Genomic DNA, 81,942 nt, shown 5'->3' on the forward strand with positions numbered 1-81,942 from the left:
TCCACCTTGCGTTACTGACGCTGGCTTGCGCCGTGATCTGCTCGCGCTTCGCTGAGAGGTTTTGTTAGCGGCTCTTAATGCTGATCATGGACATACAGCACCACTTGCCTGGCTATGGGCACGTCCAGCAGGCATAACTTCAATCTGAACGCCCTTTTCGCCGCTGACACAGAGTGAAAAGATGACCTCGCTATCAGACGTAATGGTGCCATCAGGGGTGAAGCGAAGCGCCTGTGCATCTGCAGAAATGGCCAGTTCTGCAGGAAACTCGGGACTTGCCGTCAGAGTTGTTTCGCTGCCATTGAGCTTCTGATCGCTATTAGTATCGATAAAAGCGATCTGCCGGGTCGCTCCATTTTGATTGGCAGTAACGCACTCTTCTACAGAATTATTGATAGTGGTCAGGCAGAGAGTAACCGTTTGCTGGTTAGAGATAGCCTGTTGTCTGGCATAGTTTAAGTGGTTGAGAAGGCTTTTTTCCTGGGTCGCCAAATTATTGCTGCCAAGCAGGTTAGAGAGGGAAGGAATACCAATCCCCAACAGAATGACGCCCAGCGCAATGGCTATCATCAACTCCATCAGGGTAAATCCGGCGTTTTTCATATCTGCGAAGGCCTGTCGTTCCGTGACTATCTACAGCTTATCCTTCCCGCTGGTTGCTGTCACACGGTTACGCCTGTCTTGAACTGGCAGATTGCCCCCCTTTTCTTTATCATTCCCCATCATTTTCGAATACAAGATGCATCGCCATGGCAAAAGCCCTCTCTCTGATGCTTGCCCAGTTGAATCTGACGGTAGGCGCCATCGAAGATAACACTGACAAAGTGCTCGCTGCGGCAGCTCAGGCCGAGCAGCAAGGTGCCGATCTGCTGGTCTGCTCCGAGCTGGCCCTGACCGGCTATCCACCGGAAGATCTGCTGCTGCGCGCCGATCTGATGATCCGGGTCGAAGCCGCGTTGGCTCGTGTTGCCGAATGGCAGGGCAACTGTGCCATTTTGGTGGGGCACCCTTGGCGTGAAGGAGAGGCGCTCTACAACGCAGCCTCCCTCTATGAGCACGGCAAGCTGATTGCCCGTTACTTCAAGCAGGACTTGCCCAACTACGGGGTATTCGACGAGAAGCGCTACTTCACCGCCGCGACCGAAACTTGTGTGGTGCCGTTCCGTGGTCACAATCTGGGGCTGCTCATCTGTGAAGATCTGTGGCAGCCGGGCCCGGCGCTGGCCGCCAAGGCGGCGGGTGCCGAGCTGCTGCTCACCATCAATGCGTCGCCCTACGATCAGGAGAAACCCTGGATCCGCCGCGAGCTGATGGCCGAGCGCTGCGATCAGACCGGTCTGCCGCTGGTTTACCTCAATCAGGTATGCGGTCAGGATGAGCTGATTTTCGACGGCTGCTCCAAGGTGTTCAACAGCCAGGGCAAGTTGACCCACAAACTGGCCCCGTTTGCCGAAGAGCTGGCGCTGGTACGTTTTGCCGATGGCCAGCCGGTGAAAGAACGGGAGCCCGCTGCGCCGCTGGAACCCTTGGCCGAGACCTATCAGGCGCTGGTGTTGGCAGTGCGCGACTACGTTACCAAGAACGGCTTCCACGGTGCTGTGCTGGGTCTATCCGGTGGTATCGACTCTGCGCTGACGCTGGCCATTGCGGCCGATGCCATCGGTGCCGACAAGGTGCAGGCGGTGATGATGCCGTTTCGTTACACAGCACAGATGAGTGTGGAAGATGCCAAGGAGCAGGCCGAGCGGATGGGGGTTGAGTTCAACATCATCTCCATCGAGCCGATGTTCGAAGGCTTTATGGCCCAGCTGGCGCCCTTGTTTGAAGGAACCGCCCGCGATACTACCGAAGAGAACCTGCAGGCTCGCTGCCGTGGTGTGCTGCTGATGGCGCTCTCCAACAAGCGTCGTCGCATCGTGCTGACCACCGGCAACAAGAGTGAGATGGCGGTGGGTTATGCCACCCTGTACGGTGACATGGCGGGCGGTTTCGACGTGCTGAAAGATGTGCCCAAGACGCTGGTCTTCAAGCTGTGCGAATATCGCAACTCGGTTGACTATGTGATCCCGCAGCGGGTTATCGACCGTCCTCCTTCAGCGGAACTGGCGCCGGATCAGGTGGATCAGGACAGCCTGCCCCCGTATGACATCCTTGATGCCATCCTCAAGCGTTACGTGGAAGAGGATGCCTCGGTCGCCGACATGGTGGCAGAAGGGTTCGAGGAAGCGGTGGTGCGCAAGGTGATCCGCTTGGTGGATCTCAACGAATACAAGCGCCGTCAGGCGGCGGTCGGGCCCCGCATTACGGCTCGCAACTTTGGTAAGGATCGCCGTTACCCCATTACATCCGGGTTCGGCAAACAGAACTGGTAAGGAGTCACCATGAAGAAGATTGAAGCCATCATCAAACCGTTCAAGCTGGACGATGTGCGCGAGGCCCTGGCCGAGATCGGCATCAACGGCATGACCGTATCCGAAGTCAAAGGCTTCGGCCGCCAGAAGGGCCATACCGAGCTCTATCGCGGCGCCGAATATATGGTCGACTTCCTGCCGAAAGTGAAGGTGGAGCTGGTGGTGCAGGACGAGGATCTCGATGCCTGCCTGGAAGCGATCCAGAACACCGCCCGTACCGGCAAGATTGGTGATGGCAAGATCTTCGTCTGCGAGGTGGAGCGTGTCATTCGTATCCGTACCGGCGAAGAGAACGAAGACGCGATCTGACCTTGGCTATCTTTTTACCTGACCAGAGGCGTGAAGTGTGGCCTCATTTGATGGGGTGGTTGCGCTTCGTGGTGGTCGCCAGCCTGTTGGCGGGCCTTACTGCTTGCAGTACCCGTCCACCGGCCCAGCCGGAGAATCTGTGCCAGATCTTTCGCGAGAAGCCTGACTGGCACAAGGCCGCGCTCAAGATGAACGAGAAGTGGGGGACGCCGATCCATGTGGTGATGGCCATGATGTATCAGGAGTCCTCGTACGTACATGATGCTCAGCCACCGATGCAGTATTTCCTCTTCATCCCGACCGGGCGGGCCAGTTCGGCTTATGGTTATGCTCAGGTCAAAGATGAAACCTGGGCGGATTACCAGCGGGAAACCGGCAACAGCTGGAGTGACCGCGATGATTTTGCCGACGCCATCGATTTTATGGGTTGGTACACTAACAAAGCCCAGCGGCTCAATGGCACCTCCAAGTGGGATGCCTATGGCCAGTACCTCAACTATCACGAAGGGTGGGGTGGCTACCGGCGTGGCAGCTATCGCAGCAAGGGGTGGTTGATGAAGACCTCTCGCAAAGTGGAAGCTCGCGCCCAGCGCTACGGCGCCCAGTACCGTCAATGCAAGGATCAGCTCTCCCGTGGGGGCTGGTTCTGGTAACCAAATCAGGAGTCAGAAATGCCGTTATTGGACAGTTTTACCGTTGACCACACCCGTATGGAAGCGCCTGCGGTGCGTGTGGCCAAGACCATGCAGACCCCGAACAAGGACACTATTACCGTGTTCGACCTGCGTTTCTGTGTGCCTAACCAGGAGATCCTCTCCGAGCGCGGTATCCATACGCTGGAGCACCTGTTCGCCGGTTTTATGCGTGACCACCTGAACGGCAACGGCGTGGAGATCATCGACATCTCCCCCATGGGTTGCCGTACCGGCTTCTACATGAGCCTGATCGGCGCGCCGGACGAAGCCCGTGTTGGTGCAGCCTGGCAGGCGGCCATGAGCGACGTGCTCACCGTGCAGGATCAGGCCAAGATCCCCGAGCTGAACGAGTATCAGTGCGGCACCTACAGCATGCACTCGCTGGAAGAGGCGCATGCCATCGCCCGTCATGTGCTGGAGCGCGGTATCGGTGTTAACCACAACGACGAGCTGGCACTGCCGGAAGAAAAACTGAAGAGCCTGTGAGGCGGATGATCTGTTGCTCATCGGATAACCTCTTCAGGGAATGTTAAAAGAGCCGGTCAGCCATGCTGACCGGCTCTTTTTTATTCCGCCCGATCGCGGTTATGGGGATGACTTGCTCCCCTTGCCGACTCTGATTAGGATGGTTTTTGACCTGAACCTGATGGAGGCGGTGTGACGATGAAGGGGATATTGCTGCGTTGGCTGGCCCGTTATGACGCGTGGTGCGAGGAGTGGGGGCTCACTCAGGAGAACCGGCGCTGCTGCACGCCGGTTCGTTATGATGATGATTCAAGCAAAGAGCGAGCTTGCGCAGAAGAGGCTGAGCTCAATCAAAATTGCGGGTCACGGCACCGGTAACGCTGTTGTACTCGAAGCCGAGGCCATTTCGATAATCCGAGCTGGTCTGGAAGCGACCAATTGAGTCGCGCAGGATATAGCGGCAGTTGTTGTGATTTATATTGGGCTCATCTTCGTCTGCATAGCCTGTCGTAATTATGGTGGATAGGTAATCAACACCGTCTGGAATAACAACGTCAGTAGGGTCTATGCGGGCAGCGGTTTGGCCGCCATCAAGCAGATCGGTCAAGAGCAGTTTACAGTCTGACGGGTTGCTAACCGATATATGGTTACCAGAGCCAGGCTGATAAGGGGTGTCTACCGGTTTGTTGTAATCTTCTTCGGAACCCACCGGCCAACCATAGCGATTGATATCCAATTTGCCTTTACCAAAGCTGCTCAGATTGTAGAGCGCGATTGCTTGTCCCTGCATTTTCACCGCCCACCCAGCATGAGCCAGCTGAACTGCGCTGGCAAAGCTGCCTGCGGTCGCCGAGACCGTGCTTTTCAGGGCATCATCCTTGATATTGATAAAGCGGGGCAGGGCGGTGACGGCCAGGATCCCCAGCACTATGATCACCAACACCAGTTCAATCAGGGTAAAGCCGTTGTTTTTGTTGTTCATCATGTTCAATGACCCATTAAATACCGCAAACAGGTGTGAGTGATATGCAGCTGATAGATACCCATTGCCATCTCGACTTTCCGGTGTTTGACCAGGACAGGGAGGCACTGCTGGCCCGTTGTCGGGCATTGGGGGTGACGGAGTATATCATTCCTGCCATCGCAGAAGATAACTGGACTCGTGCGATGGCACTGGCAGATCAGCATGACGGCCTCTTTTATGGTCTGGGCGTTCATCCCTGGTATGCCGGTGAACAGCATGAGGGGGTGATGGAACGGTTGCGAGCGTTGGTGATGAGCCAACCTGCCGGGCTGGTGGCCATAGGCGAGTGTGGGCTGGACCTGCGCTCTCACGTGCCGCAGGAGGGGCAGCTTGCGCTGTTTGAGGCTCAGATCCGGCTGGCTGCCGATGTCGGGCTTCCCATGATGATCCACTCGGTGCGTGCCAATGACACTGTGGCCAAGCTGTTGCGCCGCTTCAAGCCGCCTCGTGGCGGGGTGATCCATGCTTTCAGCGGTTCGTTGCAGCAGGCGGAGGCCTTCTGGCAACTGGGCTTTCGACTCGGGGTGGGCGGGGTGATCAGTTTTGAACGGGCGAACAAGACGCGAGAGGTATTTCGGGCTATGCCGCTCGAGGCTCTGGTGCTGGAAACCGATTCGCCCGATATGCCCTTACAAGGTGAGCAAGGCACCCGGAATACCCCGGAAGCGCTGCCGAAAATAGCGGAAATATTGATGACATTGCGGGATGAACCATCGGCAGATGTTGCCAAGGTGTTATTTGAAACTGCCCGGCATATTTTCCATCACGACCAATGGCTGTGAAACAATTTCGCAACACCTGATTTAGTTGTCAGGAAAAAAAATGAGCGTAAAAATCGTTTGCTGTCTAATTTTGTGACACTTGGACATTTTGATAACGATAAAATGTGACCAACATTCTATTTTATCGGACTTTAATTAGTATAATGCGCTCCCCTTGATTAGTTGGGTTTAATAACAACTCACTAACAAGCCAGGTGCTACTAGAGGAAGATAATAATGAATTTGTTCATGGGTCTGGTAGGGATGGCGACGCTCGTCCTTATCGCGGTGCTGTTCTCCAGCAATCGCAAGGCAATCAACGTCCGTACCGTTGTCGGTGCGTTCGCAATTCAAGCCGGTCTGGGGGCGTTTGTTCTCTATGTTCCGGTTGGTCGCGATATCCTGGTCGGCGTGTCCGACGCGGTATCCAGCGTGATCAGCTACGGCCAGAACGGGATCGACTTCCTGTTTGGCGGTCTGGTCAGCAACAAGATGTTTGAAGTGTTCGGTGGCGGCGGCTTTGTCTTTGCCTTCCGTGTTCTGCCGGTCATCATCTTCTTCTCTTCCCTGATTGCAGTGCTCTATTACCTGGGCATCATGCAGATGGTCATCAAGTTGCTGGGCGGCGGTCTGCAGAAAGTACTGGGTACTTCCCGCACCGAATCCCTGTCTGCAACTGCCAACATCTTCGTCGGTCAGACCGAAGCGCCGCTGGTGGTTCGTCCCTACATCGCCAAGATGACTGACTCCGAGCTGTTCGCCGTCATGTGTGGTGGTCTGGCTTCCGTTGCCGGTTCCGTACTGGCCGGTTACGCCTCCATGGGCGTGAAGATGGAGTACCTGATTGCTGCCTCCTTCATGGCTGCACCGGGTGGTCTGCTGTTCGCCAAGCTGCTGGTTCCCGAGACCGAGACCCCGAACTACGACGAAAGCTCTGCCGATGCCGAGCTGGATGACAAGCCTGCCAACGTCATTGACGCTGCTGCTGCTGGCGCCTCTGCCGGTATGCAACTGGCCCTGAACGTCGGCGCCATGCTGCTGGCCTTCATCGGTCTGATTGCCATGATCAACGGCATCTTCTCCGGTGTGGGTGGCTGGTTCGGTTATCCGCAACTCTCTCTGGAACTGCTGCTGGGCTGGATCTTCTCCCCGCTGGCCTTCCTGATCGGTGTGCCTTGGAATGAAGCAGTGGTTGCTGGTTCCTTCATCGGTCAGAAGCTGGTAGTGAACGAGTTCGTGGCTTACCTGAACTTCGCTCCGTACCTGAAAGACGAAGTGCTGATCAACGGTGTGGCCATGTCCGATCACACCAAGGCTATCATCTCCTTCGCGCTGTGTGGTTTTGCCAACCTCTCCTCTGTTGCCATCCTGCTGGGTGGTCTGGGGTCCATGGCGCCGAACCGCCGCGGCACCATTGCACGCTTTGGTCTGAAAGCCGTACTGGCTGGCTCTCTGTCCAACCTGATGTCTGCCACTATCGCAGGCTTCTTCCTGGCACTGTCCGGCATGTAATCGCCGCCTGACTGACAGGGTATAAACACGAACGCCACGGCATCTGCCGTGGCGTTCGCGTATGGAGCGGTGACAACCGTTTTCCTATCTAAACTAATAATAAAATGAGTCAAATCGGAGGTTATATGAATGAAGTGCTACTGGCGATGGTGGCCGGCTTTATAGTTGGTTTGTTGTTTTCTTTCCTCAAATTGCCGATCCCTGCGCCTCCCGTTTTGTCCGGGGTAATGGGGATCGTCGGGGTCTATCTGGGGGGATTGGCCTACTCCTGGATCCTGACTCGTTTCTTTTCGTAAGGCTTTTTTAGACCTGGATTTGCCAGATGTGAGGTACCTCTGAAATTGGCAAATCCGGCTTGCAAACAGGGGGTATCTCGGCTGAAATAGGCGTTGCCAGCAGGGTGCTGGCAATGACTAATACTCGATGAAATCGGGTGTTGGCGGTCAAATGGAATTGATTGGGAAGTCGGGTCAGATGTTGTCGGCCTTTCTCAAGTCTTCATGGAACCAAGTCCGCACTTTTGTAAGAAAGTGACAGGGCTCTTGCCTTATTTACAGTCGCAGTGCCTGCAGGGTGTTTTGAATAGCATCCCGATAGTGCCGGTGCCTTCGCACTGTAATTCCATTCCCGTATAGCTGGGGATTACTGCCTGTGCATCCATCGCTGGATGCTATGGTGGTGCCCGGTTATCTGGATTAAATCGAGACTTTGGAGAACAGAATGACTGATCTGAAAGTGGCCGCTCAGCGCGCCCTGAACCTGATGGACCTGACCACCCTGAACGATGACGACACCGATCAGAAGGTGATCGACCTGTGCCATAAGGCCAAGTCACCGGCTGGCCTGACTGCCGCCGTCTGCATCTATCCCCGTTTTATTCCTATCGCTCGCAAGACCCTGCGTGAGATCGGCGCTGCCGACGTACGCATTGCGACCGTGACCAACTTCCCCCACGGCAACGACGACATCGAGATCGCCGTGGCCGAGACCCGTGCCGCTGTCGCCTACGGTGCTGATGAAGTGGACGTGGTGTTCCCGTACCGCGCCTTCATGGCCGGTAATGAACAGATTGGTTTTGATCTGGTCAAAGCCTGTAAAGAGGCCTGCGGTGCCAACGTGCTGCTGAAAGTGATCATCGAAACCGGCGAGCTGAAAGAAGAGGCGCTGATCCGTCGCGCTTCCGAGATCTGTATCGATGCCGGTGCCGACTTCATCAAGACCTCCACCGGCAAGGTGCCGGTCAATGCGACCCTGGAAGCGGCGCGGATCATGATGGAAGTGATCAAGGCCAAGAACCCGAAAGTCGGCTTCAAGCCTGCTGGTGGCGTGAAAGACGCAGCCGTTGCCGGTCAGTATCTGGCCATGGCCGAAGAGATCCTCGGCAACGACTGGGTGTCCGCCCGTACCTTCCGCTTTGGTGCATCCAGCCTGCTGGCCAGCCTGCTGGCCACTCTGGGGCATGGCGACAAGCCAGCCAACACCAGCGGTTACTAATAGGTTGATGAGAGGGCGGACTGCTGTCCGCCCTGTTAGCCCCCATCATGCGGTGTGCGGGCAAGGATTCAGGCTTGTGTAACGCCAGCAATGGCGGAGGGAATGAAAGATGTTTTTGCCTCAAGAAATTATTCGCAAGAAGCGCAACGGTGAAGCGCTCAGTACCCAAGAAATTCAATTCTTCGTTCAGGGCATTACCAACAACACCATCGGCGAGGGGCAGATTGCCGCGCTGGCGATGGCGGTCTACTTCAAAGACATGACCATGGATGAGCGGGTTGCCCTGACCTGCGCCATGCGCGACTCCGGCATGGTGCTGACTTGGGATCACCTCAATCTGGGTGGCCCGATTGTCGACAAACACTCCACCGGCGGGGTGGGTGATGTTGTCTCCCTGATGCTTGGCCCGATGGTCGCTGCCTGCGGCGGTTTCGTGCCGATGATCTCCGGTCGTGGTCTGGGCCACACCGGCGGCACCCTCGACAAGCTGGATGCCATTCCCGGCTACCAGACCTCGGTCGACAACGACCGTTTCCTGAAAGTGGTGAAAGAGGCGGGTGTCGCCATCATCGGCCAGACCGGCGATCTTGCCCCCGCTGACAAGCGTATCTATGCAGTACGTGACATCACCGCCACCGTCGAATCCATCGCCATGATCACCGGCTCCATCCTCTCCAAGAAGCTCGCCTCCGGGCTCGAAGCGCTGGTGATGGATGTGAAAGTGGGCTCCGGCGCCTTTATGCCGACCTTCGAAGCCTCCGAAGAGCTAGCCAAGAGCATTGTGGCCGTGGCCAACGGTGCCGGTTGCCGCACCTCTGCGCTCTTGACCGACATGAACCAGGTGCTGGCCTCCAGCGCCGGTAACGCGGTGGAAGTGCGTGAAGCGGTGCGCTACCTGACCGGTGAATACCGTAACCCGCGCATCCACGAAGTGACCATGGCGCTGTGCGCCGAGATGCTTATCTCTGCAGGCTTGGCCAGCGACGAGCGCGATGCGCGCGGCAAGTTGCAAGCGGTGCTGGATAACGGCAAGGCGGCCGAGATCTTCGGTCGCATGGTGACAGGTCTCGGTGGCCCGGCGGACTTCATGGAGCGTTATGACGCTTACCTGCCCAAGGCAGCCATCGTACGCCCGGTTTTCGCGGCCAACAGCGGTTTCGTGACCGCCATGGATACCCGCGAGCTGGGTCTGGCCGTGGTGGCGATGGGCGGTGGTCGCCGCGCTGCCGGTGACAAACTTGATTATGCGGTCGGTCTGACCGACTTTATCCGCCTGGGTCAAAGTGTTGATGCTGACAAGCCGATCGCGATGATCCACGCTCAGACTGAAGAGCAATATGCTCAGGCTGCCAGCATGGTGCTGGCGGCTGTCCGGATTGGTGGCGAACGGCCGGAGGCACTGCCTGAAGTGTACCGCCGTATCACCCTGGCCGATTTGTAACAAGGGGAAGACCCATGAAACGTACCTTTATTCTGATGATGGACTCTTTCGGTATTGGCGCTGCTGCCGACGCCGACAAGTTCGGAGATGTGGGCGCCAACACCCTTGGCCATATCGCCAAGGCGTGTGCGGCAGGTGAAATTGAAGGCCGTGGCGCCCTCAATCTGCCGAACCTCAACAAGCTGGGTCTGGGCCACGCCTGCGAGCAGGCCTCCGGCTACTTCCCGGAAGGGCTGAAGAAAGATATCGAGGTGGTCGGTGCCTACGGCTTTGCTCAGGAGCTCTCCTCCGGCAAGGATACCCCGTCCGGTCACTGGGAGATCGCCGGTGTGCCCGTACTGTTCGAGTGGGGCTACTTCAAGGATCACCACAACAGCTTCCCTCAGGAGCTGCTGGACGCCATCGTCGAGAAGGCTGGTCTGCCGGGTTATCTCGGCAACTGCCACGCCTCCGGTACCCAGGTGCTGGACGATCTGGGCGAAGAGCACATGAAGACCGGCAAGCCGATCCTCTACACCTCTGCCGACTCCGTGTTCCAGATTGCCTGCCACGAAGAGACCTACGGCCTCGAGAAGCTCTATGAGCTGTGCCACATCGTGCGCGAGTTGCTGGAGCCCTACAACATCGGCCGCGTGATTGCGCGTCCGTTCTTAGGCACTGGCAAGGGTAACTTCAAGCGTACCGGTAACCGTCACGACTACTCAGTGCTGCCGCCGGCGCCGACCGTGCTGGATTATATGAAAGATGCGGGCGGTCAGGTGGTCTCCATCGGTAAGATCGCCGACATCTATGCCCAGCAGGGCATCACCAAGCAGGTGAAAGGGACTGGTCTGACCGAGTTGTGGGATCGCACGCTGGAAGAGGTGAAAGCGGCCGGTGACAACACCATCGTCTTCACCAACTTTGTGGACTTCGACTCCTCCTACGGCCACCGCCGTGATGTTGCCGGTTATGCCGGTGCGCTGGAGTATTTCGATTCCCGCCTGCCGGAGCTGTTTGAGCTGCTGCAAGATGGCGACGTGGTGGTGCTGACTGCCGACCACGGCTGTGACCCGACCTGGGGTGGCACCGACCACACCCGCGAATACATCCCGGTGCTGTTCTTCGGCAAGTCGGTCAAGGCCGGCTCCGTCGGTCGTCGCGAGACCTTTGCCGATATCGGCCAGAGCATCGCGGCGTACCACGGCCTGCCGAAACTGGCATACGGTACCAGCTTCCTGTAATTTACCCGCCCGCCACTTCGGCGGCGGGCAATTTATAAAACAATAAAACTCAACCTAGTGTGAAGGAATCAAGAGAATGGCAACTCCTCATATCAATGCGAAAGATGGCGCCTTTGCTGATACCGTGCTGATGCCGGGCGACCCCCTGCGCGCCAAGTACATCGCTGAAACTTTCCTGGAGAACGTCGAGCAGATCTGCGACGTGCGCAACATGTTCGGTTTCACCGGTACCTACAAGGGCCGTCGTATCTCCGTGATGGGTCACGGCATGGGTATCCCGTCCTGCTCCATCTACGCAAAAGAGCTGATCACCGATTACGGTGTGAAGACCCTGATCCGCGTGGGCTCCTGTGGCGCCGTGCGTGAAGACGTGAAACTGCGTGACGTGGTGATCGGTATGGGTGCCTGCACCGATTCCAAAGTAAACCGTCTGCGCTTCAAGGATCACGACTTCGCTGCCATCGCCGACTTCGACCTGGTTGCCAATGCCGTGCAGGCCGCCAAGAACAAGGGCGTTGCCGTGCGCGTCGGTAACATCTTCTCCGCCGACCTGTTCTACACTCCGGACCCCTCCATGTTCGACGTCATGGAAAAATACGGCATCCTGGGTGTCGAGATGGAAGCCGCCGGTATCTACGGCGTGGCCGCAGAGTACGGTGCCAAGGCACTGACCATCTGCACCGTCTCCGACCATATCCGTACCGGTGAGCAGACCACCTCTGAAGAGCGTCAGCTGACCTTCAACGACATGATCGAGATCGCACTGGATTCCGTCCTGCTGGGCGACAAGTAATTCCCTTGCGAATAAGAAACGGCGGCCTTCTGGCCGCCGTTTTGCATTTCTGAGGCTGGAATCAGAGGTCAAGGGCGAAGCGCCCCTTACCCGCCATTTTGGCCCGATACATAGCGGCATCCGCCCGGTGTAACAGTTCGTCTATGTTGCAGTGTTGACCATGACGACAGATCGCGCCGCCAATGCTGCCAGCAAGCGGCAACTGGTGGCCGGCCACATTCCACGGTTTGGCCATGGCGTCCAGCAGCCGTTGGCAAAGGGCTGGCAGCTCCTGCTCCGGGTAGCGTAAGGCGGGCAATATGATGGTGAACTCGTCGCCTGCGAGACGGGCCACCATGTCGCCGGGACGCACTTCAGCACAGAGCACGCTGGCGAAGCAGTGCAGCAGGGCATCCCCCACATGGTGTCCCAGCTGGTCGTTGATCTCCTTGAAACCATCCAGATCGAGAAACAGCAGGCCGAGCGCCTCCCCGTCATGGTGTACACGCTCCAACTCGCGGGTCAGACGTAGGGTGAACGCTCGTCGGTTGGGCAGGGTGGTGAGCGGGTCGTGGCTGGCGTCATGTTCAAGCTGGCTCTGCAGTGCCTTGAAATGGGTGATATCGGCACCCAAGATATAGACCCCGGGCTCGTCACCGACACTCGGGATCATCGTGATCTTGAGATCGCGTGGGCCGATGGGCAGCTCGAAGCGGTATTCGAAGCTTACCTGCTCCCCCGCCTGTGCCCGGGCCAGATAGGTCATGGCATTGGCGTAGGCGGCTTCACCGATCACATCTCGTGCGCTCATCTCCAGCATGCGTTCTGGATCGAGCCCGAAGTAGCGGCAGTAAGCCTGATTGGCAAACAGGTAGCGCCCCTCTGGCGAGAGCATGCTGATGGTGACCGGCAGGCCATCGGTGATGGCACGTAGCCGGGCTCGGTTTCGCTCGACCTCGGCCATTGCAATGTGCAGTTGCTCGACGGTGGCCGACAGCTCGCGGGTGCGATCCCTCACTTGCATCGCTAGTCCCAACTGCAACTGCATCAACTTATCTTCGGCCACCTTGCGCTCCGTGAGGTCGGCAAACACCGCGATCAGATGTGGTGCAGCAGTGCGGCTTTTACAGAGTGTCACGCTCAGCTGTACCCAGCAGAGGGTACCATCGGCGCGCAACATCCGCTTCTCCAGCAGGTAATGTTGGCGCTGACCATCGAGCAGTTCTTGATACAGCGGCAGTTCCCGTGGCAGATCCTCGGGATGGGTCATGGTCTGCCAAGTGCACCCCAGCATCTCGGGTTCGCGATAACCGAGCAGCTGTTGCAGACCCGTATTGGCTTTAAGCCATACCCCTTCCAGTGAGGAGAGCGCCATGCCCACCGCCGACTGGTTAAAGGTCTGGGTAAAGAGATGCTCCTGATCTTCCAGCACATTGCTGAGGCTGCGCACCTGATGGCGCCGCTCGAGATCGTGCAGGGTGTTCTCCACCAACAGGCCGAAATCATTGAGATCCTGCCATTCTTTCTCGTCAAGCTGACGCGGCTTGTTATCCACCAAGCAGAGGGTGCCGAGCACCACCCCATCCAGTGCCCGTAGGGGGCGCCCTGCATAGAAGACCACGTGGGGTGGTCCGATCACCAGCGGGTTGTCGGCAAAGCGGGGGTCGAGTCGGGCATCGGGCACTTGCATGATGTCGGGCTGCAAAATAGCGTGACCGCAGAAGGAGATATCCCGACCAATCTCGCACAGGGCGATGCCGGTGCGGGCCAGAAACCACTGGCGATCCACATCAGTGAGTGAGACCAGCGTCACGGGCAGATTGAAATGGCGGCTGATGAGGCGGGTCAGGCGATCCAGATGGTCAATGGGGTCGCGATCGAGCAGCCCGAGGACCCGCAGTCGCGCCAATCGACTCTCTTCATCCACGGGCAAAGTGGGGGCAATCATGCAGCTCTCCTACTGGTTATACACTCTCATGAGTATACAAGGTGGCAGGGGGGAGTGGCTCCGGTCTAAGGCTGATCGGCCGGTTTGCTCTTTTTCTTGTGCTTGCGTACCCGCATGTAGTTGCGGCGCACGCCGTAGGAGATGAGCACCCCGGCCAGCAGGGCAACCAGCAGCATCAGGCGCTGTTTCTCCTGCACCACCTTGAGCCGGGTGTCCTTGTCTGCCAGCATCTGCTGCTCTTCCAGGGTGATGCGCAGGAAGCCGATGGTCTGCTCGCCATCCCGGATCTCCTGCACGAACTGGATCCGTCCTTTGCCCTGCTCCGGCAGTGACTTGTTATCGCTGCCTATGGGCAGCAGGCTCTCCAGCGGCACCGCCTGCTCCGATTGGGCGAGGGGAATGCCGCGTCCGTCGTAGAGGGTGGCATCGAGGATCTCCGGCTCGGCTGCCAGATCTCGCGCCAGCCGCTCCAGCTCGCTGCTCTTCTCCTCCTTGATCCAGCGTTTCATGTCTCGGGCGGCATAGGCGACCAGCGCCTGCGCCCGGTTGCGCGCTTCGCTGTGCAGCGAGGCCTGGCTTTCACCCTGCATATGGATAAGCACACCGAGCACCCAGCATCCGAGCAGGATACCGGCACCCAGGCTGAGAACACGTTTGATGGGAAGATGACGCTGCAAGCGCGAGACCTCATGGTAACAAGGAGTGGCGGGATCTTGGCGCTTGCCTGTACAAAAAGCAATACGCTACTCTGGGCCAGCATTGTTAACCCCCTGATCACCAAGGAAGGCGTATCCCTTATGTTGTTGTCCCGGCTCCCCCCTCTGTTATCCGATTGGCCCGCGTTGTTGTCCGGCTCACCCTGTTGGCAGCTCCACGCAGATGCGTTGCAACCGACAGAGACTCCGCTGGCTGGCGGCTGGTTGGTGCTGTTTGGCAAGGGGCTGGGCGCATCCCATCTGGCGTGTCTGTCACCTTTGTTGGCTGCACAGGGGTTGGCGGCCACCCTCTATCCTCCCACCGAGGTGGCGGGCGTGCCATTGTTGCTGCTTGGCTGCGATCGCTTCTCTTCCGAGCTGATGGCCGAGCTCAAGAGCGGTGAGTGGGAAATCGATCTCTGCCATCTGCCCGCCCTGCCGACCCTGAACGAGCCCGGCCTGCTAGTGATGGATATGGATTCCACCGCGATCCGCATTGAGTGTATAGACGAGATTGCCCGACTTGCCGGGGTTGGCGAGCAGGTGGCGGCAGTAACGGCCGCAGCCATGCAGGGCAAGCTGGAGTTTTCCGACAGCCTGCGCAATCGGGTGGCCCTGCTGGCAGGGGCGCCGGTCACCATTCTCGACGAGGTGGCGGCATGGATGCCCTGGATGCCGGGCTTGCAGCTGATGGTCGATATCCTCAAAGGGGCGGGTTGGAAGGTGGCCATCGCCTCCGGCGGTTTTACCCGTTTTGCTGGCCAGTTGCAGCGCGATCTGGGGCTGGATGCCATCTTCGCCAACGAGCTGGCGGTGGAGGGGGGCCAGCTGAGCGGCAAGGTGAGCGGGCGCATCGTTGATGCCAGCGTCAAGGCCGAGGTGTTGCAGCAGCTTGCTCAGGAGTACGGCATTGCTGCCGCCCAGACCGTGGCCATCGGCGATGGTGCCAACGATCTCAAAATGATGGGGGTCGCTGGCCTTGGCATTGCCATTCACGCCAAGCCGCTGGTGCGGGCGCAGGCGGCGGCCACCCTCAATCATCACGATTTGGAGGGGGTGATCTGCCTGCTGGCGGCGCGGGCTTGCAGCGAGCAACGTTGGGACAAGCGCTGACAGTGTTTCAAGGAGGAAACCAATAAAAATGGAATTGTTGCAGCAGTCTCTGTTTATCCCCTGTGGTGGCCATCAATTGCATGTGCGCCACATCAAACCCCGGGTCGCCGTGCATGGAGAGCCGATCCTGATGGTGCATGGCGCCATCGAGAACGGGCGGATCTTCTATACCGAATCTGGCAAGGGGCTGGCCTGCTTTCTGGCCCGTCACGGCTATCAGGTCTATGTGGCTGATTTGCGGGGGCGGGGGCTCAGCACTCCTGCCATCGCCGAGCAGGCAGAGCACGGTCAGCATGAGCTGATCACCGAGGATCTGCCCGCCCTGCAGCGCTGGATTGCAGAGCGCCATCATGGTTTCAAGGTGCACTGGGTAGCCCACTCCTGGGGCGGTGTCATCATGGCCTCGACCCTGGTGCGCTTCCCCGAGCTGGCGGAGCAGGTGGCCAGTCTGCTGTTTTTTGGCACCAAGCGCGGCGTGTCGGTGCACAATCCCGAGCGCTGGCTGAAGGTAGATCTGATCTGGAATCGGCTGGCCCCCTGGCTGGCCCGCCGCCGTGGTTTTCTGGCGGCTCGCACTCTGAAGATCGGTGCTGACGACGAGCCGCTGCGCTATCTGCAGGAGACCATCCCCTGGGTCAAGTGCGGCCCCTGGCAGGATCCCCACGACGGTTTTGCCTATGACGAGGCGGCGGCACGGGTCAACTGGCCACCGCTCTGGATGATTTCGGCCAAAGCGGACAAGGTGCTGGGTCACCCGACCGATGTGCGCCGCTTCAGCGACGAGATGGGGTCGGTCACACGTCACACCCGATTGGGGCGGGACAATGGCAACCGCCTCGATTATGACCACATCAACATGCTGACCGCCCCGCAGGCCCAGGAGGATCACTTTCCCCAGATCCTCGACTGGCTGCTCAACCCGCAGGCGGCATGATAAAAAACAGGGCGCCTCGAGCGCCCTGTTTCATTTCTGTATGTTCCGGGATCGTCAGTTCAGCGGCGGCGTGATGCCAAAGCGGAACAGAGTGGCCTGGGTGGTATCGGTCAGTTCGCCCACCCCCACCACGCTCCATAGCTCCTCTTCCAGCTTGCGCGCCTTGTGGATGGCGAACTTGGCGATGTAGTCCAGCTCGTTGGCGATGAAGTTGGTGTCGGGCCGTCCGGTACGGGAGATGCCGACCAGCACCGAGTAGAACTCCCCCTGTTGCTGCGCCAGCTCGATGAACTGACGCTTCTCTTTGACGTTGGCAAAGCTGCTGGCCAGCCGGCTGCTGAAGATGGGCAGGCCGGCCTTGGTCTGGATGCTGGCGATATAGACCTCGTCCTCTCTCGGTTTGTCCTCCCGCTCGATGGCGCGCAGCGGGTTCATCAGCAGCTCCTTGAGCAGCTCCCCCTGAAACAGCGGGTAGAGGTTCTCCTGCTCCGGCAGCTCGGCACAGGCTTGCAGCAACCGCTGCAGACTGCGCGGTTGCAGGGATTTGCCGATGGAGGCCGGTTTGGGCGCGCCTTTCAGCTTGTTGACATAGACCGGCGAGTTGAACAGGTGGTGGGTATAGATGTTGCGCAGGGCCCGCGCCAGCCCGCGATAGCGGCGCTGCTCCTGCGCCGCCTTGAGCTTGTTCTGGTTGCTCTCGATCAGCAGGCTGAAGAACTGGCGGCCGGTATGGCGATCTGAATCCCCTTCGATGCAGAGGTGCAGCACGGTGCGGGTCATGTTGAGGCTGACCAGCCGGTAGGAGAGGCGCTGCAGATCCATGCTCTTGGATAGCTCCTGCAAGCGGGGCAGGGCGATGGTCACCACATCGTTTTTCTCGCCGATAAAGGCATCTTCCAGCTCGATTTGCAGGCCGTGAGTCGAGATGTCGCGGGTCCAGCCGATCCAGGATTTGCCGTTGTGATGGATGGCGACCGCGGTCTTGTGGATGTAGCGCGACTCCTTGCGTAGCTGAACATAGTGCAGGGTCTCGGTCTCGAACGGGGCAACCCCCTGTGCGTGACCAAAGCGCTGCAACTCGTTGGCGTTGTTGCTGACCCCTTCCTGATGGAACTCTTCCCGCTGTGACTCCAGGCCGATCTCCTGCAGCAGGCCGCAATAGCCGATCTGCTTGAGCCGCTCGAGCAGCAGGATATCTTGCAACTGCGGGTTGTCCTGCCCCTGCAGTTGTCCCACATCCGCCTCGACCAGATCGCATGCCTCCAGCGTGAACTTGTAGACACGCCAGCTGGGGCGGCGTGAGCCCACCTGGAAGAAGAGGGCGGTGAGGCCACTCTGGCGCAGCTCCTCGGTGGTGGCGGAGAAGAAGTAGATGTGGCTGCGCACCGTGTGGGTAAAGCAGTAGATGATGGTCTCGGTGGTGGTGCCGGGGGCCGGGCAGAGCCGTTTCATCCGCTCTGCGCTGAAAAGCCCCGCGAGGGCATCGCGGTTTTTTTCATCGCGCCAATACTCCAGCAGGTGCTGGTTGTTCTCGGTACGCAGGGCAATCTCGAGATTGGGGCTGTCGCCTGTGCCGAAGAAGAGCGGCATGCCGGTCATCCGCGGCAGGTAGAACTGCTCATACCCTTTGATGATGGCGGCGGAGAGCAGATAGTCGACACTGACCCGATAGCGGATCTTGTTGGCGTCGATAAAGTCGCTGAGGAAGGCATCAAAGGCTGGCTGTTCGCCGGAGCGCACCAGTCGCAGCCAGTATTTCCCCTCTTTGCTCTCTTCGCCGAGGATCTGATAGCCGACCGGCTGATGCAGCACCGGATTGGGGGTGTCCCGCTCCAGTCCGGTAAAGAAGACCTCCACCTGGGCGCCGGTGTGATAGTTCGGCAGATAGGGAACCGAGACCCGCATGCCACCCAGCGAGAGATCGGAACTCTTGGCGAACAGCTTCTCCCCGTCCTGAAACTTGATCAGCACCGGCGAGCTGAAGTGCATCCGCTCCTGACGGCGGCCGTAGTAGCTGGCAAAGGCAATGGTGTTGACATCATATTGCCGGAAGGGGCTGGCCGGCGGCGACAGCTGACCATCCACGCGGGCGTTGTGGTGCTGTTTTTGCCACTGTTGCAGCGCCTCGTAGACGCCGAGGGTATAGATATCGCGGTAGAGATAGCACTGGGACTGGAACAGGGCAATCGCATCGGCGGGCATGAAGTGAGTGATGCCGTCGAACTCATGCACCAGGCACTCATCCTCCAGCTCATCGCGCATGTCGATGACCCTGCGGCAGGGGGAGCACTTGCGCTTGAGCTCCATCTTGATCAGAAAACGGCTGTTGCTGTTTTCCTCCTGGGTCATGCGGTTGAAGATCTCCTCGAAATCTTTCTCCCGCAGCAAGGGGACGAGTTGTTCAATCAGATGTTGCTGGTGTTCTGAATCCATTTGTTCCTGCCACGGAAAGTCACTTTTCCGATTCTGGGTTTGATCTGTCGGTCGCAAACAAGTATATCAAGCAGGAATTCATCCTGTCCCCGAGTTATCAATGGCCAAAAATAAAACTGCTTATGTTTGTTCCGAATGTGGTGCCGACTTCACACGCTGGCAAGGTCAATGCAGCGAGTGCAAGGAGTGGAATACCATCACCGAGGTGCGCCTCGGCTCGGTGAGCCCCGCTGGCAAGAGTGCCCGTTACACCGGTTATGCTGGCGCGGTCGGCAGTCAGGTACAGACACTGGCAGAGATCGCCACTACCGAAATTCCCCGTTTTACCTCAGGTTTCAAGGAGCTGGATCGGGTACTTGGTGGCGGTGTGGTGCCCGGTTCGGCCATTTTGATCGGCGGCAACCCGGGGGCAGGCAAGTCGACCTTGCTGCTGCAGACCATGTGTGGTCTCGCTGAACGGATGAAAACCCTCTATGTCACCGGCGAGGAGTCGCTCCAGCAAGTCGCGATGCGGGCCAACCGCCTTGGGCTACCCACCGACAAGCTGCGGATGCTTTCCGAGACCAGCGTCGAGCAGATCTGCCTGATTGCCCAGCAGGAGCAGCCGCAGATCATGGTGATTGACTCCATTCAGGTGATGCATGTGGCGGATGTGCAATCGTCCCCCGGTTCTGTCTCGCAGGTGCGCGAAGCGGCGGCACTGTTGACCCGCTACGCCAAGCAGAATCATGTAGCCATCTTTATGGTGGGCCATGTGACCAAGGATGGCAGTCTTGCGGGCCCCAAGGTGCTGGAACACTGCATCGACTGTTCCGTACTGCTCGATGGTGGTCATGACTCCCGTTTTCGTACCCTGCGCTCTCACAAGAACCGTTTCGGTGCGGTCAACGAGCTGGGGGTCTTTGCCATGACCGAGCAGGGGATGCGCGAGGTGAGCAACCCCTCCGCTATCTTCCTCAGCCGGGGTCAGGAGCAGGCACCCGGATCCATCGTCATGGTGATTTGGGAGGGCACCCGACCGCTGCTGGTGGAGTTGCAGGCGCTGGTGGATTACTCCCAGCTCTCCAACCCGCGCCGGGTGGCGGTGGGGATGGATCACAACAGGCTCGCCATGTTGCTGGCGGTGCTGCACCGTCACGGCGGGTTGCAGATGGCGGATCAGGATGTCTTCATCAACGTGGTTGGCGGGGTCAAGGTCGAGGAGACCAGTGCGGATCTGGCGCTGCTGCTGGCGATGGTCTCCAGCTTCCGGGATCAGGCGCTGCCCAAGGATCTGGTGGTGTTCGGCGAAGTGGGTCTTTCTGGTGAAATTCGCCCGGTGCCGTCCGGCCAGGAGCGGTTGCAGGAGGCGGCCAAGCACGGTTTTCGTCGAGCCATCGTGCCGCACGCCAATGCCCCCAAGCATCCCATCGAAGGGATGGAAGTGGTGCCGGTCAAGAAGCTGTCTGAGGCACTCGAGGCGCTGTAATCCCTCAGCATTGCAATCGATACAACAGCACAACGGAAAAAGAGCGCCTCGGCGCTCTTTTTTATGGGCTGGAACCTGCCATCAGGGCTGGCTGTGTTCCAGATGCTCGCTCAGCAGTTGTTCCAGCTCGCGGTGGAGCAGCTCTTCGTCGCCGACGTTAAGCTCGATCATCCGCTTGAGATGGGTGGCACTGTCGATATCGATGTGGTGGCAGTAGAAACCCAGCTTCTTGCTGGCTTCGTGGGTCAGCTCGACCTGCATTTTGATCTCGATATCGCTACCGCTCAGGATAAAGCTGAGCTGGTACTCCTTGTTGTCACGGCTCTCCCAGTCGTCGGGGCGGATCAGCAGGGCCCCTTGCAAGGAGACATCGACAAGCTGGGTCTGCCACTTCTGTTCCCCCTGGGTGAGTTCTGCCATGGTCAAGTAGAGGATCCGTGCAAAACGGCGGCGCTCAGACATGCTCATCTCCTGTATGCAATAAGTGTGGACGCTAGGGTCATTGCTCTGAGTGTAATCCACCTTGGTTGCCAGTATCTTGAACTTGCTCCGAAAATGGCATTCAGGCTTGCTGGGTACTCAAGGATTCCACCACATGAAGCGCCTTGACCAGGCGGTCCTCCTGTTTGAACCGCTCTTCCAGAACCGGACCCAACTCATTGAGATCATCATCCAGTAGCAGCAATTGGGCCTCGTCGGCATCACTGTATTTGTCGTTGAACTCGAGGGCGAATTCAGTGCTGGTACGAATATGGGGATAGATGCGCTTGGCCAGCTCCAGTGCTTCGCCGCTGGCTTGCTCGAATGCGGTGACGACGTGGTGGTAGATCTCGAAATGGCCCGCGCTGACATAGTCGACCAGCCGGTCGCAAAACTGATGCAGCTCTTCTGTCTTGGGCAGGCTGCGTTGCTTGGTCCGTGCCGGAGTGAGGCCTGCCAGCTGCATGTATCCAACCAGCAACGCTTGCCTTGCATCCAGCCAGTCGTCGATAGCCTTATGCTTGCCTGCCAGCGCCTGCTTGGTCTGTTCCAGTTTCGTCAACATAATCCCTATCCCTCCGTGGGGCAAAGGCTGGCCGATTGTTCGGTATTCCGAGCCGTTTGAGCAGTGACACAACCTATAACTAGGGAAAATCTGGGCAAGCGTCAATAGCCATGGGGGGATAATGTTAAGTGGCGAAGAAATAGTCAGCGGATTGTGTCTGCGTGCTAGCAGGTTTCAGGCCTGCCCACGGTTTCTCGCGTGTGGAATGTGACTATTTCCGCAGATCTTGATGAAAACCCCAGCGTTTGACGCGTTCGGCTCGATAAAGGCTTTGCCTGTGAGTTTTTTTTTGCATAGAGTGACCCAGCGCTAAATGCCCGATCATAAAGGAAATGTTATGAACAAAGCTCAACTTGTCGATGCGATTGCCGCCAAAGCAGATCTGAGCAAAGCTCAGGCCAAAGTGGCTCTGGAAGAGATCATCAATGGTATTACCCAGAGCTTGAAAGAAGGCGATGCTGTGCAACTGGTCGGTTTTGGCACCTTCAAGGTCACCCACCGCGCAGGCCGCACCGGTCGTAACCCGCAAACTGGTAAAGAGATCCAGATTGCTGCTGCCAACGTGCCTTCATTCGTGGCTGGCAAGGCTCTGAAAGACGCCGTCAAGTAAGTCCGAAAGTCTGTTTTGTCCAATGCCAGTCAGCTTGCTGACTGGCATTGTTTTTATGGGATTCTCCCATCCTTCCTATTAGTCCTTCCTGACTTTTCCTTCTGTCAGCCTCGTGGCGGCTGAGGCCTTATGCCGTTTGCGGGTTGGATGGCAGCGGCCAGATCCGCTCATAGGCCCAGGTAAAGACCATGATGTAGACGAGGTAGAAGGCGACGAAGCCGAGATCCAGCATCAGGGCGTCCCACACTCCCAAATCGAGCCAGAGCATGACGCAGGGGAGGGAGAGCATCATAAAGCTCGCCTCATAGCCAAACGCATGCAGGAAGCGGTCCAGTGGTCGCTTGTTGGTGCGCCCGCAAAGTTTGAGTAACCCCTTGTCAAACAACAGGTTCCAGCCATAGGTCCAGGCGGTGGCGACGATGGAGAAGAAGATGGCCAGCGAACCGACCTCGGCGACGCCCTGACCGAACAGCTGGCTGATCAGCGGTGCGACCAGTGCCAGCCCGATGCCTTCGTAGAGAACCAGGTAACGAAGTCGATCCGGGGTGGTGCGTAGTTGGGTACTACTCATGGGTGATGTGCCTCCTGTGGGAGGCGCATTCTAATCAGGGAGTGGTTAAAAGAGAAGCATCGGCCCGTCATGACTGGCGTTGAGGGGCATGATGATGCGCCCTCTTTGCGATACTTCTCTATTGCCAACTTGGGCGTTAGCCCTGAGTGGTCAAGTCTGCGACTCAGGCGTCGGTTGGCGTGACCCGGGTCCGCATGGCAAAGCCCTCTTCCATTTGAGTGAGCTTTACCTTGACCTCTCCCAACTCGGCGAGCGAGGCAACATGGGTGCCACCACAGGGAATGGTCACCTCCTGGCCTTCCAGCATGCAGTGCCAGTAACGGGAATCGATGATCTCCTCGCCAGCGCGGCTGCGGCGGATTTCGCTCCCGGCTGCGATCCAGTCGGCCAGCTGCTGGTTGGCTTTCTCTTCAATCAGCGCCAGATCTGCCAGCAGCTCCTCGCTGTTGACCCCTTTCTTGCGTAGGCTCTTGCCGATTCGGTACTGCTCCCGCGAACCGCAAGGCTCGACCCGAGAGCTTTGAATAGCCAGACGATCGAAGTCGGGCTGGCCCAGTGCATCGCGCTCGCTTACCTCCTTGCGCCAGTAGGGGATGAGTACCCTGTTGAGGGCTAGTGCCGCCAGATGGCAGCCACTATGGCCCTGACTCAACGCGTGACGGGCTGCGCTATCTACTTGTAATTCGACCTGGCTGCCAACGGCCAGCTCATGGTCACCGGTCAGCGGATGGACCACCACGAAACGCCACCCCTCAGCGCCCCGTTTGACCGGAATGGCAGTATCGACGAACAGCTCGCCATCCGGGCTGATGGCCCCCATTCGGCAAGGGCCAATGGTGGCTTCGCCCCCTTCCCAGCGAACATGGCCCACATCCCCCGGCTGATCGGGCCAGAGGTGGCTCTGGGGATGAAAAGGGGTGAGGTCGGTGACCAGCAGTGTGGTGTCAGCGCGCTGGCAGCAGACCACGCTGGCCTGCTCCTGATGATGGCCCAGTACGAAGCTGGCTCGGGTGTGTTCCATAGCAAGGCTCCCGCAACGATAAATGAGAAGAGAAAGCGGCAGCATACGCCAAAGTGCGAAGAGGCTCATTAACCAGAGTTAATGAGCCTCTCTTCTCGGTTTTACGGTTCGCTAGATCATGGCGACCAGCAGATAGGCGTTGAGGCCAATCACCAGCGCAACGATAAGGCGGCCGATGGCTTGTGTGACCGGATGGTTGCGATGTTGCCCCATCAGCGCCCGATCGCCGGTCAGTATCAACAGCGGGATCAGGGCCAGCGCGATGCCAAAACTCAGTATCACCTGACTCAGTACCAGAATTTCGGTGGTGTTGAGCCCCATGGCGATCACCACGAAGGCGGGAGCCATGGTGATGGCGCGACGCAGCCAGAGCGGGATGGTAAAGCGGACAAAGCCCTGCATTACTACTTGCCCGGCCAGGGTGCCCACCACGGTAGAGCTGATGCCGGAGGCGACCAGCGAGAGGCCAAACAGGGTGGCTGCTGCCTGACCCAGCAGCGGAGTGAGGGTCTGATAGGCGGATTCCAGCTCCGCTACCTGCTGGTGGCCCGAGCTGTGGAACGCGGCGGCCGCCATCGCCATCATCGCCAGATTGACGAAGCCGGCGATGGTCATGGCAATCGCCACATCGACCCGGGTGGTGTGCAGCCGCTGGCTGACCGAGCCCTGATCCTGTGTGTGCTGGGTCAGTGCCGAGTGCAGATAGATAACGTGGGGCATCACGGTGGCACCGAGTACACCGGCGGCCAGATAGACGGCATCGCTATTGGGCAGACCAGGGAAGAGGGCGCCCTCCAGCAGGCTGGGCAGATGGGGGCGGGAGAAGATCAGCTCGACGATGTAGGCCGCCGCGACAAACAGCAGCAGGCCACCGACCACGAACTCCAGCGGTTTCTGACCACGAGATTGCAGCATCAGGATCCCCCAGGTCACTACGGCGGTGATACAGGCTCCTTCAAGCAAGGTCACGCCAAGCAGCAGCTTGAAGCCGACTGCGGCGCCGATAAATTCGGCGAGATCGGTGGCCATGGCGATGATCTCTGCCTGCACCCAGTAGGCCCAGACCGCCGGTTTTGGCAGTCGGTCGCGGATGTGCTCCGCCAGATTCTTGCCGGTGACGATGCCAAGTTTGGCCGAGAGGGTCTGCACCACCATGGCCATCAAGTTGGCCCATACCACTACCCAGAGCAGTTGGTAGCCAAAGGTAGAGCCCGCCTGAATATTGGTGGCGAAGTTGCCCGGGTCGATATAGCCGATGGCGGCGATAAAGGCAGGCCCGAGCAGGGTCAGTTTGAATTTGCGGGCTGGAATCGTAGTCGTCAGTGCGGGTTGCATGGCATCACCCTCCATAAGGATATGGAGAGAGAATAGATCTAAGTGATAATCATTATCAATTGTTGTTTCTGATGATTTCCATCGGGAAAAACATTTAAGGCGGTCAGTTGCAGTGAGGGATGTGATTTCGTACAATACGCCGCCCTAGAAAAGCAGCGACTAAACACCTTTATGTTCCTTGCCTCCGAGGTCTGGCTGCACCTGGGCGGAGGCTGAATTAATCCGTAAGGAGCTAAAATGCGTCATTACGAAATCGTCTTCATGGTTCATCCGGACCAGAGCGAGCAAGTTCCCGGCATGATCGAGCGTTATACCGGCGCCATCACCACCTCCGGTGGTACCATTCATCGCCTGGAAGATTGGGGCCGTCGTCAGCTGGCTTACCCGATCGACAAACTGCACAAAGCCCACTACGTTCTGATGAACGTAGAAGCAGAGCAAGCCGTTATCGATGAGCTGGAAACCAACTTCCGCTTCAACGATGCCGTTATCCGCAACATGATCATGCGCACCAAGCACGCCGTGACTGAAGTTTCTCCGATGGCCAAGGCCAAGGAAGAGCGCTTCACCCGTCGTGACGACGAGCGCCGCGAAGAAGCTACTGAAGCTGCTTCCGAAGAGTAATTCTGGATCACTGACTAGAGGATAAAGGCCATGGCACGTTATTTCCGTCGTCGTAAGTTCTGCCGCTTCACCGCCGAGAACGTTACCGAGATCGACTACAAAGATATCGTTACTCTGAAAAACTACATCACTGAATCTGGCAAGATCGTACCGAGCCGTATCACCGGTACCCGCGCCAAGTATCAGCGTCAGCTGGCACGCGCCATCAAGCGTGCTCGTTACCTGGCTCTGCTGCCGTACACCGATCTGCACAACAAGTAAGAATCGGCCCGGCACTTAAGCCTAACTCAACGAAATTTATAGAGGAAAGGTAATGCAAGTTATCCTGCTCGACAAAATCGCCAAACTGGGCGGTCTGGGTGACCAAGTTTCCGTGAAATCTGGTTATGCCCGTAACTACCTGATCCCGCAAGGCAAAGCTGTTATGGCCACCAAGGCCAACATCGAAGCTTTCGGTGCTCGTCGCGCTGAGCTGGAAGCCAAACTGGCTGCCAACAAAGCTGCTGCTGAAGAGCGTGCTGCCAAGCTGGCCGAACTGGCTACCGTGGTTATCGCTTCCAAGTCTGGCGACGAAGGCAAGCTGTTCGGTTCCATCGGTACCCGTGACGTAGCTGAAGCCATCACTGCTGCCGGCGTAGCCGTTGCCAAGAGCGAAGTCCGCATGGGCAACGTTCTGCGTAACACCGGTGACTACGAAGTTGCTGTTCAGCTGCACGCTGACGTTAAAGCAACCGTACAGATCCAGGTTGTTGCCCTGTAATAGCGATTCGCTTTTGCAGAGAAAACCCGCGCTTTTGCGCGGGTTTTTTATTTTCCGGCCCGGGGGTAGAGTGAAGGTCTGTTCCACTGGAGGAGATCCCTATGGCTTGGGTAGAAGGTCGCGTCATCGAACGCATCGAATGGACACCCACCCTGTTCTCCCTGCGGGTGGCGGCCGAGTTGGCCCCCTACAAGGCAGGCCAATTCACCAAGCTGGCCCTCGAGCAGGGCGATCGCCGCATTCAGCGCGCCTACTCCTTCGTCAATCCCCCCTCTGCGCCATACCACGAGTTCTATCTGGTCGAGATCCCGAGCGGTGAGCTGACCCCCTCGCTCGGCTCGCTGCAAGCGGGCGATACCCTGCTGGTACAATCCCAGGCGACCGGCTTTTTGACGCTGGATGAGGTGCCCGCCGGGCGCGATCTCTGGCTGCTCTCGACCGGCACTGCTATCGGCCCGTTTCTCTCCATGCTGGCCGATGGGGAAGCCTTCAACCGTTTCGAGAATCTGGTGCTGGTGCACGGGGTGCGCAAAGGCGAAGAGCTGAGCTATCAGGATTTGATCGCCAGCTTTGTCGAGCAATATGGCGAGCGTTTCCGCTATGTCCCCTTTGTCAGTCGCGAGCCTTGGCCCGATGCAATGGCAGGGCGGATCCCGGCGGCGATTGCCAATGGTCAGCTGCAGGCTCGAGTGGGGTTGGAGTTCTCACCAGAGCTGAGCCAAGTGCTGATCTGCGGCAATCCGGAGATGGTGAAAGAGACCCAGCAGACCTTGCTGACGCTGGGGTTGGCCAAAAATCTGCGGCGGGCGCCGGGCAATATCAGTGCGGAGAATTATTGGTAAAACAATCAGCACAGGGGCGCCAGGCCCCTGCTGCATCAGGAGAGGGAGTTCAGTTCTTCTTGCCGTTACCCTTGTTTTTATCCTTCTGTTTGTCGTGACCTTGCCCGGGATTATTGCCGCTGTGGATGCTGCGGTTGTAGTGATCCCGGTACTTGCCATCCATCTTGTCGCAGTTGAGTTTGATCCGGCTGTCGCCAATGCCAAGATCCAGACAGTTGTCCTGCCACCAGTCGTACTCTTTGTCATCCCAGTCGAGATTGATCTTGATGTCATCACCGGAGATCTTGATGCCATCGCTATTTTTGCTTGGCGGTGCCGCAACCGCGACGCCGTGCGCCATGAGCAGGGAAAGCAGCAGGGCGCCGCGCCGGATAACGGGGTTGTGTTTGGCTTGGGTCATTGCAAGGGTACTCCTGTTGTTACTGGTCGCTCTGGGAGTTGGCAGGGACCTGGTTGGTTTGCGGGGGCTGGTTGCGATTCTCTTCATCTTCCAGATGGAATTTGACCGCCCTGCAGTCGGCCGGGGAGGTTTCGCCGACCCCCAAGTCGAGGCAGTCCTTCTGGGTCCAGCCGAACTGCTTGTCATCCCAGTCCAGATTGAATTTAAGCTCATCGACGGAGAATTCGGAGCCACTGCTCTCTTGATATTGCTGGGTCGCTGCGGCGCTGCCGGTAACCAGAAGAAGGGAGAGTAGCAAAGTGGTCTTACTGTTCATGATGGCCTCGGATAATTGCAACGGTGGATGAGTGTACAGACCGGAGCTGAACCCGGGCGGAACTGTTCCCCATCTCACTACATGATCAAGTCAGGGAGGGATTGTATCGCTTTTCTGCTGCCGATTTGTCCGTTTTGGTCGCACTCTGGGCAGCTGGTTGCCAATCTGAAGGAATTCAGTCATTTGCCCTTCTCTGGGCGAGTCTGGCGACTATAATCGGCAGCCAACTTTTCCTGCACAGCACACCCCTTCATCATGACCACACAGGACTCCTCTACATTGCGCTACCCCAAGGGGTGGTTTGCTCTGACGACGGTATACAGTTTCACCGGGTTGGCCATTCTGGCTTCCATTATCTTCTCCCTGCTGCTGTTCCTCTCCATCGATGACAACCCGCTGATGAAGTGGCTGTTCGGCGGCTTGGCCATCATCTTCGAGCTGGGCAAGTTTTACGTCTGGTACGAGTACGGCGAGCGCAAGGCGCGGCGGGATTTGAGTGGTGCCTTCTGGTCTCTGCTGTTTTACAGCGTGCTGGCGGCCATCTCCATCGGCGGCAGTATTGGTGGCATCAACAGTGCCACCAACACGGTACTGAGCCAGCAGGCTCGCCACGAACGGGAGCTTGCCCGTTTCGACGAGCAGATCGCCAGCATCGAGCGGCAGATCCAGCTCAACGAGGAGGCGGCCCGCAAATACATCGAGCTGGAGCGCATCTCCAGTGGCGTCTCCTCGTTGCAGCACGCCAACACCAAGCTGCGCTTGCAGCAGGATGAGCTGCGCCAGCAGCGCGATGCCAAGCCGGTCAACGAACAATCCTCCATGTTGGGGCTGATGAGCAGTCTGGCGGACGGGGTGGGGATGAGCATCAGTCAGGTGCAGTTCCTGCTGGTCTGCTTCCTCTCGGTGCTGCTCGACGTGTTTGGTGCCTTCTTCGTCAGCCTGATCGGCGAGGAGAACCGCTTTCGCCGGATGTGGCGCTGGCAGCAGGATCAAGCTCGCAGAGAGGCGCAGGAAGCGTTGGCGATGGCGGCCCAGCCCGAGCCCATCATGCCCCCAGAACCGGCCCCCGAAGTGCTGGCGCAGGTGCGCGGTGCGCTGGTGAGCGGTGAGCTCAAGTGCAGCAAGCGCTCGGTGGCACAGGCGCTGTCACTCTCGCTGGAGGAGGTGGACCGGGTGTTCCACCATCTGCTGTCGCAAGGGGTGCTGGGGCAGGGGAGCAATCGCCACTACTACCTCAATCCGGCGCTGGAGCAGCAACCCGGATAGTGAGAAGGCCACCGAAACTCGGTGGCCTTTTTCGTTATCGAGTGGCTGTGGCACTCAGTGAGTCAGCACCATCATCAGGCTGAGGAAGGCGGCCAGTCCGCCACCGATGCCGATGATCCAGTAAAACCCCTTGGCCCCCTGTTTGAGCGGGATGCGGAAGTAGAGCAGAAATGCCCACCACCCCAGTGCCAGCAACAGAGGAATAAGAAACATTCGAGCCATGGTGTCCTCGCTGTTATTCTGTTGACCCTTGATCAATCAACAGGATGGATTGTGCAATGACGCAACTACAGATTACCGCATTCGGTGACCCCTCGGTACTCAAGCTCAACCCTTCCCTCGATAAGGTGCCAGCCGATGGTGAAGTGCGGGTGCGCATCTGTTTTGCGGGGGTGAATCCCATCGATGCCAAGACCCGTGCCGGCCTTGGTTGGGCGGCGGCAGAGAACAAGGACCAACTGCCTTGGACGCCGGGTTATGACGTCTCCGGCGTGGTGGAGAAGGTAGGCCCCGGTGTGACCTCGCTGGTCGAGGGGGATCTGGTATGTGGCATGGTCGGTTTTCCCCTCACCGCCGGTGGCTACGGGGAATCTGTGGTGGCAAGCGAGAGCGAGCTGGTCAAGCTCGACGGGGTGAGCCTTCGACAGGGGGCGGCGCTGCCCCTTACCGGTCTCACCGCTTGGCAGGGGCTGCTTGAGCACGGCGCACTCCAGAGCGGTCAGCGGGTCTTGATCCTCGCTGGCGCCGGAGGTGTCGGCCATCTGGCGGTGCAGCTTGCCAGCGCTTATGGCGCCGAGGTGGTGGCCACCGCCAGCCCTGATAACCATGGCTTCCTGCACGCTCTGGGGGCGCGCTGGATGGTGGATTACCACGAAGCGAACTGGCCAGCACGGGTGGTGGCAGAGGCAGGTCAGGTCGAGCTGGTACTGGATCTGGTGGGCGGCGAAAGCGGCAAGGCGTCGCTCGCCTGCGTCAAGCCGGGTGGCCGTCTGGTGACGGTGCCCACTATTACCGCCCAGCTGATCAAGGATGCGGGTGCGGCGGCGGGTATCGAGGTGGTCGGCATGCTGGTTCACCCTGACCAGAAGCAGCTGGGTCAGATGTTGATGCTGCTGCGTCAGGGAGATGTGCATATCACCATCTTCGGTGAATATGCGTTGGCGGAAGGGGCGCTGGCCCATCAGGCCATCGAAGGGGGCCATGTGCGCGGCAAGCTGCTGCTGCGCATGCCCGCCGCCGACGGCTATCCCGGATGAGCGAGATGATGGAGATGGGGCTGGGGTGGCTCTTTTTAAGCGCATTCACCTCCGCCACCCTGCTGCCCGGCAGCTCGGAAGTGCTGCTGGGGGCCATGGCGGCCAAGGGGGAGTGGAGCATGGCGAGCCTGCTGCTGTGGGCGACGCTAGGCAATACCCTCGGCTCCATGACCACCTGGTGGCTCGGCTGGCTCGCCACCTTCAAGAAAAAACCGGAAGATTTTCAAGGCCGTGGGGAACAAAAAGCCTTAGGCTGGCTCAAACAACATGGTCACTGGTGTCTGCTGCTTGCCTGGATGCCGGTGGTCGGTGATGGTCTCTGTCTGTTGGCCGGTTGGCTGCGCCTCTCCTTCTGGCGCTCTCTCATTTTGATCGGGCTCGGCAAATTGTTCCGTTATGCCCTGGTTTTTCTGCTGGCCAGTCACATTTTCTAGCCTGTTTTTGTCACTCACGAGGTTACCGTGAACAAAGTCATACCTTTAACGATTCTGCTGGGCTTCACCCTGCCGGTGCTGGCGGCACCGACCCTGATCGCCGAACAGGGCAAGGAGGAGGGCAAGCTCGCCATCCCCTACCAGATGTACAAGCTGGACAACGGCCTGATCGTGATCCTGGCCCCCGACCGCTCCGATCCGCTGGTACACCTCGATGTGACCTATCACGTCGGCTCATCCCGCGAGACGGTCGGCAAGTCCGGTTTTGCCCACTTCTTCGAGCACATGATGTTCCAGGGCTCGAAACACGTCGGTGATCAGGAGCATATGCGGATCATCAACGAGGCCGGTGGTGACATGAACGGCACCACCAACAAGGATCGCACCAACTACTACGAGACTGTGCCTGCCAACCAGCTGGAAAAAGTGCTCTGGCTGGAGGCGGATCGGATGGGCTTCCTGCTCGATGCGGTGAGCCAGAAGAAGTTCGAGATCCAGCGCGCCACCGTCAAGAACGAGCGGGCCCAGCGGGTCGATAACCAGCCGTACGGGCTGGTGAGCGAGAAGGTGGGGGAGGCGCTCTATCCGCGTGCACACCCCTACTCCTGGCAGCCTATCGGTTACGTGGAAGATCTCGACCGGGTCGATGTGAACGACCTCAAGCAGTTCTTCCTGCGCTGGTATGGCCCCAACAACGCCACCCTGACGCTGGGCGGCGACTTTGACAGCAAGCAGGCCCTCGAATGGATCGAGAAGTACTTCGGCTCCATCCCGCGCGGCCCGGACGTGGCCGAGCCGGCGCCAAAGCCGGTGACCCTGCCCGAGACCCGCTACGTGACGCTGCAGGACAAGGTACACCTGCCGCTGCTCTATATCAGCTACCCCACTGTCTCCCTTGGCGATCCGCAGGAGCCGGCACTCGACATGTTTGCCGACGTACTCGGCGGTTCCGCCAGCTCCATGCTCTACCAGTCGCTGGTGAAAACCGGCAAGGCGATCGATGTGGGGGCGTCCCACTATTGCGAAGAGCTGGCCTGTACCCTGACCGTCTACGCCTATCCCAATCCGTCGCAGGATGGCAGCCTCAAGACCCTCAAGGGGGAGGTGGACAAGGTGATCGGCGAGTTCGCCCAGCGCGGCCTCAAGCCGGAAGATCTGGAGAAGGCGATCGCCAAGTACCGTGCCTCCGCCATCTGGGGTCTGGACAGCGTCTCCGGCAAGGTGAGCCAGCTCGCTATGGGTCAGGTGTTTGCCCAGGATCCCAACTATGTGTTCAAGACGCTGGATGCCATCGGCAAGGTGACACCGGAGCAGGTGAAGGCCGCCTACGACAAGTTCATCGCCGGCAAGCCTGCGGTGGTGCTGAGCGTGGTGCCCAAGGGCAAGACCGAGTGGCAGGTTGCCACCCCGAACTTTACCCCCGCCAAGCGCGAACTGCCGGATTACAGCAAGCATGACGAAGCGCTGGCCGAACGACCGGTAAAAGACAATTTCGATCGCAGCGTGCAGCCCAAGGCGAGCGAGGCGGTGAGCGTCAAGGTGCCCGCCATCTGGCACGGCAAGCTCGACAAGAACATCGAGATCATCGGCACCAAGAGTGACGAGATCCCGGCCGTCTCCATCATGATCGCCCTGCCGGGTGGCATTCGTGCCGAAGATAAGGGGCAACTGGGGCTGGCCAATCTGACCGCCGCCATGATGGGGCAAGGCACGGTGCGCCTGACCGAGGCTCAGCTGAGCGACGAGCTGCAAAAGCTGGGCTCAAGCATTGATGTCTCCAGCGCCCAGTACAACAACCTGATCACCGTCAGCTCGCTGGCGGACAAGCTGCCCCAGACCCTGGCGCTGGTGCGCGAGGTGCTGGAGCGTCCGGGCATGCGGGAGGCGGACTTCGAACGGGTCAAGGCGCAACTGCTGCAAGGGATGCAACAGGCCCAGCAGCAACCCGAGTGGCTGGCCGGGCAGGCGTTCCGCGAGCTGGTCTACGGCAAGCAGAACCGCCTCGGTCAACCTACCGACGGGGTTGCGGCCGATGTGGCCAAACTGACCTTGGCGGACGTGAAGCACTTCTATCAGGCCTACTACAACCCCACCAACGCCAAAGTGGTGGTGGTCGGTGATGTGGGCCAGAAGCAGATCGAGGAGCAGCTTGGCTTCCTGACCGAGTGGAAGGGGGCCACGCCGACCCTGGGGGATCTCAAGCTCAAGGGTGAGCAGGCCAAGCCGGGCATCTATCTGGTGGACAAGCCGGGGGCGCCCCAGTCGGTGATCCGCATCGGTCGTCGCGCCATGCCGTTCGATACCACGGGGGATTACTTCACCGCCGGGCTGATGAACTTCAACCTGGGTGGCAACTTCAACAGCCGCATCAACCTCAACCTGCGCGAAGACAAGGGCTACACCTACGGCGCCAGCTCGGGTTTCTCCGCCAACCGCGAGGTGGGCACCTTTGCCACCGGCGCCAATGTGCGGGCCGATGCGACCGTGGATGCCATCCGCCAGTTCCTCAAGGAGATGGACAACTACCGTAAGAGCGGCCCGACCCCGGTCGAGCTGGCCTATATGCGCAGCGCGGTCTCCCAGCAGGATGCCCTCTCTTACGAGACCTTGGGCCAGAAGGCGGGCTTCCTGCTGCAGATGGTGATGTATGACCTGAAACCGGACTATGTGCAGGCCCAGAACAACCTGATCAAAACGGTGTCGCCCGAGGCGCTGAAGGCCAGTGCCGCCCGTTGGCTCAATCCGGCCGACATGGTGATCGTGGTGGTGGGAGACAAGCAAAAGCTTGAAAAACCCCTGAAGGAGCTTCATCTTCCCATCTATCCGCTGCAGTTGCCGTAACTGACGCTTTATAAAAATCAAGAGCCGCCCCGGATGGGGCGGCCTCACATGAGCCGTGAATATGACTACAACAAGCTTGTCGCTCACCGAGTTGCTGAATGCGTTGGGATCACCGGAGCGCCTCACCGCGCTCAAGGGGATCCGGCGCGGGATCGAACGTGAATGCCTGCGCATCACGCCGGATGGCCGACTCGCCCAGAGTGACCATCCCCGGGCGCTGGGCTCGGCCCTGACCCATCCCAATATCACCACCGACTACTCGGAGAGCCTGCTGGAGTTCATCACCCCGGCCACCGACTCCATCGACAGCCTGATGGAGCAGCTCGGCGACATCCATCACCATGTGATTCAGCATCTGGGTGACGAGCGGATTTGGCCGCTCTCCATGCCCTGCTTCGTCGGCGGGGAAGAGAGCATCCGGCTGGCCCAGTACGGCAGCTCCAACATCGGCAAGATGAAGACCCTCTACCGTCAGGGTTTGAAGAACCGCTACGGCAGCCTGATGCAGGTGATCGCCGGTGTGCACTTCAACTTCTCCATGCCCGACAGCTTCTGGAGCGAGTGGCAGGATCTGGTGTGCGAAGGGTGCTGCAGCCAGCGCTTTATCTCCGACAAGTACATGGGGCTTATTCGCAACGTCTACCGCTTCGGCTGGCTGGTGCCCTATCTGTTCGGCGCCTCCCCGGCTATCTGCGAATCCTTCCTCAAAGGGCGCAAGAGCAACCTGCCGTTCGAGAAGACCGGCAAGGGCACCCTCTATCTGCCTTACGCCACCGCGCTGCGTCTCTCCGATCTCGGCTATACCAACAGCGCCCAGGCTGGGCTCAAGATCAGCCACGACAATCTGCCGGCCTATGTCAGCAGCCTGCGCCGCGCCATCAACACCCACAATCCCGACTTTGCCAAGATCGGGGTCAAGGTGGATGGGGAGTATCGTCAGCTTAACGACAACGTGTTGCAGCTGGAGAACGAGCTCTACGCCCCGATCCGCCCCAAGCGCACCCCACGCAGCGGCGAGAAGCCCTCGGATGCGCTGGATCAGCGCGGCATCGAATACATCGAGCTGCGCACCGTGGACGTCAATCCCTTCACCCCGCTCGGCATCGACGCAGACCAGATCCGCTTCTTCGATCTGTTCCTGGTCTGGTGCCTGCTGCGCCCCTCTCCGGTGCTGAGTGACGAGGAGATTGCCCGTAACCGCCGCAACCAGAACAAGGTGGTGCTGGAAGGGCGCCGTCCCGGCCTGATGCTTGAAGATGAGCAGGGCAATGCCATTGGCCTCAAAGAGTACGGCCTCAAACTGTTTGACGAGCTGGCTCAGGTTGCCGATCTGCTGGATCGCTGCTGTGGCCGCAACCGCTATCGCGAGACGCTGGCGATGCATCGCGAGAAGCTGCTCAACCCCGAGCTCACCTACTCCGCCCGCATGCTCAAGGAGCTGCTGGAGAGCGGCAAGGACAACGGCTGCTATGGCGACAAGCTGGCGACCCGCTATCGCGAGAAGCTGCTGGCAGGGGAGCTGCAGTACTGGGATGAGGCCTACTTTGCCGGTGAGGCGAAGGATTCGCTGGCCAAGCAGCGTGAACGCGAGCGCAGCGACAGTCTGTCGTTCGATGACTTCCTGGCTGACTACTTCGGAACCAGTACCACTACGGCCTGAAGGCGGCTTCGTACCAACCAAAGTGCCAACAAAAAGCCGCTCGAGTGAGCGGCTTTTTGATTTCTCTGAACCTGAGCGATATCAGACGTGGTTGTACATGGCCTCGATTTCACTCTGGTACTTGGCCTCGATGATCTTGCGGCGCAGCTTCATGGTGGGGGTCAGCTCACCCAGTTCCATGGAGAAGGCGCTCGGCAGCAGGGTGAACTTCTTCACCTGCTCGAACTTGGCCAGCTCTTTTTGCAAGTCGGCGATGCGGGCCTCGAAGAACTCCATTACCCGGGAGTGGCGCAGCAGCTCGGTCTTGCACTGGTACTGCAGGTTGATGGAGCGGGCGTACTCCTCCAGCGACTCGAAGCAGGGCACGATCAGTGCCGAGACGAAGTGGCGAGCATCGGCGACGATGGCGATCTGCTCGATAAAGCGATCCTTGCCGATGGTCCCTTCCACCAGCTGCGGGGCCACGTACTTGCCGTTGGAGGTCTTCATCAGCTCCTTGAGGCGCTCGGTGAAGTAGATATTGCCCTGGCTGTCGAGCTCACCGGCATCGCCGGTACGCAGGAAGCCATCCTCGGTCATCACTTCGGCGGTCGCGTCCGGCTTGTTGTAGTAGCCGCGCATTACGGTGGGGGAGCGCACCAGCAGTTCGTTGTTCTCCCCCAGCTTCACCTCGATGCCGTTCAGCGCCGTGCCGATGGAGCCCAGCTTGAACTGGCTGTCTTCGTAGCAGCAGACGGTGGCGGTGGTCTCGGTCATGCCGTAGCCGTACTTGAGGTTGAGCCCCATCGCCTGGAAGAAGAGGTTCACATCGTCGGCCAGGCGGGCGCCCGCTACCGGCAGGAAGCGGGTACGACCGCCAAAACGGGCGCGCAGCTTGCGAAACACCAGTCGCTCGGCGAGCCAGAGCTGGCCGTAGAGCAGCGGGGAAGCGGACTTGCCCGCCTGACGGGTGGCAACCATCTGTTTTCCGACCTTGGTCGCCCAGCCAAACAGGGCGCGGCGCAGAGCCGGAGCCTGAGCGACTTTGGCCTGGATCATGGCGTAGGCCTTCTCGTAGAGGCGCGGCACGGCGCACATCACGGTCGGCTGCACCTCGCCAATCACATCCATCACCTTCTGCGGATCGCGGATGTAGACGTTCTCGGCGCCGCAGTAGAGCACGTAATAGCTCCATGCCCGCTCGAACACGTGGCTGAGCGGCAGCATGCAGAGCGACACATCCTGCTGATTGAGGTCGAGGCGGCTGTTGTGCATCTCGAAACAGGCGGCGATGTTGCTGAAGTCGAGCATCACCCCCTTGGGCTCGCCTGTGGTGCCGGAGGTGTAGATTAGGGTCAGCAGATCATCCATCCGGTACTGGGTTTCCCGTACTCGCAGTTCCTGCTCACTGGGCTGATGGTTGCCGGAGACCAGAAATGTCTGGAAGTGGCTCGCCTGCTCGCAGCCGCGCAGATTGACGTTGCCATCGAGGGCGATGAGCTGGCGGATCTCGCCGCTTTCAATCAGTTGCAGCGCCTGATCGAACTGGGGTTGTTCGCCAACGAACAGTACCTTGATGCCGGCATCTTTGACGATGTAGCGCAGCTGATCGAGGGTGCTGGTGGGGTAGATAGGGACGCTGACACCGCGGGCGGCAAGGATGCCGAGATCGGCCTGGGTCCACTCCGGCATGTTGCGGGCATAGATGCCGACCATTTCGGTTGGCTGGTGGCCGGCACGGATCAGCGCCTGTGCGCAGTAGTCCATTGCCTGGCCCAGAGTACGCCAGCCGATGGCGCGCCACTGGCCATCTTGCTGAACCCGCAGGGCAGCCTTGTTGCCAAGCTGGGCAATACGTTCACGCATCAGTCGAACCAGATGAAGCTTCGGCATCAGTTAAACATCCTTTAATTACAGTTGTACGCCCGCGAGGGCACTAAAAATCGGGCTAGAGTTTAAACTCCAACATTACGGCTTACAAGTGTTCGCCGTTTGTCTTGGATCACAAAGAGCGCAAATAGCTCTCCCTTTGCGCAGACTGGCCGATACTGCTAGGAGGCAGAGAGAGGGTTAACGATATGAATCTGTGGGTGAAAGGGGCGTTGGCCGCGGTCGGGCTGATGGTGTTGGGGGGCGCTGCGTTTTGGTTCTTTGCCGGAACCTCATCACAGGGGCCCGCCAATCCCTGGTATCAGGGGGCTGAAGGATATCAGCAGGCGCAGCAACAGGCGCTGGCGTTGGGCTATCCGCTGCTCTATGTGCTGGAGACCCCCAAGTGCCGCCGCTGCGGCGATCTGGAGAAGAAATTCTGGCAGAGCAAGGAGATGGCTGGTCCGCTGGCCCGGTTGGTGAAAGTGCGGCTCAACCCGGGCAAGGGGGATGGCAGCGAGCAGATCCTGCGCCGCTTTCCCAAGGTTGCCACGCCGCCCGGCATCTATATCCAGCAGCCGGGCCAGCCCCTCAGGCCCATCAAGATAGTGGTGGATATCGACCAGATCTGGATGCCGGGAAAAACCTGGCAGCGGGGCTTCTATATGCCGCTCTCCGGGGCCGGATTCGAGGCGGTGGTGCATACCACCCTGGCCTTGCAGGATCCCGCACTGGACAATGCCCCCCTCGATTGAGGGGGACAAAAGGCATGGGCGCAACGAACAGGCTGGATCAGCCGAAATCGAACAGTCGCGACATCAGCACCGCATCTTCCCTGTCGTTGCCGGTGCCGTAGTAGTCGGCGCGGCGGCAATACTCGGCAAAACCTGCGCTCTCGTAGAGGTTGATGGCGGTCTGGTTACCGGCCCGCACCTCGAGAAACCAGGCCTCAGCCCCGGCTTGCTTGCTGCGCGCCAGATAGGCCTGCAACAGCGCCCGTCCCAACCCCTTGCCCTGAAACGCCGGATGAACACAGATATTCATCAGCGAGCTGTCACCGGCCACCAGATCCGAGATATAGAAGCCCGCCGGGCGACCATCGACCAGCATCAAGCCGTTGAGATAGCGAGGACCGAAGCAGGAGAGCAGGTTGGCCTCACTCCACGGCTCCTTGTGAGCGGCTTGCTCGATGGGGTAGACAAGGTCGAGATCGCTCTCGAGCAGGGGACGAAACTCAGGCATGGGGGCTCCGGATGGCAAGATGTTGGGCACTGGGGTTGGCAGAGGCGGCATTTGTAAAATCAGGTAAAAAGAGCGGCATCACAGTGGGACTTGGCGGCATGATGCAGGATCACGCCGCGCTGGCCGCAAGGTGCTGGCGCAGCTGTTGCCACAGGGCGCGCTTTTGCGCGGCGCTGGGGGCGAGCGGGCAGATCAGCGCATTTGGCCGCGCGGGGTTGGCCTCCGTCAGCCAGAGCAGGGGGGAGGCGCCCGCCGTTTGCAGATCGGCAGGCGGCAGCTCGCTGAGCAGTGAGACCTCGTCGGGGGTCATGCCGAGCAACTGGCAGATATCCGCCAGCAGCGTGGTGGCAGGCAGCTGAGGCGCCAGCAACCAGAGTTTGCCGCTGGGCAGCGGAGCGCGGGTGGCCAGTGCCGTCTGGCCCGGCTGTGTGGCGTTTTGCTCAAGCTCGGGAGCGGGTGCTGCGCCCAGCAATGCCGGACGACGCAGTTGCCAGCTTTGAATGCCCATGCGGGCCAACATGCTCTGACGAACGGGATCTTGCATTTGAGGCGACTCACTCTTGATCTGCATTGGGGAAAATTGTGTTGCGCAGGGTACACTCGAACCGCTTTTGCTGCACCCTTTGCAACGCATCATCTGGCGCATGCGGGCATGGTGCTCATCACGACACTGGCTATGCATGGGCGCTGCACGTTGCCGATACGGTATCGCACTGCCCTTGCGTTTTTTCCTGCCAGAGGCGGGTATTGTGCGGCAAGAGATACCAGAATAAACATCATAACAAGACAAAACCCAAGGTCGAGCAAATGGATATCGCGCCTTGGGGCTAACATCATCCCAGCTTCGGAACACTCTCTATGTCGTCTTTAGCTCAAGCCCAGAATCCTGCGCGTCTTATTCCCATCCAGGAGCGATTGCCCCGGCTGCTGGCCGCCCTCGGGGAGGGGCTCTACGAACGGCAGGATGCCTTGCGCCTCGGTCTGCTGGCTGCCCTCAGTGGTGAGAGTGTCTTCTTGCTGGGGCCACCCGGTATTGCCAAGAGCCTGATCGCCCGCCGCCTCAAGCTGGCCTTTCACGACGCCCGCCACTTTGAATACCTGATGACCCGTTTCAGTACGCCGGAGGAGGTGTTCGGCCCCCTCTCCATTCAGGCGCTGAAAGAGGATGGCAAATATCTGCGCCTCACCACGGGCTATCTGCCGGAGGCCGAGGTTGTGTTCCTCGACGAGATCTGGAAGGCGGGCCCTGCCATCCTCAATACCCTGCTCACCGCCATCAACGAACGACAGTTTCGCAACGGCGACAGCCAGCACCCCATCCCGATGCGCTTGCTGGTGACTGCCTCCAACGAGCTGCCAGCGCCGGACAGCGGGCTGGAAGCGCTCTACGACCGGATGCTGGTGCGGATCTGGATGGACCGGGTGCAGGAGAAAGCCAACTTTCAATCCATGCTGGCCAGCGATGGCCACGCCCACCAGAACTTGCCGGAATCCCTGCAGATCCGGGGGGATGAGTACGAGCAGTGGCAGAGCCAGATTGAACAGGTGCGCTTGCCGGATGCCTGTTTCGAGCTTATCTATCAGCTGCGCCAGCAGCTCGACAGCCAGCTGGCCCATCGCTGCTATGTGTCGGATCGCCGCTGGAAGAAGGCGGTTCGGCTCATCAAGGCGAGCGCCTTCTTCAATGGCCGCGATGAGGTCGCACCGGTAGATCTGCTGCTGTTCAAGGATTGTCTCTGGCATGACGAGGAGTCCCGCACCGCCCTGCTGGAGATGATGACCGAATTCTCCCGTCTCTACGGCTATCAGCAACTGGCGATGACCCGTCAGCTACTCGCCCTTCGGGATCAGTTCAAACAGCTCAAACAGAGCGTGGCCCAGCGCCTTTGCACAAAGGCCCGCCAACGCAAGCAGTGGTTTGGCCGGCGGGCTCGGGGCATCGAGATCCCGCTTGCCAATGCCAGACCCTTTGGCAAGCAGGTGCACTTCCATCTGCTCACCCCGGCGCCGCTGGATGGCAGCGATCCCGAGCGTCTCACCCGCACCCTGGTGTTCGATCGCACCTTGCTCTCCCATTGGCATCCCACCGGTGAGGCGCTGGTGGGTTATGAGTTCGGCAACCCGAAAGAGGGGCATTACGAGCTGGTGCTGGACGATGAGCTACGGCTGCAGGTGCTCGATATCCAGCGCCAGCAGATCCCGTTGGTGCTAATGGAGCGCAACGCCATCCCCGAGGTGGTGCTGGCGCCCTGGTTGCAGTCGCTCGACGAGCAGCTGGTTCAGGTCGGCAAGGTGATGCAGATGCTCAAGCAGCAGCGCAGCCTGTTCGAGCGTCACCAACAACACCTCTTTATCGACTCACGCTGGTTGCAGCAGGTGGAGGACAGCTTCTTCGTGCTGAACCGGGATCTCGAACTGCTGCGTAGCGAGCTGACCCAGTGGCGCGAGCGGTTGCCAAAGCTGGACGAGTAAGGAGCGCTCATGCTTGAGATCGGCATGCTAGATCTGGGGCTCCTGATTGGCGAAGGGGAGCTTGCGGGTGAGGTGGCGCTCCTGCTGGCGGCCTCGCCCAAGATTTCCGAATTTATTAAACGCTCCCCGCTACAGGGCAAGCTGCTGAAAAAGCGCCTGCATAGCTGGGGTGAGCAGCTTGGCGAGGAGATCCGTCACAAGCCGGTGCCGGTGGCGCTGGAGCAGGAGTACCTGCTCTATCAGGCGCATCGGCAACTGCCGATGACCGAGCTGATTGGTCGCCTGCCCGGCCTGCTGGAGTCGCTGGAGCAGTACAGCCCCTTCGCCGGTGAGGCCAGATCCTTGGTGCGCCAGTTTATGGCTCACCCCACCGAGGGGCTGCGCCAGCTCTTTATCGACAAGTGGCGCGCCAGTCTGGTGGGGAGCCTGTTGCAACTGCAGCAGCAGATCGCCGAGGCGGAGCGGGAGAAGCAGCGTCAGGAGATTGAAGATCAGCTGCTGGCGAGCCGCACCCTGGCCGATGCCCTCGATCCCAACAAAATCTCGGCTGGTGGCCTGTGGGATCTGGCTCAGGGGCACTGGCACAAGCGCAGTCTGGTGCTGGTCAAGCAATACGCCCGCATGTTGCAGCGTGAGCCTTTGCTGGCGGAGATTGCCGGTCTGCTCGGGCGCAGCGAGCGGGATCGCCGGGCGCAGGAGCAACCTGTGCCGCCGGTTCAGGTGCTGGAGCTGGAGCCAGCACCCAGCGACGATGTGCCGGACGATTTGGTGGGCATCCATCAGGCGAGCGATCTGATGCGGCTGCTGCCAAGCGAGGCGGTGATGCTGGGGCTACCGGAGCTGGAGCTGGAGTTCTATCGCCGCTATCTGGAGCGGCGTCTGCTCAGCTACCAGTCGCGAGGCACCTTGCCGCGCCAGCGCATCATGCTGCGCACTCCGGAGCTGGGAGGGCGGCAGTTGCAGCAGCGAGGCCCCTTTATCGTCTGCGTCGATACCTCCGGCTCCATGGGCGGCTATCCCGAGGAGTGTGCCAAGGCACTCTTTCTGGCGCTGCTCAAGGTGGCGATGGATGAGAAGCGCGGCTGCTACCTGATGCTCTTCTCCACCGAGGTGGCGACCCTCGAGATCACCGCAGATACCGGGCTGGACAAGGCGGAGCGCTTCCTCTCCATGAGTTTTCACGGCGGTACCGATCTGGTGCCTTGTCTGGAGAAGGCGCTGGCCAAGCTCGATGATCCTGCCTTTGCCAAGGCGGATGTGCTGGTCATCTCCGACTTTATCGCCCAGAGCCTGCCCCATCCCCTGCTCGATCAGATGAACCGCTATCGCCAGCGTCAGACCCGTTTTCACGCCGTCGCCATGTCCCGCCACGCCAAGCAGGCGCTGTTGCGGGTCTTTGACAACAGCTGGCTGCTCGATTGCGGCCTGCGCGGCCGGCTGCTGCGGCGCTTTCAGCATCACTAGTGACTGGGAGGGGGCAACCCCTCTTGGTTGTTATCCCGCCTCCTCTTTTTCGCTGTGTGTCCCCGCTTTTATTCCAACGCGATGATATCGCAGTAAAATGTGACTAGCCTGCCATTCGGGCCTCTGTCCGGGTGATAGCTTTTACAACCATTGTTACAGGGGAAAGATGGTGATTTTCCGGCATCGGCTTGCCCGATGATCTTTCCCATTGATCCGGAGTGTGTATGAGCCGACTTGCCTTGCTGCTGTTGCTGGCGGTGTTCGGGCTGGCAGCCAAACCCTTGTCCCCCGAGCAGTTGGAAAATGAACTGGGAGGGATGGAGCGGGTCTACCAGCCGATCGAGTTGCTGCGGGAGCGCGTTGCCCGTTTGCAGCGGGACGGCAACGCCTATCCGCCGTCGCAGCAGATGCGTATCAGTCGTCTGGCTTGCTGGGCCCAATCGGCCGATGACATGCAGGAGTCCCGTACCGCCATCGCCAATGCGGAGCGGATGCTGGCCATTGCGCGCGAGCAGGGTGATGACGCCGCCGTGGCGGAGCTGACGATTTGCCGCGGCTGGTTCAATCAGCTGCTCGGCGAGGTAGCGAAGGCTCGTCAAAATTACGATGAGGGGCTGCGGCTGGCAAGAGAGGCCGCCTTGCCGAAGCTGGAGGCGCTGGCGCTGGCCCGCCGGGGGGCCATGCTGTCTTTTCAGGGGGTCTCAGGCCAGGGGCTGATGGATCTCACCAAGGCACACAATATCTACGAACAGTTGGGGTTGCCCACCTGGTATCACCAGGCGCAGCGCGAGATTGCAGCCACATTTCGTCGTATGGGCCTCTATTCCGAAGCGCTCGCACCCTCAACCGGTTGAGCGAGCATTTTGCCAGAAGTCACGACGGGTTTGGTTCAGCAAGGCTAAGTGATCAATTGGCTATGGTCTATCTGCAGACCGGGCGTTATCAGGATGCGCTGGGCGAGCTTGAACGCAGCGCGGCCTTTTATAATCAGCCTCAATATCTGATTGAGCATGCCGAACGCATGGTGATGCAGGCCGAGGCTCTGCTCGGGCTGGATCGCCCCGCTGATGCCGGACGCTTGCTGACACAAGCGGCGGAGGTGCTCTCTCCCGACGTTGACCCCATCCTCCACGCGCATCTCGAGCTGGTGCGGGCGAGGTTGAGAGTCGAACAGCAGGAACCGGCGCCAGCCTTGCGTGCGCTTTTTGCTCGAGCTCTACTGGGTGCGCAGTCGGGCGCTCGAGTTGCAAGGTGACTATCCGGCAGCACTGGCCGCATTGTGGGAGCATCTGGTGCAGGAGCAGCGGCTCGATCAGCTGTTACGGGAACAGAGCACGGCCTGGGTTCGCGGCGAGTTCGAGCTGGCCCGTCAGGAGGGGGAGAACGAGCGACTGCGAGTCGAGCAGCGACTGCAGCAGCAGGAGCTGGAGCAGGTCAAGGAGCGTCGGTTCTGGCTGCTGGTGGTGATGGTGCTCTGCGGGGTACTGGCGCTGCTGACGATGGGGTGGCTGCAGGATCGCAACCGTCGGATGCGTCGTCTGGCCTTTACCGATGAGCTGACCGGCATCAACAACCGCCGTCGGGTGCTGCGGCAGGGCAGTGATATGTTGGCGCAGGCTCGCAGGCAGGGCACGCCATTTTGTCTGCTGGTGTTCGATATCGATCACTTCAAGCGGATCAACGATACCCTGGGACATCATCAAGGAGACAGGGTGCTGCAATGGGTCTCTCGGGCGGCAGATCGTCAGCTGCGGCATCAGGGTCAGTTGGGGCGTACCGGCGGAGAGGAGTTCTTGATCCTGCTGCCGGATACCAGCCTTGAAGAGGCGTGCCGGGTGGCTGAGCGGATCCGTTACACGGTGGCCAACCGGGCGTTGCCCGGTATGTCATACCCGGTAACCATCAGCATCGGATGTGCCTCTTTGCGAGACGATGATCAGGATCTGGCGGCCTTTATCCAGCGTGCCGACAATGCTTTGTATCGTGCGAAAGAGGCGGGGCGCAACCGGGTGGAGACAGACGAGTGACGGGCTGGGTATTGTCACTCACCACGGTGTCATCGCTATTGGGGAGCACGCTGATACGGCGATGATGCTCGTCCCCTGCGCTCGTTCTTGCCTGCGATGACAGATTGGCAAGCGCGAGCGCAGAAGAGCGTCAGAAGGGCGTTATGCCCAGGCGCTGCCGCCATTGAGGTGAAGCACCTCACCATTCATGTTGTTATTGCTCATCAGGAACAGTGCGGCCTGCGCATAATCCTCTCCCTCACCCAAGCGTTTCAACGGCAGGCTTTGCGCCACGGCAGCCACTTTTTGTGGGTCATTGCCCAGCGCTTTAAGCAGCATGGGAGTGCGCATGGGGCCCGGGTTGATGACGTTGATCCGACGGGGGGTCAGCTCGGTAACCAGACTGTGAGCCAGCGTTTCAACCGCGCCAGCTGCAACGGCAGGGAGTGCCTTACCTGGTTGTGGACGGCGCGTCACCATCCCGGAGGTGAGCACGACGGAGCCGCGTTCGGACAGTTTGGGTGCTGCGGCGCGGATCGCATGAACACTTCCCCAGAAGCGGCTGTCCATGTTGATTTTCAAGTCTTCGATGGCAGCGGTGAGAAAGCTGCCTGGTCGCATGACGGCGGCGGTAATGACGAGATGATCCAGCGAATCCAGCTGGCTGAAAAAGTGATTGACGGAGTCGACGTCGAGAATATCCAGTTGATGGCCACTGGCATTTGGGCCCAATTCAGCCAGTGCTGTGGCAAGCTGCTCACGGCTGGAACCGCAGATAATGACCTTGGCGCCTTGCTCGATCGCTTGTTGGGCGGTGGCCAGGCCAAGACCCGAGGTACCACCGATAATGACGATCTGTTGATTGTGCAGGGTGGAATGTTTCATGTAATGACCTCTCCATTATGTAGATACGATTTACATATTTGTAGCTGGATAGGGAAAGTCCAAGTATGAAAATTTATCAAGAGTGGTTGTTGCTGGCATGGGGAGGAGGCCAAGTCCACGTGGTCCGGATGCTGCCATCCGATTCGGAGTGTTTGATTTTCTGTTCAGTTGGAACCTGTGGAACGGCTGAGCGGCCAAATTATCATCTCTTGTCAGGCTGGGTATTTTTCACTCGCGCGGGTATAATGTCGCGCAATTTTGCTTTGACTCAGGCGAGAAGACCCATGTAACGCAACCCTCCTCCCTCTCTCCACCAGGTTGGCAAAACGCCAGCTGGCGTGGCTTTCGTTGCGTATACATGTGCCGTGAGCGGCATTCCGGATTTATTCCCACGGTGGTTGATGCCACCGCTCAATAGAAGAACGTTGAATTATGTCAGCTGAATTTCTGAGTGAAGTCTCCAAGAGACGCACTTTTGCGATCATTTCGCACCCGGATGCGGGTAAAACCACCATCACCGAGAAAGTCCTGCTGTTCGGACAGGCCATTCAGCGCGCCGGTACCGTCAAGGGCCGTGGCTCGGGCCAGCACGCCAAATCCGACTGGATGGAGATGGAGAAGCAGCGTGGTATCTCCATCACCACCTCGGTGATGCAGTTCCCCTATGCCGATTGTCTGGTCAACCTGCTCGACACCCCGGGTCACGAGGACTTCTCTGAAGATACCTACCGTACCCTGACCGCGGTCGACTGCTGCCTGATGGTCATCGACGCCGCCAAGGGTGTTGAAGACCGGACCCGCAAGCTGATGGAAGTGACCCGTCTGCGTGATACCCCCATCCTCACCTTCATGAACAAGCTGGACCGCGAAGTGCGCGATCCGATGGAAGTGATGGACGAGGTGGAGCGCGAGCTGAAGATCATGTGCGCCCCCATCACCTGGCCGATCGGCTGTGGCAAATCCTTCAAGGGTGTCTATCACCTCTACAAGGATGAGACCTATCTCTATCAGAGCGGTCAGGGCCACACCATCCAGGAGAAGCGGGTGGTCAAGGGGCTGAACAACCCGGATCTGGATGCCGCCGTCGGTGAAGATCTGGCCCGGCAACTGCGTGACGAGCTGGAGCTGGTGCAGGGCGCCTCTCCCGAGTTCGATCACGATGCCTTTATCGCTGGCGAGATGACCCCGGTCTTCTTCGGTACCGCGCTCGGTAACTTCGGTGTTGACCACATGCTGGATGGCCTGACTGACTGGGCGCCGTCTCCCATGCCGCGCAAGGCCGAGAGCCGCGAAGTGGTGGCGACCGAGGAGAAGTTCTCCGGCTTCGTGTTCAAGATCCAGGCAAACATGGATCCGAAGCACCGTGACCGTATCGCTTTTATGCGTATCGTGTCAGGCACCTACAGCAAGGGCATGAAGATGCGCCATGTGCGTATCGGCAAGGATGTGAACATCTCCGACGCCGTGACCTTTATGGCCGGTGACCGTGAGCAGGCGGAAGACGCCTTCGCTGGTGACATCATCGGTCTGCACAACCACGGTACCATCCAGATCGGCGACACCTTCACCCAGGGTGAAGATCTCAAGTTCACCGGTATCCCGAACTTTGCGCCGGAACTGTTCCGCCGCATCCGCCTGCGCGACCCGCTCAAGCAGAAGCAGCTGCTCAAGGGACTGGTCCAGCTCTCCGAAGAGGGCGCGGTACAGGTGTTCCGTCCGCTGATCAGCAACGATCTCATCGTCGGCGCGGTCGGTGTGCTGCAGTTTGACGTGGTGGTTTCGCGCCTGAAGAGCGAGTACAACGTCGAGGCCATCTATGAGGCGGTCAACGTTTCCACCGCCCGCTGGGTGGAAGGGACCGACGTCAAGAAGTTCGAAGAGTTCAAGCGCAAGAACGAGGTCAACCTGGCCCTCGATGGCGGTGACAACCTCACCTATATCGCACCGACCATGGTCAACCTGCGCCTGGCACAAGAGCGCCACCCCGACGTGGAGTTCCGTCAGACTCGCGAGCACTGATCACCGCTGGTTTGCTTATTGGCAGATAATCAAAGAGACCCCGCTTCGGCGGGGTCTCTTGTTTTGTGCCGTTTTGTCTGTTTAAGGAGGGATGCAGGGGGAAATGGTTCAGCATATACCAGTCGCAAGCAGCCCTCACCCTAGCCCTCTCCCGGAGGGAGAGGGAACCATCAGAGGTCTGCCTGAAAGATCGCGGAAGTGTTTTTGCCCCCTTATCCCCCTGCGCGAGAAGGGCTGGGGATGAGGGAGTTCTACTCCAGGTCTAACACCATGCAAATCTCGCAATCCCCGTGGCCGGTGCAGCCAAGGGGGGCGGGCAGGTGTTCAAAGCCCAGTGATTCGTACAGGCTGGTAGCCTCGCGCAGTACCTCTGTGGTCTCCAGATAGCAGCGTTGATAGCCCAAACCGCGAGCGGCATCCAGTGCCTGCAATACCAGCCGTTTGCCAAGGCCCAGTCCGCGCAGGGCGGGCATAAAGTACATCTTCTGCAGCTCGCAGACTCCCTCTTCTCCGGCCAATGGCGCGATACCACCACCGCCGAGGATGGAACCGTCCGGCCCTTCGATGACCCAGTAGCGACTCTTCTCCCCCTGATAGCTCTGGGAGAGGGTGTCGAGATTGGGATCGGATACCCCATAGCCCTTGTCTGCGGTGAGGCCATATTCGGCCGAGACGGCGCGGATCACCAAGGCGATCTGGGCATTGTCCGCCGCCGTGATGGGGCGGATCTGGTAACCCCGCTGGCGACGGGCGCGGGAGAGGGCGCTGCGATAGAGCCGCAGCCCTTGCCACAGCTGTTCCCGCTCGGACAGGCTCAACTGCGCCAACATCTCTTCCATCGCCCCGTCCATCTCCCGGTGCAACTCCAGCAGCATCCCCTGACCGTTGACGGTGAGGCGTGCTTCCTTGCTGCGGCCGTCGGAGGGGTGCGGGTGCCAGCTGATAAGCTCCCGCTCGGCGAGGCGGGCCAGCGGACGGCTGGCGTTGGATTTGTCGATGTGCAGCTTTTCTGCCAGCTGCTGATTGGTGGCCGGGGCGTTTTCCAGCTCGATCAGCAGGTGAGCCTCGATGGGGGTGAGGGCCAGATTGCCGCACTGCTGGGAGAGCATGCCGAGTTCGCGAACCAGATCGCGCGACAGGGCGCGCAGGGGACGGGGATCCATGTCGTGGTTTCCTTTTTAGTTGTGCATGACAACTAAAATAGCGTAAAAGTTGTAATTCGCAACCTTTTGGCTGTGATGGCTTGCAGAATTTGGGGTGAGCGGCAGCCCCGTTGATTGGGCAGCCGCAGGTGGGGCGGTCGTCAGGCGGCGGCTCTGATCCCCAGTTCAGGGCGGCGGGAGAAGCAGCGGGCGAGCAGCAACATGGTGGCGACGCCTATGGTGCCCAGCACCAGCCAGGGGAGGGCCGGTTGTCCCTGTTGCAGCGAGAAGTCATAGAGGGAGCCGCCGCCCACATAGCCGGTCATGCCTCCCAGCGCCAGTCCGAGGCGGCTGAAGCCCATGTAGCTGCCGCGGGCTGTGGGGTTGGCCAGCCGGGTCATCAGGGTCTCCCGGGCCGGTTCGCAGATGATAATCCCCAGATAGAAGCAGGCCAGCAGCACGAAGATGCCGGAGAGGGTGCTGACGAAAGCGACCAGCCCGATCCCCACCGTCATCAGCAGGATACCTGCCATCAGGCGGCTCTCCAGCCGATAGCGTCGCTCGCTGAAACGGGCGATAGGGTAGAGCAGCGCCAGTGACAGCGCCGTTTCCAGGCTGTACATCCAGCCCACTGCCGTGGTGGTGCCGGAGAGCTGCTTGACCAGAATGGGGAAAATCAGCATCACCTGTACCCACAGCATGTAGTAGCCGCTCAGGATCAGTACCAGTCGGCAGAAGGCGCGATCCGCCAGCACCTGTCCCAACCCTTCCCGCATCGGAGTCGGTTTGACTGAGAGGCGGTAGGCGGGCAGCAGGGTCCAGTTGCACAGGGCCGCCAGCGTGAAGAGTCCGGCGCCCAGCAGGCAGACGTAGGTGAAGTCAAAACGCAGCAGCCAGCTGCCGAGCAGCGCACCGGTGACGGCTCCCGCGCTCTCCAGCATCATCAGCAGGGAGATAAAGCGGCCCCGCTCATGGGGACGGGTAAATTTGATCACCAGTGCGGCCCGTGGCGGGTCGAACAGGCAACCGCCCAGACCCGAGAGGAAGCAGGAGAAAATCAGCATGGCGCCGCTGTCGGCCCAGGCCAGGGTGGCAAAGCCGACGGCGCGCAGCAACATGCCGGTGACGATGAGCGGGCGGGCGCCGAAGCGGTCGGCCAGCGAGCCGCCGAAGATCCCCAGCCCCTGCTGGGTCAGCTGGCGCAGGCCGAGGGCCAGCCCCACCAGACCGGCCGCCCAGCCGAGTTGATCGACGAAGCGCAGGCTGATCATCGGCATCACCACAAAGAAACCCAGGATCACCAGTGTGGTATCCAGCGCCAGAAACCAGCGCCCCCAAAACCTCGCCCTATCGACCATAACGCCCTCTCATTCACAGATACCTTCATTCTGGAGAGGGTTTAGATATAGTGGTAGACGACAACTACCTATATTTCATATCAGGATTATTTATGTCTATGGATCTGGACGATCTGCAACTGCTGCTGGATGTGGCCGAGCTGGGCAGCTTCAGTCAGGCGGCGGCCATTCGTGGCTGGTCACAGCCGCTGGTGAGCCAGCGGATTGCCCAGTTGGAGGAGAGCCTTGGGGCGCCGCTGTTTCAGCGTCATCGGCGTGGCGTAACGCCGACCCGTGCCTGCGAGGAGTTTCTGCCATCGGCCCGCTCTGCGCTGGCGATCCTGAGCGAAGGGCGGCTGGCACTGCAGGGGGCGCCTGCGCTGCCTTGTATCCGTCTCTCCAGCCTGCCATCCCTCACTTCGGTGGTGTTTGGCTCGCTATTGATGGAACTGGTGGATGAGCCGTTTGAGATCCGCTGCACCACGGATCACTCCGGCGAGATCATGCAGTCGCTGCTGACCGGCGAGGCCGATATCGGCTTTGTGCTCAAGCGTCCGCCGGTTGCGGGCCTGCAGATGGAGCTGCTCTGTTGCTCCCCCATTATCGCTATCGCCTCGCCATTGCATCCGCTGGCCGGTTGTCACGGCCTCACCCTGGAGGATATTGCCGACCAGCGGCTGGCGCCTCAGGTATGGGGGCCGGGGTGTGACGTCTTTATCCAGCAGTTGCGGCGGCTGCGACGGGCCGCCAGCCCCCTGCATGCGGTGCAACCCGCCAGTGCAGCGCGGGATCTGGCGCTGGAACACGGGTTTATCACCCTGATGCCGGAGCTGGCCATCAAGCGGGATCTGGAGGTAGGGCGGCTGGTCAGGCTCGATGTGCGCAATCTGCCGCAGGAACATTGGGACGTGATGATGGCGTGGCGCGGTGGCAAGCGGCCCAACCAGGCCCGGGAGACCGTGTTGGCCACCGCCCGCACGCTGGCGAAACGGTGGCGCAATGAATAGAGCGATGCGGGACAAGGCCCGCATCGGGTGGATCAGTAGCTGGCCTTGAGGGTTACGCCACTGAACGCGGAAAACCCTGACAGCTGCACATGCCAGGTGCCCGCCTTGGGATTGGTGAAGGAGCAGCTTTCGTTATTGCCCCCCTTGTAGGGACGGCAGTCGTAACTGCTGCTGGTGGGGGCGCTGCCAAAGCGGACGTAGAGGTCGGCATCACCGGTGCCGCCGCTGCTGCTGATCTGCAGCGACCTGGTGCCCGCCGGTACGTTCAGGGTGTAGTTGAGCTTGCCACCCTTGCTGGCGGCGAGGTTGCTCACCAGCACGCCGTTTTGCAGTATGTTGTCGCTCGGTGGCGGCGTGGTGCCGCAACTGGCATCGACCCCGACGGTCTGGAAGGCGCGTGCCACATCCGCCTGACTGTAACCCAGATCGGCGGTCGCCCGGCTGACGCCGCAGGCCCCTTGCTGGTAGTTGGTGTTGGCGCCCCAGTAGAGGCGGTTGGCCAGCAAGAACACTTCAAATGCCTTGCGGGTGTTCCAGCCACTGCTGGTGGCGAGCAGGTAGAAGGCGCGGTTATAGACCCCGGAGCTGTGGTGTACATCCATCCCCTCCTGATAATCTGCCGCATGGCCGATGGATCTGCCATCCCGGGTCGGATCCTCGAAGTAGCGCAGGGAGCCGTTGCCCTTGAAGATCTGGGCGCCGACCAGCCAGTCGTTGCTCCCCTTCATGTAGAACTCGGCCGCTTCCCCCGCCATATCGGAGAAGGCCTCGTTGATGCCGCCGGATTGTCCTGAATAGATCAGCCCGGAGTTCTGCTCGGTAAAGCCGTGGCTCACCTCGTGGGCCGCCACATCGAGGCTCACCAGCGGGTGGAAGGTGGTGGCGCCGTCACCGAAGGTCATCTGGCTGCCATCCCAGAAGGCGTTCTCGTAATTCTTGCTGTAGTGAACCCGCATCTTCAGTTTGAAGGTGAGGGGCGCCGTGTTGTACCAGTTGCGGTACATGTCGAACACCACGTTGCCGAAGTAGTGGGCGTCGTTGAGGGGCGAGTAGGCGCCGTTGATCTCCTTGACCCGGTTCTCCGGGCAGGTGAACTGGTGGATGGCGCCGCCAGAAGTGGCGTGGTTGAGGTTGATGGTATCGACGTTGGGGCTGGTCATCTGGCAGTTGTCATCGACTACGAGCGGGCCAAAGTCGGTGCCGTAGACGTATTTGCCGGTCTTGATGTTGCCCCCCGGGCCGGTGGCGTCCTTGTGGTTGATCCCCTCCCAGCGTTTGAGCTCCTCACCGCTCTGGGCATCAAGAATGACGAAGGGGCGGCTTGGCTTGTCACCTTCCGCAACGAAGGAGACCTGATAGACCAGTCGGGCCAGACCGTTCTCGTCCTGCATCACGTAAAGCTTGATCTGCTCGTTGCTCCCCTTGCTGCCCGCCTTGGCCTTGCTGGCGGCATCCTGTGGCGAAAGGGTTGCGACCGGGCTTGCCACATCCTGATCGATCTGGCGCAGCATGCGTCCACTGGCCTGTTGCAGCTGGCCGTTCAGGCTCTTGTCAGCCACCACCACCTGACCCATTACCGGGATGCCGTTCCAGACCTGCTCGTAGCGGATCCGCTGCTGGCCGTTGGGCAGCTTGACCACCCGCACCTGACGAAACTCGCCATCTTCCAGCTGCAAGGTACCACTCGCGGCACTGAGGCCTGTCATGGCCCGGATGCCGTTTGCCGTTACGTTGATCTCTACCTCTTGCGCCGCCAGTGCGGCGCTTCCCCAGCAGGCCAGCGCAACGGCCAGATAAATTTTATTCATCTCTTCTTTCCTTAAATCGATGAGGTTGATAAACCGACCGAAGGTCGGGCGTTTTGAAGCTAGTGCCGGTGGGGGAAAGTGCCCCCTGTCAAAAGTGACAGCGCAGCACAAAGGGGTAGCAGGATCTGCCAAAGTGCCGTTTGGGGGGATTAATCGGCGTCATGTGGAGAGCATTATCCGGTTTCAGACACCCACCCTCCTCTTTTGAGGGAGGAGAGTACGTGCGCTGTCACCTTCTGCGAAGCCTGCCGGAGAGGGGCCGTAAAAGTGGCTGGCGCGGCCAGTGGCGATTGGCTACATTGGGTGCTGATTCGCGATTTGAGCACTGATTTGAAAGGAGAATCCCATGTTTTCATGGCAGTTGGACGACGAGCTTGCGCTGCTCTTCTTGCAGCCCGATATGGCGAGCGAACTGTTTGCCCTCTGCAATGACAACCGGGAGTACCTCTCCCAGTGGCTACCCTGGCCGCCACTGATCCAGCGCCCCGTCGACAGCGCCCTCTTCATTCGCAGTGCTATCGAGAAGTTCGCCCGCGGCGAGGGGCTCACCACCGCCATCGAGTATCAGGGGGAGGTGGTGGGGGTCATAGGTTACAACAGCATCGATCACGACCTTGGCAAGGTGGTCATCGGCTACTGGCTGGCGGAGCGCTGGCAGGGTAACGGCATCATCACCCGGGCCTGTCAGGCCCTGATCCACCACGCTTTTGAGGAGATGGGGGTGGAGAAGGTGGAGATCAGCGCCACCACCGATAACGAGCCCAGCAGAGCCGTCTGTGAGCGGCTCGGGATGCAGTTGGAGGGGGTGACCCGGCGCGCAGAGCGGCTGGGCAACCGGATTGTGGATCACGCCCACTACAGCTTGCTGCGCGATGAGTGGCTAAGACAGCGGGAGTCCTGATGGCGCTGCCACATATCAAGACGGCTCGTACCCACCTGACCATACTGTCGCCGGATCAGGCCCCCATGATGCTCGACTTCTACCGGCGCAACCGCGCACATCTCGCCCCCTGGGAGCCGCTTCGGGACGAGCACTTCTACACCCTCTCTTACTGGCATGCCCGGCTGCAGGACAGCTACAGCCAGTTCTTCAACGGCACCGGCGTCAATCTGGTGGCCCTCGATCCGGCTGGCGAGCGGGTGATCGCCACCTGCAACTTCAGCAATATCCTGATGGGGGTCTTCAAGGCGTGTCATCTGGGCTATGCCATCGACCAGCAGCATCAGGGACAGGGGGTGATGGGAGAGGTGCTGTCAGCCGCCATCGACTACCTGTTTCGGGAGCACGATCTGCATCGCATCATGGCTTGCTATATGCTTGTCAATCAGCGCAGTGGTGCCTTGCTGGAGCGGCTCGGCTTCGAGCGTGAGGGATTCGCGCGGGCGTATCTGATGATCAATGGTCGCTGGGAGGATCACATCCTCACCTCGCTGATTAATCCGGCCCCCTGATTGTCAGATAAAAAAACGGGCCCGAAGTTGCCTTCGGACCCGTCTTCGAATGAGGTGCAGGCTTAGTTGGCCTTGGCATCGCTCACTGCAGCTTCAACCTTGGTAGCGGCTTCGGTAGCAGCTTTTTCTACGGTTGCAGTCGCTTCGGAGGTGGCCTTCTCTACGGTAGAGGTGGCTTCGCTAGCGGCTTTTTCTACAGTGGCAGCAACTTCGGCGGCCGGAGCAGCAGCAGGAGCGGCAGCTTTTTCTTCTTTCTGACCGCAAGCAGTCAACATCAGACCCAGGATACCGGCTACCAGTACTTTGTTCATGTGCATTCCCTCAAATAAATATGGAGAGATGGTCTGTGCAACCATCACAGCGCCCACCGTTGCCCGGTATTGAAACAAGAAGCCGGGAGGCAGCAGGCGGGCGCAATATAGCCCCATTAGTTACCGATGAAAACGGATATCACAATGACATTTTTTCGTGCCGTTGATAAAAAGCTCCACTGCAACGACTGATATCAATACAAGATGCCGTCAAATAGCGCTGATTGCACAATAAAACACCGCTTTGCTGCCATCTTGTGGCGGTTTAACAAGATCAAGGTTGGTCAAGTGCGGCCGATGACCCGCACCTTAGTCAGACAGCTTTTGACAGGGCAGCCGTTTTCCCTCAAGGTGGCTCTGACGGGCCAGATCCAGCAGCGCCATCACCGCCAGCGCTTCACTTGCTGGCACCGGGTTGCTCCCTTCGCCCTTGATGGCGGCGCAGACACCGCGATAGTAGGCGCCATAATCCCCCGCCTCACCCACCACGCTCTGCTGCTGCAACTGACCATCGACAATGCGGCTGAGCTGACCGGGTTCGCTATCCACGCCCCAATCAGCTGCGGGTGGCCGTTTGCCCAGCTTGAGCTGATCTTCCTGCACATCCATACCGAATTTGACGAACGAGCCCTGACTGCCGTGAATGACAAAGCGGGGCATGGTGGCCGATACCAGACAGCTGCCATGCAGGATCACTCGCATCTCGCCAGACCGTTCACCATAGCCCAGCACCACATGGAAGTAGTCATCAGCCAGGGCGCCGGGGCGCTGTCCGGCAAGGTCTGCCTGCAGCCAGTCCGGTTGGCCGAAGAGCTGTAGCGCCTGATCCAGTACGTGGGGGCCGAGATCGAACCAGAGGCCGGAACCCGGGCCACCCGCTTCGCGCCAGCGCTGGCGCACTTCGGGGCGATAGCGATCGAAGTGCGATTCGAACTGGGCTATCTGCCCCAGACTCCCTTCTACCAGCAGACGGCGCACGGTAAGGAAATCCCCGTCCCAACGGCGGTTGTGGAAGATGCTGAGCAGTCGCTGCTGTTTTTCAGCCAGTTCGACCAGCGCTTGCGCCTCGGCCAGATCCAGTGCAAAGGGCTTGTCGATCACCACATGTTTACCTGCCAGCAGCGCCTGGCGGGCGAGGGGGGCATGGGTGTCGTTGGGGGTGGCGATCACCACCAGATCGACGGTCTCATCGCTTAGCACCTCCTCCAGTGAACCGACCCGGCAGCCGGGCAGATCGGCCTGCACCTTGGCAGCATCGCGGCTCACTACCCAACTCAGGGACAAGCCCGGCGTGGTGGAGAGGAAGGGGGCGTGGAAGGTTTTGCCTGCAAAGCCATAGCCCACCAGGGCTGCGTTGAGAGTGTGGCTCATCGGGAGTTCTCCGCTGACATCGAGTGAGTGGGGTTGCCATCGCAGGCAATCTGCCGGATGGCCATACGCTGTAAAGGCGATACAAACGAGAAGGGGGCCGATGGCCCCCTGAGTGTGCCCATCAGAGCACAGGATTTATTGCAAACACAAGCGGCGGCCGCGTCGGGTCATCAGCATCACCAGAGGCGGCAGCAGCAGCCACATATGCAGCGCCAGCTGGCTGAGCGGGTCGTGCATCAGGGCGCAGGTCAAGCCAACCAGGGCGCCGGAGCCGCTCATCTGGAACAGGCCGAGCAGGGCGGCGGCGGTACCGGCGCAGTGGCCGAACGGTGCCAGCGCCATCCCGGCAGCCGAGCCCAGAATCATGGCAAAGCCGATGCTGGAGAGGAATACCGGCCCCATCATCGCCAGCGGATGTTCGATGTGCATGGCCAGAGTCAGGGTGATGGCCGAAAGCATCAACACCAGCAGGCCGATGCGCAGGGTGCGTCTTGGCCCCACCTTGGCGATAAAGCGCGGCGCCATGAAGCAGGCCAGAATGTTGAGCGCGGCGTTGGCGGTAAACCAGTAGCTAAAGCCGCTCATGTCCAGCCCCAGTTTCACCATCAGCTGCACCGGTGCGGCGGTGACATAAGCGAGGATCACCGCCATCGCCAGCATGCACAGCGCCGCATTGAACAGGAAGCTGGGGGAGCGCAGCACCGGGCTGTAGCGGGACCAGCTGATGAGGGCCCCTTCACTGCGGGTCTCCTCCGGGCGGGTCTCCGGCATCCGCCACATCAGCCAGCTGCCGACGATGAGCGCATAACCGGCCATAAACCAGAAGTTGGCAGACCAGCCCGCCTTGGCGGTGAGCCAGCCACCGAGCAGGGGGGCCAGCGCAGGAATAAAGCAGATGGCGCCATTGAGATAGGAGATCATCTGACCGCTCTTTTTCGGGCCATAGCTGTCACGCACCACCGAGAAGGCGGCGACCGAAGTAGCGCAGGCGCCGAAGCCCTGCAGCACCCGGGCCAGCATCAATTCACCGAGGCTGGCGGCAAAACCGGCCCCCAGCGCGCTCAGGCCATAGAGCAGCACGCCGCCCAGCGCGATGGGCTTGCGACCGTAGCGATCGGCCAGCGGGCCAACAAGCAGTTGCCCCAGCCCCATGCTGAACAGGAACCAGGTGATGGTGCCCTGCATCAGCGTCACTTCGGCGCCCAGCTGCTCGGCCATCTGCGGAATGGCGGGCAGGTAGATGTCGATAGCCAGCGGACTGAACAGCACCAGTAGTACGAGTAAAAGTATCAATGGCATCTGTCACCTCTTTAGTCAGCCAGGTTAATGAATTGGGGCGCGAGTCTACTGACTCACAGTAATGAATAGAAATGGTATTTAATCACTTTGGTTATTCCATTATGGAAACATGTATTAAAAAGCTGGTTATTCGATGGCGGCAAATCCCCCGTAACCCCATCACAGCGGGTGTAATTGACGCTTTTACTAAACGCTTGCGCCGCATAGAATGCGCAGATTATTTTTGCGGAGGTGCTCGATGAACAAGCTTGTCCTGGCAACAGGTAACCAGAAAAAGGTGAAGGAATTGGCCGCCATGCTGGCCGATATGAAGATCCAGGTGATCCCACAGAGCGAGTTTGCGGTCTCCGATGCCGATGAGACCGGCACCACCTTCGTCGAGAATGCCATCATCAAGGCCCGCCACGCCGCCCGCATTACCGGTCTGCCCGCCGTGGCCGATGACTCCGGTCTGGAAGTCGATCTGCTGCAAGGGCGCCCCGGCGTCTACTCCGCCCGCTTTGCCGGTGTGGGTGCCGGCGACAAGGCCAACATCGAGAAGCTGCTCGGCGAGCTGCAAGGTGCCCCCGAGTACCTGAAGAGCGCCCGCTTCTGGTGTGTGCTGGTCTATATGCGCCACGCCGACGATCCCACCCCCATCATCTGTCAGGCGAGCTGGGAAGGGATGATCATCGACGAGCCGCGCGGTCAACATGGCTTTGGCTATGACCCGGTATTCTTCGTGCCGCATCACGACTGCACCGCCGCCCAGATGCCCGCCGAGCTGAAAAACCAGCTGAGCCATCGCGGTCAGGCGCTGGCCAAGCTCAAAGCGGCGCTGGCTGCGGCGCACTGAGTCACTTCGCCACCTTGTCGGTTACACACGGTCAATTACACATAGTCATCTACAATGGGGGCCTTGAGCCCCCGTTTTATTGGAAGCCCCATGCTGCAACTGCCGCCGCTCTCTCTCTATATTCATGTGCCCTGGTGCGTCCAGAAGTGCCCTTATTGTGACTTCAACTCCCATGCCCAGAAGGGGGAGTTGCCTCACCTCGAATATGTCGCCGCTCTGCTGGAGGATCTGGATCAGGATCTGAAGTGGGCCCAGGGGCGGCCGCTCTCCTCGATCTTTATCGGCGGCGGCACCCCCAGCCTGTTGACGGTGGAGGCGATGCAAACCTTGCTGGACGGGGTGCGGGCCCGTATTCCGCTCGCCGCAGATTGCGAGATCACCATGGAGGCGAACCCGGGCACGGTGGAGGCGGACAAGTTCGCCGGTTTCCAGCGCGCCGGCATCAACCGTATATCCATCGGGGTGCAGAGCTTCCAGCAGGAGAAGCTGACCCGCCTCGGCCGCATTCACGGCCCGGAAGAGGCGCGCAAGGCCGCCGCACTGGCCCATGCCATCAAGTTGCCTACCTTCAATCTGGATCTGATGCACGGTCTGCCGGATCAGAGTCTGGATGATGCCCTTTATGACCTGCAGCAGGCTATCGACTGTGCCCCACCGCACCTCTCCTGGTATCAGCTCACCATAGAGCCGAACACGGCATTTGCCTCCAAACCGCCCAAACTGCCGGAAGATGACACCCTGTGGGACATCTACGAGCAGGGCCACGCCATGCTCACCGCCAGCGGTTATCGCCAGTACGAGATCTCGGCTTATGCCAAAGAGGGCTACCAGTGCCATCACAACCTCAACTACTGGCGCTTTGGTGACTATCTGGGGATCGGCTGTGGTGCTCACGGCAAGGTGACTGATCTCGCGAACCAACAGATCCTGCGCACTGCCAAGGTGAAGCATCCGAAAGGGTATCTGGATAAGAGTCGCCCCTATCTGGACGAGCAGTGGCAGGTGACGGCAGACGATCTGCCGCTCGAATACTTTATGAACCGCTTCCGCCTGTTTGAACCGGCCCCCAAGGCGGAGTTCGAGGCCTATACCGGCTTGCCGTTGGAGCGGGTCGAGACGGTGCTCGCCATCGCCCAAAGCAAGGAGCTGATCGAGGATCTGGGAGAGAGCTGGCAGCTCACTTCTCTCGGCCACCGTTATCTCAACGTGTTGCTCGAACTGTTTATGGATGAGTGAAAACTGGTTCACGATCTGGCTGCGAAGCCGTGATCAAGGTTCATGCGCTGCTCGGAAGCCTCACGTATATCTATACGCTCCGGTTCCTGCGCTGCTCTTCACCTCGCTGACAGCTTCTCGCAACAGGTCGTGAGGCAGTTTTGGCGAACCGTGTTTCGAGATAACAATCAGGGCGCCAATGGCGCCCTGATTGTTTTGGTCGGTAGAAACCCGCTCAGTAGCAGACGCGGATCATCTGCTGTTGGCCGGGCTCCCACCGCTTGCCGAATTTGGCCTTGCGCTGGTAACTCCCCTTGCCCTTCTTGTTGCGCTCGACCCGGCTGCGAAACAGGGGATCACAGAGCAGGGCATGCAGATGGTTATCCTTTATCTCGCCGCGCTGATGGGCATAGTTGCCCCCTTGCGCATTTTCCTCACGGGGGAGGGCGGGTTGGTCGACCCGAATCTTGGCCATGATGGCTCCTCTTCTTTTCTCTTGGTGTGTTGATTCTTGTGTCTGGATGGCTATTTTCGCTGCGGGCGCCTGTTCAGGCTAGCGCCCGACAACCGGATGCACTGGCACCGGTTAAAAACGCGGCGACTTTGTCACCAAATTGCCGCCGGAGCAATGCGTCGGGCGCGCCGAGTCAGTCACACTGAGCCAGGCACGCTCAGTCAGGCATACCATGTCAGCCATGAACCGGGTCATGCTGGTCGTGGTTGTGATGCTCGTGATGGGCCGGGGCGCCAGATTCCAGCGTCTCGAGGATGGCGCAGTGCTCCGCCGATCGCGGCCCGCCGCAGCAGATATTGGAGAGCTCGCGCAGGTTGTCGCGAAAGCGGGTCAGTTCGATGATCTTCTGCTCCACCTGGGCCAGCTTGGTGTCGGCCACTGCTTTCACCTCCTGACAGGTGACTTTGGCCTTGTTGGTATCGAGGTCGAGCAGCTCGCCGATATCGGCCAGCGAGAATCCCACCGACTTGGCGCGAATGATGAACTCCAACCGCCGCTTGTCCTGTTCACTGTAGAGGCGGTAGCCGGATTCGTTGCGGATCCCCGGTGAGATAAGCCCGTTCTTCTCGTAAAAACGCAGGGTATCTGCCTTGACCCCGCATGCCTTGGCCAGTTCACCGATCCGATACATGCTCTCTCTCCCCTTGAATGTATGCCGCCACAAAAACCGGAATCCACTATCACCCCTTTGCCCATGGATTGCCAGCCAAGGGCATAAAAGGGGCAGATAAACATCTCCTGGCGACCCTTTTTCCCATAAAACACTGAAAGTGAAAACGTTTCGAGAAAATCAAGTGGAAAACGTTTAACGCCGCGCCAAATAAGGCTTTGCTGTTTCAAAAAATCCACCACAGGTCACATTTTTTGTGTAGAATACGCGCCCATAACAGAGCGCCGCACCAAGCGGGCATTTCCTAAAACGCTTTTGCCGGATGTCGGGGCGAGAGTGGTTTGCGAAATCCCCCACTTCCATTTATTTGGGGACTCTCTGTGTTGAGCCTCGCCTCCCATGGAACGGTCCCCGTTATGTTGAGGACGATAGTGTGATGGAACAAGCTCGACCCATTCGCCGTGCACTGCTGAGTGTGTCTGACAAAACTGGCATTCTGGAATTTGCCAAGGCACTCAACGAGCGTGGTGTTGCCCTGCTCTCCACGGGCGGTACCGCCAAGCTGCTTGGCGAGGCGGGTCTGCCGGTGACCGAGGTCTCTGACTACACGGGTTTCCCTGAAATGATGGATGGCCGGGTCAAGACCCTGCATCCCAAGGTTCATGGCGGCATCCTCGGCCGTCGGGATCAGGATGACGCCATCATGGCCCAGCACGCTATCTCCCCCATCGACATGGTTGTCGTCAACCTCTACCCGTTTGCTGCCACCGTGGCCAAAGCGGGCTGCACCCTGGCCGATGCGGTCGAGAACATCGACATCGGCGGCCCGACCATGGTGCGTTCTGCCGCCAAAAACCATAAAGATGTCGCTATCGTCGTCAAAGCTGCCGACTATGATCGGGTTATTCGCGAAATGGATGCCAACGGCAACAGCCTGAAACTGGCGACCCGTTTCGATCTGGCCATCGCCGCCTTCGAGCACACTGCTGCCTACGACGGCATGATCGCCAACTACTTCGGCACCATGGTGCCCTCTTATGGCGACAACAAGGAGGGTGACGAGGAGTCCCGTTTCCCGCGCACCTTCAACAGCCAGTTCATCAAGAAGCAGGACATGCGTTACGGCGAAAACAGCCATCAGGCTGCCGCCTTCTACGCCGAAGAGCATGCTGCTCCGGGTTCCGTCTCCAGCGCTATCCAGCTGCAGGGCAAGGCGCTCTCCTACAACAACATCGCCGATACCGATGCTGCGCTGGAGTGTGTGAAGGAGTTCGACGAGCCGGCCTGCGTCATCGTCAAGCATGCCAACCCCTGCGGCGTGGCCATCGGTAGCGACCTGCTGAGTGCCTACGATCGCGCCTACCAGACCGACCCCACCTCCGCCTTTGGCGGCATCATCGCCTTCAACCGCGAGCTGGATGGCGCCACTGCCGCTGCCATCGTTGCCCGCCAGTTTGTCGAAGTGATTATCGCCCCGACCGTCAGCCAGGAGGCCCGCGATGCGGTCGCCGCCAAGCAGAACGTGCGTCTGCTCGAATGCGGCCAGTGGACGGCTCCGGCGCAAGGGTTTGACCTCAAGCGCGTCAACGGCGGTCTGCTGGTACAGGAGCGGGATCTCGGCATGGTGACGCTGGGTGACCTGACCGTGGTCAGCAAGCGCCAGCCGACCGAGGCCGAGCTGCAGGATCTGCTGTTCTGCTGGAAAGTGGCCAAGTTCGTCAAATCCAATGCCATCGTCTACGCCCAAAATGGCCAGACCATCGGCGTCGGTGCCGGCCAGATGAGCCGCGTCTACTCCGCCAAAATCGCCGGTATCAAGGCGGCGGACGAAGGGCTGACCGTGGCGGGCTCCGTGATGGCCTCCGATGCCTTCTTCCCGTTCCGCGACGGTATCGATGCTGCCGCGCAGGCCGGTATCTCCTGCGTGATCCAGCCGGGTGGCTCGATGCGCGATCAGGAGGTGATCGATGCCGCCGACGAACACGGCATGTGCATGGTGTTCACCAACATGCGCCATTTCCGTCATTGATGGGTCAGGGGCTGCCGATGGCGGCCCTTTTGTTGTCTCTTTTCAACTGACTATTTCCACTGACTGACGGCCCGGGTGGCCGTCCAGTGACCACAAATAGAAGCGAGCGATACGATGAAAGTACTGATCATTGGCAACGGTGGCCGCGAACACGCTCTGGCCTGGAAGGCCAAACACTCCCCACTGGTACGTCACGTTTTTGTGGCGCCGGGCAACGCAGGCACCCAGCTTGAGCCGGGTGTCGAGAACGTCGCCATCGAGGCGACCGATATCGAAGGGTTGCTGGCCTTTGCCAAAGAGAAGCAGGTCGGCCTCACCATCGTCGGGCCGGAAGCACCGCTGGTGAAAGGGGTGGTCGATGCCTTCCGCGCAGCCGGTCAGCCGATCTTCGGCCCAACCGCTGCCGCTGCCCAGCTGGAAGGCTCCAAGGCTTTCACCAAGGATTTCCTGGCCCGTCACGCCATTCCGACCGCCGAGTACCAGAACTTCACCGAAGTGGAGCCTGCGCTCGCTTATCTGCGCGAGAAGGGCGCCCCCATCGTCATCAAGGCTGATGGTCTGGCGGCGGGCAAGGGGGTGATTGTCGCCATGACCTTGCAGGAAGCGGAAGACGCGGTGCGCGACATGCTCTCCGGCAATGCCTTTGGCGAAGCGGGCTCCCGGGTGGTGATTGAGGAGTTTTTGGAGGGGGAAGAGGCGAGCTTCATCGTCATGGTCGATGGCGAGCACGTGCTGCCGATGGCCACCAGTCAGGATCACAAGCGGGTTGGCGACGGTGATACCGGCCTCAACACCGGCGGTATGGGGGCTTACTCCCCGGCACCTGTGGTAACCGCCGAGGTACATCGACGCGTGATGGAGCAGGTGATCATGCCGACCGTGCGCGGCATGGCGGCCGAAGGTAACGTCTATACCGGTTTCCTCTATGCCGGTCTGATGATCGACGGTGCAGGCAATCCCAAGGTGATCGAGTTCAACTGTCGTTTCGGCGATCCCGAGACCCAGCCCATCATGCTGCGGATGCAGTCCGATCTGGTGGAGCTCTGCCTGGCCGCTTGCGCAGGCAAGCTGGATCAGAAAGAGGCCATCTATGATCCCCGCGCCGCTATCGGCGTGGTGTTGGCGGCGGGAGGCTATCCCGGTGATTACAGCACCAATCACCCCATCAGCGGCTTGCCGGTGGATGAAGTGGCGGGCGAGAAGGTGTTTCATGCCGGTACCCGCCTGGAGGGCGATACCAGCCTGACCGCTGGCGGCCGCGTGTTGTGCGCCACCGCCCTCGGCCACACTGTGGCAGAAGCCCAGCAGCGTGCCTATCAGCTCGCTGGCCGCATCAAGTGGGATGGCGTCTTCTACCGCAAGGATATCGGCTGGCGCGCCATTGCTCGCGAACAGGAGTAACTGACGCAAGCCATTGGCCCGCTGATCCAGACCCCGCTACGGCGGGGTTTTTTGTCCCTGTTTACCGCTTTCAACCATCCTCATGGTGCGCGTCACCTGCGTTCAATCAGTTACCAAGCGCAAACAAGCGCGGCATATCTGTCACTATTTGCCACAAAAAACAGCATTTTTCACAAACTTTTCACCCTGAGTCATGGCATCATGCCTTGATGAATTCTTGTTTGGATTCATAAGTACCCCTAACAATTCGAGCATGTCGTTATATAAGGAAATCCCATGTTGAAAACCGTTCGCCCCCTGCTGCTGCCCCTGATGTTTGGCCTGATGACCCTGCCTGCCGTGGCGGGTGATCTGGAACAGCCGATGAAGAAGATTGGCTTCAACTACAAGCAGGCCGTCAAGGCTGATGATGCAGCCACTATGGAGAAGCACATCAACGAGATGAAGGCCCAGCTGGATGTGGCCAAGCAGAAGAACATGCCAGCCGCCAAGAAAGAGAAATTCCTTGAAGGGATGAACGAGGTACAGACCGAGCTGGACGCCAGCCTTGCCGCACTCAAGGCGGGTGATGAGGCCAAGGCACGCGAACATCTGGCCAAGGTCAACGACCTGAAGAAGGAGTACCACAAATATGCCAAGCAAAAAGGGTGAGCCCTTTCGCTGGGATCCGCTGGTTCGCCTGACCCACTGGGGCTTGGCGGCGGTCTGCATCGGCAACCTCTGGGTTAACGAAGCGGGGGAGGAGTGGCACGAGTGGCTGGGTTACGGCGCCATTGGGCTGGTCTCCTTGCGTCTGCTCTGGGGGCTCACTTTTGCACGTGGCTACGCCCGCCTTGGTGCCCTTATCCCCAGTGGTGAGGATTTTCGCCAGCAGGCGCGCGAGATGCGTGAGCGGCAGCCTCCGGCTCCGGGTCATCACGGTAGCGGCAAGCTGGCCGTGTGGGCGCTCTGGCTGGTTGTGCTGGCCACTGCTGGCAGCGGCTGGTTTCAAAATACCGAGACGGGATTTGAACTGGGGGCTGACGAGTGGCATGAGTGGTGCGTGGTGGCGCTGCAGGGACTGATTGGTCTGCATCTGCTGGCCATCGTCTTCACCTCTTGGCGCCAGCGCAGCAATCTGGTTACCCGGATGCTGCCTGCCATCGGGCGTCGCTCATCCATCCAGAGCAGCAGCAACGAGCAAACCTGAGGCTCAGCATTAGGCTCCTTGTCTCTGAGTGAGGCGCCTGATCCGGACCCTGCCCAGACCCGCCCATGGCGGGTCTTTTCTATGACCTCATCCAGCTCATCACAGGGCATTGCCCGATACGTAGATGCAAAAAGGCCGCTCATTATGAGCGGCCTTTTTCAATTTGGTGGCCCCTGGGGGACTTGAACCCACGACCAATCGATTATGAGTCGACTGCTCTGACCAACTGAGCTAAGGGGCCAAATTGTGCGTTTAGCGGCGTGGATTATAGGGGAAGAGGAAAGGGCAGTCTATAGGCATATCAACCACTTGGCGACTAATTGTCCAGGTCGATAGAGGGTGCAAAGCGGGTCGCAAGGGTAAATGTCAGACAAAACAAAGCCCCGCATGGCGGGGCTTTGGCAGAGCAGTTTGACACAGGGTCAGGACTATTCGTCCAGGAAGCTGCGCAGCACTTCCGAGCGGCTCGGGTGGCGCAGTTTGCGCAGTGCCTTGGCTTCGATCTGACGAATACGCTCACGGGTAACGTCGAACTGCTTGCCCACTTCCTCGAGGGTGTGGTCAGTGTTCATGTCGATACCGAAACGCATCCGCAGTACCTTGGCTTCGCGGGCGGTAAGGCCAGCCAGCACTTCGCGGGTGGCGTTGCGCAGGCTTTCGCTGGTCGCCGCATCGGCTGGCAGAGCCAGGGTGGTATCTTCGATAAAGTCGCCCAAGTGGGAATCTTCATCATCACCGATGGGCGTCTCCATTGAGATAGGCTCTTTGGCGATTTTCAGTACCTTGCGGATCTTGTCTTCCGGCATGCCCATGCGCATCGCCAGCTCTTCCGGGTTCGGTTCGCGACCCATCTCCTGCAGCATCTGACGGGAGATACGGTTGAGCTTGTTGATGGTCTCGATCATGTGTACCGGGATACGGATGGTACGTGCCTGATCCGCGATGGAGCGGGTAATGGCCTGACGGATCCACCAGGTAGCATAGGTCGAGAACTTGTAGCCACGACGGTATTCAAACTTGTCTACCGCCTTCATCAGACCGATGTTGCCCTCCTGGATCAGATCCAGGAACTGCAGACCACGGTTGGTGTATTTCTTGGCGATAGAGATAACCAGACGCAAGTTGGCCTCAACCATCTCTTTCTTCGCACGGCGGGCTTTGGCCTCACCGATGCTCATACGACGGTTGATATCCTTGATCTGGGCAATCGACAGACCGGTCTCTTCTTCAATCTGCTGCAGCTTGCCGATGGCGCGCTGAATATCCTCGTCCATTTCAACCAGACGGGGAGACCAGGCTTTGCCAGCCTGCTTCTGGTATTCGAACCAGGCAGTTTCACACTCATTGTTGGTGAAGGCCGCGACGAAGGTTTTCTTCGGCATCTTGGCCTGCTCAACGCAGAGCTTCATGATGATGCGTTCCTGCACGCGGACGCGCTCCATCATTTCACGCATGTTGTTGACCAGGCGATCGAACTGCTTGGGCATTAGGCGGAATTGACGGAATACATCGGCCAGCTGGGCGATGGCGGCCTGGGTATCTTCGTGCGCGCGACCATTCTTCTGAATGGAGAGGCGGGTCACTTCATACTGGGCACGCAGTTCACCAAACTTCTCGCGAGCGACTTCCGGATCCGGACCACCGTCACCGTCGTCGTCAGAGCTGTCGCCATCTTCGTCTTCGTCTTCTTCGTCTTCTTCATCTTCGTCGGCCAGATCGTCTTCGCCGAGCTCGGAACCGATATGCGTGGCGGTAGGTGCCATGTCTTCGGTTTCGTTCGGATCAATAAAGCCAGAGATGATGTCAGAGAGACGCAACTGCTCGGCTTCGTACTTGTCGTACTGTTCGAGCAGGTAAGTAATTGCTTCAGGGTACTCGGCTACGGAGCTTTGTACCTGGTTGATACCGTCTTCGATCCGCTTGGCGATGTCGATTTCGCCTTCACGGGTCAGCAGTTCGACGGTACCCATTTCCCGCATATACATGCGGACGGGATCGGTCGTGCGACCAATCTCAGATTCAACTGATGCCAGAGCCTGGGCCGCTGCTTCGGCAGCGTCCTCATCGGCGGTACCACCTTCAGCCATGATAAGGTCATCGGCATCCGGAGCGTTTTCAACCACTTGAATGCCCATATCGTTGATCATCTGAATGATGTCTTCGATCTGGTCTGAATCGACAATGTCTTGCGGGAGGTGATCGTTCACCTCGGCATAGGTCAGGTAGCCCTGTTCTTTACCTTTGGCAACGAGGAGTTTAAGCTGAGACTGCGGGGTTTGCTCCATAGAACTCATCCGGTTGGTGTTGCTAGGTTGCGCGTACAGTGCGCTGCTGCGCAAATAGCCAATTCTAATAGAAAACCGCCAGACATGCTATGTCTGGTTGCGGCGTCGGTCATGAGAAACCCCTGCCCGCAGTATTGTCGGGGCCAGGTGGTTATAAAATTTTTGCTTTTCATCCCGTCGATTCGGGCAACGCTATCCATATTGAGACTAATCACTCAAATATCAAGCCCCACTCTCATTTCTTTTCTCAATTTGCACCTCTCTTATCAGCATCATCAGCTCTTGGGTTTCTTCGGAGCTTAGTCCTTCCTGAGCCACTTTGGCCTGTAATTCTTCGATCCGCTGTTTCAGAAACTGGTTGATGAAGCCGACAAAGGTGTCCTGCAATTCTCCCAGAATATCCGGCTCTTGATCGAGTTTGATCTCCTCGAACAGGTCGTGCATGGCCAGCTGAGCAAGGATCTCTCCTTCCTTGGTACCACGCCAGTGTTCCAGCAGGATACCGGTTGTGATACCGGGCTGTGCCAAGATTTGCTGATGCAGTTGCAGCAGGAACTTGATGCCCTGTACGCGTAGTCCGGCCAATTCCGGCATGGGGGGAAGCTCAGCCGTTACTGCCGGATATTGCACCATCAGTGCCAGCGCACGCCGCAGTGGCGTCAGCTTGGCTGCCTTGGGTTTGTTGACCTCGGCCTTGGGCTGACTGTTGCGGGCAAAGAGCTCGGCGATGCGCTGCTTGTTCTCACCCCAGCGCATCATGCTGGAGAGGCGGGTGATCAGCCCTTCGCGGGTAAACCCTTCCGGTACGCGACGAATAAGCTCGGCGGCCTTGTTGGCCACTTCGAACTTGCCTGCCTCACCGGAGAGCGCCGCATCGCGACCGAGACGCTCGAACATGAAGTCGGCGAACGGCTGGGCTTCATCGAGCAGGGCTTCAAAACCCTCCTTGCCGATCTGGCGTACCAGCGAGTCGGGATCCTCGCCATCGGGCAGGAACACGAACTTCAGCTCGCGGCCATCCTGCAGATGAGGGAGGGCATTATCCAGCGCGCGCCAGGCGGCTTCACGACCGGCGTTGTCACCGTCGTAGCAGCAGACTACCTCGGCGGTGGTGCGAAACAGGGTGTGGATATGGTCGCTGGTCGTTGCAGTACCCAGCGCCGCCACCGCATAGTCGATGTCGTACTGACCGAGTGCCACCACATCCATGTAGCCTTCCACCACCAGGATCCGGCGTGGATCCTTGTGTGCCTGCTTCACCTCGTAGAGACCGAACAGCTCCCGCCCTTTATGGAAGATGGGGGTTTCCGGCGAGTTCAGGTACTTGGGGGTGCCATCACCCAGCACCCGGCCACCGAAACCGATAACCCGGCCACGCTTGTCGCGGATCGGGAACATGATGCGATCGCGGAAACGGTCATAACTCCCCGGGCCATTGTCACGGGTGATCAGCATGCCGCCCGAGATAAGCAACTGCTCGTGATCCCGGCTGGCGCCAAAGCGACGGCGTACCTGATCCCAATCGCTGGGTGCATAGCCAATGTTGAATCGTTTGACCACTTCGCCAGTCAGACCGCGCCCTTTGAGGTACTCCACCGCATGGGGAGCACTCTTGAGATTGCTCTCGTAGAAGCGGGCGATCTGGTTCATCAGCTCGAACAGATCCTTGCTGACGGCGGGCTGGCTATTGGCCGAGCCGCCGATGCTCTGTTCGCGAGGCACCTGCATGCCTTGCATGCTGGCGAGCTCTTCGATGGCATCGGGAAATTCGAGACCGTCGTACTCCATGACAAAGCCGATGGCGTTGCCGTGGGCGCCACAACCGAAACAGTGGTAGAACTGCTTCTCCTGGCTGACGGTAAAAGAGGGGCTTTTTTCGTTATGAAAAGGGCAGCAAGCCTGGTAGTTCTTACCGGCTTTTTTCAGCCGCACTCGCGAGTCGATCAGCTCGACTATGTCTGTGCGTACGAGCAGATCGTCGATAAAGGATTGGGGGATCCTGCCTGCCATAACCGTCCTGTTTCATTGCGGAGAAAATAAAAAAGCCGCGCATTCCAAGGGAAGCACGGCTTCTTCGACCAAACAAGAGAGTTGCCTGTTACGCCAAGCGGGTTTTCACCTGAGCACTGACGGCGCCGACATCGGCACGCCCCTGAATTTTCGGCTTCAAGACAGCCATGACCTTGCCCATATCAGCCATGACGGCAGCACCACTTTCAGTGATGGCTTGCTCGATCAGGGCAGCAATTTCATCTGCGGTCAGCTGTTGCGGCAGGAATTCCTGCAACACAACGATCTCGGCGGACTCTTTGTCGGCGAGATCCTGGCGACCTGCAGCTTCAAATTGGCTGATGGAATCGCGGCGCTGTTTGACCATTTTGGTCACGACAGCGAGGATATCCTCATCATTCAGCTCGATACGGGTATCGACTTCACGTTGCTTGATTTCTGCCATCAACAAGCGGATCGCTCCCAGACGTGCCTTATCTTTGGCAAGCATGGCGAGCTTTTGCTGATCCTTGAGTTGATCCTTCAGAGACACGGCAATATCTCCCGATTAGTACAGGCGGATACGACGTGCGTTTTCGCGAGACAGCTTCTTGGCGTGACGCTTGACAGCAGACGCTTTGGCGCGCTTACGAATGGTAGTCGGCTTCTCGTAGAACTCACGGCTACGAACTTCGGACAGGATACCGGCTTTTTCGCAAGAACGCTTGAAACGACGCAGAGCAACGTCAAACGGCTCATTTTCACGGACTTTGATTACTGGCATGTGCCTTTCACCTCAGTGATAAATTGTTAGCTGATCTTCAATCGATCAGCATGTCTTAAAATGGTGCGAAATTATACTCTGGACAGGGAATGAAAGTAAACCCGCAGAGATCGCTCTGGTTTAAAAAACCCGCGAAGGTTACCATAGCCGTCTCATTTTAGCAGTGAAATTTTTTAGCAATGCGTGTATTGGGCATAGAGACATCCTGTGACGAAACCGGGATCGCGATCTTCGACGATCAAAAAGGGATCCTTTCCCATCAGTTATACAGCCAGGTCAAGCTGCATGCGGACTACGGTGGCGTTGTCCCCGAGCTCGCCAGCCGGGATCATGTTCGCAAGACGATCCCGTTGATCCAGGCCGCATTGCAAGAGGCGGGACTGGGCAAAGATGACATCGACGGCATCGCGTATACCGCGGGGCCGGGTCTGGTTGGCGCCATTCTGGTGGGGGCGACCATTGGCCGCTCGCTGGCGATGGCTTGGAACAAGCCGGCCATCGCCGTCCACCATATGGAAGGGCACTTGCTGGCCCCCATGCTGGAAGAGAAAGCTCCCGAGTTCCCCTTTGTGGCGCTGCTGGTCTCCGGTGGTCACTCCATGCTGGTGCGGGTTGACGGCATCGGCAGTTATCAGCTGTTGGGCGAATCCATTGATGATGCCGCTGGCGAAGCGTTCGACAAGACCGCCAAGCTGATGGGGCTGGACTATCCGGGTGGTCCGCTGCTCTCCCGTCTGGCCGAGAAGGGCACTAAGGGGCGCTTCCACTTCCCCCGTCCCATGACAGATCGTCCCGGGCTAGACATGAGCTTCTCCGGTCTCAAGACCTTCACCGCCAACACCATCGCCGCCAATGGTGATGATGAGCAGACCCGCGCCGATATCGCTCGGGCGTTTGAAGATGCGGTGGTCGATACCCTGGCCATCAAGTGCCGTCGTGCTTTGAAAGAGACCGGTCTTAAGCGTCTGGTGGTCGCTGGCGGCGTCAGTGCCAACCGTCATCTGCGTGCCCAGCTGGCCGAGCTGATGGAGAGCCTCAAGGGCGAGGTGTTCTATCCGCGCACTGAATATTGCACTGATAACGGCGCCATGATCGCCTACGCCGGTATGCAGCGCCTGAAAGCGGGCGTGTTCGAACCTCTGGTGGTCAAAGCCGTGCCGCGCTGGCCGCTGGATACCCTGGATCCGGTCTGATCCGAAGGATCCCGCCTTCTGGCGTGGTGGTGAGTACCATGGTGGCCTATTACTCCGGCAATCCGGCAGCGGTGGTTATAGCGCCGCTGGCACGCTGTTGTGGTGTCTGCTGTCGCCGTGGTTGAGCCATCCGGATAATACGTCAGGTCTCTCGCTGCTAGACAGCCAAGCCAAGTACAGAGTAAAGAGATAAAAAAATCCCCGCCAACTGGCGGGGATTTTTGTTTGGCTATCGGCAGGCGACAGGATTACAGCAGGATGCCGCCGAAGAAGAAGCCCAGCGCCACGGCGATGGCGATGGTGGCGGTGCCCGGTACGAAGAAGGGGTGGTTGAAGACCGCCTTACCGATACGGGTGGAGCCGGTGTCGTCCATCTCTACCGCGGCCAGCAGAGTCGGGTAGGTCGGCAGTACGAACAGGGCGCTCACAGCTGCGAAAGAGGCAATCGCAGTCAGCGGGCTGACACCCAGTGCCAGTGCGGCAGGCATCAACGCTTTGGTGGTGGCGCCTTGTGAATAGAGCAGCATGGCAGCGAAGAACAGCACCACGGCCAGCAGCCAGGAGTACTGGTTCAGCAGGTCGCCAGCGATCAGCTGGATGGTGTCCATGTTGCCTTTCACGAAGACGTTACCCAACCAGGCGACACCCAGTACGCAGATACAGGCGGACATACCGGACTTGAAGGTCGGCATGTTGGTGACCTGGGTGGCGTCCAGTTTGCACACCAGGGTCATGATGGTGGCCGCGGCCAGCATGATGCCCATGATGGCGCCGTCACGGGGGATCGGCGGGTTGGTGATCAGGCCCACTTTACCGGAGATGGCAGTTGCATAAGCCATGACAGCAACGATGGCGGCGATGAAGATCCAGACAGACAGTTTGGCGTACGGTTTGATCTCGAGCTTGGTGGTACCACGCAGTTTGATCAGACCCTTGGCTTTGCGTTCCAGATAGACTTCGTCCTGCTCCAGCGGCTTACCCATCATGTTGGCGATGAAGGCGCCCAGGATACAGGCCAGGAAGGTAGAGGGGATGCAGATTGCCAGCAGGGTCAGGTAGTCAACACCAAACGGCTCGAGCATACCGGAGAAGGCAACCACAGCGGCAGAGATCGGGGAAGCTGTGATGGCGATCTGAGAGGCGACAACTGCGATGGAGAGCGGACGGGACGGACGGATCCCCTGCTCTTTGGCCACTTCCGCGATCACCGGCAGGGTGGAGAAGGCGGTATGACCGGTACCGGCCAGCATGGTCATCAGGTAGGTGACCACCGGGGCGGCGAAGGTGATGTATTTGGGGTTCTTGCGCAGCGCTTTTTCTGCCAGGAAGACCAGATAGTCCATCCCGCCAGCCAGTTGCATACAGGCGATGGCACAGATGACGGACGCGATGATCATGATCACATCCCAGGGGATGTAGCTGACCAGTTGATCGCTCGGGATGGGCATGCCCAGACCCCACGTCAATACCAGTACCCCCAGACCACCGGCAAAGCCGATGCCGATGCTGCCTATCCGGGCCCCCAGATAGATAGCGGCGAGCACGACAAGTAACTCGATTCCAATCATAGCGATAACTCCATTTTTTAGTTTTTGGTTTTTATTTGGCAAAAAGCCAATTCCCGATCGGGCTGGGGATAAAGACCAATCGGGAACTGACTTTATGGGCCGGGAAGATCCCGGCCCACACTCGCTTATACGGCAGCTTCGCGGGTGAAACGCTTGGCTTTGTATTGCGGGTTCATCAGGTTCTCAATGGAGAGAATTTCGTCCAGCTGCTCGGCGCTCAGCAGGCCGCGCTCAAGAACGACTTCGCGGACGTTCTTGCCGGTCTGGGCACAGATCTTGCCGACGATATCCCCTTCGTGGTGGCCGATGAAGGGGTTCAGGTAGGTCACGATACCGATGGAGTTCAGCACGTGATTCATGCAGATTTCCGGGTTGGCGGTGATACCTTCCACGCACTTCTCGCGCAGGGAAATACAGGCTTTTTCCATCAGGCTCAGGGATTCGAACATCGCCTGGCCAATCACCGGCTCCATGACGTTCAGCTGCAGCTGACCGGCTTCGGCGGCGAAGGTGATGGTGATGTCGTTACCGAATACCTTGAAGCATGATTGGTTGACCACTTCCGGGATAACCGGGTTGACCTTGGCCGGCATGATGGAGGAACCGGCCTGCATTTCCGGCAGGTTGATCTCTTTCAGTGCTGTGCGCGGGCCGGAGGAGAGCAGACGCAGGTCGTTACAGATCTTGGACAGCTTCATGGCCAGACGCTTGATGGCGCCGTGCAGCATGACGTAGGCGCCGCAGTCAGAGGTCGCTTCGATCAGATCTTCTGCAGGCACATAGGCACGGCCGGTGATCTCGGCCAGACGCTTGATGGCCAGTGCAGAGTACTCGGGCGGAGTGTTCAGACCGGTACCGATGGCGGTCGCGCCCAGGTTCACTTCCAGCAGCAGCTCCTGGCAACGCTTGATGGATTTGATCTCTTCGCGCAGGGTCACGGCGAACGCGTGGAACTCCTGACCCAGGGTCATCGGCACGGCGTCCTGCAGCTGGGTGCGGCCCATCTTCAGTACTTTTTTGAACTCTTCAGCCTTGGCATCGAATGCCGCGATCAGGTGCTCCAGCGCATGCAGGGTCACGTCAGTGCTGTTGACCACGGCCACGCGGAAACCGGTGGGGTAAGCATCGTTGGTGGACTGGCACTTGTTGACGTGGTCGTTCGGGTTGATGACGTCGTAACGGCCTTTCTCCAGACCCATGATTTCCAGGGCGATGTTGGCCAGTACTTCGTTGGTGTTCATGTTGACGGAGGTGCCGGCACCACCCTGGTAAACGTCGACCGGGAACTGGTCGAAGCATTTGCCGGTGTTCAGCATCAGGTCGCAGGCTTCTATGATCTTGTCAGCAATTTCAGGACGGATGGTACCGAGCTCGCCGTTTGCCAGTGCAGCAGCTTTCTTGGTCAGCACCATACCGCGGACGAATTCCGGAACGTCAGAAATCTTCTGAGAGCTGATCTTGAAGTTCTCGACAGCGCGCAGGGTGTGCACACCGTAGTAGAGATCATTGGAAACTTCTTTGGTGCCCAGCAGGTCTTCTTCAATGCGGACGTTCTTGATGTCGCTCATTGTAATGCCTCAGAAATCAGATAAATGGAAAAATCCTCACCGAGTGGTCGCGAGTTCCTTGCGCACAGCTCATCCTGAAGCACCACACATCGAGTGGGGCGGTTGGGAGAATGACCTCCCGAAAAACTAATCAATATACTACTCCAATTGAGGTATCGGTTATTAGAGGTGGATCACTAAATTTGCGACATTTTCAAATTACTTTGAGGAAAGTACACATATGTTATGAAGTTTTTATCATGATGATTTTTATAAATTTTTGTGACTTTTTGCTGGTTTTTTAGATTGCTGATGACGTAGGAGTCAGTTGACCAACTTGAAAAGAGGGGGGCTGCCCCCATTTATTCAGGGCAGAAAGTGGTGATGACGGGGCGGCAAAATCGCCTCTGACCATCGTTGGATGGGCGCCACTTTTTCTCAATTTACCGGTGCTGGAGTGGATATGGGCAAGTTGTTTTTGTTGTTGGTGGGTCTGGTTGTACTGGAACTCACCGTGATGATCGAGGTCGGCTCGGTAATCGGGGCGCTGCCGACTGTCGGCTTGCTCATACTGACCGCGGTATTGGGCTCCTCGCTGGTGCGCAGTGAAGGGATCAAGACCCTGTTCAGCGCCCAGCAAAAGATGCAGATGGGCGAGATGCCGGGCCGCGAGGTGATGGGGGGCATGATGTTGGCGTTGGCCGGTCTGCTGCTGATCATTCCGGGTTTTGTCACCGACTTCTTCGGGGTCCTGCTGCTGCAGCCCTGGCTGCGTAACAAACTGGCTGACAAGCTGATCGGCAGCAGCCAGTTCCGGATGCAGATGGGTGGCTTCCAGCGTACTCAATCGCCGTTTGGCAACGCACCGTCCGATGATCATCTGGGGAACGCCAAGCAGGGCGGCACCACTATCGAAGGCGAATTTGAGCGTAAAGAGTAATCGACGAGACGAAGACCCGAGGCGAGTGACTGAATCAGGGTTTGCCCTGATGGCACAAGGCCTCGAAGCGGTGTCGGGCATACCACCATGCGAGGGTGCCCGCCGCCAGATTGGCCAGCAGTATCCCCAGATATATCCCCTGTTCTCCTCCCAGCTTTGCCCCCAGCCAGGCTCCTGGCAACAGAAAACCAAACAGCCGCAATCCGTTGAACAAAAACGAGATACTGGATGCTCGCACGCCATTGAGTGCCGAGGCCAGCAGCATCACCATGCCCTGAAAGCCGTAACCGATCGGCACCAGATGCAGATAGAGAATAATCAGGCAAATGACCTGCGGATGATCGCTGAACAGGTTGGCGATGAGTGGCGCCAGTAGCCAGGTCAGGCCATAGATGGCGAGCTGGAACAGTAGTGCAAAGCGCATGCTGCTCTGAAGTGCGGCTTTGGCCCGGGCCGGATTGCCAGCGCCGCAGTTTTGCGAGATGAAAGGGGCCAGTACGGAGGCGAGGGCCATCATCACAATTAGCAACAGCGCCTCGACCCGCGACGCGGCACCATAAGCGGCCACCACCTCGGTACCCAGTCCTGCAAAGATCGTCATCAGCACCGCATTGGCCAGGGGGTTGAGCATATTGGTAAAAGAGGCGGGGACGGCGACATGGAGCAGCGCCCGCCAGTGGGTCAGCAACCGGGCCCGCGGCGAGAGGCGCCACAGCAGCAAGCCTTCCCGATGACGCAGGATATAGAGGCTGACCAGCATCGCCATCAACCAGGAGATAGAGGTCGCGATGGCGGCCCCGCGGATCCCCCATTCGGGAAAGGGACCGATACCGAAGATCAACAGAGGATCCAGTACCCCGTTGACCAGCCCGGCTACGGCCATCACCAGACTGGGGGTTTTGGTGTCGCCGGTCGCCCGGATGGCGGCATTGCCCACCATGGGCAGCACCAGCATGGGGACGGTGAGATACCAGATCAGCATGTAGTCATGGATGAGAGAGATAAGCTCGGCACTGGCCCCCAGCAGAGTAAACAGAGGCTTGATGGTGAGAGCTCCCCCCGCGGAGAGCAGGGCCACCATGATCACCGCCAGAAACAGGCTGTCGGTGGCGAGATGGGCCGCCTCATCGTGTTTGCCCTGCCCCAGGGTATGACCGATCACCGCTGACAATCCGGCGCCCAATCCCATCGCCAGCGAGGTGACCACAAAGGTGACGGGAAAGGTAAAACTGATGGCAGCCAGAGCTTCGGTTCCCAGCATACCGATAAAAAAGGTATCGACCAGATTGAAGGCCAGAATGGCGATGATGCCGAAGATCATGGGGCCCGTCATCTGGCGCAGTACGACCGGAATAGGGGCTGTCAGCATGGGGTTGGTGCGGGTCAAGGGCTCGTCTCTACAGCTGGCTTTGAAGGTTCTGGCATGGAAACCGGGCGGCTTGAACCGACCTTGCACCAGAGTGCGGACATGGCTGAACCATCGAAGATGTTTATAGTACGTGAAAAAATTTTTTTTGTATTTGCCCTTGAAGGGTTAGCAACTCTGCCCCACATCAGGGACATATCTAATTTGGCCTGGAACGGCCATTCCTCAAAGCAACAATGAGACTCATTTTGGGAGAGTTATCGATGAAAATTCGTCCACTGCACGACCGCGTCATCATCAAGCGCATCGAAGCTGAAGCCAAATCTGCCGGCGGTATCGTCTTGACTGGTACTGCGGCCCAGAAGTCCACCCGTGGTGAAGTGCTTGCCGTGGGGACTGGTCGCATCCTGGATAATGGCGAAGTCAAAGCGCTGGCCGTGAAGGTTGGTGACAAGGTTATCTTCAACGAAGGCTACGGTGTGAAGACCGAGAAGCTGGATGGTCAGGACGTCCTGATCCTCTCCGAAACCGACATCCTGGCGATTGTCGAAGAGTAATCCATCCTCCTTTTCCCCGAATTGATTTAAGGATTGAAGAAAAATGGCAGCTAAAGACGTTAAGTTTGGTAACGAAGCCCGCATCAAGATGCTGGAAGGCGTAAACATCCTGGCTGATGCCGTCAAGGTGACTCTGGGCCCGAAAGGCCGTAACGTGGTGCTGGACAAGTCCTTCGGCGCCCCGACCATCACTAAAGATGGTGTTTCTGTTGCGCGCGAAATCGAGCTGGAAGACAAGTTCCAGAACATGGGCGCCCAGATGGTCAAGGAAGTGGCTTCCAAGGCGAACGATGCCGCCGGTGACGGTACCACTACTGCAACCGTTCTGGCTCAGGCTATCGTCAACGAAGGTCTGAAAGCCGTTGCCGCCGGTATGAACCCGATGGATCTGAAGCGCGGTATCGACAAGGCCGTTGTGGCTGCTGTTGCCGAGCTGCAAGCGCTGTCTCAGCCGTGTGCTGACAGCAATGCCATCGCTCAGGTGGGCACCATCTCCGCCAACTCCGACGAGAAAGTGGGCAAGCTGATTGCCGAAGCCATGGACAAAGTGGGTCGCGATGGCGTCATCACCGTTGAAGATGGTCAGGGTCTGGAAGATGAGCTGGCAGTTGTTGAAGGTATGCAGTTCGACCGCGGCTACCTGTCCCCCTACTTCATCAACAAGCAAGAGACCGGTTCCGTTGAGCTGGACGACCCGTTCATCCTGCTGGTTGACAAGAAAGTCTCCAACATCCGCGAAATGCTGCCGGTGCTGGAAGGCGTTGCCAAAGCGGGTAAACCGCTGCTGATTGTTGCTGAAGACGTAGAAGGCGAAGCCCTGGCGACTCTGGTGGTCAACACCATGCGCGGTATCGTGAAAGTGGCTGCCGTCAAGGCGCCTGGCTTCGGTGACCGTCGCAAGGCCATGCTGCAGGATATCGCCGTACTGACTGGCGGTACCGTCATCTCTGAAGAAGTTGGCATGGAGCTGGAAAAAGCGACTCTGGAAGATCTGGGTCGTGCCAAGCGCATCGTCATCACCAAAGAGAACACCACCATCATCGATGGCGTGGGTGATGCCGGTGTGATCGAAGGTCGTGTTGCCCAGATCCGTCAGCAGATCGAAGAGACCTCTTCCGACTACGATCGTGAGAAGCTGCAAGAGCGCGTAGCCAAGCTGGCTGGCGGTGTTGCCGTGATCAAGGTGGGTGCTGCTACCGAAGTCGAGATGAAAGAGAAGAAAGCTCGCGTAGAAGATGCTCTGCATGCTACCCGTGCTGCCGTTGAAGAAGGCGTGGTTGCCGGTGGTGGTGTTGCGCTGGTTCGCGTTGCTGCCAAACTGGCTGGCCTGCGCGGTGACAACGAAGACCAGAACGTCGGTATCAAGGTTGCCCTGCGCGCCATGGAAGCCCCGCTGCGTCAAATCGTCATCAACGCCGGTGAAGAAGCCTCCGTCATTGCCAACGCAGTGAAGAACGGCGAAGGCAACTTCGGTTACAACGCTTACAGCGAACAGTATGGCGACATGCTGGCCATGGGCATCCTGGATCCGACCAAGGTAACCCGTTCCGCCCTGCAGTTTGCCTCTTCCATCGCCGGTCTGATGATCACCACCGAGTGCATGGTCACCGAACTGCCGAAGAAAGATACCCCTGCTATGCCTGACATGGGCGGCATGGGTGGCATGGGCATGATGTAATCATCCCCCTTGCTATAGTTGACAAACGGCTCGCTCAAGGCGAGCCGTTTTTTTATATCTGGCTAAACTGAGTCTGTTGAGACAGCAAATCTGGGGGCGATATGAAAATGTTTGGTTGGCTGACACTACTGTGTTCATTGGTCATCATGCCGGTGATGGCTGCTGAGGCGCTGACGGGGCCGGTGATCCTGAAAGTCGGTGGCAACATCAGGTCGGCAGACGAAGTTGATGGCAAGGTGTTGTTTGATCTGGCTAAACTGCAGGCTCTGCCGCAACATGAGATAGTGACAGGCAACCCGTGGGTGGATAAGCCGCACACCTACAGAGGCCCAAAACTGGCCGATGTATTGGCTGCAGTCGGTGCGGATGGCAAGACCATTACGTTGACAGCACTGAACAGTTTCCAGATCCGCATTGAATGGGACAAGGTTGCCAAATACGAGCCCATTCTTGCATGGGAAGACAATGGGGCTGTCATGCGGGTGCGTGACAAGGGGCCGGTCTGGTTTATGCTGCCTCTTGATCAATATCCGGAATTGAAGCGATCCGAATATACCGACATGATGATCTGGCAGCTGGATTTGATAGACATTCAGCACTGATAAAAACAGCACGGGAGCATGGGGTGAAAGGAAAGACTAGGGCGTGGCCACTGCTCGTCATTCTGTATGTATCCATCCTGTTGTTTACCGGGAGCACCCTCTATTGCCTGATGCAGATCCAGAATGCGACCAGAGCGATGGAGAAATACACCTATGATGTCTCCTGGGCGCTGATGCAGTTGCAGCTGGAGCTCGGGCGTTTCCTCAATGCGGTAGAGGTCTATCACTATGGCGGGATTGATCATGACACCTTGATGTTGCGTTATGACATTCTCTGGAGCAGAACGCCCATCCTGTTGAGCGGCCAGCTGCGCAAGAGCATGCAGGACAAGCAGAAAACCTTACGTCTGGTGCAGCTGATTGAAACCAATATTCGCCAAATAGAGCCCGACATCACCAAGTTGCAAAGCGGGGCATCTGACTATCAGCAGATCATGATGCGCCTTGCCCCGCTGCAAGAGCCGCTCTCCTACTCCCTCGCTTCTGTGATGCAGAAGAACATCAACGTCTATTCCGAGAACGATCGCCATTTTGGCCAATTGCGTAATGCCTTGTTGCTGATGGTCTCCGGTCTGGTCATGTCAGTGCTGCTGCTCAGCATGCTGCTTATATATGAAGGGCGTCGCCATTTCAGAGCAGCCAGACGGGATCCGCTGACCGGGTTGTCCAATCGGGTTGCTTTGCTGGAGCGGATGGAGCTGTACGCCACACAGGAAGTGCCGTTTGGACTGGTGCTGGTCGATATCAACGACTTCAGGGATATCAACAGCAAGTTTGGCTATGACACAGGTGATTATCTGCTTTGTGAGTTTGCCACCCGGATCAGAGTGCTCTGTGAAGAGGGCGAGTGGAGCGGACGTCTGGGGGGGGATCAATTTGCCATTATTCAGCGTGGCAGCAGCGATCTGCGTCAGGTCAGGGAGTTGGTAGCGCGATTACTGCATGCGCTGAAGCAAGATATCGTCTATGACAACTATCCCTTCCGGCTCGAAGTCGGGATCGGCATTGCCTTCTATCCGATGGACAGCGACAAGACTCAGGAGTTACTGAGTCGTGCGGAGCAGGCCCTGTTCCATAGTCGCAAGACCCATGCCCCCTATGTGATTTACGATAACTCCCTGCTCAACGAGACGGCGCGGCGTAAACATTTGGCGTCGGATATGATCATGGCGCTGGAACACAATGCGTTGGAACTCTATTACCAACCCATCGTCAATCTCGAGAGTGGCCGCTGTGAAGCTGTCGAGGCTCTGCTGCGCTGGCGGCATCCGGAACTCGGCTTCATTCCGCCAAACGAAGTGATCATGGTGGCCGAGGAGTTCCAGCTTGCCGAGCGGGTTGGGAGCTGGGTGCTGAACACGGCTTGCGAGCAGCTCTATCAGTGGCACCAGCTTGGTATGGTTGATCTGCAAATGTGTGTGAATATCTCGCCAGGCATGTACCAGCGTAATTTGCTCAAACTGGTGGCCAAGGCATTGATGGAACACCACCTGCCTGCCCGTAGCCTGGTCTTGGAGGTCACGGAAGATACCACCATGCGCGAAGTGAAGAACTCGCTGCAACTGATGCAGGATCTCAATCAGCTGGGGGTACTGCTGGCATTAGACGATTTTGGGACTGGCTATTCCTCTTTGAGTTATCTGCAAAAGTTACCGGTCAGCAAGGTGAAGATCGACCGCTCATTTATACAGGGAATTGACACTTCACTGGAGGCATCCGAACTGGTCGCAAATATTTGCCGGATGGGGTCGATGCTGGGCAAGAGTCTGGTGTGTGAAGGGATTGAGACACAGGCCCAGTTGGATGTGCTGCGATCCCTGACCGATATCCACTTGTATGGACAGGGCTATCTGTTCAGCCGACCGGAGCAGGCGGAGAAAATCTATCAGACCTTGTTGGAGATGGAGGAGCTTTGGCTGGCGCGTCAACAATCCGAAATAGCTTATATGAGTTGAGAGGGGGCTTACCTGTCATCTGCCTCCAGAATGTGTGATTTAGCTCGAACTTTCTTCTTTTTGTTTGTTGTTTGAACGGTTGTGCAGTTTTATCAAAAGAACATGCAATTTAGCCTTGCCAGAAAGAATTCACTCCCTATAATGCGCCTCCATCGACACGGCAAGCGGCAACGCAAACAACCTGGTCGATAACCTCGAAAAACCTTTGAAAATAAGGCTTGACTCGAGAAGGCGGTTGAGTAGAATTCCACTCCCGCAGCAACACGCTGTTGCGTCGCTCTTTAACAATTTGAATCAAGCAATCTGTGTGGGCACTCACAGCATCGAACATCAAAAACAATTT

General features: G+C 58.9%; 80 protein-coding genes and 1 tRNA gene. 47 read left to right on the plus strand and 34 right to left on the minus strand.

Features of this window, described 5'->3' with window-relative positions; translation table 11 throughout:
• Window positions 1-84 precede the first annotated feature (84 nt).
• Entirely contained in the window at window positions 85-603 is a 519-nt protein-coding gene (locus NOM06_RS13950; protein ID WP_108612714.1) for a GspH/FimT family pseudopilin, read from the minus strand.
• Window positions 604-749: 146 nt separating this feature from the next.
• On the opposite strand from NOM06_RS13950, the gene NOM06_RS13955 reads away from it, so the two are divergent.
• From NOM06_RS13955 to NOM06_RS20935, 5 genes are all read left to right on the plus strand, one after another.
• Window positions 750-2,372, plus strand: a complete 1,623-nt coding sequence (locus tag NOM06_RS13955; RefSeq protein WP_255911986.1) for an NAD+ synthase — start codon at window positions 750-752, stop codon at window positions 2,370-2,372.
• 9 nt (window positions 2,373-2,381) lie between these two features.
• Window positions 2,382-2,720 carry a nitrogen regulatory protein P-II gene (gene glnB, locus NOM06_RS13960; RefSeq protein ID WP_005308848.1) on the plus strand — a complete coding sequence of 113 codons (339 nt, stop codon included), beginning with the start codon at window positions 2,382-2,384 and terminating at the stop codon, window positions 2,718-2,720.
• Window positions 2,721-2,770: 50 nt separating this feature from the next.
• On the plus strand, window positions 2,771-3,373 hold the full coding sequence (locus tag NOM06_RS13965; RefSeq protein ID WP_255912047.1) for a hypothetical protein: 603 nt from the start codon (window positions 2,771-2,773) through the stop codon (window positions 3,371-3,373).
• Between the two features lie 18 nt (window positions 3,374-3,391).
• On the plus strand, window positions 3,392-3,901 hold the full coding sequence (gene luxS / locus NOM06_RS13970) for an S-ribosylhomocysteine lyase (RefSeq protein WP_005340462.1): 510 nt from the start codon (window positions 3,392-3,394) through the stop codon (window positions 3,899-3,901).
• A 177-nt stretch (window positions 3,902-4,078) separates the two neighbouring features.
• Window positions 4,079-4,258: a DUF5363 family protein gene (locus NOM06_RS20935; RefSeq protein ID WP_074042662.1), complete on the plus strand. Its 180-nt coding sequence runs from the start codon at window positions 4,079-4,081 to the stop codon at window positions 4,256-4,258.
• On the opposite strand, the gene NOM06_RS13975 is transcribed toward NOM06_RS20935, so the two are convergent.
• The gene (locus tag NOM06_RS13975) at window positions 4,227-4,865 is read right to left on the minus strand and encodes a type II secretion system protein (RefSeq protein WP_255911988.1); all 639 of its coding nucleotides are present in this window, start codon (window positions 4,863-4,865) and stop codon (window positions 4,227-4,229) included. The two genes, NOM06_RS20935 and NOM06_RS13975, sit on opposite strands and share 32 nt — an antisense overlap.
• 41 nt (window positions 4,866-4,906) lie before the next feature.
• Here NOM06_RS13975 and NOM06_RS13980 point away from each other — a divergent pair, with 41 nt between their 5' ends.
• From NOM06_RS13980 to deoD, 7 genes are all read left to right on the plus strand, one after another.
• Complete coding sequence (locus NOM06_RS13980) at window positions 4,907-5,686, plus strand: TatD family hydrolase (RefSeq protein ID WP_255911990.1); 780 nt, start codon at window positions 4,907-4,909, stop codon at window positions 5,684-5,686.
• Window positions 5,687-5,902: 216 nt separating this feature from the next.
• Window positions 5,903-7,177 (plus strand): NupC/NupG family nucleoside CNT transporter, encoded by a 1,275-nt coding sequence (locus tag NOM06_RS13985; protein WP_005340466.1) that lies wholly within the window; start codon window positions 5,903-5,905, stop codon window positions 7,175-7,177.
• A gap of 125 nt (window positions 7,178-7,302) precedes the next feature.
• Window positions 7,303-7,473, plus strand: coding sequence for a XapX domain-containing protein (locus NOM06_RS13990; RefSeq protein WP_005340467.1), 171 nt, complete (start codon window positions 7,303-7,305; stop codon window positions 7,471-7,473).
• 424 nt (window positions 7,474-7,897) lie between these two features.
• Window positions 7,898-8,671 carry a deoxyribose-phosphate aldolase gene (gene deoC, locus NOM06_RS13995; RefSeq protein WP_108541628.1) on the plus strand — a complete coding sequence of 258 codons (774 nt, stop codon included), beginning with the start codon at window positions 7,898-7,900 and terminating at the stop codon, window positions 8,669-8,671.
• Between the two features lie 109 nt (window positions 8,672-8,780).
• Window positions 8,781-10,112 carry a thymidine phosphorylase gene (deoA, locus tag NOM06_RS14000; RefSeq protein WP_255911992.1) on the plus strand — a complete coding sequence of 444 codons (1,332 nt, stop codon included), beginning with the start codon at window positions 8,781-8,783 and terminating at the stop codon, window positions 10,110-10,112.
• A 14-nt stretch (window positions 10,113-10,126) separates the two neighbouring features.
• Entirely contained in the window at window positions 10,127-11,335 is a 1,209-nt protein-coding gene (locus NOM06_RS14005; RefSeq protein ID WP_255911994.1) for a phosphopentomutase, read from the plus strand.
• A 76-nt stretch (window positions 11,336-11,411) separates the two neighbouring features.
• Complete coding sequence (gene deoD / locus NOM06_RS14010; RefSeq protein ID WP_005340471.1) at window positions 11,412-12,128, plus strand: purine-nucleoside phosphorylase; 717 nt, start codon at window positions 11,412-11,414, stop codon at window positions 12,126-12,128.
• A gap of 61 nt (window positions 12,129-12,189) precedes the next feature.
• On the opposite strand, the gene NOM06_RS14015 is transcribed toward deoD, so the two are convergent.
• Together NOM06_RS14015 and NOM06_RS14020 are read right to left on the minus strand one after the other, a co-directional pair.
• Complete coding sequence (locus NOM06_RS14015; RefSeq protein WP_255911996.1) at window positions 12,190-14,055, minus strand: diguanylate cyclase domain-containing protein; 1,866 nt, start codon at window positions 14,053-14,055, stop codon at window positions 12,190-12,192.
• 65 nt (window positions 14,056-14,120) lie between these two features.
• The gene (locus NOM06_RS14020; RefSeq protein WP_139472980.1) at window positions 14,121-14,732 is read right to left on the minus strand and encodes an AhpA/YtjB family protein; all 612 of its coding nucleotides are present in this window, start codon (window positions 14,730-14,732) and stop codon (window positions 14,121-14,123) included.
• A 120-nt stretch (window positions 14,733-14,852) separates the two neighbouring features.
• Here NOM06_RS14020 and serB point away from each other — a divergent pair, with 120 nt between their 5' ends.
• On the plus strand, window positions 14,853-15,863 hold the full coding sequence (gene serB, locus NOM06_RS14025; protein ID WP_255911998.1) for a phosphoserine phosphatase SerB: 1,011 nt from the start codon (window positions 14,853-14,855) through the stop codon (window positions 15,861-15,863).
• Between the two features lie 28 nt (window positions 15,864-15,891).
• The gene (locus tag NOM06_RS14030) at window positions 15,892-16,797 is read left to right on the plus strand and encodes an alpha/beta fold hydrolase (RefSeq protein WP_255912000.1); all 906 of its coding nucleotides are present in this window, start codon (window positions 15,892-15,894) and stop codon (window positions 16,795-16,797) included.
• Window positions 16,798-16,851: 54 nt separating this feature from the next.
• Here the strand turns inward: NOM06_RS14030 and NOM06_RS14035 are convergent, their stop codons facing one another.
• Window positions 16,852-19,230, minus strand: coding sequence for a PilZ domain-containing protein (locus NOM06_RS14035; RefSeq protein ID WP_255912001.1), 2,379 nt, complete (start codon window positions 19,228-19,230; stop codon window positions 16,852-16,854).
• A 100-nt stretch (window positions 19,231-19,330) separates the two neighbouring features.
• On the opposite strand from NOM06_RS14035, the gene radA reads away from it, so the two are divergent.
• Complete coding sequence (gene radA, locus NOM06_RS14040; protein WP_005340481.1) at window positions 19,331-20,698, plus strand: DNA repair protein RadA; 1,368 nt, start codon at window positions 19,331-19,333, stop codon at window positions 20,696-20,698.
• Window positions 20,699-20,779: 81 nt separating this feature from the next.
• Here radA and NOM06_RS14045 read toward each other — a convergent pair whose 3' ends face one another.
• Window positions 20,780-21,160: a PilZ domain-containing protein gene (locus NOM06_RS14045; RefSeq protein ID WP_005340482.1), complete on the minus strand. Its 381-nt coding sequence runs from the start codon at window positions 21,158-21,160 to the stop codon at window positions 20,780-20,782.
• A gap of 100 nt (window positions 21,161-21,260) precedes the next feature.
• Window positions 21,261-21,743, minus strand: coding sequence for a sigma D regulator (gene rsd, locus NOM06_RS14050; protein WP_127006924.1), 483 nt, complete (start codon window positions 21,741-21,743; stop codon window positions 21,261-21,263).
• A gap of 337 nt (window positions 21,744-22,080) precedes the next feature.
• On the opposite strand from rsd, the gene hupA reads away from it, so the two are divergent.
• On the plus strand, window positions 22,081-22,353 hold the full coding sequence (gene hupA / locus NOM06_RS14055; RefSeq protein WP_005340484.1) for a nucleoid-associated protein HU-alpha: 273 nt from the start codon (window positions 22,081-22,083) through the stop codon (window positions 22,351-22,353).
• Window positions 22,354-22,480: 127 nt separating this feature from the next.
• Here hupA and NOM06_RS14060 read toward each other — a convergent pair whose 3' ends face one another.
• The 3 genes from NOM06_RS14060 to NOM06_RS14070 all read right to left on the minus strand — a co-directional run bounded on the left by NOM06_RS14060 (window position 22,481) and on the right by NOM06_RS14070 (window position 25,280).
• Window positions 22,481-22,924, minus strand: coding sequence for a PACE efflux transporter (locus NOM06_RS14060; protein WP_106843908.1), 444 nt, complete (start codon window positions 22,922-22,924; stop codon window positions 22,481-22,483).
• 163 nt (window positions 22,925-23,087) lie between these two features.
• The gene (locus NOM06_RS14065; RefSeq protein WP_255912002.1) at window positions 23,088-23,945 is read right to left on the minus strand and encodes a hypothetical protein; all 858 of its coding nucleotides are present in this window, start codon (window positions 23,943-23,945) and stop codon (window positions 23,088-23,090) included.
• Between the two features lie 111 nt (window positions 23,946-24,056).
• Window positions 24,057-25,280, minus strand: a complete 1,224-nt coding sequence (locus NOM06_RS14070) for an Nramp family divalent metal transporter (RefSeq protein ID WP_058058701.1) — start codon at window positions 25,278-25,280, stop codon at window positions 24,057-24,059.
• Window positions 25,281-25,517: 237 nt separating this feature from the next.
• Between NOM06_RS14070 and rpsF the strand changes: the two genes are divergently transcribed.
• From rpsF to NOM06_RS14090, 4 genes are all read left to right on the plus strand, one after another.
• Entirely contained in the window at window positions 25,518-25,904 is a 387-nt protein-coding gene (rpsF, locus tag NOM06_RS14075) for a 30S ribosomal protein S6 (protein WP_005308887.1), read from the plus strand.
• A 30-nt stretch (window positions 25,905-25,934) separates the two neighbouring features.
• Entirely contained in the window at window positions 25,935-26,165 is a 231-nt protein-coding gene (gene rpsR, locus NOM06_RS14080; RefSeq protein WP_005308890.1) for a 30S ribosomal protein S18, read from the plus strand.
• 52 nt (window positions 26,166-26,217) lie between these two features.
• Window positions 26,218-26,664 (plus strand): 50S ribosomal protein L9, encoded by a 447-nt coding sequence (gene rplI, locus NOM06_RS14085; RefSeq protein WP_005340490.1) that lies wholly within the window; start codon window positions 26,218-26,220, stop codon window positions 26,662-26,664.
• A gap of 101 nt (window positions 26,665-26,765) precedes the next feature.
• Complete coding sequence (locus tag NOM06_RS14090) at window positions 26,766-27,506, plus strand: ferredoxin--NADP reductase (protein WP_255912003.1); 741 nt, start codon at window positions 26,766-26,768, stop codon at window positions 27,504-27,506.
• Between the two features lie 49 nt (window positions 27,507-27,555).
• On the opposite strand, the gene NOM06_RS14095 is transcribed toward NOM06_RS14090, so the two are convergent.
• Window positions 27,556-27,906, minus strand: coding sequence for a hypothetical protein (locus NOM06_RS14095; RefSeq protein ID WP_255912004.1), 351 nt, complete (start codon window positions 27,904-27,906; stop codon window positions 27,556-27,558).
• Window positions 27,907-27,925: 19 nt separating this feature from the next.
• Complete coding sequence (locus tag NOM06_RS14100) at window positions 27,926-28,222, minus strand: hypothetical protein (RefSeq protein ID WP_255912005.1); 297 nt, start codon at window positions 28,220-28,222, stop codon at window positions 27,926-27,928.
• Window positions 28,223-28,477: 255 nt separating this feature from the next.
• Between NOM06_RS14100 and NOM06_RS14105 the strand changes: the two genes are divergently transcribed.
• Window positions 28,478-29,488, plus strand: a complete 1,011-nt coding sequence (locus NOM06_RS14105) for a Preprotein translocase subunit SecY (protein WP_110304074.1) — start codon at window positions 28,478-28,480, stop codon at window positions 29,486-29,488.
• A 54-nt stretch (window positions 29,489-29,542) separates the two neighbouring features.
• On the opposite strand, the gene NOM06_RS14110 is transcribed toward NOM06_RS14105, so the two are convergent.
• Window positions 29,543-29,710, minus strand: coding sequence for a hypothetical protein (locus tag NOM06_RS14110; RefSeq protein WP_005308905.1), 168 nt, complete (start codon window positions 29,708-29,710; stop codon window positions 29,543-29,545).
• A gap of 56 nt (window positions 29,711-29,766) precedes the next feature.
• Here NOM06_RS14110 and NOM06_RS14115 point away from each other — a divergent pair, with 56 nt between their 5' ends.
• The 4 genes from NOM06_RS14115 to gshA all read left to right on the plus strand — a co-directional run bounded on the left by NOM06_RS14115 (window position 29,767) and on the right by gshA (window position 35,679).
• Window positions 29,767-30,744 carry an NADP-dependent oxidoreductase gene (locus NOM06_RS14115; RefSeq protein ID WP_255912006.1) on the plus strand — a complete coding sequence of 326 codons (978 nt, stop codon included), beginning with the start codon at window positions 29,767-29,769 and terminating at the stop codon, window positions 30,742-30,744.
• Entirely contained in the window at window positions 30,741-31,178 is a 438-nt protein-coding gene (locus NOM06_RS14120) for a YqaA family protein (RefSeq protein ID WP_255912007.1), read from the plus strand. Before NOM06_RS14115 ends, NOM06_RS14120 begins: the two co-directional genes overlap by 4 nt.
• 27 nt (window positions 31,179-31,205) lie before the next feature.
• The gene (locus tag NOM06_RS14125) at window positions 31,206-34,019 is read left to right on the plus strand and encodes a pitrilysin family protein (RefSeq protein WP_255912008.1); all 2,814 of its coding nucleotides are present in this window, start codon (window positions 31,206-31,208) and stop codon (window positions 34,017-34,019) included.
• Window positions 34,020-34,080: 61 nt separating this feature from the next.
• On the plus strand, window positions 34,081-35,679 hold the full coding sequence (gene gshA / locus NOM06_RS14130; RefSeq protein ID WP_255912010.1) for a glutamate--cysteine ligase: 1,599 nt from the start codon (window positions 34,081-34,083) through the stop codon (window positions 35,677-35,679).
• Between the two features lie 81 nt (window positions 35,680-35,760).
• Here gshA and NOM06_RS14135 read toward each other — a convergent pair whose 3' ends face one another.
• The gene (locus tag NOM06_RS14135; RefSeq protein WP_255912012.1) at window positions 35,761-37,551 is read right to left on the minus strand and encodes a long-chain fatty acid--CoA ligase; all 1,791 of its coding nucleotides are present in this window, start codon (window positions 37,549-37,551) and stop codon (window positions 35,761-35,763) included.
• Window positions 37,552-37,778: 227 nt separating this feature from the next.
• On the opposite strand from NOM06_RS14135, the gene NOM06_RS14140 reads away from it, so the two are divergent.
• Entirely contained in the window at window positions 37,779-38,282 is a 504-nt protein-coding gene (locus tag NOM06_RS14140) for a hypothetical protein (protein WP_370688925.1), read from the plus strand.
• Window positions 38,283-38,319: 37 nt separating this feature from the next.
• Here the strand turns inward: NOM06_RS14140 and rimI are convergent, their stop codons facing one another.
• Both rimI and NOM06_RS14150 read right to left on the minus strand, forming a co-directional pair.
• Window positions 38,320-38,769, minus strand: coding sequence for a ribosomal protein S18-alanine N-acetyltransferase (gene rimI / locus NOM06_RS14145; protein ID WP_255912014.1), 450 nt, complete (start codon window positions 38,767-38,769; stop codon window positions 38,320-38,322).
• A gap of 109 nt (window positions 38,770-38,878) precedes the next feature.
• On the minus strand, window positions 38,879-39,313 hold the full coding sequence (locus NOM06_RS14150) for a DNA polymerase III subunit psi (protein WP_255912016.1): 435 nt from the start codon (window positions 39,311-39,313) through the stop codon (window positions 38,879-38,881).
• A gap of 314 nt (window positions 39,314-39,627) precedes the next feature.
• Between NOM06_RS14150 and NOM06_RS14155 the strand changes: the two genes are divergently transcribed.
• The 5 genes from NOM06_RS14155 (at window position 39,628) to NOM06_RS14175 (ending at window position 44,732) form a co-directional block, all read left to right on the plus strand.
• The gene (locus NOM06_RS14155; protein WP_255912018.1) at window positions 39,628-41,241 is read left to right on the plus strand and encodes an ATPase RavA domain-containing protein; all 1,614 of its coding nucleotides are present in this window, start codon (window positions 39,628-39,630) and stop codon (window positions 41,239-41,241) included.
• Between the two features lie 9 nt (window positions 41,242-41,250).
• Window positions 41,251-42,705, plus strand: coding sequence for an ATPase RavA stimulator ViaA (gene viaA / locus NOM06_RS14160; protein ID WP_255912020.1), 1,455 nt, complete (start codon window positions 41,251-41,253; stop codon window positions 42,703-42,705).
• Window positions 42,706-42,929: 224 nt separating this feature from the next.
• The gene (locus NOM06_RS14165; RefSeq protein ID WP_255912022.1) at window positions 42,930-43,559 is read left to right on the plus strand and encodes a hypothetical protein; all 630 of its coding nucleotides are present in this window, start codon (window positions 42,930-42,932) and stop codon (window positions 43,557-43,559) included.
• 62 nt (window positions 43,560-43,621) lie between these two features.
• Window positions 43,622-43,960, plus strand: coding sequence for a hypothetical protein (locus NOM06_RS14170; RefSeq protein ID WP_255912024.1), 339 nt, complete (start codon window positions 43,622-43,624; stop codon window positions 43,958-43,960).
• Window positions 43,902-44,732, plus strand: a complete 831-nt coding sequence (locus NOM06_RS14175) for a GGDEF domain-containing protein (protein ID WP_255912026.1) — start codon at window positions 43,902-43,904, stop codon at window positions 44,730-44,732. Before NOM06_RS14170 ends, NOM06_RS14175 begins: the two co-directional genes overlap by 59 nt.
• Window positions 44,733-44,873: 141 nt before the next feature.
• Here NOM06_RS14175 and NOM06_RS14180 read toward each other — a convergent pair whose 3' ends face one another.
• Window positions 44,874-45,596: an SDR family NAD(P)-dependent oxidoreductase gene (locus NOM06_RS14180; protein WP_255912027.1), complete on the minus strand. Its 723-nt coding sequence runs from the start codon at window positions 45,594-45,596 to the stop codon at window positions 44,874-44,876.
• A 432-nt stretch (window positions 45,597-46,028) separates the two neighbouring features.
• Between NOM06_RS14180 and prfC the strand changes: the two genes are divergently transcribed.
• The gene (gene prfC, locus NOM06_RS14185; protein WP_005349018.1) at window positions 46,029-47,615 is read left to right on the plus strand and encodes a peptide chain release factor 3; all 1,587 of its coding nucleotides are present in this window, start codon (window positions 46,029-46,031) and stop codon (window positions 47,613-47,615) included.
• Window positions 47,616-47,866: 251 nt separating this feature from the next.
• On the opposite strand, the gene NOM06_RS14190 is transcribed toward prfC, so the two are convergent.
• The gene (locus tag NOM06_RS14190; RefSeq protein WP_255912029.1) at window positions 47,867-48,778 is read right to left on the minus strand and encodes a bifunctional helix-turn-helix transcriptional regulator/GNAT family N-acetyltransferase; all 912 of its coding nucleotides are present in this window, start codon (window positions 48,776-48,778) and stop codon (window positions 47,867-47,869) included.
• A gap of 140 nt (window positions 48,779-48,918) precedes the next feature.
• Window positions 48,919-50,115 carry a multidrug efflux MFS transporter MdtH gene (gene mdtH, locus NOM06_RS14195; RefSeq protein WP_255912031.1) on the minus strand — a complete coding sequence of 399 codons (1,197 nt, stop codon included), beginning with the start codon at window positions 50,113-50,115 and terminating at the stop codon, window positions 48,919-48,921.
• 92 nt (window positions 50,116-50,207) lie between these two features.
• Here mdtH and NOM06_RS14200 point away from each other — a divergent pair, with 92 nt between their 5' ends.
• Entirely contained in the window at window positions 50,208-51,101 is an 894-nt protein-coding gene (locus NOM06_RS14200; protein ID WP_255912033.1) for a LysR family transcriptional regulator, read from the plus strand.
• A gap of 32 nt (window positions 51,102-51,133) precedes the next feature.
• Here the strand turns inward: NOM06_RS14200 and NOM06_RS14205 are convergent, their stop codons facing one another.
• Entirely contained in the window at window positions 51,134-52,909 is a 1,776-nt protein-coding gene (locus tag NOM06_RS14205; protein ID WP_255912034.1) for a M4 family metallopeptidase, read from the minus strand.
• Window positions 52,910-53,255: 346 nt separating this feature from the next.
• On the opposite strand from NOM06_RS14205, the gene NOM06_RS14210 reads away from it, so the two are divergent.
• Together NOM06_RS14210 and NOM06_RS14215 are read left to right on the plus strand one after the other, a co-directional pair.
• A complete protein-coding gene (locus NOM06_RS14210) occupies window positions 53,256-53,810 on the plus strand; it encodes a GNAT family N-acetyltransferase (protein ID WP_255912035.1) in 555 nt (184 codons plus the stop codon).
• Window positions 53,810-54,361, plus strand: a complete 552-nt coding sequence (locus NOM06_RS14215; protein ID WP_255912036.1) for a GNAT family N-acetyltransferase — start codon at window positions 53,810-53,812, stop codon at window positions 54,359-54,361. Before NOM06_RS14210 ends, NOM06_RS14215 begins: the two co-directional genes overlap by 1 nt.
• A 62-nt stretch (window positions 54,362-54,423) precedes the next feature.
• Here the strand turns inward: NOM06_RS14215 and NOM06_RS14220 are convergent, their stop codons facing one another.
• From NOM06_RS14220 to NOM06_RS14230, 3 genes are all read right to left on the minus strand, one after another.
• Window positions 54,424-54,672, minus strand: a complete 249-nt coding sequence (locus NOM06_RS14220; RefSeq protein WP_005340533.1) for a hypothetical protein — start codon at window positions 54,670-54,672, stop codon at window positions 54,424-54,426.
• A 309-nt stretch (window positions 54,673-54,981) separates the two neighbouring features.
• Window positions 54,982-56,043, minus strand: coding sequence for an oxidoreductase (locus NOM06_RS14225; RefSeq protein WP_255912037.1), 1,062 nt, complete (start codon window positions 56,041-56,043; stop codon window positions 54,982-54,984).
• A gap of 135 nt (window positions 56,044-56,178) precedes the next feature.
• Window positions 56,179-57,342 carry a multidrug effflux MFS transporter gene (locus tag NOM06_RS14230; RefSeq protein ID WP_255912038.1) on the minus strand — a complete coding sequence of 388 codons (1,164 nt, stop codon included), beginning with the start codon at window positions 57,340-57,342 and terminating at the stop codon, window positions 56,179-56,181.
• A gap of 238 nt (window positions 57,343-57,580) precedes the next feature.
• On the opposite strand from NOM06_RS14230, the gene rdgB reads away from it, so the two are divergent.
• Both rdgB and hemW read left to right on the plus strand, forming a co-directional pair.
• Window positions 57,581-58,177, plus strand: a complete 597-nt coding sequence (gene rdgB / locus NOM06_RS14235; protein ID WP_255912039.1) for an RdgB/HAM1 family non-canonical purine NTP pyrophosphatase — start codon at window positions 57,581-57,583, stop codon at window positions 58,175-58,177.
• Window positions 58,178-58,267: 90 nt separating this feature from the next.
• Window positions 58,268-59,413, plus strand: a complete 1,146-nt coding sequence (hemW, locus tag NOM06_RS14240) for a radical SAM family heme chaperone HemW (protein ID WP_255912040.1) — start codon at window positions 58,268-58,270, stop codon at window positions 59,411-59,413.
• A 214-nt stretch (window positions 59,414-59,627) separates the two neighbouring features.
• Here hemW and NOM06_RS14245 read toward each other — a convergent pair whose 3' ends face one another.
• Window positions 59,628-59,867, minus strand: a complete 240-nt coding sequence (locus NOM06_RS14245) for an alternative ribosome-rescue factor A (protein WP_124930201.1) — start codon at window positions 59,865-59,867, stop codon at window positions 59,628-59,630.
• Between the two features lie 214 nt (window positions 59,868-60,081).
• Entirely contained in the window at window positions 60,082-60,537 is a 456-nt protein-coding gene (zntR, locus tag NOM06_RS14250) for a Zn(2+)-responsive transcriptional regulator (RefSeq protein WP_043825867.1), read from the minus strand.
• 415 nt (window positions 60,538-60,952) lie between these two features.
• On the opposite strand from zntR, the gene purH reads away from it, so the two are divergent.
• The 4 genes from purH (at window position 60,953) to NOM06_RS14270 (ending at window position 65,135) form a co-directional block, all read left to right on the plus strand.
• Window positions 60,953-62,545 (plus strand): bifunctional phosphoribosylaminoimidazolecarboxamide formyltransferase/IMP cyclohydrolase, encoded by a 1,593-nt coding sequence (gene purH / locus NOM06_RS14255; RefSeq protein ID WP_231720201.1) that lies wholly within the window; start codon window positions 60,953-60,955, stop codon window positions 62,543-62,545.
• A gap of 114 nt (window positions 62,546-62,659) precedes the next feature.
• The gene (gene purD, locus NOM06_RS14260) at window positions 62,660-63,946 is read left to right on the plus strand and encodes a phosphoribosylamine--glycine ligase (protein ID WP_005341242.1); all 1,287 of its coding nucleotides are present in this window, start codon (window positions 62,660-62,662) and stop codon (window positions 63,944-63,946) included.
• Between the two features lie 276 nt (window positions 63,947-64,222).
• Window positions 64,223-64,597, plus strand: a complete 375-nt coding sequence (locus NOM06_RS14265) for a cytochrome b562 (RefSeq protein WP_005349056.1) — start codon at window positions 64,223-64,225, stop codon at window positions 64,595-64,597.
• Window positions 64,578-65,135 (plus strand): cytochrome b/b6 domain-containing protein, encoded by a 558-nt coding sequence (locus NOM06_RS14270; protein ID WP_150996107.1) that lies wholly within the window; start codon window positions 64,578-64,580, stop codon window positions 65,133-65,135. Before NOM06_RS14265 ends, NOM06_RS14270 begins: the two co-directional genes overlap by 20 nt.
• 164 nt (window positions 65,136-65,299) lie before the next feature.
• Here the strand turns inward: NOM06_RS14270 and NOM06_RS14275 are convergent.
• The 5 genes from NOM06_RS14275 to rpsU form a co-directional block, all read right to left on the minus strand.
• Window positions 65,300-65,376, minus strand: a tRNA-Ile gene (locus NOM06_RS14275).
• A gap of 187 nt (window positions 65,377-65,563) precedes the next feature.
• Entirely contained in the window at window positions 65,564-67,459 is a 1,896-nt protein-coding gene (rpoD, locus tag NOM06_RS14280; protein WP_263718854.1) for an RNA polymerase sigma factor RpoD, read from the minus strand.
• Window positions 67,460-67,642: 183 nt separating this feature from the next.
• Window positions 67,643-69,430: a DNA primase gene (gene dnaG / locus NOM06_RS14285; RefSeq protein WP_107683753.1), complete on the minus strand. Its 1,788-nt coding sequence runs from the start codon at window positions 69,428-69,430 to the stop codon at window positions 67,643-67,645.
• 88 nt (window positions 69,431-69,518) lie between these two features.
• Window positions 69,519-69,962 carry a GatB/YqeY domain-containing protein gene (locus tag NOM06_RS14290; protein WP_005349081.1) on the minus strand — a complete coding sequence of 148 codons (444 nt, stop codon included), beginning with the start codon at window positions 69,960-69,962 and terminating at the stop codon, window positions 69,519-69,521.
• A 15-nt stretch (window positions 69,963-69,977) separates the two neighbouring features.
• Window positions 69,978-70,193: a 30S ribosomal protein S21 gene (gene rpsU, locus NOM06_RS14295; protein WP_005309452.1), complete on the minus strand. Its 216-nt coding sequence runs from the start codon at window positions 70,191-70,193 to the stop codon at window positions 69,978-69,980.
• Window positions 70,194-70,372: 179 nt separating this feature from the next.
• On the opposite strand from rpsU, the gene tsaD reads away from it, so the two are divergent.
• Window positions 70,373-71,386: a tRNA (adenosine(37)-N6)-threonylcarbamoyltransferase complex transferase subunit TsaD gene (gene tsaD / locus NOM06_RS14300; protein WP_005358144.1), complete on the plus strand. Its 1,014-nt coding sequence runs from the start codon at window positions 70,373-70,375 to the stop codon at window positions 71,384-71,386.
• Window positions 71,387-71,634: 248 nt separating this feature from the next.
• Here the strand turns inward: tsaD and NOM06_RS14305 are convergent, their stop codons facing one another.
• Together NOM06_RS14305 and aspA are read right to left on the minus strand one after the other, a co-directional pair.
• Window positions 71,635-72,954, minus strand: a complete 1,320-nt coding sequence (locus tag NOM06_RS14305; RefSeq protein ID WP_021229055.1) for an anaerobic C4-dicarboxylate transporter — start codon at window positions 72,952-72,954, stop codon at window positions 71,635-71,637.
• Window positions 72,955-73,079: 125 nt separating this feature from the next.
• Window positions 73,080-74,522 carry an aspartate ammonia-lyase gene (gene aspA / locus NOM06_RS14310; protein ID WP_255912042.1) on the minus strand — a complete coding sequence of 481 codons (1,443 nt, stop codon included), beginning with the start codon at window positions 74,520-74,522 and terminating at the stop codon, window positions 73,080-73,082.
• 442 nt (window positions 74,523-74,964) lie between these two features.
• Here aspA and NOM06_RS14315 point away from each other — a divergent pair, with 442 nt between their 5' ends.
• The gene (locus NOM06_RS14315) at window positions 74,965-75,441 is read left to right on the plus strand and encodes an FxsA family protein (protein ID WP_042054399.1); all 477 of its coding nucleotides are present in this window, start codon (window positions 74,965-74,967) and stop codon (window positions 75,439-75,441) included.
• Between the two features lie 34 nt (window positions 75,442-75,475).
• On the opposite strand, the gene NOM06_RS14320 is transcribed toward NOM06_RS14315, so the two are convergent.
• Entirely contained in the window at window positions 75,476-76,810 is a 1,335-nt protein-coding gene (locus NOM06_RS14320; protein ID WP_255912049.1) for an MATE family efflux transporter, read from the minus strand.
• 260 nt (window positions 76,811-77,070) lie between these two features.
• Here NOM06_RS14320 and NOM06_RS14325 point away from each other — a divergent pair, with 260 nt between their 5' ends.
• From NOM06_RS14325 to NOM06_RS14340, 4 genes are all read left to right on the plus strand, one after another.
• Complete coding sequence (locus tag NOM06_RS14325; protein WP_005340573.1) at window positions 77,071-77,364, plus strand: co-chaperone GroES; 294 nt, start codon at window positions 77,071-77,073, stop codon at window positions 77,362-77,364.
• A 43-nt stretch (window positions 77,365-77,407) separates the two neighbouring features.
• A complete protein-coding gene (groL, locus tag NOM06_RS14330; protein WP_005340575.1) occupies window positions 77,408-79,042 on the plus strand; it encodes a chaperonin GroEL in 1,635 nt (544 codons plus the stop codon).
• Between the two features lie 101 nt (window positions 79,043-79,143).
• A complete protein-coding gene (locus NOM06_RS14335; protein WP_005349099.1) occupies window positions 79,144-79,644 on the plus strand; it encodes a molybdopterin-binding oxidoreductase in 501 nt (166 codons plus the stop codon).
• Between the two features lie 23 nt (window positions 79,645-79,667).
• Window positions 79,668-81,599, plus strand: coding sequence for a bifunctional diguanylate cyclase/phosphodiesterase (locus NOM06_RS14340; RefSeq protein WP_255912043.1), 1,932 nt, complete (start codon window positions 79,668-79,670; stop codon window positions 81,597-81,599).
• A 136-nt stretch (window positions 81,600-81,735) separates the two neighbouring features.
• On the opposite strand, the gene NOM06_RS14345 is transcribed toward NOM06_RS14340, so the two are convergent.
• A partial coding sequence (locus tag NOM06_RS14345; RefSeq protein ID WP_255912045.1) for a hypothetical protein occupies window positions 81,736-81,942 on the minus strand: 207 nt, incomplete at its 5' end.

This window comes from Aeromonas sp. JL9 (genome assembly GCF_024436075.1).
GTDB lineage: Bacteria > Pseudomonadota > Gammaproteobacteria > Enterobacterales > Aeromonadaceae > Aeromonas > Aeromonas veronii.

Coding starts and splice junctions, on each gene's coding strand:
- prfC (WP_005349018.1), top strand. CDS start 46,029: ATGTCAGCTGAATTTCTGAGTGAAGTCTCCAAGAGACGCACTTTTGCG.
- deoD (WP_005340471.1), top strand. CDS start 11,412: ATGGCAACTCCTCATATCAATGCGAAAGATGGCGCCTTTGCTGATACC.
- purD (WP_005341242.1), top strand. CDS start 62,660: ATGAAAGTACTGATCATTGGCAACGGTGGCCGCGAACACGCTCTGGCC.
- purH (WP_231720201.1), top strand. CDS start 60,953: ATGGAACAAGCTCGACCCATTCGCCGTGCACTGCTGAGTGTGTCTGAC.
- NOM06_RS20935 (WP_074042662.1), top strand. CDS start 4,079: ATGAAGGGGATATTGCTGCGTTGGCTGGCCCGTTATGACGCGTGGTGC.
- NOM06_RS14015 (WP_255911996.1), bottom strand. CDS start 14,055: ATGATTGCCCCCACTTTGCCCGTGGATGAAGAGAGTCGATTGGCGCGA.
- deoA (WP_255911992.1), top strand. CDS start 8,781: ATGTTTTTGCCTCAAGAAATTATTCGCAAGAAGCGCAACGGTGAAGCG.
- rdgB (WP_255912039.1), top strand. CDS start 57,581: ATGAACAAGCTTGTCCTGGCAACAGGTAACCAGAAAAAGGTGAAGGAA.
- NOM06_RS14045 (WP_005340482.1), bottom strand. CDS start 21,160: ATGTCTGAGCGCCGCCGTTTTGCACGGATCCTCTACTTGACCATGGCA.
- NOM06_RS14320 (WP_255912049.1), bottom strand. CDS start 76,810: ATGCTGACAGCCCCTATTCCGGTCGTACTGCGCCAGATGACGGGCCCC.
- NOM06_RS14120 (WP_255912007.1), top strand. CDS start 30,741: ATGAGCGAGATGATGGAGATGGGGCTGGGGTGGCTCTTTTTAAGCGCA.
- NOM06_RS13985 (WP_005340466.1), top strand. CDS start 5,903: ATGAATTTGTTCATGGGTCTGGTAGGGATGGCGACGCTCGTCCTTATC.
- NOM06_RS13950 (WP_108612714.1), bottom strand. CDS start 603: ATGAAAAACGCCGGATTTACCCTGATGGAGTTGATGATAGCCATTGCG.
- NOM06_RS14150 (WP_255912016.1), bottom strand. CDS start 39,313: ATGCAAGATCCCGTTCGTCAGAGCATGTTGGCCCGCATGGGCATTCAA.
- NOM06_RS14115 (WP_255912006.1), top strand. CDS start 29,767: ATGACGCAACTACAGATTACCGCATTCGGTGACCCCTCGGTACTCAAG.
- NOM06_RS14065 (WP_255912002.1), bottom strand. CDS start 23,945: ATGGAACACACCCGAGCCAGCTTCGTACTGGGCCATCATCAGGAGCAG.
- gshA (WP_255912010.1), top strand. CDS start 34,081: ATGACTACAACAAGCTTGTCGCTCACCGAGTTGCTGAATGCGTTGGGA.
- NOM06_RS13965 (WP_255912047.1), top strand. CDS start 2,771: ATGGGGTGGTTGCGCTTCGTGGTGGTCGCCAGCCTGTTGGCGGGCCTT.
- NOM06_RS14305 (WP_021229055.1), bottom strand. CDS start 72,954: ATGATTGGAATCGAGTTACTTGTCGTGCTCGCCGCTATCTATCTGGGG.
- NOM06_RS14335 (WP_005349099.1), top strand. CDS start 79,144: ATGAAAATGTTTGGTTGGCTGACACTACTGTGTTCATTGGTCATCATG.
- NOM06_RS14180 (WP_255912027.1), bottom strand. CDS start 45,596: ATGAAACATTCCACCCTGCACAATCAACAGATCGTCATTATCGGTGGT.
- NOM06_RS14170 (WP_255912024.1), top strand. CDS start 43,622: ATGGTCTATCTGCAGACCGGGCGTTATCAGGATGCGCTGGGCGAGCTT.
- NOM06_RS14165 (WP_255912022.1), top strand. CDS start 42,930: ATGAGCCGACTTGCCTTGCTGCTGTTGCTGGCGGTGTTCGGGCTGGCA.
- NOM06_RS13990 (WP_005340467.1), top strand. CDS start 7,303: ATGAATGAAGTGCTACTGGCGATGGTGGCCGGCTTTATAGTTGGTTTG.
- NOM06_RS14265 (WP_005349056.1), top strand. CDS start 64,223: ATGTTGAAAACCGTTCGCCCCCTGCTGCTGCCCCTGATGTTTGGCCTG.
- NOM06_RS14210 (WP_255912035.1), top strand. CDS start 53,256: ATGTTTTCATGGCAGTTGGACGACGAGCTTGCGCTGCTCTTCTTGCAG.
- NOM06_RS14190 (WP_255912029.1), bottom strand. CDS start 48,778: ATGGATCCCCGTCCCCTGCGCGCCCTGTCGCGCGATCTGGTTCGCGAA.
- rpsU (WP_005309452.1), bottom strand. CDS start 70,193: ATGCCAGTAATCAAAGTCCGTGAAAATGAGCCGTTTGACGTTGCTCTG.
- NOM06_RS14325 (WP_005340573.1), top strand. CDS start 77,071: ATGAAAATTCGTCCACTGCACGACCGCGTCATCATCAAGCGCATCGAA.
- deoC (WP_108541628.1), top strand. CDS start 7,898: ATGACTGATCTGAAAGTGGCCGCTCAGCGCGCCCTGAACCTGATGGAC.
- groL (WP_005340575.1), top strand. CDS start 77,408: ATGGCAGCTAAAGACGTTAAGTTTGGTAACGAAGCCCGCATCAAGATG.
- dnaG (WP_107683753.1), bottom strand. CDS start 69,430: ATGGCAGGCAGGATCCCCCAATCCTTTATCGACGATCTGCTCGTACGC.
- glnB (WP_005308848.1), top strand. CDS start 2,382: ATGAAGAAGATTGAAGCCATCATCAAACCGTTCAAGCTGGACGATGTG.
- rpsR (WP_005308890.1), top strand. CDS start 25,935: ATGGCACGTTATTTCCGTCGTCGTAAGTTCTGCCGCTTCACCGCCGAG.
- NOM06_RS14090 (WP_255912003.1), top strand. CDS start 26,766: ATGGCTTGGGTAGAAGGTCGCGTCATCGAACGCATCGAATGGACACCC.
- NOM06_RS14005 (WP_255911994.1), top strand. CDS start 10,127: ATGAAACGTACCTTTATTCTGATGATGGACTCTTTCGGTATTGGCGCT.
- rimI (WP_255912014.1), bottom strand. CDS start 38,769: ATGCCTGAGTTTCGTCCCCTGCTCGAGAGCGATCTCGACCTTGTCTAC.
- NOM06_RS14140 (WP_370688925.1), top strand. CDS start 37,779: ATGGTGTTGGGGGGCGCTGCGTTTTGGTTCTTTGCCGGAACCTCATCA.
- NOM06_RS14215 (WP_255912036.1), top strand. CDS start 53,810: ATGGCGCTGCCACATATCAAGACGGCTCGTACCCACCTGACCATACTG.
- NOM06_RS14270 (WP_150996107.1), top strand. CDS start 64,578: ATGCCAAGCAAAAAGGGTGAGCCCTTTCGCTGGGATCCGCTGGTTCGC.
- NOM06_RS14230 (WP_255912038.1), bottom strand. CDS start 57,342: ATGCCATTGATACTTTTACTCGTACTACTGGTGCTGTTCAGTCCGCTG.
- NOM06_RS14095 (WP_255912004.1), bottom strand. CDS start 27,906: ATGACCCAAGCCAAACACAACCCCGTTATCCGGCGCGGCGCCCTGCTG.
- NOM06_RS14030 (WP_255912000.1), top strand. CDS start 15,892: ATGGAATTGTTGCAGCAGTCTCTGTTTATCCCCTGTGGTGGCCATCAA.
- rpsF (WP_005308887.1), top strand. CDS start 25,518: ATGCGTCATTACGAAATCGTCTTCATGGTTCATCCGGACCAGAGCGAG.
- hupA (WP_005340484.1), top strand. CDS start 22,081: ATGAACAAAGCTCAACTTGTCGATGCGATTGCCGCCAAAGCAGATCTG.
- NOM06_RS14100 (WP_255912005.1), bottom strand. CDS start 28,222: ATGAACAGTAAGACCACTTTGCTACTCTCCCTTCTTCTGGTTACCGGC.
- aspA (WP_255912042.1), bottom strand. CDS start 74,522: ATGAGCGACATCAAGAACGTCCGCATTGAAGAAGACCTGCTGGGCACC.
- NOM06_RS13975 (WP_255911988.1), bottom strand. CDS start 4,865: ATGATGAACAACAAAAACAACGGCTTTACCCTGATTGAACTGGTGTTG.
- hemW (WP_255912040.1), top strand. CDS start 58,268: ATGCTGCAACTGCCGCCGCTCTCTCTCTATATTCATGTGCCCTGGTGC.
- radA (WP_005340481.1), top strand. CDS start 19,331: ATGGCCAAAAATAAAACTGCTTATGTTTGTTCCGAATGTGGTGCCGAC.
- NOM06_RS14205 (WP_255912034.1), bottom strand. CDS start 52,909: ATGAATAAAATTTATCTGGCCGTTGCGCTGGCCTGCTGGGGAAGCGCC.
- NOM06_RS14135 (WP_255912012.1), bottom strand. CDS start 37,551: ATGCCGAAGCTTCATCTGGTTCGACTGATGCGTGAACGTATTGCCCAG.
- tsaD (WP_005358144.1), top strand. CDS start 70,373: ATGCGTGTATTGGGCATAGAGACATCCTGTGACGAAACCGGGATCGCG.
- viaA (WP_255912020.1), top strand. CDS start 41,251: ATGCTTGAGATCGGCATGCTAGATCTGGGGCTCCTGATTGGCGAAGGG.
- rsd (WP_127006924.1), bottom strand. CDS start 21,743: ATGTTGACGAAACTGGAACAGACCAAGCAGGCGCTGGCAGGCAAGCAT.
- NOM06_RS14245 (WP_124930201.1), bottom strand. CDS start 59,867: ATGGCCAAGATTCGGGTCGACCAACCCGCCCTCCCCCGTGAGGAAAAT.
- NOM06_RS13955 (WP_255911986.1), top strand. CDS start 750: ATGGCAAAAGCCCTCTCTCTGATGCTTGCCCAGTTGAATCTGACGGTA.
- NOM06_RS14070 (WP_058058701.1), bottom strand. CDS start 25,280: ATGCAACCCGCACTGACGACTACGATTCCAGCCCGCAAATTCAAACTG.
- NOM06_RS14315 (WP_042054399.1), top strand. CDS start 74,965: ATGGGCAAGTTGTTTTTGTTGTTGGTGGGTCTGGTTGTACTGGAACTC.
- NOM06_RS13980 (WP_255911990.1), top strand. CDS start 4,907: ATGCAGCTGATAGATACCCATTGCCATCTCGACTTTCCGGTGTTTGAC.
- NOM06_RS14035 (WP_255912001.1), bottom strand. CDS start 19,230: ATGGATTCAGAACACCAGCAACATCTGATTGAACAACTCGTCCCCTTG.
- rplI (WP_005340490.1), top strand. CDS start 26,218: ATGCAAGTTATCCTGCTCGACAAAATCGCCAAACTGGGCGGTCTGGGT.
- NOM06_RS14225 (WP_255912037.1), bottom strand. CDS start 56,043: ATGAGCCACACTCTCAACGCAGCCCTGGTGGGCTATGGCTTTGCAGGC.
- zntR (WP_043825867.1), bottom strand. CDS start 60,537: ATGTATCGGATCGGTGAACTGGCCAAGGCATGCGGGGTCAAGGCAGAT.
- NOM06_RS14110 (WP_005308905.1), bottom strand. CDS start 29,710: ATGGCTCGAATGTTTCTTATTCCTCTGTTGCTGGCACTGGGGTGGTGG.
- luxS (WP_005340462.1), top strand. CDS start 3,392: ATGCCGTTATTGGACAGTTTTACCGTTGACCACACCCGTATGGAAGCG.
- mdtH (WP_255912031.1), bottom strand. CDS start 50,115: ATGGTCGATAGGGCGAGGTTTTGGGGGCGCTGGTTTCTGGCGCTGGAT.
- NOM06_RS14155 (WP_255912018.1), top strand. CDS start 39,628: ATGTCGTCTTTAGCTCAAGCCCAGAATCCTGCGCGTCTTATTCCCATC.
- NOM06_RS14060 (WP_106843908.1), bottom strand. CDS start 22,924: ATGAGTAGTACCCAACTACGCACCACCCCGGATCGACTTCGTTACCTG.
- NOM06_RS14200 (WP_255912033.1), top strand. CDS start 50,208: ATGTCTATGGATCTGGACGATCTGCAACTGCTGCTGGATGTGGCCGAG.
- NOM06_RS14220 (WP_005340533.1), bottom strand. CDS start 54,672: ATGAACAAAGTACTGGTAGCCGGTATCCTGGGTCTGATGTTGACTGCT.
- NOM06_RS14105 (WP_110304074.1), top strand. CDS start 28,478: ATGACCACACAGGACTCCTCTACATTGCGCTACCCCAAGGGGTGGTTT.
- serB (WP_255911998.1), top strand. CDS start 14,853: ATGTTGTTGTCCCGGCTCCCCCCTCTGTTATCCGATTGGCCCGCGTTG.